General features: G+C 65.4%; 111 protein-coding genes and 1 pseudogene (2 of these 112 running past the window's edge). 55 read left to right on the top strand and 57 right to left on the bottom strand.

Going from position 1 to position 111,633, the window contains the following annotated elements; all coding sequences use genetic code 11:
* Positions 1–364 carry the 5' portion of an SDR family NAD(P)-dependent oxidoreductase gene (locus IEY49_RS11280; RefSeq protein WP_229780751.1) on the bottom strand. It extends 632 nt beyond the left edge of the window, so the window shows 364 of its 996 coding nt (coding positions 1–364); its start codon is at positions 362–364; the stop codon falls past the left edge of the window.
* Between the two features lie 260 nt (positions 365–624).
* On the opposite strand from IEY49_RS11280, the gene IEY49_RS11275 reads away from it, so the two are divergent.
* The 3 genes from IEY49_RS11275 to IEY49_RS11265 are packed head-to-tail and all read left to right on the top strand — an operon-like array spanning position 625 to position 3,594.
* Positions 625–1,761, top strand: coding sequence for a type III polyketide synthase (locus IEY49_RS11275; RefSeq protein WP_189008391.1), 1,137 nt, complete (start codon positions 625–627; stop codon positions 1,759–1,761).
* A complete protein-coding gene (locus tag IEY49_RS11270; protein ID WP_189008388.1) occupies positions 1,761–2,465 on the top strand; it encodes a class I SAM-dependent methyltransferase in 705 nt (234 codons plus the stop codon). The genes IEY49_RS11275 and IEY49_RS11270 overlap by 1 nt, the downstream gene beginning before the upstream one ends.
* On the top strand, positions 2,458–3,594 hold the full coding sequence (locus IEY49_RS11265; RefSeq protein ID WP_189008386.1) for an FAD-dependent oxidoreductase: 1,137 nt from the start codon (positions 2,458–2,460) through the stop codon (positions 3,592–3,594). Before IEY49_RS11270 ends, IEY49_RS11265 begins: the two co-directional genes overlap by 8 nt.
* A gap of 120 nt (positions 3,595–3,714) precedes the next feature.
* Here IEY49_RS11265 and IEY49_RS11260 read toward each other — a convergent pair whose 3' ends face one another.
* Together IEY49_RS11260 and IEY49_RS11255 are read right to left on the bottom strand one after the other, a co-directional pair.
* Positions 3,715–4,236, bottom strand: coding sequence for a GNAT family N-acetyltransferase (locus IEY49_RS11260; protein WP_189008383.1), 522 nt, complete (start codon positions 4,234–4,236; stop codon positions 3,715–3,717).
* A complete protein-coding gene (locus IEY49_RS11255; protein WP_189008380.1) occupies positions 4,229–5,149 on the bottom strand; it encodes a carbon-nitrogen hydrolase family protein in 921 nt (306 codons plus the stop codon). The genes IEY49_RS11260 and IEY49_RS11255 overlap by 8 nt, the downstream gene beginning before the upstream one ends.
* Positions 5,150–5,183: 34 nt before the next feature.
* Between IEY49_RS11255 and IEY49_RS11250 the strand changes: the two genes are divergently transcribed.
* The 3 genes from IEY49_RS11250 (at position 5,184) to IEY49_RS11240 (ending at position 7,551) form a co-directional block, all read left to right on the top strand.
* Complete coding sequence (locus IEY49_RS11250; protein ID WP_189008377.1) at positions 5,184–5,819, top strand: 5-formyltetrahydrofolate cyclo-ligase; 636 nt, start codon at positions 5,184–5,186, stop codon at positions 5,817–5,819.
* Positions 5,816–6,397, top strand: a complete 582-nt coding sequence (locus IEY49_RS11245; protein WP_189008373.1) for a DinB family protein — start codon at positions 5,816–5,818, stop codon at positions 6,395–6,397. Before IEY49_RS11250 ends, IEY49_RS11245 begins: the two co-directional genes overlap by 4 nt.
* A 71-nt stretch (positions 6,398–6,468) precedes the next feature.
* Entirely contained in the window at positions 6,469–7,551 is a 1,083-nt protein-coding gene (locus tag IEY49_RS11240; RefSeq protein ID WP_189008370.1) for a PilT/PilU family type 4a pilus ATPase, read from the top strand.
* 144 nt (positions 7,552–7,695) lie between these two features.
* Here the strand turns inward: IEY49_RS11240 and IEY49_RS11235 are convergent, their stop codons facing one another.
* Complete coding sequence (locus tag IEY49_RS11235) at positions 7,696–10,170, bottom strand: putative bifunctional diguanylate cyclase/phosphodiesterase (protein ID WP_229780750.1); 2,475 nt, start codon at positions 10,168–10,170, stop codon at positions 7,696–7,698.
* A 393-nt stretch (positions 10,171–10,563) separates the two neighbouring features.
* On the opposite strand from IEY49_RS11235, the gene IEY49_RS11230 reads away from it, so the two are divergent.
* Entirely contained in the window at positions 10,564–11,022 is a 459-nt protein-coding gene (locus tag IEY49_RS11230) for a four-helix bundle copper-binding protein (protein WP_189008367.1), read from the top strand.
* Positions 11,023–11,604: 582 nt separating this feature from the next.
* Here IEY49_RS11230 and IEY49_RS11225 read toward each other — a convergent pair.
* Both IEY49_RS11225 and IEY49_RS11220 read right to left on the bottom strand, forming a co-directional pair.
* Positions 11,605–11,898 (bottom strand): hypothetical protein, encoded by a 294-nt coding sequence (locus IEY49_RS11225; RefSeq protein ID WP_189008364.1) that lies wholly within the window; start codon positions 11,896–11,898, stop codon positions 11,605–11,607.
* Between the two features lie 621 nt (positions 11,899–12,519).
* The gene (locus IEY49_RS11220; RefSeq protein WP_229780749.1) at positions 12,520–14,280 is read right to left on the bottom strand and encodes a pectate lyase-like domain-containing protein; all 1,761 of its coding nucleotides are present in this window, start codon (positions 14,278–14,280) and stop codon (positions 12,520–12,522) included.
* Between the two features lie 147 nt (positions 14,281–14,427).
* On the opposite strand from IEY49_RS11220, the gene IEY49_RS11215 reads away from it, so the two are divergent.
* Both IEY49_RS11215 and IEY49_RS11210 read left to right on the top strand, forming a co-directional pair.
* Complete coding sequence (locus IEY49_RS11215) at positions 14,428–14,652, top strand: hypothetical protein (RefSeq protein ID WP_189008482.1); 225 nt, start codon at positions 14,428–14,430, stop codon at positions 14,650–14,652.
* 694 nt (positions 14,653–15,346) lie between these two features.
* The gene (locus tag IEY49_RS11210; protein ID WP_189008359.1) at positions 15,347–15,802 is read left to right on the top strand and encodes a DUF488 domain-containing protein; all 456 of its coding nucleotides are present in this window, start codon (positions 15,347–15,349) and stop codon (positions 15,800–15,802) included.
* Positions 15,803–15,850: 48 nt separating this feature from the next.
* Here IEY49_RS11210 and IEY49_RS11205 read toward each other — a convergent pair whose 3' ends face one another.
* On the bottom strand, positions 15,851–16,069 hold the full coding sequence (locus tag IEY49_RS11205) for a hypothetical protein (RefSeq protein WP_229780748.1): 219 nt from the start codon (positions 16,067–16,069) through the stop codon (positions 15,851–15,853).
* A gap of 181 nt (positions 16,070–16,250) precedes the next feature.
* Here IEY49_RS11205 and IEY49_RS11200 point away from each other — a divergent pair, with 181 nt between their 5' ends.
* Complete coding sequence (locus IEY49_RS11200; RefSeq protein ID WP_229780747.1) at positions 16,251–16,994, top strand: DUF72 domain-containing protein; 744 nt, start codon at positions 16,251–16,253, stop codon at positions 16,992–16,994.
* On the opposite strand, the gene dnaE is transcribed toward IEY49_RS11200, so the two are convergent.
* Positions 16,991–20,989: a DNA polymerase III subunit alpha gene (gene dnaE / locus IEY49_RS11195; RefSeq protein ID WP_189008356.1), complete on the bottom strand. Its 3,999-nt coding sequence runs from the start codon at positions 20,987–20,989 to the stop codon at positions 16,991–16,993. The genes IEY49_RS11200 and dnaE overlap by 4 nt on opposite strands.
* Positions 20,990–21,264: 275 nt before the next feature.
* On the opposite strand from dnaE, the gene IEY49_RS11190 reads away from it, so the two are divergent.
* The 5 genes from IEY49_RS11190 (at position 21,265) to IEY49_RS11170 (ending at position 26,220) form a co-directional block, all read left to right on the top strand.
* Entirely contained in the window at positions 21,265–21,864 is a 600-nt protein-coding gene (locus IEY49_RS11190; protein WP_189008353.1) for a PAS domain S-box protein, read from the top strand.
* 497 nt (positions 21,865–22,361) lie between these two features.
* The gene (gene dnaK / locus IEY49_RS11185; RefSeq protein WP_189008350.1) at positions 22,362–24,245 is read left to right on the top strand and encodes a molecular chaperone DnaK; all 1,884 of its coding nucleotides are present in this window, start codon (positions 22,362–22,364) and stop codon (positions 24,243–24,245) included.
* Between the two features lie 154 nt (positions 24,246–24,399).
* Positions 24,400–25,050, top strand: coding sequence for a nucleotide exchange factor GrpE (locus IEY49_RS11180; protein ID WP_189008346.1), 651 nt, complete (start codon positions 24,400–24,402; stop codon positions 25,048–25,050).
* Positions 25,051–25,052: 2 nt separating this feature from the next.
* Positions 25,053–25,259 carry a VF530 family protein gene (locus IEY49_RS11175; RefSeq protein WP_189008343.1) on the top strand — a complete coding sequence of 69 codons (207 nt, stop codon included), beginning with the start codon at positions 25,053–25,055 and terminating at the stop codon, positions 25,257–25,259.
* 40 nt (positions 25,260–25,299) lie between these two features.
* Complete coding sequence (locus IEY49_RS11170; protein WP_189008341.1) at positions 25,300–26,220, top strand: DnaJ C-terminal domain-containing protein; 921 nt, start codon at positions 25,300–25,302, stop codon at positions 26,218–26,220.
* 137 nt (positions 26,221–26,357) lie between these two features.
* On the opposite strand, the gene IEY49_RS11165 is transcribed toward IEY49_RS11170, so the two are convergent.
* The 4 genes and pseudogenes from IEY49_RS11165 to fba all read right to left on the bottom strand — a co-directional run bounded on the left by IEY49_RS11165 (position 26,358) and on the right by fba (position 31,364).
* A complete protein-coding gene (locus IEY49_RS11165; RefSeq protein ID WP_189008338.1) occupies positions 26,358–26,777 on the bottom strand; it encodes a CBS domain-containing protein in 420 nt (139 codons plus the stop codon).
* 125 nt (positions 26,778–26,902) lie between these two features.
* Positions 26,903–29,504 (bottom strand): annotated as a pseudogene (locus IEY49_RS11160) (S8 family peptidase).
* A gap of 146 nt (positions 29,505–29,650) precedes the next feature.
* Complete coding sequence (locus IEY49_RS11155; protein WP_229780746.1) at positions 29,651–30,214, bottom strand: hypothetical protein; 564 nt, start codon at positions 30,212–30,214, stop codon at positions 29,651–29,653.
* A 232-nt stretch (positions 30,215–30,446) separates the two neighbouring features.
* Complete coding sequence (gene fba / locus IEY49_RS11150) at positions 30,447–31,364, bottom strand: class II fructose-1,6-bisphosphate aldolase (RefSeq protein WP_189008331.1); 918 nt, start codon at positions 31,362–31,364, stop codon at positions 30,447–30,449.
* Positions 31,365–31,459: 95 nt separating this feature from the next.
* On the opposite strand from fba, the gene IEY49_RS11145 reads away from it, so the two are divergent.
* The 6 genes from IEY49_RS11145 to IEY49_RS11120 all read left to right on the top strand — a co-directional run bounded on the left by IEY49_RS11145 (position 31,460) and on the right by IEY49_RS11120 (position 35,317).
* Positions 31,460–32,680 carry an aminotransferase-like domain-containing protein gene (locus IEY49_RS11145; protein WP_189008328.1) on the top strand — a complete coding sequence of 407 codons (1,221 nt, stop codon included), beginning with the start codon at positions 31,460–31,462 and terminating at the stop codon, positions 32,678–32,680.
* A complete protein-coding gene (locus IEY49_RS11140) occupies positions 32,677–32,958 on the top strand; it encodes a nucleoside triphosphate pyrophosphohydrolase family protein (RefSeq protein WP_189008325.1) in 282 nt (93 codons plus the stop codon). Before IEY49_RS11145 ends, IEY49_RS11140 begins: the two co-directional genes overlap by 4 nt.
* 15 nt (positions 32,959–32,973) lie before the next feature.
* A complete protein-coding gene (gene murI / locus IEY49_RS11135) occupies positions 32,974–33,837 on the top strand; it encodes a glutamate racemase (RefSeq protein WP_189008322.1) in 864 nt (287 codons plus the stop codon).
* The gene (rph, locus tag IEY49_RS11130) at positions 33,834–34,583 is read left to right on the top strand and encodes a ribonuclease PH (protein WP_189008321.1); all 750 of its coding nucleotides are present in this window, start codon (positions 33,834–33,836) and stop codon (positions 34,581–34,583) included. Before murI ends, rph begins: the two co-directional genes overlap by 4 nt.
* 72 nt (positions 34,584–34,655) lie before the next feature.
* Positions 34,656–35,012 (top strand): DoxX family protein, encoded by a 357-nt coding sequence (locus IEY49_RS11125; RefSeq protein ID WP_189008318.1) that lies wholly within the window; start codon positions 34,656–34,658, stop codon positions 35,010–35,012.
* Positions 35,013–35,122: 110 nt separating this feature from the next.
* A complete protein-coding gene (locus IEY49_RS11120; RefSeq protein ID WP_189008315.1) occupies positions 35,123–35,317 on the top strand; it encodes a type II toxin-antitoxin system prevent-host-death family antitoxin in 195 nt (64 codons plus the stop codon).
* 32 nt (positions 35,318–35,349) lie between these two features.
* Here IEY49_RS11120 and IEY49_RS11115 read toward each other — a convergent pair whose 3' ends face one another.
* The 7 genes from IEY49_RS11115 to IEY49_RS11085 form a co-directional block, all read right to left on the bottom strand.
* Complete coding sequence (locus tag IEY49_RS11115; protein ID WP_189008313.1) at positions 35,350–36,435, bottom strand: GGDEF domain-containing protein; 1,086 nt, start codon at positions 36,433–36,435, stop codon at positions 35,350–35,352.
* A 320-nt stretch (positions 36,436–36,755) separates the two neighbouring features.
* Positions 36,756–37,691, bottom strand: a complete 936-nt coding sequence (locus IEY49_RS11110; RefSeq protein ID WP_189008310.1) for a magnesium transporter CorA family protein — start codon at positions 37,689–37,691, stop codon at positions 36,756–36,758.
* 244 nt (positions 37,692–37,935) lie between these two features.
* On the bottom strand, positions 37,936–38,172 hold the full coding sequence (locus IEY49_RS11105; protein ID WP_012694363.1) for a ferredoxin: 237 nt from the start codon (positions 38,170–38,172) through the stop codon (positions 37,936–37,938).
* A 71-nt stretch (positions 38,173–38,243) separates the two neighbouring features.
* Positions 38,244–39,059 carry a nucleotidyltransferase family protein gene (locus tag IEY49_RS11100; RefSeq protein ID WP_189008307.1) on the bottom strand — a complete coding sequence of 272 codons (816 nt, stop codon included), beginning with the start codon at positions 39,057–39,059 and terminating at the stop codon, positions 38,244–38,246.
* Positions 39,056–40,477: a sensor histidine kinase gene (locus IEY49_RS11095; RefSeq protein WP_189008304.1), complete on the bottom strand. Its 1,422-nt coding sequence runs from the start codon at positions 40,475–40,477 to the stop codon at positions 39,056–39,058. Before IEY49_RS11095 ends, IEY49_RS11100 begins: the two co-directional genes overlap by 4 nt.
* Before the next feature lie 8 nt (positions 40,478–40,485).
* Positions 40,486–41,148 carry a response regulator transcription factor gene (locus IEY49_RS11090; RefSeq protein ID WP_189008301.1) on the bottom strand — a complete coding sequence of 221 codons (663 nt, stop codon included), beginning with the start codon at positions 41,146–41,148 and terminating at the stop codon, positions 40,486–40,488.
* Between the two features lie 34 nt (positions 41,149–41,182).
* Positions 41,183–41,521 carry a DUF1232 domain-containing protein gene (locus IEY49_RS11085; RefSeq protein WP_189008298.1) on the bottom strand — a complete coding sequence of 113 codons (339 nt, stop codon included), beginning with the start codon at positions 41,519–41,521 and terminating at the stop codon, positions 41,183–41,185.
* 481 nt (positions 41,522–42,002) lie between these two features.
* Here IEY49_RS11085 and rplU point away from each other — a divergent pair, with 481 nt between their 5' ends.
* The 3 genes from rplU to obgE all read left to right on the top strand — a co-directional run bounded on the left by rplU (position 42,003) and on the right by obgE (position 44,025).
* Positions 42,003–42,305, top strand: coding sequence for a 50S ribosomal protein L21 (rplU, locus tag IEY49_RS11080; protein ID WP_189008296.1), 303 nt, complete (start codon positions 42,003–42,005; stop codon positions 42,303–42,305).
* Between the two features lie 18 nt (positions 42,306–42,323).
* Positions 42,324–42,599, top strand: a complete 276-nt coding sequence (gene rpmA, locus IEY49_RS11075; protein ID WP_012694369.1) for a 50S ribosomal protein L27 — start codon at positions 42,324–42,326, stop codon at positions 42,597–42,599.
* Between the two features lie 85 nt (positions 42,600–42,684).
* Positions 42,685–44,025, top strand: coding sequence for a GTPase ObgE (gene obgE, locus IEY49_RS11070; RefSeq protein ID WP_189008294.1), 1,341 nt, complete (start codon positions 42,685–42,687; stop codon positions 44,023–44,025).
* Between the two features lie 63 nt (positions 44,026–44,088).
* Here the strand turns inward: obgE and IEY49_RS11065 are convergent, their stop codons facing one another.
* Positions 44,089–44,865, bottom strand: coding sequence for a peptidylprolyl isomerase (locus IEY49_RS11065; RefSeq protein WP_189008292.1), 777 nt, complete (start codon positions 44,863–44,865; stop codon positions 44,089–44,091).
* Positions 44,866–44,940: 75 nt separating this feature from the next.
* On the opposite strand from IEY49_RS11065, the gene cmk reads away from it, so the two are divergent.
* Positions 44,941–45,564, top strand: coding sequence for a (d)CMP kinase (cmk, locus tag IEY49_RS11060; protein WP_189008290.1), 624 nt, complete (start codon positions 44,941–44,943; stop codon positions 45,562–45,564).
* Positions 45,565–45,707: 143 nt separating this feature from the next.
* Here cmk and IEY49_RS11055 read toward each other — a convergent pair whose 3' ends face one another.
* The 3 genes from IEY49_RS11055 to IEY49_RS11045 form a co-directional block, all read right to left on the bottom strand.
* Entirely contained in the window at positions 45,708–47,807 is a 2,100-nt protein-coding gene (locus IEY49_RS11055) for a S8 family serine peptidase (RefSeq protein ID WP_189008288.1), read from the bottom strand.
* A gap of 75 nt (positions 47,808–47,882) precedes the next feature.
* On the bottom strand, positions 47,883–49,928 hold the full coding sequence (locus IEY49_RS11050) for an Ig-like domain-containing protein (RefSeq protein ID WP_189008286.1): 2,046 nt from the start codon (positions 49,926–49,928) through the stop codon (positions 47,883–47,885).
* Between the two features lie 324 nt (positions 49,929–50,252).
* A complete protein-coding gene (locus tag IEY49_RS11045) occupies positions 50,253–51,020 on the bottom strand; it encodes a TatD family hydrolase (protein WP_189008284.1) in 768 nt (255 codons plus the stop codon).
* Positions 51,021–51,084: 64 nt separating this feature from the next.
* Between IEY49_RS11045 and IEY49_RS11040 the strand changes: the two genes are divergently transcribed.
* Genes IEY49_RS11040 through IEY49_RS11030 form a run of 3 tightly spaced genes read left to right on the top strand, consistent with a single transcriptional unit; the run spans position 51,085 to position 53,701 of the window.
* Positions 51,085–51,696: a hypothetical protein gene (locus IEY49_RS11040; protein ID WP_189008282.1), complete on the top strand. Its 612-nt coding sequence runs from the start codon at positions 51,085–51,087 to the stop codon at positions 51,694–51,696.
* Positions 51,697–51,733: 37 nt separating this feature from the next.
* Positions 51,734–52,624 (top strand): LptA/OstA family protein, encoded by an 891-nt coding sequence (locus tag IEY49_RS11035; RefSeq protein WP_189008280.1) that lies wholly within the window; start codon positions 51,734–51,736, stop codon positions 52,622–52,624.
* Positions 52,625–52,633: 9 nt separating this feature from the next.
* On the top strand, positions 52,634–53,701 hold the full coding sequence (locus IEY49_RS11030) for an LptA/OstA family protein (protein WP_229780745.1): 1,068 nt from the start codon (positions 52,634–52,636) through the stop codon (positions 53,699–53,701).
* Here IEY49_RS11030 and IEY49_RS11025 read toward each other — a convergent pair.
* Positions 53,670–54,584, bottom strand: coding sequence for a lactate/malate family dehydrogenase (locus IEY49_RS11025; protein WP_189008278.1), 915 nt, complete (start codon positions 54,582–54,584; stop codon positions 53,670–53,672). The genes IEY49_RS11030 and IEY49_RS11025 overlap by 32 nt on opposite strands.
* A complete protein-coding gene (locus IEY49_RS11020; RefSeq protein WP_229780744.1) occupies positions 54,581–55,042 on the bottom strand; it encodes a universal stress protein in 462 nt (153 codons plus the stop codon). The genes IEY49_RS11025 and IEY49_RS11020 overlap by 4 nt, the downstream gene beginning before the upstream one ends.
* A 102-nt stretch (positions 55,043–55,144) precedes the next feature.
* Here IEY49_RS11020 and IEY49_RS11015 point away from each other — a divergent pair, with 102 nt between their 5' ends.
* Both IEY49_RS11015 and IEY49_RS11010 read left to right on the top strand, forming a co-directional pair.
* Positions 55,145–56,617, top strand: a complete 1,473-nt coding sequence (locus IEY49_RS11015; RefSeq protein WP_189008274.1) for an MBL fold metallo-hydrolase RNA specificity domain-containing protein — start codon at positions 55,145–55,147, stop codon at positions 56,615–56,617.
* A 90-nt stretch (positions 56,618–56,707) separates the two neighbouring features.
* Positions 56,708–57,202: a thioredoxin-like domain-containing protein gene (locus IEY49_RS11010; RefSeq protein ID WP_189008272.1), complete on the top strand. Its 495-nt coding sequence runs from the start codon at positions 56,708–56,710 to the stop codon at positions 57,200–57,202.
* A gap of 245 nt (positions 57,203–57,447) precedes the next feature.
* Here IEY49_RS11010 and IEY49_RS11005 read toward each other — a convergent pair whose 3' ends face one another.
* The 3 genes from IEY49_RS11005 to IEY49_RS10995 form a co-directional block, all read right to left on the bottom strand.
* Entirely contained in the window at positions 57,448–58,392 is a 945-nt protein-coding gene (locus IEY49_RS11005) for a class I SAM-dependent methyltransferase (RefSeq protein ID WP_189008269.1), read from the bottom strand.
* Between the two features lie 187 nt (positions 58,393–58,579).
* Positions 58,580–59,551, bottom strand: a complete 972-nt coding sequence (trmB, locus tag IEY49_RS11000; RefSeq protein ID WP_189008268.1) for a tRNA (guanine(46)-N(7))-methyltransferase TrmB — start codon at positions 59,549–59,551, stop codon at positions 58,580–58,582.
* Positions 59,548–60,300 carry an FAD-dependent oxidoreductase gene (locus tag IEY49_RS10995; protein WP_189008266.1) on the bottom strand — a complete coding sequence of 251 codons (753 nt, stop codon included), beginning with the start codon at positions 60,298–60,300 and terminating at the stop codon, positions 59,548–59,550. The genes trmB and IEY49_RS10995 overlap by 4 nt, the downstream gene beginning before the upstream one ends.
* Before the next feature lie 69 nt (positions 60,301–60,369).
* Between IEY49_RS10995 and IEY49_RS10990 the strand changes: the two genes are divergently transcribed.
* Together IEY49_RS10990 and IEY49_RS10985 are read left to right on the top strand one after the other, a co-directional pair.
* A complete protein-coding gene (locus tag IEY49_RS10990; RefSeq protein ID WP_189008264.1) occupies positions 60,370–61,266 on the top strand; it encodes an RluA family pseudouridine synthase in 897 nt (298 codons plus the stop codon).
* Positions 61,267–61,754: 488 nt separating this feature from the next.
* Complete coding sequence (locus IEY49_RS10985; protein WP_189008262.1) at positions 61,755–63,338, top strand: S8 family peptidase; 1,584 nt, start codon at positions 61,755–61,757, stop codon at positions 63,336–63,338.
* Between the two features lie 68 nt (positions 63,339–63,406).
* Here IEY49_RS10985 and IEY49_RS10980 read toward each other — a convergent pair whose 3' ends face one another.
* Entirely contained in the window at positions 63,407–64,273 is an 867-nt protein-coding gene (locus IEY49_RS10980) for a ComEC/Rec2 family competence protein (RefSeq protein ID WP_229780743.1), read from the bottom strand.
* Positions 64,274–64,398: 125 nt separating this feature from the next.
* Positions 64,399–64,710, bottom strand: a complete 312-nt coding sequence (locus tag IEY49_RS10975) for a DUF3006 domain-containing protein (protein WP_189008256.1) — start codon at positions 64,708–64,710, stop codon at positions 64,399–64,401.
* 139 nt (positions 64,711–64,849) lie between these two features.
* Here IEY49_RS10975 and IEY49_RS10970 point away from each other — a divergent pair, with 139 nt between their 5' ends.
* The 9 genes from IEY49_RS10970 (at position 64,850) to IEY49_RS10930 (ending at position 72,421) form a co-directional block, all read left to right on the top strand.
* Positions 64,850–65,479 (top strand): hypothetical protein, encoded by a 630-nt coding sequence (locus tag IEY49_RS10970; RefSeq protein ID WP_189008253.1) that lies wholly within the window; start codon positions 64,850–64,852, stop codon positions 65,477–65,479.
* The gene (locus IEY49_RS10965; RefSeq protein WP_229780742.1) at positions 65,476–66,870 is read left to right on the top strand and encodes a TldD/PmbA family protein; all 1,395 of its coding nucleotides are present in this window, start codon (positions 65,476–65,478) and stop codon (positions 66,868–66,870) included. The genes IEY49_RS10970 and IEY49_RS10965 overlap by 4 nt, the downstream gene beginning before the upstream one ends.
* Positions 66,867–68,225 (top strand): TldD/PmbA family protein, encoded by a 1,359-nt coding sequence (locus tag IEY49_RS10960; protein WP_189008251.1) that lies wholly within the window; start codon positions 66,867–66,869, stop codon positions 68,223–68,225. The genes IEY49_RS10965 and IEY49_RS10960 overlap by 4 nt, the downstream gene beginning before the upstream one ends.
* A 111-nt stretch (positions 68,226–68,336) precedes the next feature.
* A complete protein-coding gene (locus tag IEY49_RS10955) occupies positions 68,337–69,011 on the top strand; it encodes an SMI1/KNR4 family protein (RefSeq protein WP_189008248.1) in 675 nt (224 codons plus the stop codon).
* 72 nt (positions 69,012–69,083) lie between these two features.
* Positions 69,084–70,214, top strand: a complete 1,131-nt coding sequence (mqnE, locus tag IEY49_RS10950) for an aminofutalosine synthase MqnE (RefSeq protein ID WP_189008245.1) — start codon at positions 69,084–69,086, stop codon at positions 70,212–70,214.
* 2 nt (positions 70,215–70,216) lie between these two features.
* A complete protein-coding gene (locus tag IEY49_RS10945) occupies positions 70,217–70,576 on the top strand; it encodes a nuclear transport factor 2 family protein (RefSeq protein WP_229780741.1) in 360 nt (119 codons plus the stop codon).
* The gene (locus tag IEY49_RS10940; protein ID WP_189008242.1) at positions 70,573–70,758 is read left to right on the top strand and encodes a hypothetical protein; all 186 of its coding nucleotides are present in this window, start codon (positions 70,573–70,575) and stop codon (positions 70,756–70,758) included. The genes IEY49_RS10945 and IEY49_RS10940 overlap by 4 nt, the downstream gene beginning before the upstream one ends.
* Entirely contained in the window at positions 70,755–71,591 is an 837-nt protein-coding gene (locus IEY49_RS10935) for a menaquinone biosynthetic enzyme MqnA/MqnD family protein (RefSeq protein WP_189008239.1), read from the top strand. Before IEY49_RS10940 ends, IEY49_RS10935 begins: the two co-directional genes overlap by 4 nt.
* 146 nt (positions 71,592–71,737) lie before the next feature.
* Positions 71,738–72,421: an ATP-binding protein gene (locus tag IEY49_RS10930; RefSeq protein WP_189008237.1), complete on the top strand. Its 684-nt coding sequence runs from the start codon at positions 71,738–71,740 to the stop codon at positions 72,419–72,421.
* Here IEY49_RS10930 and IEY49_RS10925 read toward each other — a convergent pair.
* Both IEY49_RS10925 and IEY49_RS10920 read right to left on the bottom strand, forming a co-directional pair.
* Positions 72,381–73,619 carry a M16 family metallopeptidase gene (locus tag IEY49_RS10925; RefSeq protein WP_189008234.1) on the bottom strand — a complete coding sequence of 413 codons (1,239 nt, stop codon included), beginning with the start codon at positions 73,617–73,619 and terminating at the stop codon, positions 72,381–72,383. The genes IEY49_RS10930 and IEY49_RS10925 overlap by 41 nt on opposite strands.
* On the bottom strand, positions 73,612–74,940 hold the full coding sequence (locus IEY49_RS10920; RefSeq protein ID WP_189008231.1) for a M16 family metallopeptidase: 1,329 nt from the start codon (positions 74,938–74,940) through the stop codon (positions 73,612–73,614). The genes IEY49_RS10925 and IEY49_RS10920 overlap by 8 nt, the downstream gene beginning before the upstream one ends.
* An 85-nt stretch (positions 74,941–75,025) precedes the next feature.
* On the opposite strand from IEY49_RS10920, the gene IEY49_RS10915 reads away from it, so the two are divergent.
* Entirely contained in the window at positions 75,026–75,544 is a 519-nt protein-coding gene (locus IEY49_RS10915) for a M23 family metallopeptidase (protein WP_189008228.1), read from the top strand.
* Here the strand turns inward: IEY49_RS10915 and IEY49_RS10910 are convergent.
* The 5 genes from IEY49_RS10910 to IEY49_RS10890 form a co-directional block, all read right to left on the bottom strand.
* Positions 75,513–76,100, bottom strand: a complete 588-nt coding sequence (locus IEY49_RS10910) for a GNAT family N-acetyltransferase (protein ID WP_189008225.1) — start codon at positions 76,098–76,100, stop codon at positions 75,513–75,515. The genes IEY49_RS10915 and IEY49_RS10910 overlap by 32 nt on opposite strands.
* A gap of 64 nt (positions 76,101–76,164) precedes the next feature.
* Positions 76,165–76,767, bottom strand: coding sequence for a histidine phosphatase family protein (locus tag IEY49_RS10905; protein WP_229780740.1), 603 nt, complete (start codon positions 76,765–76,767; stop codon positions 76,165–76,167).
* Entirely contained in the window at positions 76,764–77,723 is a 960-nt protein-coding gene (locus tag IEY49_RS10900; RefSeq protein WP_189008219.1) for an NUDIX domain-containing protein, read from the bottom strand. Before IEY49_RS10900 ends, IEY49_RS10905 begins: the two co-directional genes overlap by 4 nt.
* A complete protein-coding gene (locus IEY49_RS10895; RefSeq protein ID WP_189008216.1) occupies positions 77,720–78,385 on the bottom strand; it encodes a nucleoside deaminase in 666 nt (221 codons plus the stop codon). The genes IEY49_RS10900 and IEY49_RS10895 overlap by 4 nt, the downstream gene beginning before the upstream one ends.
* Positions 78,382–78,987, bottom strand: coding sequence for a GGDEF domain-containing protein (locus tag IEY49_RS10890; RefSeq protein ID WP_189008213.1), 606 nt, complete (start codon positions 78,985–78,987; stop codon positions 78,382–78,384). The genes IEY49_RS10895 and IEY49_RS10890 overlap by 4 nt, the downstream gene beginning before the upstream one ends.
* 300 nt (positions 78,988–79,287) lie before the next feature.
* On the opposite strand from IEY49_RS10890, the gene groES reads away from it, so the two are divergent.
* The 4 genes from groES to IEY49_RS10870 all read left to right on the top strand — a co-directional run bounded on the left by groES (position 79,288) and on the right by IEY49_RS10870 (position 82,554).
* The gene (groES, locus tag IEY49_RS10885; RefSeq protein ID WP_189008211.1) at positions 79,288–79,575 is read left to right on the top strand and encodes a co-chaperone GroES; all 288 of its coding nucleotides are present in this window, start codon (positions 79,288–79,290) and stop codon (positions 79,573–79,575) included.
* A gap of 59 nt (positions 79,576–79,634) precedes the next feature.
* Complete coding sequence (groL, locus tag IEY49_RS10880) at positions 79,635–81,284, top strand: chaperonin GroEL (protein ID WP_189008208.1); 1,650 nt, start codon at positions 79,635–79,637, stop codon at positions 81,282–81,284.
* A 182-nt stretch (positions 81,285–81,466) separates the two neighbouring features.
* A complete protein-coding gene (locus tag IEY49_RS10875) occupies positions 81,467–82,009 on the top strand; it encodes a P-loop nucleotide/nucleoside kinase family protein (RefSeq protein WP_189008205.1) in 543 nt (180 codons plus the stop codon).
* Positions 82,006–82,554 carry a P-loop nucleotide/nucleoside kinase family protein gene (locus tag IEY49_RS10870; protein ID WP_189008202.1) on the top strand — a complete coding sequence of 183 codons (549 nt, stop codon included), beginning with the start codon at positions 82,006–82,008 and terminating at the stop codon, positions 82,552–82,554. The genes IEY49_RS10875 and IEY49_RS10870 overlap by 4 nt, the downstream gene beginning before the upstream one ends.
* Before the next feature lie 204 nt (positions 82,555–82,758).
* Here the strand turns inward: IEY49_RS10870 and IEY49_RS10865 are convergent, their stop codons facing one another.
* The 8 genes from IEY49_RS10865 to IEY49_RS10830 form a co-directional block, all read right to left on the bottom strand.
* On the bottom strand, positions 82,759–84,327 hold the full coding sequence (locus tag IEY49_RS10865) for an AMP-binding protein (RefSeq protein ID WP_189008199.1): 1,569 nt from the start codon (positions 84,325–84,327) through the stop codon (positions 82,759–82,761).
* Positions 84,328–84,499: 172 nt separating this feature from the next.
* Positions 84,500–85,033: a hypothetical protein gene (locus tag IEY49_RS10860; protein ID WP_189008196.1), complete on the bottom strand. Its 534-nt coding sequence runs from the start codon at positions 85,031–85,033 to the stop codon at positions 84,500–84,502.
* 127 nt (positions 85,034–85,160) lie between these two features.
* On the bottom strand, positions 85,161–85,628 hold the full coding sequence (locus tag IEY49_RS10855; RefSeq protein ID WP_189008194.1) for a YsnF/AvaK domain-containing protein: 468 nt from the start codon (positions 85,626–85,628) through the stop codon (positions 85,161–85,163).
* An 80-nt stretch (positions 85,629–85,708) separates the two neighbouring features.
* Positions 85,709–86,671: a PRC and DUF2382 domain-containing protein gene (locus IEY49_RS10850; RefSeq protein ID WP_189008191.1), complete on the bottom strand. Its 963-nt coding sequence runs from the start codon at positions 86,669–86,671 to the stop codon at positions 85,709–85,711.
* Between the two features lie 364 nt (positions 86,672–87,035).
* Positions 87,036–88,268, bottom strand: coding sequence for a 2,3-bisphosphoglycerate-independent phosphoglycerate mutase (locus tag IEY49_RS10845; RefSeq protein ID WP_189008188.1), 1,233 nt, complete (start codon positions 88,266–88,268; stop codon positions 87,036–87,038).
* A gap of 114 nt (positions 88,269–88,382) precedes the next feature.
* Entirely contained in the window at positions 88,383–89,201 is an 819-nt protein-coding gene (locus IEY49_RS10840; protein WP_189008186.1) for a TerC family protein, read from the bottom strand.
* 104 nt (positions 89,202–89,305) lie between these two features.
* On the bottom strand, positions 89,306–89,974 hold the full coding sequence (gene trmH, locus IEY49_RS10835; RefSeq protein ID WP_189008183.1) for a tRNA (guanosine(18)-2'-O)-methyltransferase TrmH: 669 nt from the start codon (positions 89,972–89,974) through the stop codon (positions 89,306–89,308).
* A gap of 110 nt (positions 89,975–90,084) precedes the next feature.
* Positions 90,085–90,546: an AAA family ATPase gene (locus IEY49_RS10830; protein ID WP_189008180.1), complete on the bottom strand. Its 462-nt coding sequence runs from the start codon at positions 90,544–90,546 to the stop codon at positions 90,085–90,087.
* A gap of 132 nt (positions 90,547–90,678) precedes the next feature.
* On the opposite strand from IEY49_RS10830, the gene IEY49_RS10825 reads away from it, so the two are divergent.
* Entirely contained in the window at positions 90,679–91,179 is a 501-nt protein-coding gene (locus IEY49_RS10825) for a hypothetical protein (RefSeq protein WP_189008176.1), read from the top strand.
* 84 nt (positions 91,180–91,263) lie between these two features.
* On the opposite strand, the gene IEY49_RS10820 is transcribed toward IEY49_RS10825, so the two are convergent.
* Together IEY49_RS10820 and IEY49_RS10815 are read right to left on the bottom strand one after the other, a co-directional pair.
* Positions 91,264–92,091, bottom strand: coding sequence for an isocitrate lyase/PEP mutase family protein (locus tag IEY49_RS10820; RefSeq protein ID WP_189008173.1), 828 nt, complete (start codon positions 92,089–92,091; stop codon positions 91,264–91,266).
* Positions 92,088–93,530, bottom strand: a complete 1,443-nt coding sequence (locus tag IEY49_RS10815; RefSeq protein ID WP_189008171.1) for a DNA-3-methyladenine glycosylase 2 family protein — start codon at positions 93,528–93,530, stop codon at positions 92,088–92,090. Before IEY49_RS10815 ends, IEY49_RS10820 begins: the two co-directional genes overlap by 4 nt.
* Positions 93,531–93,613: 83 nt before the next feature.
* On the opposite strand from IEY49_RS10815, the gene hemW reads away from it, so the two are divergent.
* The 7 genes from hemW to ubiE all read left to right on the top strand — a co-directional run bounded on the left by hemW (position 93,614) and on the right by ubiE (position 100,132).
* Positions 93,614–94,741, top strand: a complete 1,128-nt coding sequence (gene hemW / locus IEY49_RS10810) for a radical SAM family heme chaperone HemW (protein ID WP_189008462.1) — start codon at positions 93,614–93,616, stop codon at positions 94,739–94,741.
* A gap of 88 nt (positions 94,742–94,829) precedes the next feature.
* Positions 94,830–96,233, top strand: a complete 1,404-nt coding sequence (gene lpdA / locus IEY49_RS10805) for a dihydrolipoyl dehydrogenase (protein WP_189008169.1) — start codon at positions 94,830–94,832, stop codon at positions 96,231–96,233.
* Positions 96,234–96,308: 75 nt separating this feature from the next.
* A complete protein-coding gene (locus IEY49_RS10800) occupies positions 96,309–97,043 on the top strand; it encodes a hypothetical protein (RefSeq protein WP_189008167.1) in 735 nt (244 codons plus the stop codon).
* Positions 97,040–97,660, top strand: coding sequence for a hypothetical protein (locus IEY49_RS10795; RefSeq protein ID WP_189008165.1), 621 nt, complete (start codon positions 97,040–97,042; stop codon positions 97,658–97,660). Before IEY49_RS10800 ends, IEY49_RS10795 begins: the two co-directional genes overlap by 4 nt.
* Positions 97,661–97,775: 115 nt before the next feature.
* Positions 97,776–98,963, top strand: a complete 1,188-nt coding sequence (locus IEY49_RS10790) for a BioF/Kbl family PLP-dependent acyltransferase (RefSeq protein ID WP_189008163.1) — start codon at positions 97,776–97,778, stop codon at positions 98,961–98,963.
* A gap of 10 nt (positions 98,964–98,973) precedes the next feature.
* Positions 98,974–99,363, top strand: a complete 390-nt coding sequence (locus IEY49_RS10785) for a GNAT family N-acetyltransferase (protein ID WP_229780739.1) — start codon at positions 98,974–98,976, stop codon at positions 99,361–99,363.
* Positions 99,364–99,412: 49 nt separating this feature from the next.
* The gene (gene ubiE / locus IEY49_RS10780) at positions 99,413–100,132 is read left to right on the top strand and encodes a bifunctional demethylmenaquinone methyltransferase/2-methoxy-6-polyprenyl-1,4-benzoquinol methylase UbiE (RefSeq protein WP_189008161.1); all 720 of its coding nucleotides are present in this window, start codon (positions 99,413–99,415) and stop codon (positions 100,130–100,132) included.
* 97 nt (positions 100,133–100,229) lie between these two features.
* Here the strand turns inward: ubiE and IEY49_RS10775 are convergent, their stop codons facing one another.
* From IEY49_RS10775 to IEY49_RS10730, 10 genes are all read right to left on the bottom strand, one after another.
* Complete coding sequence (locus IEY49_RS10775) at positions 100,230–102,071, bottom strand: ABC transporter ATP-binding protein (protein WP_189008158.1); 1,842 nt, start codon at positions 102,069–102,071, stop codon at positions 100,230–100,232.
* Between the two features lie 145 nt (positions 102,072–102,216).
* On the bottom strand, positions 102,217–103,119 hold the full coding sequence (locus tag IEY49_RS10770; protein WP_189008155.1) for a c-type cytochrome: 903 nt from the start codon (positions 103,117–103,119) through the stop codon (positions 102,217–102,219).
* A gap of 61 nt (positions 103,120–103,180) precedes the next feature.
* Positions 103,181–103,537, bottom strand: a complete 357-nt coding sequence (locus tag IEY49_RS10765; RefSeq protein WP_189008153.1) for an MGMT family protein — start codon at positions 103,535–103,537, stop codon at positions 103,181–103,183.
* On the bottom strand, positions 103,534–105,291 hold the full coding sequence (locus IEY49_RS10760; protein WP_189008150.1) for an N-acetylmuramoyl-L-alanine amidase: 1,758 nt from the start codon (positions 105,289–105,291) through the stop codon (positions 103,534–103,536). The genes IEY49_RS10765 and IEY49_RS10760 overlap by 4 nt, the downstream gene beginning before the upstream one ends.
* Positions 105,292–105,546: 255 nt before the next feature.
* On the bottom strand, positions 105,547–106,434 hold the full coding sequence (locus IEY49_RS10755; RefSeq protein ID WP_189008147.1) for a peptidoglycan-binding domain-containing protein: 888 nt from the start codon (positions 106,432–106,434) through the stop codon (positions 105,547–105,549).
* A 46-nt stretch (positions 106,435–106,480) separates the two neighbouring features.
* Complete coding sequence (locus IEY49_RS10750; RefSeq protein ID WP_189008144.1) at positions 106,481–107,665, bottom strand: GNAT family N-acetyltransferase; 1,185 nt, start codon at positions 107,663–107,665, stop codon at positions 106,481–106,483.
* Positions 107,650–108,705: an agmatine deiminase family protein gene (locus IEY49_RS10745; protein ID WP_189008141.1), complete on the bottom strand. Its 1,056-nt coding sequence runs from the start codon at positions 108,703–108,705 to the stop codon at positions 107,650–107,652. The genes IEY49_RS10750 and IEY49_RS10745 overlap by 16 nt, the downstream gene beginning before the upstream one ends.
* 36 nt (positions 108,706–108,741) lie before the next feature.
* Positions 108,742–109,095: a hypothetical protein gene (locus IEY49_RS10740; protein WP_189008138.1), complete on the bottom strand. Its 354-nt coding sequence runs from the start codon at positions 109,093–109,095 to the stop codon at positions 108,742–108,744.
* 71 nt (positions 109,096–109,166) lie between these two features.
* Entirely contained in the window at positions 109,167–109,433 is a 267-nt protein-coding gene (locus IEY49_RS10735; protein WP_229780738.1) for a hypothetical protein, read from the bottom strand.
* Positions 109,434–109,662: 229 nt separating this feature from the next.
* Entirely contained in the window at positions 109,663–111,051 is a 1,389-nt protein-coding gene (locus IEY49_RS10730) for an RNB domain-containing ribonuclease (RefSeq protein WP_189008132.1), read from the bottom strand.
* A gap of 191 nt (positions 111,052–111,242) precedes the next feature.
* On the opposite strand from IEY49_RS10730, the gene IEY49_RS10725 reads away from it, so the two are divergent.
* Positions 111,243–111,633: the beginning of a hypothetical protein gene (locus IEY49_RS10725; protein ID WP_189008129.1), read on the top strand. 479 nt of this gene lie beyond the right edge of the window; the window shows 391 of its 870 coding nt (coding positions 1–391); its start codon is at positions 111,243–111,245; its stop codon lies off the right edge, out of view.

Here is a 111,633-nt window from a genome sequence, read left to right as displayed (position 1 = left end):
GCTGTCCAAAGTGGTTCACGGCCTGCGCGACGAGCCGCTCGACCTGCAGCCGCTCGCGGACGTCGGTGGGAACGACGAGCACTTCGCCGCCCAGGTCCCGCACCTCCTGCGCGACGCGCTCCAGGGGCTCTTGATGGCGTGCTGCGAGAACGACCCTGGCTCCCCGGACCGAGCATTCGAGCGCCACCGCCCGCCCGATACCGCTTGACGCCCCGGTAATGACCACCACCTTGCCCCTGAGGGTTCCGTGTCCGCGTGCCTTCCGGACCGCACGCGCTGCCAGCGTCAGGGCCATGGCGGCGCCGAGGCCCCCCAGAGCGGCGGTGCGGGGCGACAGTGGCACGCGATGATTGCTCTGGCTCATCTGCTCACCGTATGGAGGGGCCCATAAAGACGTTGGCAGACCACGTGAAGACGCATTTACCCAGGCTGAGGCCGCCCTGCGGATCAGGCATAGGGGGAACGCCAGGGCTGCTCCAGAAGACCGACAGCCACCAGGCGCAGATATCCTGAATCAGGCTGATCTCCAGGCACACCGACCTTCCGCTGGGAGCACCCCTGCTTGCCCTAGGCTGCTTTAAGAAACCAAGCGGAACCCATCAGCTTGCCCCCGTAGGCTGGGGTATGGCCGTTTACCTCCACGCTCTGCAACCTGCACTCCCGGAAACGGCCTACCCGCAGACCATGATCCGGGACCTGATCCGGGCCCAGCCGGAACTCGACCGCCTGGGCCAGCGCCTGACCACCAGCATTTTCAATGCCTCGGGGATCGACCAGCGGTACAGCGTGGTCAAGGACTTCCTGCGGGGGCCTGACGAGGAGCCCGGTCTGTTCTACGACCACACCACGGGGCAGATGTTGAGACCCAGCACCGGAGCGCGCAACGACTTCTACACGGTGGAGGCGACCCGCCTCTTTGTGCAGGCTGCCCGTCAGGCCCTGGCCGCCGCACCCGGCCTGAGCGCGGCAGAGATCACCCATGTCGTGACGGTGTCATGCACTGGATTCTTTGCTCCTGGTCCCGACTACGCCATTGTCCGCGCACTGGGCCTCGCGCCACACGTACAGCGCTTCCATGTCGGTTTTATGGGCTGTTATGCGGCCTTCCCTGCCCTGAAAATGGCCAGGGCCTTCTGCGAGGCGGACCCGGAAGCCGTGGTTCTGGTGGTGTGCGCCGAGTTGTGCACCATTCATATGCACTCCTCCAACGACCCCGACACCCTGATTGCCAATTCCGTCTTTGCCGACGGCGCTGCTGCTGCGCTGGTCACCGCGCGGCCACCCTCGCCGGGAACCCCAGTGCTGCGCATGGATCACTTTGAGACCACCCTGACTCCGGTGGGGGTCGGCGAGGCCGATATGGCCTGGACCATCGGCGACCAGGGCTATGACATGGTGCTCAGCACCTATGTCCCGGCCATTATCGAGTCGCATATTCAGGGCGCACTGGCACCGCTGCTGGCCCACGAACCAGCCCTGGCCGGCGCCCCTTACAGCGCCGTGGAGCACTGGGCCATCCATCCTGGCGGGCGCAGCATCCTGGACAAGGTGCAGGGCAGTCTGGAGCTGAGTGACCGGCAACTGCAGCCTTCCCGGGAAGTACTGCGGCAGTACGGCAACATGAGCAGCGTGACGGTGATGTTTATCCTGGCTGATCTGCTGGCCAGCGCAGCGGATCACGACCGCATCGGCGCGCTGGCATTCGGCCCGGGCCTGACCGTGGAATCGGGCCTGCTGACCAAGATGTCCGGACTAGATTGATGAAGCTGGATTTTTCCCGGCGGGCCGCCGGGCTGCACGAACGCATGGACGAGCCGGACTGTGACCCGCAGAAGCTCCGACATACCTACGCGCAGTTCGGGATCATCAATATCCTGGTTTCCGGCTGGCGAAGAATCTACACCCGGCACCTGCGCCCTGGGCTCTCGCCAGCGGTGCCACGTACCCTGCTGGACATCGGCTGTGGTGGTGGGGACGTGCCCCTCCGCTTGGCCCGCTGGGCCAAGCGGGATGGCCTGATGCTCCGTATCACTGCGATAGACGCCGATTCACGGGCTATCGCCTACGCTTCGGCGCGTCCTGCCCCGGCGCAGGTCCAGTTCCGTCAGGCCCTCAGCAGCGACCTGGTGTGGGAGGGCCAGCAGTTTGACTTCATCACCTCCAACCATCTGCTGCACCACCTGACGGCTGAGGAACTGACCACCGTGCTCCAGGACAGTGAGCAGCTGTGCCGTGGGCTGGTGATCCACAACGACATCGAGCGCAGCGCCCTGGCCTACGCCGCTTTCCGGGCCGGGACCGCGCGATTTTTTCCCGGGTCCTTCATTCATGAGGACGGGTTGCTGTCGATCCGCCGCAGCTACACGCATACGGAACTGTCTGCGCTGGCGCCCCCAGGCTGGGTGGCCCGGCGGCAGTTTCCCTTCCGTAACCTGCTGACCTACCGGTCCCGGCCCCATGCTTGACGTCCTGATCGTGGGCGGCGGACCGGTGGGTCTGTACCTGGGCTGCCTGCTGGCCGCGCGTGGGATGAGCTTTCAGGTGCTGGAGCGCCGCTCGGAACCGGGAGCGCACTCGCGCGCCATCGGCATTCACCCGCCCGCTCTGGAAGCCTTCGACCGGCTGAACCTGAGTCAGCCTTTGCTGGACGCCGGCGTCCGCATGACCAGCGGAATCGTCCGCAGTCAGCGCGCCCTGCTGGGGGAACTCAGCTTTCGGGGAACCTCATCGGCCTTTCCTTTTATCCTGTCGCTCCCCCAGCAGCAGACCGAGCAGATTCTGGAACAACGGCTCCGGGAGCTGGCGCCCGGGACTCTACGGCGGGGCACCGAGTGGCAGACATTGCGTGATGAGGGGTCGCAGATCAGCGGGGTTGCCCGGGCCCAGGGGCAGACCGAGACGTTGCGGGCCCGTTTCCTGGTGGGAGCCGACGGGCGCCGCAGTGTGGTGCGGCAGCTGGCCGGCGTCGCCTATCCGGGCGGGACCTACCCGGACAAGTACCTGATGGGAGACTTCCCGGACACCACCGCCTTCCGGCAGGCGGCCGTGATCTACCTGGCCGAGGGCGGGGTGGTGGAGTCCTTTCCCCTGCCCGGCGGACTGCGGCGCTGGGTCGTCCGCACGGACGCCCTGCTCACTGCAGCAGTAGCCGCGGACCTGACTGCTCTGGTCCGGCAGCGAACGGGGCTGCACCTCCCGGCACAGGAGTGTCACATGCTCAGCGCCTTTGGAGTGCGTCACCACGCCGCCCGGCGCATGGCCAAAGGCCGGGTACTGCTGATCGGTGACGCGGCCCACGAGGTCAGCCCTATCGGCGGCCAGGGGATGAACCTGGGCTGGCTGGACGCCGACGCACTTGCACCGCTGCTCCACGAAGCCACTCAGGGTTCCCTGCCGGTTCATCACTTTCAGCACTATGAACGGGCCCGTCAGCGCTCCGCCCGTCTCGCCACCCGGCAGGCGGAGCTGAATATGCTGTTTGGCCGGCCAGGGCATGGGCTCGCCCGGCAGGCACGCGAACAGGTTCTCAGCGGGCTACTGGCGTCCCCGGCACAGACGGTCCTTGCCCGCGCCTTCAGCATGCGCTGGTTGTAACGGGCGGAAGATAAGACCACGCTGCGCCATCTCAGCAACTTCAGGAAATCTTGTCAGCATCATTCCTGAACCACTGGCTTTCAGCGTCAGCACAGGCCGCAGGAGTGGTACCTTTGCCCGCTAAGGCTCCAGCGCCCGCCACATCCAGTGCTCGCTGAGGACCTGACCATCCCGGCGCACCGCGTCAGGCTGCGTGCCCCACACCGCAAAACCGTGACGTTCGTACAGTCGCCGGGCGGCGTGCTGGGTATCCATGACCGCCAGATGCAGGCTGGTCACGCCCGGCCAGGTGCGCGCGTGGGCCAGGGCTGCCTCCATCAGGGTGTGTCCACAGCCCCGACCACGGGCGCTGGTCAGCACCGATACCCCGTATATGTTGACCCGGTGGGCAAAGATGGCCGGCTTTTCGCGGGCCAGGGTCAGAATGCCCACCAGCCGGCCGTCCAGAAACGCCCCCAGGTTGGCCGCAGTGTCCGAGGGCATCAGACGGTCCGACACGTTTTCCAGCGAGCGGGCCGCAAATTCGTCTGCGGTGGTCAGGAAGGCCAGCGGATCGCTGCGCAGGGCCGACAGACGGACCTCGCGGTAGGCAACCCCGTTGGCAGGGCCCAGGAGCCTTACTTCGACCGTACTTTCAGGCATGGGCTTTTGGCCCCAGCGCCACCTGCACCGCCGGTGTGGGCCGATCCTGCGCGGCGTGGCGGTCGCGCCAGTTCAGGACGTGGCCGTCGCGCCGGACCTGCCGGGTCAGGGTCAGGTCCAGGTCGGTCACCAGCCATCCGGGCGTGTTCCACTCGCCCTGGGCCACCAGCCCGTCGTCCGGCAGGCCGTTGTCGGCCGGGGCATACACGCCACTCTGGCCCACCGCGTCCTCCACGGCATAGGTCCAGGGCGCGTCGGCGATCAGAGGCGCATGCACCGCATAGAACTGGTTTTCGAGTGCGCGCGCCATGCTGCCCACGCGGACCCGGGTGTAGCCGGCGCGGGCACCGGTAAACGAGGGCACGATCAGGACCTCCGCGCCACCTTCGGCCAGCGTGCGGGCCAGACCCGGGAACTCGCTGTCGTAGCAGATGGCGATTCCGAAATTCACGCGGTCCCCTCCGGGTAGGGGCAGTTCAAAGACCCGTGCGCCGTTGCCCGGTGAGATGGCCCATTCCTCATCCTCGAAGCGGGTCATCATCAGCTTGTCCTGGTGGCTGTACTCTCCGTCCGGTCCGAAGACATAGGCCCGGTTGACGAAGACGCTGCCCTGTGCCACCGGCACACTGCCCGCCACGATGGCCACCCCATACTGCCGGGCCAGCCGGGCGTGCAGGGCCAGAAACTCCGGCAGCAGGGGCTGCAGGGCCGGACGCATGCCATGAATGTCGTGATGCAGTTCGGCCGGCAACAGGCTGATCAGCTCCAGCGCCCCATATTCAGGAAACACCAGCAGCTGGGCGCCCTGCGCAGCCGCGTCGGCGACCCAGCTTCCCAGCTTGGCCTCAATTGCGGCCCAGCCGCTGAGAAAGTCGATGGGATAGGCGCCCGCCGCGACACGTAAGACCGTCATGTGCCTATCGTAGACGGCACCCTACACTGCCTGCATGACGCAGGACGCTTATGCCGTGACCCCCGGTGCCTGGCGCGAGCAGGTGTGGACCACCCTGATGCGTGAACGTCAGTGCAGCTATCCGCTGCCGCCGCACGGCCACCATCCGAACTTCAAGGGGGCGCGGGACGCAGCCGGTCACCTGCTGCGTCATCCGGACGTCGCCGCGCTGCGCGTGCTGGTGGTAGGACCGGAACGGGCGCTGTACCCGCTGCGCAAGCTGGCCCTGCAGTCGGGCGTCACGCTGTACGTGCCTCACCAGAAAAAGGCGGGCTGGTACTGGCGCGTGACCGATCCAGCAGGGGCGAAACTCAGCGCCCTGCCTGACTACGGCGAGCCGGTGCTGCGCCCCGATGGCGCCCAGGGCGTGGTGCTGGGCAGTGTGGCGGCCGATGAGCAGGGCGGGCGGCTGGGCAAGGGATACGGCTGGGCCGCCCGTGGCCTGCACCTGAGTGCCCTGGGTCTGGAGGTTCCCGAGTTCACCCTGGCGCATCCGCTGATGCTCTCGTCGCGGCTGCCGTGTCCCCCCGACTCGGTGGTGGCGCTGGTCGGCACGCCGCGCGGTGTGCAGAGTCCCAAGACATTCCCACTGGCTCCGGCGGGCAGCCCCTCCGTAGACTCGGGGGCATGAGCCGGAAAAAAGCCCTTGTTCCTACGGTCGTGACGGTCGCCACCGTCGGCGTGGCAGCCGGAGCAGCTTACCTGGCGCGGGTGCGCAAGGACGACGTGAAGGATTTCGTGGTGTCGCGGGTGCTTGAGGCTCCGGCCGGACGAAGCAGCTACACCGAGCTGGGCCAGAGCCTGGAGCGCTCCGGGACCTTCCTGGCGGGCCGGGCGGCGCGGGCGGCCGACACGCCCGCCAACCGCGAGCTGCTGGGCCACATCATCAGCATCGAACGCTGGGGACAGCAACGCCTGAAAGTCGCGCTTGGCCAGCAGCCTTTTCAGCGCGACGAATCGCGGCAGTACCGCCCACCCCAGGATGCCAGCCTGCGTGAGCTGCGCGAACTGCTTTCGCAGGTCCGTGCCGGCACGGTAGAGCTGGTCCGCCAGTTGCACGTCTCGCCCCCGGACGACAGTCTGACCGTGGAGCACAACGGCCTGGGTCCGCTGACTGCGAAGGCCTGGGTGCGCTACCTGACGCAGCACGGCGACCTGGAAAGCCGCCGGCTGCGCTCGAACCGTGAGCCTGAGGCGCTGGGCGCCTGAACCACATGCCCGCCTCCATGTCGTGTCCTGGAGGATTCCTGTAAGACGCCTCTCTTTACCCTGAGTTCAAGATGAGCGTCCTGAACAGCGTGTTGAGCGCAATAGTCAACGAGGGGGCCAGTGACATCCACCTGAGGTCCTTCAGTGCCCCTGCCGGGCGGGTCAATGGTGAGATGAAGCGCTACGGCGACACCAAACTGCTGCCCGAACATGTCGAGGGCTTCGCGCGGGAAATGATGACCCGCCCGGGCATGTGGGAGGAGTTCATGACCACCCGTGAGGCCGACTTCGCCTACGGGATTCCTGGGCTGGCGCGCTTCCGGGTCAACGCCTACTTCCAGCGCGGCTCCCTGGGCCTGATCATGCGCGTCATTGAGGAAAAACCCATTCCCAGTTTCGCCCAGCTGGGCCTGCCGGAAACGACCTTCGAGCACCTCGCGGCCCAGGAACGCGGCCTGGTGCTGGTGACCGGCCCGACAGGCTCGGGCAAGACCACCACCCTGGCCAGCCTGATCGACCACATCAACGCGAATCAGGCCGTCAACATCGTCACGCTGGAAGACCCCATCGAGATCCTGCACCGCGACAAGCAGGCCATGATCAGCCAGCGCGAGCTGGGGATCGACACCATGAGCTTTTCCAACGGCCTGCGCGCCGCGATGCGCCAGGACCCCGACGTGATCCTGATCGGCGAGATGCGCGACAAGGAAACCGTGGAAGCCGCGCTTTCGGCTGCCCAGACCGGCCACCTGGTGCTGAGCACGCTGCACACCCAGGACGCCATCCGCACCGTCAACCGCATCATCGACTTTTTCGCGCCGCACGAACGCGAACAGATCCGCCAGGGCCTGTCGGAGAGCATCGTGGGCATTGTCAGCCAGCGCCTGCTGCCCAAACTGGGCGGAGGCCGCGTGCTGGGCATGGAGGTGCTGCTAGGCACACCGACCGTGCGTGAGTGCGTCAAGGACGCCGACCGGACCGAGGAAATCAAGCAGGCCCTGCTGGAAGGCGGCCTGCGCGGCATGCACACCTTCGACCAGCACCTGGGCAATCTGGTGATGTCCGGCCTGATGAGCGAAGCGGACGCTATGGCCTCCGCGACCAGTCCACACGAGCTCAAGATCATGCTGATGCGCCAGCAGTTCGCGTCCTGAGCGAGGCAGAAAGCTGAACAGGCGGGCGCCGGATCCGGCGCCCGCCTCATTTGCGCCTTGCTGAATGAGGCTGTTCCGGGCGGACCAAGGCTTCCACCCGGGGCCGCTTCAGACCCTCACCAGCTTCTGGTCTCCTCCCTCACCTCAGTCGGACGCCATGTGAAGCTCGGGCGCAGCCACGGGAGCGGGCGACGCATGATTCATGTCGGGCAACAGGGCCTGAGCCTGCTGTGCCGGGAGCGGCCGGCTGAGGAAGAACCCCTGGGCGGTGGGGCAGCCCATCTCCCTGAGCAGCGCCTGGTGCTCGGCCGTCTCGACCCCTTCGGCCACCACGTTGAGTTTTCGCGCCTGCCCCAGCATGACCATCAAGCGCAGGAACACCTGGGCGCTTTCATCGGTGTCGTCCGGCCCCGGCAGAAAGGAGCGGTCTATTTTGAGCTGATCGATCGGGATGTGACGCAGCAGGCTCAGGGCGCTCTGCCCGGTGCCAAAGTCGTCCAGCGCGATCCCGACTCCCAGCGCGCGCAGGCGCTGCAGCTGCTCGGAAGCCGCTGACACGTCACGCAGCACCGTGCTCTCGGTGAGTTCCAGCATCAGGCATTCCGGTCTGATGCCGGCCTCCTGCAGGGCCCCCTGAACCAGCTGGGCAAAATCAGCAGTGTCAAACTGCACCGGGCTGACGTTGACGCTTATGGTCAACCCCCGTTCGTCGGCCCGCCAAGCCCGGGCCTGACGGCAGGCCTCACGCAGCACCCAGTCGCCCAGCGGACCGATCAGGCCACTGTCTTCGGCCACCGGAATGAACCGGCCCGGGGCAATCATGCCGTGAACCGGGTGCTGCCAGCGCACCAGTGCCTCATAGCCAGTCAGCGCACCGCTGGCCACATCGAACTGCCCCTGGTAATGCAGGACGAATTCCCCGTTGCGCAGCGCTTCTCGCAGATCCCGCTCCAGGTCCATGCGGGCGGCCGTTTCGTCCCCCATGCCGGCAGAAAACGTCCGGACCGCGTTCTTCCCGTCGTGCTTGGCGCGGTACATCGCCACGTCAGCATGCTTCTGCATGGTCGTGATGTCCGTGCCGTCCTGGGGCGCGACCGCCACCCCGATAGACGCCGTGACATGCAGCTCATGACCAGCCACCTGAAAGGGCCGGGCCAGACTGGCCAGCACCTTGCGCGCCACGCGTTCGGCGTCTGCGCCGTGACGCAGCCCCGGAAGCAGCAGCGTGAACTCATCACCACCCAGCCGGGCCACCAGATCTCCGGCGCGCACCACATTCCGGAGGCGCTGCCCGACCTGTTTGAGCAGTTCGTCCCCCACATTGTGCCCGAGCGTATCGTTGACCTGCTTGAAGCGGTCGAGGTCGATAAACAGGATGCCCAGGTCGCCGCCGGCGAGGTCGGCCAGGTAACGCTCCGCCTCGGCCTGAAAGTGCGCGCGGTTGTGCAGCCCCGTCAGGGCGTCATGGGTGGCGCGGTAGGCCAGGTGCTGCTGGGCCTGCTCCAGGGCAGTATTGGCCTGAGAGAGCTCGGTGTTGCGCTGGCGCTCACGCTCGGCCTCACGCTTGTGCATCTCCACCTGCATCTGTACGCCCAGGACCCGGGTTCTGCGCTCGCTGTCCTGGGCATGCAGCACCCGGTCAAGGTGCAGGTGCTCACGGCCGTACTGGTAAGCCTGACGCCACTCCTCGCGGGAGGCACTCAGCTCGCTCAGGTACCCCAGGATGTTGCGTTCCTGTGCCCGGATTTCCCGCGCCCGGGCGACCTCCAGGGCCAGCTCAAGCTGGGAGGCAGCCTCATCAAGCCGGCCCAGGGCGTGCAGGGCCCGGCCATAGGCCGAGCGCAGGTTGACCAGATGCTCCTGGTTGCCCACCTCCTCTGCCAGCGGCAGAACCTCGGAAGCCAGGTCAGCGGCCTGCCGGACCTGCCCGGTTTCGAACAGCGCATGGGCGACGTAGGCCTGCATCACGACCTCGTTCTGGCGGATGTTGCGCTCACGGACCTCCGGCAGGTGCCGGGCTGCCAGGGTCAGGGCCTGCTCATACTGCTTGAGGTAGTAGTGCGACACGACAATATTGACTGTCGCCACTGAGTAGGCCACCACATTTTCCTGGCAGACGGCGATGTGCTGGGCCTCCTGCGCGGCTTCCAGGGCAGCCTCATACTCACCGATGTTCATGCGCAGGACGCCGATATTGCCCAGGACACGGCCCCGGTTGACCTCGTCACCCATCGCCTCAGCAATCCGCAGGCACTCGAGGTAGCACTCCATCGCACCGGCGTAGTCACCCTGCACGCGGGCACTGATTCCCAGCCCGTTGAGTGCCCGCACGTGGACCACCTGATTTCCACATGCCTGCGCAAGTTCGATTGCCTGGACACTGCAGGCTGCGGCCTCCTGAAAGCGCGACTGGTAGTACAGCGCATTGCCCTGCAGCATCACCGAGAACGCCTCACTGGACTGGTCTCCGGCTGCCTGGGCCAGGGCCTGAAGCTCCAGCAGGATGGTCTTGGCCTGCTCGGTGTCGGAAAAGATCAGGCGCTCTGCGGACTGCAGCCGCTCCTCCAGCTGCTCCTGAGGCTCAGCAGAGGAAAGAGGGGAGCTGGCCTGGATATGCATTCCTCAAGATAGGCAATCAATACTGACACCCGTATAACCGGCGTCCTGGGCATGGCTCCTTAAGGCGCGAGCAGTCCGCCCGTCTTACAGGCAGTGCAGTGAGCCCATCAACGGCAGAAGCCCGGTCGCCGCTGGACAGGAACAAGGGGCCCTCTGGCGAGGACCACTTCGTGTCTCCCTCACCGGTATCACGGCGTCGGTGGAAAACAACGAGTGGTCCGTGCCTGAACTGCCTGCTGTAGCCCGTACCCGTCAAGGCCCTTTCACGCTCCCTTGAGGCTTGTCAGGTTTTATCCACCCAGCACCCGTGCCCTCTACCATGCAGGGCAGGTCCACCGCTTCCCAGAGACGTCCTTGTGCCTACCGCTCCCGCCGTGCCCCAGGAGACCGACCATGAAGACCCGGATTCAGGCCATGCTGTCTGCTCACCCGCAACCTCAGGCCCTTTTTGACCAGGAAGCTCTGGCCGAATGCATCGCTGCATGTATGGAGTGCGCCCAGGCGTGCGGAGCCTGTGCCGACGCCTGTCTGGGCGAACCGGAGCATCTGGCCCACCTGCTGCGCTGCATCCGGATGAATCTCGACTGCGCTGATATATGTGCAGCCACAGCCCGCATCCTGTCGCGCCTGACTGCCCCCGATCAGAATCTGCTGCGCACCCAGCTGCAGGCCTGCGTGGCTGCCTGCAAGGCATGCGGAGATGAATGTCAGCGGCACGCCAGCGAGATGCACATGCAGCACTGTGCCCTATGTGCCGAAAGCTGTCAGCAGTGTGAAGCAGCGTGTGCCGCGCTGCTGGGCAGGGTCACGGAGTCAGCAGACCACTCGCGCGCAGCCGTACAGCCGTATTGACACACTCGGGACACAGGTGCGGCAGTGCGGGCACCTTTGCTCATGGCCGTCGCAGGGGGCTTCAGGCTGCCCTGATCCAAGCGTCATCTCGACTGCAGCTCAGCATCAGTGTGTCGGGTGTCTCAGCCCTGTTCGGCCCGGCTGGCTCCTGCCTGTACCCCGGGTATGCCGGCTCTGCGCTTTGCCCGGGTTGCACAGCGCTCATGGGCTGTCCCCCGTGTCTAGGTTTATCAACTGAAGATGCATCTACCGGCAGGCAGCTTCCCGGTGCGCCACGAGGACCTGGCCCTGTCATGACGGACGCCGCCCATTGACGGAGTTTCGGCAGTACTGCCGTCACCTGCCCTTGCGACTCACAGGGGTTCCCATTTGCGCAGACGACAGGAGCGCACTTCCGTCCACTCTACCCGCCGCCTGTCGCAGTCACCCGCTCCACTCACACCACAGCGGTTGACAGGGGAAGCCCTCAACTGCTCTGGTTACCGTTATCAGGTTCTATGACAAGGTTGTGGCACACCTGCGAGACCCTCACCGGACAACAGAGTCACCCGTCGCGGTTCATGTTTCGAGCAGTGCTTGTGTTCAGAGATAGGGCTTGAGCACGTCCAGGATCATCGCCGGGCCCACCACGGTCTTGGGGTTGATGTAGAGGACCGTGACGATCACGTTGCTTTTGACCTCAACGTCGGTGGAGACAGACGGAGGCCGCCGCCGGTCACGCCCATACACGCGGTCGGCCAGCATAATGCCGACCACAGGGAAGGCAGAGCGCTGGGTCACGATCGCGAAGTCCAGCCGTTTGCGGACCTCCCGGTTCAGCTCGCCCCTGGATTCCCCGGACTCAATGGTGAGGGCCACAAAGTCTGACAGCACCATATTGCTCTGCACAGCGTATGGCAGGTCCTTCAGCGCCTCGCGCAAGTCAAGTTCGAAACGGTCACTGACTCGGGATGATTTTGCCCGCGGAGCAGCAGCATTCCGCGTCGACAAAGGCCATTTCGGAAATGACAGCGGCATGGTTTATGGTAAATGAATCGTCAGTTCACAATGTGTCGAAATGGCAGTTCGGTGAACTGGGGCTAACATATCTAGGGTTCCCGCCGGAAATCTGATCCGGTCACAAAACATCTGCATGAGGCAGCTCTGACGACGTGCCGTGTGTGGCTTCCGGCCGGGATGAACCAGCGGCTGGCCTCTCCCCGAAGCAGGTCCGGCGCAGCATAGAACATAGAAGACGCTCCCTTGACGAAACGGGTTCTGTCCTCTGGAGCCTGCACCGAACGACTACAGCGCTGTGATCAAAGTGGCCCTTCAGAAGACTGATGTCCTGGACCCATGCTGAGCCTCTCCGCGACCTTGCGGCTACAAGACCGGGGGAGGAGTCTCCCACTTTCAACATCTTCCTGGACAGCTGTGGACCTACCGGATTCCCACGGCATGACAAATGGGCCAGAAGTGCTCCGGCCCATAAGAGGGGGCAACCGTCCGCGTCCCCGCTTACCGGGCCGGGTACTCGCGCAGGTAGACCGGCACGCCGATGTGCCCAGGCTCGCTGGTGGCCGCGTCTCCCAGGCCGTTGACCACGTGGTTGATCGTCCCGGCGCTCAGATTCACGGTCATGATGTGGTGGAGTCTGACACCGGGGGCCACGGGCACCTCGAAGCCGTTCTCGGTGCGGATTGAGGGGTTGTTCTGGTTGAACACGTACACGCCGCCGCCGTAGAGCCGGTGGTTCTGCACGTGGTCTGCCACCTTGTACCCGGCCCAGCCCAGCACACCGTCATGGCCCCACTCCGCCTGGGTGGGAGGATCGTAGGGCAGCTCGTTCTGGTACAGCACCGTCACGCCGTTTTCACCGTTCCAGATGGTGTTGTATTCCTGGAAGTGCTCGACGAACAGGCCGGTGGCCGTCACGTTATTGCCGTTGATCACGACTCCGTTGCGGCCAATGTTGGTGTTCCAGCGCTCGGTGTCGCCTGAAAACCCCTCGATGCCGTGGTCAGCGCGCCACACCCAGGTGTGGTCGATCAGGACATGGTCACTGTTGACCTCCAGGCTGATGTCCGCTTTCCCGATGTGCGGTCCACCCACGCGGAAGTACACGTCGCTGAGGGTGGTCGGGTCCGAGGGATCGGTGTTCCCGGCACCGTTGTTGCCGTTCTTCTTCCCCACCTGCAGCAGCACCGGCGAGAGCTGCGTTCCGGCGTCGATGGTCACCCCGGCAATAATCACGCCGGGGACGTCGGCGACCTGCAGTGGCGTCGACCCGCCCACCGCCGTGAGCGTCGCATGGCCGATGCCCAGCACCACGGTCCGGGCCCGTTTGACCGAGATGCTCTGCGCAACGTCGTACACGCCGGGGGTCAGCAGCAGATGCCGGCCGCGGGCAAGCTGCGTATTGATGGTCTGCACGGAGTCCGAGGGCCGGGCGACAAAGAACTCACTCAGCGGGATGGTGCGGCCCGGTGTCAGGACGTTTTCCCAGGAGGCGCCACGGGTGCTGGTCTGGGCCGACGGCACACGGACCTGATACTGGTCCTGCGCGTCCAGGAACAGGTAGGGTTTTTCGCGGCTAACGGGCGTCGTATCCAGGGTGGTATAGGGCTTGGTGGGAAACTCGGCCTCGGATGGCGCACCGATCACCCCAGCAAAGACCTGGTTCCACACGCCGTTGGTCCAGGTGCCAATGCTGCTGTTGCGCGTCAGCCACTGCTGCTGCGAGCCGTTGATGATGGTCTGGGCCCTGCTGTCGGCCAGAAATCCCCCACTGGCGTACTGCGGCCCGGCGGTGCAGTAGTCCATCAGGGACAGGTTGCCGCCCCGGATGTCCACCCGGCGCACCGAGACCGCCTGCGACACCGCCCAGAAGTTGGCCGAGGCCCGGCAGCCATCCTGCCCCTTCGCGTTGACGTTGATGGTCAGATTGGACAGTGTGCGCCAGAAGTTGACGAGGGCCAGGCAGTTGCTGGTGCCCCCGTCTCCCAGACAGCGGTTGTAGACCTCGACCTTGCCGTTGATGACCACGTCGTCAGGCGACGCCCCCAACCCGGCAATTTCGGTGTAATAGCCGGCCTTGATCTGCAGCGGCTGGGTGTCGGTGCCGTATACGCCGGGCTTGAACAGGTAGGCGTAGCGCTCGGTGCCCATCTCGTTGTTGACCTGCCGGGCATGGGTGGCGTCCAGCACAGCCTGAATCTGACTGACCGGCATGCCCGGATCAAAAACCGTGACATGCGGCCCCAGATCCCGGCTATCCATGGACCGCGCTCCGGCAACACGCAGCTTTCCGCTGTCTGCAGCGTGGTCGCTTACTGGTGCCGGTTGACCACAGGCGCTCAGGATCGCCACCAGCCCGGTCCAGAGCAGGAATTGCCGAGGAATTTGGCGAAGTTGTGCGGTTCGTACATGACCATTTTGAAAGACATCACTTTGACCTTCGGTATGGTGCAACATCTGCCCCCCTTTGATGCTCCGACGAGTGACGAAGAACAGGATCCGTGCAAAGGTAAAGCAGGCGACCTCCTTGTTAAAACCGCTGCTTCGCTGCACAGCGGTTCTCTTTTACATGCCTTGCGGGCCACACAATCCCGCGAAGACACAGGAAAAGCGACGAACAATATGGCTTCATAGATAAACAGGCAGTCGACAAATAGTTCGGCCACTTTCGCAGCCTCGAAATGAGTGCTGTCGGCGACGGGGCAGCATTCATATTCAGAATGGCATCAGACAAGGATTCACGTTCCGGTAATGCCAGAGCGATGAAACATTAGTAGAAGATCATCTCCGCCTGTCTTTATCTATAAGTTTGTGTATTGCCAAAGTAACAGGCTGCTCCACAGCTGTCAATATGAAAACGTTTCCACAAGATGCCGTGATTGCCTAAGCTGCGCCCTGGACGCATTTCCTGGCGATGCGCCTGTATGTCGCATCTTTCCATACTGGTTACCAGAGCAGAATCCCAGCAAAGGTATTCAGAAGTCTTTTCCAGTTCCCTAAAATCAACCGGGGAACAAGGGCCAGGCTTCGGCACCGGTCCTGAGGATCATCACGGGCGCATCCACGCTGGCCGCAAAACAGGTTCCAGCGCAGGTGGGCCCTCAGATTGAAACTCAGCCCTTCTTGTCACCCTTCAACAGGAAGACGGGGCATGTATGTCAGCCTGAATTCACGGGCCCTTCGCATGCCTGGCGGCACGGGCACGTCGCGAGTCAGTGCCAGTAACCATGCCAGGGACCTGTGCCCCTCCCTTACGCAAGGCGTTGCCCCGTCTGAAAACGCTTCCCAGCACACCCTGTCGCGGTCGCCCCGCCCCTACCCTGAAGCCATGAGCCTGCCCACGCTGCTGACCATCGGTTACGAGGATGCCGACCTGTATGATTTTCTGCACACCTTACAGGCGGCGGGCGTCCAGGCCGTGGTGGACACCCGTGAACGCGCCCAAAGCCGCCGTAAGGGCTACAGCAAAACTGCGCTGGCCCTGGCCCTGGCGCAGCAGGGCATCGACTACCACCACCTGCGGGCGCTGGGCACCCCGCCCGATATCCGCAAGGCCTACAAACTCGATAGGGACTTTGCCGCCATGAAAGCCGGCTACACCCAGCATCTGGCCACCCAGGGCGAGGCCCTGACAGAACTGGCCGCGCTGGCCGTCAAAACCCGCGTTGCCCTGCTGTGTTATGAAGCCAATCCGCAGGAATGCCACCGGTCCCTGATTGCCCGCAGGCTGCAGGAAATGGGGCTGATTGGCGAGGTGCAGGATCTGCGCGTCACGTCCCGCTGACCAGAGCAGCCTGGGCCCTGGTGCAGAACAGCCGGAAGTTTCTACACCTCAGCGCAGCGCTTGCCTGGCCACGTTTCCCCGCTGCGCCCGCTCCTCCCTTTTCACGGGAAGAAACACCATCTGCGGTGCAGGGTGAGACAGGAACTGCTGGTGGGGGATGTTCCAGGCGTAGGCGCCCGCCAGGGAAAACAGCAGCAGGTCACCTGACCGCACCTGTCGGGCCAGCACGTCCTTGGGGGTACACAGTTGCCCGGCCACCGTGACCACGCCGCTTTCAGCAGCCGGGTGCTGCTGAGCGGAACAGCACCCCGGTAAGGGACGCCACTCCCTTTTTCAGGCGGAAAGACGGTAGGTACCCTAGCTCGTAGCGGCACCGGAGCCCCGGCGGAATAAACATTCATCCACCCTATTCCAGAGGTTTGCCCTTCTGGGCATGAAACGATCCGGTATGACAAACGTCCGTATGAACATAGGGTGCGCCGGCTGGGGAGTGGCTAGCGGGCAGCCAGCGCATTTCGACCAGGGCGGCAGTGTGCTGCAGCGGTATGCAACCCGGTTCCCGGCTGTGGAGATCAATTCCTCGTTCTACCGCCCGCACCGGCACAGCACCTACCAGAAATGGGCCGCCAGCACACCGGAAGAGTTCCGGTTCAGCGTCAAGGTCCCCAGGGCGGTGACCCATCAGGCGAGGCTGCGCGGCTGTCATGATCTGCTGAGCACATTCCTGGAGCAGGTGGCCGGGCTTGGAACAAAACTCGGGTGTCTGCTCGTGCAGCTGCCGCCCAGTCTGGCGTTCGAGGATGCTGTGGCGGACGCATTCTTTCAGGCACTGCGGAGCCGGACTCGGGTCCCGCTGGCCTGCGAGCCCCGCCACATGTCCTGGTTCGGCCCGGCCGCCAGCAGCCTGCTGAGCGCGTACCAGGTTGGCCGTGTGGCGGCCGATCCGGCCATCACGCCGCAGGCCACCGTCCCAGGAGGCTTTGACCAGACGGTGTACTACCGCTGGCATGGCTCACCCCGGGTGTACTCCTCCAGTTATTCCGACCAGCAGTTACAGGACCTGGCCCAGGCCCTCATGGCCGGAGCCGCCCATGCTGAGCCCTGGGTCATCTTCGACAACACGGCGGCGGGGGCAGCAGCCGGGAATGGATTGAAACTGCTCGACCTCCTGAGGGACGCAAAGCAGGTCTAGGCCCGCATGCCTCCCCCGTTCTGCTTGTTCATCCAGGCCGGGGGCTTGGGTGCAAAGCGGCCCAGGATGGTCTGCTGGTCGTAGGCGAGGTAAGCGTCGGCCCAGGGGAAGGTCTGGTTGAGCACGCGGATTGCCTCGGGGCTGCCCATGCCGTGGTCGAGCTGATACAGCACGAACTGCTCGGGCGTTTCCAGACGCAGGTAGGTCGGCATGCTGCCAGCGTGCTCGTCGAGGATGCTCTGGAACTCGCCCACCGCGTCGGGGCTGGCATTTTCCAGGTCGATGGTCACGTACATGACCTTGGGCACTTCCGCCAGCTGCTCGACACTCACCACTTCCTCGGCGATGGCGCGCAACCCACCGTCCTCGGATTCCAGCTCCACGATGACTAGGGCCGGCGTGTCGTTGACCAGTTTTTCCTGAATGCGCTCATAGGCCCGGGAGAAGGCCACCAGTTCGGTCTGCCCGGATTCGTCGGCCAGAATGAACCGGGCCATCATGCCGCCGGACTTGGTGGGCTTCTTGACCACGCCCTCGATCATGCCGGCCAGCACAGCCTTGAGGCGCTTGCCCGGTGCGACGTTCTGCTGCGTGAACCAGGTGTCGAGGTCGCTGATCCGGCAGCTGGCAGCTTCACGCAGGCCCTCGTGCTGCTCCAGGGGGTGGCCGGAGATGTACAGGCCTAATGCTTCCTTCTCGATGCTCAGGCGTTCCAGGTCGGTGAACGATGGGACTCCACTGCGCAGCGGACGCTCCTTTTTCACCTCTTCCATGCCGAACATCATGCTCATGCCGCTGGCCGCCTTCGCGTTGATGTCGGCCGTTCCTGCGGCGTCCTCCAGGGCGTCTTCCAGACTCTGCAGCAGCTGGTTGCGTTCGCCGAACTGATCGAAAGCCCCGCTCTTGATCAGGCTTTCCATCGCCTTGCGGTTGCACACCTTGTTGCCCAGGCGCGAGCAGAAATCTGCCAGGGACCGGTAGCGTCCTGCCCGCTGCCGCTCTTCCAGGATGCGCTGCACCGCCGCCTCGCCCAGGCCCTTGATGGCGTACAGCCCGAACAGGATCTCCTCCCCTTCTACAGCAAAGTCGGGCGCCGAGCGGTTGATGTCGGGCGGCAGCACGTGCACGTCCATCTTGCGGGCGTCAGACACGTACTCGGCGACCTTGTCCGAGTCACGGCGCTCCACAGTAAGCAGCGCGGCCATGAACTCGACCGGGTAGTTCGCCTTGAGCCACGCGGTCTGGTAGGTGATGACGCCGTAGGCGGCGCTGTGACTTTTATTGAAGCCGTAATTTGCAAACGCGTCCAGCAGGTCGAACAGCCGGTTGCCCTCATCCTTGGGCACACCGTTGTTCCCGGCGCCTTCCACGAAAATCTGCCGCTGGCGCTTCATTTCCTCGGCGTCTTTTTTACCCATCGCCCGGCGCAGCAGGTCGGCGCCGCCCAGCGAGAAGCCGGCGACCTCCGAGGCGATCTGCATGATCTGCTCCTGGTACACCGGAATTCCGTAGGTTTCCGCCAGGATCTTTTCGAGGTACCTCGCGCTGGTGGGGAAACCGTCGCGGACGTAATCCACCTCTTCCAGACCGTGGTGGCGGCGGACGTAGGTGGGAATGTTCTCCATTGGCCCCGGGCGGTACAGCGCCGAGAGGGCGATGATGTCCGCCAGACGGCGCGGCTTGAGGCGGCGTGAAGCGTCGGCGATCCCGGCCCCTTCGAGCTGGAAGACGCCTTTAGTGTCCCCGCGGCTCATCAGCTCGTAGGTCCTGGCGTCGTCGAAGGGGATGGTGTCGAAGTCAATCTCGATACCACGCGACTCGCGCATGATGCGTTTGGCCTCGTCCAGGAAGCTCAGGGTACGCAGCCCCAGGAAGTCCATTTTGATCAGGCCGATGTCCTCGACGGCCTTCATGTCGTACTGACAGACCATGCCCTCGCCGGACGTGTCGCGCATGACCGGCACGAGGTCGGTCAGCTGCGTCTTGCCGATGACAACACCCGCCGCGTGCACCGAGGCGTGACGCGTCAGGCCCTCAAGCTTCTGCGCGAACTCGTAGGCTTCGAGCAGCTGGGCGTCCTCGGCCAGCATCTGCGCGATGTCCGGCACCGCCTCGCGGGCCTGCTCCAGGCTGTAGCTCTTGCCGAACTTGATGGGAATCAGTTTGGAGACCTTGTCCACCTTGGCGTACTCCAGTCCCATCACTCGCGCCACGTCCTTCAGGCAGGCCTTGGACGCCATGGTTCCGAAGGTGGCGATCTGCGCGACCTTGTCCTCGCCGTACTTGTCCTGCACGTAGGCGATCACCTCAGAGCGCCTCGCGTCGTTGAAGTCGATGTCGAAATCCGGCATGGAGATACGGTCCGGGTTCAGGAAGCGTTCGAACAGCAGCGCGAATTCCAGCGGATCGAGGTTGGTGATGCGCATGGCGTAGGCGACCAGACTGCCTGCGCCCGAGCCGCGCCCAGGGCCCACGCTGATGTTCTGGTCCTTGGCCCAGTTGATGTAGTCCGCCACGATCAGGAAGTAGTCGGGGAACCCCATGTTGTTAATGACCGACAGCTCGTACTCGGCGCGGCGCAGGATCACCAGGGCGTGTTTGTGGTGGGCGCGGGTCGTTTCCTCGCCGTCCCCGTCCGGTTCAAGTTCAATGCTGGTGTCGCTGCTTTCCTGGCGGGCCCGGCGGCAGTCCTCATGGGCGTAGCCGGGCAGCTTTCCGGCCTCTGCCTCGGCTTCCATGATTTCCAGCGCGGGGTACTTGGTGTACTTCTCCCCGGCGTCCTGACCGCGCACCTCCCACACGCTGCCCATAAAGGCCAGCAGGGTCAACAGGGTTTCCAGGTCGCAGGTACGGGCGTCACAGCCGTCTACCCGTTTCAGAACGGCAGCCGCGTCGTCCGGTCCCAGCGCTTCCAGGGAACGTAGGGCGTAATCCCGCAGGAGGTTCTCGGTGGCGTGCCCGGGATAGCGCTTGACCGTTCCCCGGTAAGTCTGCACCCGCAGTTCTTCTTTCATGGTGCGGCCTTCGGGGATGGGCAGGGCCGGCATCTGATAGACACGATTCTTGCCCACCGGCAGGTCCACGTTGCACAGGTCCGCGATGGCGGCGGTGTTGTCGAAGGGTTCCTCGCCCCACTCGCTGACCGGCAGCGCCGCCTGCATCTCCTCCAGGTTCTTGACGTAGAACTCGTCGCAGGGAAACTTGAAGCGGTTCTCGTCGGCCAGCGTGGCCTTAGTCTGAATAGCCAGCAGCGTCTCGTGGGCGGTGGCGTCGCTTTTCTTGACGTAATGGCCGTCGTTGGTCGCGACCAGACCGATGCCCAGTTCCTGCGCCCAGGCCCTCAGGATGGGGTTGTTGCGCTTCTGCTCGGGCAAGCCGTGGTCCTGAATCTCGATGTAGTAGTTCTCGCCGAACAGCTCGCGGTACCACAGCAGGCGTTTCTTGGCGTCTTCCTCGCGGCCCTGCAATAACAGTTGCTGCACCTCGCTGCCCAGGCAGCCCGAAAAGGCAATCACGCCCTTGTGGTGTTCCTGCAGCAGTTCGTGGTCGATGCGGGGCTTGTAGTAGTAGCCCTCGGTGTAGCCGCGGCTGCTCAGGCGGCACAGGTTCTGGTAGCCCTCGAAATCGCGGGCCAGCAGGGTCAGGTGGAAAATGCCCTTCTCGCCGTCCTGGGCGCGGGTGCGGTCGCGCCGGGTGCCCTGTCCCGGCACCACGTACGCCTCGTACCCGATGATGGGTTTGACGCCCGCCGCCTGGGCATAGTTGTAGAAATGCACCGCCCCGTGCATGTTGCCGTGGTCGGTCATGGCCAGCGCCGGCGTGCAGCCGTCCGGCGTGACCTCCTTGGCCCACTTCAGCAGGTCCTTGAGCTTGGCCGCGCCGTCGAGCAGGGAATACTGGGTATGCTGGTGCAGGTGCGCGAACCGTTTGGGCTTGCAGCACGAGCCGTCCGGCAGGTGGATATGTGGAGAAGGGGCGAGGTCGGCGGCGGTCATATCTTTCAGCATAGGGGGACGGGACTCACGGCGCTGTGACGCCTGGGCTTGACGGACACGTCAAAGCGACACCCTGCCTTTTCCCGCATGGACAGCAGAAGTCCATCCACGTTTCACCAGTATGGAAAAGGCTGCAACCAGCCTCATATCTGTCAGCGTGCTCCCGCTCACTTACCGGAGACTTCAATCGAGCCGGGGTGTACCGTAGAGATCCACAGGAGGCGGACGTGCTGAGCGTAAGACCCATGTCATGGCCTGATTCTCATACTCCGGGAATGAGACCGGGCGTCCGCGAACTGCGCTTCGGATATGGGCTGTTTGCGTTGCTATTGATGACCACCCTGCTAGTAGTGGTGCTGATGGAGCGCCCAGCAGTCTACTGGGTGCTGCTTCCCCTGCTGGCAACCCAGGTGCTTGCCTTATGGCTGGCCAGACGCATTATCCGGATTGTGCGGCATCACCGGCAGGTGCGTGAATCTTACGAACAGGAATTGGATTTTGCCCGGCAGGTCATGGAGAGCATGGTGCACGGCGTGACCGTGACTGACAAGCATGGTCAGTTCGTCTATGCCAATCAGGCCGCCGCCGAAATCTATGGACGCCCACCCGAAGAGATCGTCGGCAACACGGCTTTCGCCCTGACCACTCCGGAAGACCATCACCTGCTGCGCGCTGCACAGCAGGCGCGCCAGCGGGGCCGCAGTGGGGCTTACCACGTGCGGGTGCAGCGGCCCGGCGGGGAACATGTGCGGGTCCAGGTGACCGGCACGCCACGGTTTCATCAGGGACGTATCGTCGGAAGTTTTGCCTCGGTCATCCTGGCACCTGAACTCGCCCCGGCTGGCCAGGACACCCCGGCTCCTCGGTCTGGCTGAAACCGGCGTTAGAGTTGGCCGGACAATTCACGCTGGCCTGGCGAAGAGGTCCCCTCCAGACCCCGTGAATAGAAGCTCGGTACAGGGGTATCCACGGCTCCCAACCGATGTTCGCGCGGAAACACTCCGGCGCGCTTGTCTGCTGTGGCTGCGGGCATGATCAGATCTGTCCTGTGTCCTCGCCCCTGTAACGCTGAGCATGGAACTGTCTGGCCCCTTTCTGATAAACATCGCTGAGCCTGAATGCCCCGCCTTTCAGAACCAGTCCAGGCGAAGGCCGAGCAGCGGGAGACCTGCTACCCACCAGGGCCCTTCATCGCCAATCCAGTGGTCTGAGCAACCCACAGGCAACACCCGGAGAACCGTGCCCTTCCAATCCTACTTGAGTCTAATACGCTCAAGTCTATTGACTTCCTTCAACTGTAGCCTTATGCTGTCGGACGTTTAGAACTGCTGCCCTGTGGGCTGCAAATCCCTGTCTTTCAAGGAGTCAACTCATGGCTAAAGCTGTTGGAATCGACCTGGGCACCACCAACTCCGTTATTTCCGTCATGGAAGGTGGCCGCCCCGAAGTGATCGTGAATGCCGAGGGCGGACGCACCACTCCCTCTGTCGTGGCCTACAAGGGCGACGAGCGCCTGGTGGGCCAAATCGCCCGCCGTCAGGCCGCGCTGAACCCGGCTGCCACGCTGTTTGAAGTCAAGCGCTTCATCGGCCGCCGCTGGGACGAGGTGAAGGAAGAAGCTGCGCGGAGCCCCTTTAAGGTCAAGGAAGGCCCCGGCGGCAGCGTCCGCATCGAAGTGAACGGTCAGGATCTGGCGCCCGAGCAGGTCAGCGCCGAGGTGCTGCGCAAGCTGGTCAGCGACGCTTCCGCCAAGCTGGGCCAGAAGATTACCGACGCTGTGATCACTGTGCCCGCCTACTTCGACAACTCTCAGCGTGAAGCCACCAAGCAGGCCGGCGAGATCGCGGGTCTCAACGTGCTACGCGTGATCAACGAGCCCACCGCCGCCGCGCTGGCCTACGGTCTGGAGCGTAAGGGCAACGAGACCGTGCTGGTCTTCGACCTGGGGGGCGGCACCTTCGACGTGACCATCCTGGAACTGGGTGACGGCGTGTTCGAAGTGAAATCCACCGCCGGCGACACCCACTTGGGCGGCGCGGACTTCGACCACCGCATCGTGGACTGGCTGGCCGAGGAGTTCAACCGCGAGCACAACTTCGACCTGCGCAAGGACAAGCAGGCCCTGCAGCGCCTGATCGAAGCGGCCGAGAAGGCCAAGATCGACCTGTCCAACGCCTCGGAGTCCAGCATCAGCCTGCCCTTCATCACCTTCGACCCCGAAACCCGCACCCCCATGCACCTGGAGCGGACGCTCTCCCGCGCCAAGTTCGAGGAACTGACCGCCGATCTGCTGCGCCGCGTGCGCAAGCCGGTCGAGCAGGCCCTCAGTGACGCCAAGCTCAGCGCCAGCGACATCAACGAAGTGATTCTGGTAGGTGGCTCGACCCGCATCCCGGCCGTCAAACGCATCGTGCAGGATCTGGTTGGCAAAACCCCCAACGAGTCGGTCAACCCCGACGAGGCCGTGGCCCTTGGCGCCGCCGTGCAGGCCGGCATCATCCAGGGTGACTCCGCGCTGGGTGACATCGTGCTGGTGGACGTGACACCGCTGACTCTGGGCGTGGAGGTCAAGGGCGGCATGATCGCTCCCATGATCACCCGCAACACCACGGTCCCCGCCAAGAAGACCGAGATCTACACCACCGCCGAAAACAACCAGCCTGGCGTGGAAATTAACGTGCTGCAGGGTGAGCGCCCCATGGCCAACGACAACAAGTCCCTGGGCCGCTTCAAGCTCGAAGGCATTCCGCCCATGCGCGCCGGTCAGGCCCAGATCGAAGTGACCTTCGACATCGACGCCAACGGCATCCTGCACGTGACGGCCAAGGAAAAGACCAGCGGCAAGGAAGCCAGCATCCGCATCGAGAACACCACCACCCTCGACAAGAGCGACGTCGAGCGCATGGTCAAGGAAGCCGAGGAGAACGCCGCGGCCGACAAGCTGCGCCGCGAGAAGGTCGAGAAGCGCAACAACCTCGACTCCCTGCGCGTGCAGGCCACCCAGCAGCTTGAAGAGAACGAAGGGGCCGCTCAGGACGCCAAGGATGCACTCAAGGCTGCGGCCGACGAGGCCGAAGAAGCGGTGCGCAGCGAGGACGACGTCCGCATTGAGAGTGCCCAGAAGCGTCTGGAAGAAGAGCTGCGCACCTTCATGACCGCGCAGCAGGCGGCCCAGGGGCAGCCGCAGGGCGCCCAGGCTCAGGGCACCCGGGTCGATGACGACGTGATCGACGCGGACTTCAAGGCCGCCGAGTAAGGCCGGGCCGCGGACACCCGGCAGCGAACAGGCTGCGGGTGTCCGAACCAACGCCCTTCTCTGGCCCCCACACCAGACCACCCCCAGGGGGAGAGGACGGCCCACGAGCCCCCTCTCCCCTATCTTGCAGTGAATGTTCCGGAGGCGACCCCCCATGACCAACGATGACCAGAAAAACACCGGCAGCGGTTCACAGGCCGAAGACACCACCGAGACCCTGAGGCCGGAGATGGACGGCGAGACCAGCGACGTTGAGGTCCTGGACGCCGAGACCGACAACATGGAAGAAGACGCCGACCTGTCGGGCTTCCCTGATATGGACGAGGGCATGTTCGCCCAGGTCCAGGAAATGATGGGCAAGCTGCAGCGCGCCGACGAACTGGAAAAGGAGAACGCGGATCTGCGTCACCGCCTGGGCCGTCTGGCTGCCGACTTCGAGAGCTACCGCACCCGCACCGCGCAGGACAGCGCCGAGGCGCAGGGCCATGGTGTGAGCAAGGCTGCCGAGGCCCTGATGCCGGTCTACGACGACATCGACCGCGCCGTCACCATGGGCAGCGGCGACCCGGCCAAGCTGATTCCGGGCATGCAGGCTGTGCAAGGCAAGGTACTGAATATCTTCTCGGGCCTGGGTCTGGAAGCCACCGGCAAGGAGGGCGAGGCCTTCGATCCCCAGTGGCACGAGGCGATTCAGGTGGTGCCCGGCGAGCAGGACGACACCATCGTGCAGGTGTACCAGCTGGGCTTCCGCATGGGTGACCGACTGGTGCGCCCGGCCCGTGTGGTCGTCAGCAAGAAGGACTGAGCATGACCGACCCGCTGCACGGTGTCACGCTCCAGACCATCGTGGAGCGCCTCGCGGACGAGTACGGCTGGGAGGGCCTGGCCCAGCGGGTCCCGGTGCGCTGCTTCCAGTACGACCCCAGTGTCCAGAGCAGCCTCAAGTTCCTGCGCAAGACCCCCTGGGCACGCGCAAAGGTCGAGGCGCTGTACGTGGACCTCGTTACCCGCTGACCCTCTTCCCTTTCCCTCTTTCCGCCAGGAGGCGACCACCATGGCCTATAAGGATTATTACGACGTGCTGGGTGTCTCGCGTGGCGCGTCCGACGCGGATATCAAGTCCGCCTACCGCAAACTCGCCAAGCAGTTTCACCCTGACAAGAACGCCGGCGATGACAAGGCCGCCGAGCGTTTCAAGGAAATCGGTGAAGCCTACGCCGTTCTGAACGACCCGGAGAAGCGCAAACTGTATGACCAGTACGGGCATGCAGGGCAGGTGCCTCCCGGGGCCTATCCGGGCAGTGGGGGGTTTCCCGGCGCGGATTTCGGCGGCTTTGATCCGGGGCAGTTCAGCGACTTCTTTCAGGGCCTGTTCGGGCAGACCGGGGGGCGTGGCGGCGCCGGTGGATACCGCAATCCGGCCGGGCAGCAGGTCAACATCGAGGATCTGCTGGGCGGACTGGGCGGCGCGGGGCAGAGCCGGCGCTTCGTGCAGAACGTCGAGGGCGAACTGCAGGTCACGCTGGAAGAGGCCTTCAGCGGCTCGGACGAGGTCATCAACGTGGATGGCAAACGCCTGAGCCTGCGCGTGCCGGCCGGCACCCGGGACGGCGCACGTCTGCGGCTGGCTGGTCAGGGCCCTGGTGGGGGCGACGTTCTGCTTACCATCCGCGTGCTGGAGGACGGCCGCTTCGACCTGGACGGCGACGACCTGACCACCAGCGTGGACGTACCCGCGCCGGTTGCCGCTCTGGGGGGGGATGTCAAGGTGCAGACCATTGCCGGCACCACCGGCAACCTCACCGTGCCTCCCGGCAGCAGTGGTGGGCGCAAGATGCGCCTGCGCGGGCAGGGATGGCCACGCAGGGACGGCAGCCGGGGTGACCTCTACGTGCGGCTGAACATCACCGTGCCCAAGGACCTATCCGACGAAGAAAAGGAGCTGTACCGCCAGTTGCGCGATCTGCGCCGCTGAGTCGGCAAACCAGGGAGCGGGCCGCGTCTTATATAAAGACGCGGCCCACTTGAGTCCCTGGTCATCCCAGCAATCTTCTCTGTGTGCCCTGGACCCGCTGTCCACTCATGATGGCGGTCTTCTGGCCAGTTCCCAGTTCACTCCCTGTCCGGCTGGCTGATGCCTTCCAGGGCCTGCTGGTCAGCGTTGGTATCGGTCCGGATGGCCAGATCGCCCAGGCTGACAATGCCCACCACCTTGCCGCCCTCGGTCACCGGGAGGCGGCGAAGCTGCCGCTCGGCCATGGCCTGCGCTGCTTCACGTACGTCTGTGCCCGCATCCATCGTGAAGACCCCGCCCGTCGCGTAGTCGTTGGCGGGCGTACCGTAGTCGTGGCCGTTGGCCACAGCCCGCACCACGATGTCGCGGTCAGTGATGATGCCCCGCAGGGTGTCGCCCTCCATCACCAGGACGTTGCCGATGTCCTGCTCACGCATCAGCGTGGCGACCTCCTTGAGCGTGGCCTGGGAGCCCACCGTCGTCAGTTCACGGGTCATGATCTCGCCTAAAGTCGTCATGTCCGCACCTTAAAGGCCGTTGTCCTTCCCGGTGTAGGAAGAGCCTGAAGGCAGGCATAAGGCCAGAGGGCAACGAAGCAGGACAGACCATGACGGTCTGTCCTGCAGTGTTTCAGGGCGTCAGCTCAGCGCATCAGCCAGTCGAAGCTGGTCTTGATCAGCATGTTGCGGCTGTTGGGGGTCAGGCCTTCCAGACCGAAGCCCATGTTGACGGTGCGGTACTTGCCAGCGTCGTTGGCCACGATGGCTCCGGCATTTTCGCTGGCATTCTGGGCGGTGACGCGGGGACGCTGGGTCTGCGGCTGCCCACCGAAGATCTGATTCAAGACGGTGCCGATCACGTTGGCGGCCAGCTGCTCGACCAGACCGCGCGGCTGCTGCACCTTCTGGGTGGCGCGGTTGCGGTTCGGGTCGACGCGGATACTCTGCGCCGTGATGGTGCCTGCGTTGGCATTGGCACTGCCCCAGCTGGCGACCACACTGCTTCCGCTCAGATCAGCAAGGACATCGGGGTAGTACTGGTTGCCGGCGCTACCCTGGGCATTCAGGTTGAAGGCCGTGTTGCCGAATGCCCCGCGGGTCACGAACTTGGGGGTGCCGCTGCTGTCAGCCACGAAGCGTGTCTTCAGGATGCCGCGGTAGAACTCGCCCGTGCCGATGTCGTAGCCGACGTCCTGACCGGTGACCAGCAGGCGGCCACCAGCAGCCAGGAACTGACGCAGCAGGTTCTGGTCGTTGGCTGTAATGGTGTTCTGGTACTGCTCGCCGGTCGCCCAGATCACGATGTCGGCGCGGTTGAGTTCACTCAGCGGCACCTGACCCTGGGTCTGGGTGTTCCACACGAAGGCTCCGCCAGTCGCCGCGTTGGCCTTGATGGCGTCACGCAGGGCGTTGGTCACGTCGGCACCCTGGCCCATATCGTCATCGACCAGCAGAACTTTGGGTTTCTGATTGCTGGCGGGCGGGGTGGGGGCCGGAGCAGGGGCCGGGGCCGGAGCACTGCCCGCGATGTCCCGGATAAAGCAGCCCTTGAGGCGGCCCACGTAGGGATCACGGCCCCATTCCTGCACGGTGCAGGTAAAACCATCCGTACCGATGCCGGTCAGGTAACGGCCTGCCGTACCGAAGGCGGCTTCCTTGCGGCCAGTGAAGTTACACTTGCTGCCTTCAATGGCGCACAGGGTGTAGCCAGCTGGGCCCGTCGGCTGCGCCGGCTGGAGGCGTTGGCGCAGGGGCTGGTGTGGGCGCAGGAGCGGGTGCTGGGGCAGGAGTGGGCGCTGGTGTCGGAGCGGGGGCGGGAGCAGGCGTTGGAGCGGGTGCCGGGGCCGGCTTGGGAGCAGGAGCTGGTGCGGGGGCCGGAGCAGGAGCCGGTGTAGGTGCTGGTGCCGGGGCAGGTGCGGGAGCAGGTGCCCCAGCCGTCACTCCCAGTTTGCCCAGGGCCCCTGGAATGCTGATCACACCGTAACCGACATTGTTGTTCTTGTTTCCGGCGTTGCTGGCACTCGTATACAACGCATTTTTGATGGCGTCCACGCTGCTGCCGGGCTTCGCCGAGAGCATCAGGGCCACAGCGCCCGCCGCGATGGGACTGGCCTGCGAACTGCCACTCAGGGCGCCGTACTTGTTGCCAGGGAAAGCGCTGGTGATCTCCACACCGGGCGCGGCGATATCGGGTTTAACAAAGACGCCGTTGATCTTGCCGGTCCACGCCACGGGGCCGCGGCTGCTGAAGCTGGCCACATTGCCGCTTTGGTCCACGGCGCCCACACCAATGGAGTCAGGCAGGTTACCGGGGCTGCCGGTGCTGCCAGCGGCGGGGCCGAAGTTACCGATGGCAAATACCGGCACCACCCCTGCCTTAATCATGTTCTGCACCGGCACGATAAATTCGTCGTGGGTGCCGGGAATCCCCAGGCTCATGTTGACCACGTCGGCGCCGTCGTCGGTATCCGCGTTGTTGTCGGGGTCCAGCACGTACTGCATTCCGGCGATCACCTGCGCGAAGGTTCCTTCGTTGTTGGGCAGCACCAGGGCACTGATGACCCTGGCACTCGGCGCGATCCCGACCGAGTCACCGACCAGCAACCCGGCGGTATGTGTGCCGTGATTGGTGGAGTCGTGCGGCTGGCTGCTCACACGGTCACCCTCGGCGTTGAACTCCATAAAGGCAGCCAGCTTCCCGTTCAGCTGCGGGTGACTGGGGTCGATCCCGCTGTCCAGGTGACCGATCTTGACGTTCTGGCCCTTAAAGCCGGCGGCCCAGGCCTGTGGAGCGCCCACCTTCTGAACGTGCCACGGAGTTCCGGCGGCTGCGGCCGCCGTGCTGAGCGCGACGGCTCTGGGCTTGGGAATCTGAACCTTGAAGTTCTCGAAGATGTCCGTTACGAAAGGCAGCGTGGCCAGCGCACGGGCCTGAACAGGCGTAATGCGCAGGTACACGCTCTGGTCGAGCCACAGTTGGGTGGCCTTGCCGGACTTCATGGCCTGTCCTACGACCCCAGCAGGCCCCAGTTGTGCCAGGCGCTGGGCCAGCTGCGCACGCAGGTTCTTCATCTGGCCTCGGCCACGGGCAGTGTTGCCGAAAGCAAAACGGACAATGACCCCAACCTGCGTCTGGTCACCACGTTTGGCGCGTTCCAGCAGCGCGGGAGACAGACCCGCCGCGCTGGCGGTAGACAGGCCGCCCATAGACAGGGCAGCGCCGAGCATCAGCATTTTACGTTTCATGAAAGTCAGCGTAGCCGCCGGCTGGTGACGTGCTCTGAAGGGAGCGTGAGGACACCTTGACCTGCCATCAGTGAACAGTCAGCCTGCGATGACGACGCCGTCATCGCAGGAAACCATATTCGGAGCCCCCAGTTCAGAGCCCTGAATCAGCGGTGGTACCGGACAATGAGCTCGCCCTTGGTAGTAATGCTATGCAGCATGCTGTTGCGGGAATAGCTCAGGATGATGTCTCCATTGCTCAGCTGAAGCAGGTTCAGCACGCCACGCACTCCGTTGCCAGTTGCCGAATTGTTGCCGCGGATATTCCACTGAAAGCCGCTTTTCACGTCCAGCAGCCGGTCCGCCGCGTCGCTGGGCGCCACGCTCGTGGCCTTGGCGCTGAACCCCTCGGGGCCACGCATCTCCCCAGTGCGCAGGTCGATGCTGACGCCCTTGAGGATGCCGTTCATTCCGGGCGCATCACCGAACAACACCCGGTGGCTGTCACGGCTGACCGACATACGGATCGTTCTGTTGGTGGCAGCCAGGGTGGGCTGAAACACCACATAACTCAGGAACTCTTTCTTGCTGATTCCCAGTCGTTCGCTATAGGTCGGCATTTCCCCACGCTGGGCACTGGCCATCACCTGATTGAGTGCCTGTGGATCGCCGCCCACATTTATCACGCGCAGACTCAGGTCCACCAGCGACAGGCTGCTCCGGCGTTCCATCAGAACCACAGTCTGAGATGTCTGAGGCAGCAAAGCTGCCATTCTGGTCTGCCAGCCTGCCGTCAACGGTTGGGCGACCGCCAGCGAAGCCAGTGCCAGGACTGGAACCAAAAACCGTGCCGCCTTCATGCCACGTTGAGCATAAGACGACACGGTGAGAATTCCCGGCGCCCAGCGCTCATTCGGCTTCAGGCGAGGTCAGGCGGAAATCAGGTTGGGAGGGGAACTCCGGTCAGGCTTTGCCGACGCTGCCCAGCACGCCCAGCTTGTGTTCCACAATCTTGCTCATAACCTCGCGGGCTGGTCCCATGATCTTGCGGGGATCGAATTCCTTGGGACTGTTTTTCAGGATCTCGCGTACGCCGACCGTCATGGCCAGACGCAGGTCGGTGTCCACGTTGACCTTGGCAATGCCGTGCTGTGTGGCGCGTTGCAGGTCCTCGTCGGCAATACCGAAGGCGTCCCCGATCTCGCCGCCACAGTCACGGAAACGCTGCACGATCTCGGCAGGAACCCCACTGGAGCCGTGGGCCACCAGCGGAATGCTCAGCAGCTTCTCGATCTTCTCGATGCGCTCGTGGTCGATAAACGGGCGGCCCTTGCCCTTGTAGGCGCCGTGGCTGGTGCCGATGGCAATGGCCAGGTAGTCGGTGCCGGTCTGCTCCACGAACTGCACCGCTTCTTCAGGGTCGGTCAGAAAGGCGTCCTTCTCGTCAACGACGATGTGCTCTTCGATACCGCCCAGACGCCCCAGCTCGGCCTCCACGCTGATGCCCATGGCGTGCGCGGCTTCCACGACGCGCCGGGTTTCCTGGATGTTCTCGGCGAACTGGTGATGCGAAGCGTCGATCATGACCGACGTAAAGCCCATCTTGATGGCCTTCAGGGCACTCTCGTATGAACTGCCGTGGTCGAGGTGCAGCGCGACCGGCACCGTGGCTCGCTCGGCCAGGTCGATGACGATGTTGGCCAGATCCTGACCGCCGTACTTGATCGCACCTTCGCTCATCTGCACCATGACGGGGCTGCGCAGCCGCTCGGCGGTGTGGATGATCGCCTGCGTGATTTCCATGTTGTTGGTGTTGAACGAACCGACGCCGTACTTGCCGGCGCGTGCCGGGACCAGAATGTCGTTACCAGTGACGAGCATATTGTGCCTCCTTTAACGGTTCCTACTTTACCCGCTGCCTCCGATCTGCCAAGCAGGTCTACTGGACGTGCAAGGAGCAGGCGTAGCATGAGCGCATGACGACCACCGCCTTCGACTTCAGCGCGCAGCTGTCTCGCCGGGCCCGGACCATGAACGCCAGTGCCATTCGGGAAATCCTGAAAGTTACGCAGCAGCCCGACGTGATCTCGTTTGCCGGTGGTCTGCCCGCTCCGGAACTGTTCCCGATCGAAGACGTGCGCCGCGCAGCCGACGAGGTGCTGACCCGTTATGGCTCGGCAGCGCTGCAGTACAGCACCACCGAGGGCCACCCCCCACTGCGCGAGTGGATTGCCGTGCGCCACGGGATCCCGGCCGCCAACGTGCAGATCGTGACCGGCAGCCAGCAGGGCCTGGACCTGCTGGGCAAGGTACTGATCGACGAGGGCGACACGGTGCTGGTCGAGGCGCCGACCTACCTGGGGGCGCTGCAGTCCTTCCAGCCGTACCTGCCGCGCTACGCCCAGGTCCCCACGGACGACGGCGGCATTGACGTCAATGCTCTGGAGCGGGTGCTGCACGAACAGCAGGCCCAGGGTCAGCGTGTGAAGGTGCTGTACGCCATTCCCAACTTTCAGAATCCGACCGGGCGGACGCTCAGCCTGGAACGGCGCCAGGCCCTGGTCGAACTGACTGCGCGCCATGGCCTGCTGGTCATCGAGGACGATCCCTACGGGGATCTGCGCTTCAGCGGCGAGCCGGCCCCCAGCCTCTACGAGCTCGGTCTGGCCCACGCCGGCGGCGACCCCGAGCGCAACCACGTGATCTACAGCAGCTCCTTTTCCAAGACGCTGGTGCCGGGCCTGCGCGACGCCTGGGTCCAGGCGGCCGGGCCGGTGATCGCCAAGCTGATTCAGGCCAAGCAGGGCTCGGACCTGCATACCCCGACCTACAACCAGATGATCATCACGGAGCTGCTTCCCATCCTGCCCCGCCAGATTGAGACGGTGAAGCGGGCTTACGGGGAGCGCGGCCAGCGCATGATCGCGCGCATCAGCGAGCATTTTCCGGCGGGGGTGGAGTTCACGCGGCCGCAGGGCGGCATGTTCCTGTGGGTCACGCTGCCTGTGGGCCTGGACACCACGGCGCTGCTGCCCCGCGCGGTGGAACGCAAGGTCGCGTACGTGCCGGGCAGCCCCTTTTTCGCGCTGGGCGGCGGCGAGAACACCATGCGCCTGAGCTACAGCAGCGCGGCCCCGGAGCAGATTGACCAGGGCATGCGGGCCCTGGGCGAAACGCTGCGCGAGGCGCTGGCTTGACGGCCGCCACCCCGGGTGTACTGGCCGAGGTCCGGCGCGAACGCGAGCGGCAGGAGGCCAGGTGGGGTGAGCAGACCCTGGACCCGGCCGTGTGGCTGATGGTGCTGGGCGAGGAAGTTGGGGAAGCCAACCGGGCCGCCCTGGAGCACCGGATGGGCACGCGGGCCGACCTCAGCCACTCCCGCGCGGAACTGGTGCAGGTGGCCGCCGTGGCGGTGCGTGCCATCGAGGCTCTGGACCGGCAGCAGGCGTCACAGGTGCGCAGAGCTCAGGACTGACCTATCATCTCCACGATGAGCAGTGCGGCGCCGGTGGGCGTGTTCGACAGCGGCGTGGGCGGCCTGAGTGTGCTGGCCGAGTTGCGTCGGGCCATGCCCCACGAGGAGTTCCTGTATCTGGCCGATACGGCCCACGTGCCTTACGGCGCGCGCAGCGATGACGATATCCGTGAGCTGACGGACCGGGCCGTGAGCGCCCTGCATGCCCGGGGGGTCAAGGCAGTGGTGGTCGCGTGCAACACGGCGAGTGCCTTCAGCCTGTCGCACCTGCGCGCGCGCTTTGCCATGCCGATTGTCGGGCTCGTGCCGGCCGTGAAACCAGCGGTCGAAGCGACGCGCAGCGGCGTGGTGGGGGTGCTGGCCACGCCAGGAACCCTGCGCGGAACCCTGCTGGCCGATGTAATCCGGCAGTTTGCCGAGCCGGCTGGGGTCCAGGTGCTGCAGGCGGTCAGCCGTGAACTGGTGCCGCTGGTCGAAACCGGGCAGGCCGACAGTCCCCAGACCCGGGAGGTCCTCCGGGATGTGCTGGCTCCGCTGGCCGGGGCGGGCGCCGATCAGCTGGTGCTGGGCTGTACGCACTACCCGTTCCTGGCGGCCAGTCTCCAGGCGGAATACGGCGACCGCTTCGTGCTGGTCGACAGTGGTGCCGCTGTGGCGCGGCATACCCGCAATGTGCTCGCCCGGAACATGCTGCTGACACCGCACACCCGGCCCGGTGGGGTGACCTATCTCGTAACCGGTGACCTGGAAGCGGCGCAGCCGGTCATCACCACCCTGAGTGCACAAAATGTGCACAATAGGGAAGACACTCCCGCAGAGGCTGTCCGCGCTTTTTCTGGGCGGACCACGCCACTGAGAATCGAGCCCATCTACACATGACCAGCGTCCAACCCAACAAGTTTCCCCCCCGCGAAGGCCGGGGCCTGCTCGAGCCGCGTGCGGTCAGCGTCAAACGCGGCGTCAACCCGCACGCTCCGGGCAGTGCCCACCTGATCATGGGGCGCACCGAAATCCTGGCCACCGTCACCCTGGAAGACAAGCCCGCGCCCCATATGCGCGGCAAGAAAGAAGGCTGGCTGACGGCCGAGTACGCCATGCTGCCGCGCGCCACCAACGACCGTCAGGCCCGCGAACGCAACCTGCAGAACGGTCGCCGCCACGAAATCCAGCGTCTGCTGGGCCGCGCCCTGCGCGCCAGTGTGGACCTGAAGTACTTCCGCAACCAGACCATCTATGTGGACTGCGACGTGCTGGTCGCCGATGGCGGCACACGGGTGGCCAGTATTCTGGCGGGTCACGCCGCCCTGCACGACTTCTGCGACCGCCTGATCCACTCCGGGCGGCTCAGCGAGTGGCCACTGACCCATAAGGTGGGGGCCATCAGTGTCGGTCTGGTGGGAGAAGAGGTGCGCGTGGACCTGGACTATGCCGAAGACAAGGTGGCCCGCGCCGACCTCAACGTGGTGGCGACCGACACGGGACTGGTCATCGAGGTACAGGGCGGGGCCGAGGAAGGGCCCATCTCACTGGCGGAGTACAGCCAGTTGCTGAACACTGGTGTGCAGGCCATCCAGAGTGTCATGGGCGATCTGGGCCGTGAGCTGGCCGTTATTCAGGGTGTCTAAAGGTCTGCGGATACGTGGAGCGCGGTAAACTTCCTCGCATCAGCAGTACAGCGTAACTGGAGGGACACAGGCATGAGCGTGACAGGATTTATCGGCCGGGCGCTGCTGGCAAGCGTCTTTATCAAAAACGGGCTGGACCATCTTCAGAACCCCGACCCGATCGTGCGGGCCGCACACGGTGCCGAGGTTCCCGAGCCTGAACTGGCCGTCAAGCTTGGCAGCGCTGTGATGGTAGGCGCCGGCGCCCTGCTGGCCGTGGGCCTGGCCCCCCGCGCAGCCAGCACCGCCCTGGCGGCCACCCTGATTCCCACCACCGTGATCGGCCATCCCTTCTGGGACCGTCAGGGCCGCGAGCGCGAACAGCAGCGCACCCAGTTCATGAAGAACCTGGCGCTGTTCGGCGCCCTGCTGGCCGTCGGTCTCGACTGAGCGCCGGCGCGCCCCTGCAGTTCCTGCTGCGCCCTGCTCTGTCTGCAGCACCCTGAAGCCGTGGGTGCTGTCCCGTCTCAGTTCCCCTGAGTCCGCAAAGAGGTGATCCCATGAGTCCAAACCGACTGCCCAGCTGGTCCTATGCCGACGCGCAGGCCCGTCTCAATGAACTCCTGGAACGGGCAGCCGACGGCGAGCCCCAGCGAATTACCCAGCCGGACGGCAGCGTGATCGTCATACTGGCCACGCGCACAGCCCAGGCACAGGTCAGCACCACGCAGACCACGCCAGACAGTCCCAGCTGATTCCACCAGCCACGGACCGTGGCCAGCCCGGTTCAGGCCGCCTGCACCTGATTGCGGCCGGCGTGTTTGGCGGCGTACATCGCTTCGTCGGCCCGCTTGAGCAGGGCCTGTAGGCTTTCACCCGGCTGAGCCTGTGTGACGCCCAGACTGATGGTCACCTGAACCGGCAGGTCATACCTGACGTCTGTCACAGCATGCCGGACGCGTTCGGCCACGCCCTGGGCCTCTGTCACGGCTGCTGCGGGCAGGATTACCAGAAATTCCTCGCCGCCCCAGCGGCCGAACAGGGTCCCGCGACGCAGGGTGCCGGCGACGGCGGCGGCTGTACGCTGCAGCACCTCGTCGCCGTAGTCGTGCCCGTAGGTGTCGTTGATCTGCTTGAAGCGGTCCAGGTCAAACAGAATGACGCTGAGCGGCTCACCGGTCGCCTCGGTGCGGTCCAGCCGGCTGGTCAGCCACAGCATCAGCTGCCGCCGGTTGGCGACGCCCGTCAGTACGTCGAGGTAGCCGGCTCTGGCCTCGCTCTGCGCCTCGGCAATGGCCGTGACGTAGCGGTTTTGCAGGACGCCGAACAGCAGAAAGAAGCTGATAAAGGTAGCATGGGTCAGCAGCACCTGAACCAGCAGCACGGAGTTCTCGCGTTTGAGGCCGGCAAGATCCACGCCTGTGGTCACATAGCTCAACACTATGGCGGCCAGAGCGCCAAAAACACCAAGTGACGCACCCAGAGCCGCCCGGCCCGAAAAGGCCAGGAAGGCCACCACGTAGGCCAGTGGCAGCCAGTACGAGTAGCTTCCCAGGCCGTTGGCAATGTGCTGCACCACCACGGCCTGAGCAAATTTGTAGATGCCTGTACCAGCCAGAATCAGAAAATGTATGCCTCCCACCAGGGCGTACTGCTGGGGAAAAGCCCTGAGCCACAGGAGGAACACCACGTTCTTGACGATCAGAAAGGCCAGGCCTGTCTTGACGCCAACCGTCCAGTTCAGTGGAAAACCCACGATCAGCGCGAAGACCGATGTCACCAACGAGATTGCGATCACAGCCCGCAGCGCCTGCCGACGAAACTGCTGTTCGTGAAGGGAAGGCATTTCGGTCTGGAGGGCGGCAGGAAGCACTTGCGCGACCCTATCCCGGGCTGCCTGACAAAAGCCTCGCAGACAGGCAAAATCAAGACCGGGCTCCCCGATCACATGTTCCGGTCCTGCCCGGGGTCCTGTCTGAAGATCCGGGGCAAGGAAAGAACGGACCCGTCAGCCACGTGCCACGCGTATGGTGTGGTCCTGGCCAGGGGCACGGCTGCCCAGTCAGAAATCAGCTGCCTCCGGAGCGGGTGGCACCACGCCTGTGCGGATCAACAGCGTTGCCTTTGCCTTTCTCTGCCACACAGAAAGCTCCGCTCCGCCCGGACAGCCGGACATTTTTTCGATCAGCGGCCCTAGAACACGCGCCAGCGGTAGAACAGGTAGGCCAGGGTGCCGGACAGCGTGATCGCAATGGCCAGCACGAACCACATGCCGACCGGACTTTCCTGAAACGGCAGCGGCACGTTCATGCCAAAGATGCTGGTGATCAGCGTGGGGATGGCCACCAGAATCGTGGTCACGGTCAGGACCTTGACCACCTGATTGACGTTGTTGCTGATTACGCTGGCAAAGGCGCCGGCCATGCTGGTCAGAATGTTGCTGGCGATCGAGGCCATCTCGATGGCCTGCAGGTTCTCGATCAGCACGTCGTCGAGCAGATCCGAGTCTTCCTCGTACATTTCGAAGATGCGGTCGCGTTTGACGCGCTCCATCATGGCTTCGTTGGCCTTGAGACCGGTCATGAAGTACACCAGGCTCTTTTCCAGCTTGAGCAGGTTGAGCAGCTCGCGGTTCTGCTGGCTGTTTTCCAGCTTGTCCTCGATGGTATCCACCCGCTTGTTGATCTGGCGCACGTCGATCAGGAAGCGCTGGGCATTGCGCAGAAACAACTGCAGGGTCAGGCGGTTTTTCTTGGCCGTGCTGACCCGCCGCACCAGTCCGCTGATCACGTCCTTGATGACCGGGTTTTCGGGCAGCGCACAGACAGTGACCAGGCAATGATCGGTGTGCAGAATACCCAGCGGCACGGTGTCATACAGAATGTCGCTGTCCTCGGGCAGGCGGTAGCTGGTCTGCATGATGATCAGCAACTGTCCGTTATCGCGCTCGAAGCGTGAGCGCTCGTCCGGGTCCAGCGGATAGCTCAGGTAGTCCAGATCCAGCCCGGTCTCGCGGCTGATGCGGGCCAGTTCCTCGGCACTGGGGTCGGCGGCATTGATCCAGCAGCCGTCGATATAGCCGTCTACCGTGGTCAGTTTTCCGGCGATGCTGCGGTAGTAGGTCAGCACGGGCCGCCCCCCGTGTTCACGCGTGATCTGTTGTCGGTGTGGCGCATGGCGTCCTCCGGTGGTGGGATGGCGTGAAAGGTGTACTGGGCGGTTCCTGCTCCGGGTGTTCGTTCACGTCATCACCTCCTGTCCGGCGCGCTACGCGGGCGCGGTCATGCTAGCCGCGCAGATGGGCCGGAAGCAAGAGGGGCCCACAACAGAACTCCCGGCCTGTTCGTGGCCGGGAGTTAGGGAGCGCTGAACTTCAGAGCCCGAAGTGTTCGCGGTTGCGGGCGATAAAGGACTCCTCGCCGGCAGGCACGTCCTCTTCCGGAAAGATGGCGCTGACCGGGCAGGCGGGCACGCAAGCGCCGCAGTCGATGCACTCATCCGGGTGGATCAGAAACATCTCGCCCGCGTCGTAGATGCATTCCACGGGGCAGACTTCGGTGCACGCCTGGTCCTTCGTGCCAATGCAGGGGCTGACGATCACGTGAGGCATGGGGCACAGTATGCACACGCCCGCATGTGGGCGCAAGGGCAACAGGTTAGCCTTTTTTCACGTGCAGAGGCTTAAATCTGAGCGCTGCACTCGGATTTTAGGGTGGCCGGCTCCAGGGCCGGCAGGTGGGCCTCGGCCAGCGTCAGGTCCTCTTCCTTGTCCACGTCGGTACCCACTGCCGCGTGCGAGGTAATCAGCGCGCGGGCCGGGACACCCAGCACCTGCGAGACTTTCTGCTCCAGCTTATCCACACTCAGGCGGCCAGTCAGCAGACGCAGCAGCACCCCGGGTCCGATCAGGACCGCCAGCTTCCAGGGCGTCTTGCGGGCGTCAAGCACCTCGCGCAGCCGGGGCAGGAACTGGGAGATCAGCGCCGGGTCCAGCAGAAACAGGTTTCCTCCGGTGAAGGTGCCGTCGCGCACCCGCACGTAGGTCCGTTTGACCCCAGGGTAAGCGGCCTCACAGGCCTGCTTTGTCACCACCGGATACACCAGGGCGGCGTCGGGAGCGCTGTCCAGCACCTCGCACAGCTGCTGCGCCCGCAGCATTGGAATATCCGCGGTGACTACCAGAACCCGTTCACCGGGGCGCAGGCCGGCCACGCGCAGGGCCTCGACTCCCGCTTCCAGGTTGCTCAGCAGGGTGCCATGGTCGGTGACCCGCAGGTCCACCAGGGTGTCCAACTCGGGCGTGGTCGGCCCCACGTAGGCGATCCGGGCCACGCGCCCGCTGCCGCGCAGAGCACGCAGCACGTGGGCGGCCATCGGCTCTCCACGCAGTGGAATCAGGGCCTTGACCTGCACGCCGTGCCGCGCCGCAAACGAGTCGCCGGGATCGCCGCCGCCCAGCACCACGGCACTCCAGCTTCCGCCCGCCAACGCTGTCATGACGAGAGCGTACCAGAGGTGTATACCGCAGGAAGCCAGAGCACGGCGGTAAACCCCCCACCGGGGGCACTGCGCAGGGTCAGGGTCCCGCCGTGCAGTTCGGCGGCGCGGCGGGCCAGCGCCAGCCCCAGACCGTGTCCGCCCAGCCCCAGATGGTCACCTGTGCGGCTGGCGTCGGGCCGGTAGAAGGCCTCCCCCAGCCGAGCCAGTGTCGCTTCGTCCACCCCGGGGCCGTCGTCGCGGACGGTGACCGCCGCGCCCGTCGCGTCTTCGCTGACCGTCACCGTGACGGTGGCTCCTGGGGCGTGCCGCACTGCGTTCATGGTCAGATTCCACACCGCCTGGCCCAGCAGCACCCGGTCCCCCTGCACCGTCACCGGCTGCGGGGCATGCAGGTCGACGTCCGCCTCGGTCAGCTCGCGGGCACGGTCCACGGCATCGGCCGCGAGGTCGCGCAGCGGCACCGGCGCGCGGGCCACCGCGCTGGGATCGCGGGCCAGCAGCAGCAGATGGTTGGTCAGGGTAGCCAGCCGGGTCAGGTCGGTACCGATTTCCCGGAGGTCACTGCGGTAGCGCGCGGCGTCGCGGTCCCGTGCCAGGCTGCCTTCCACCCGGGCACTCAGGGCCGCCAGCGGGCTGCGCAGGTCATGCGCGGCGGCCCGCAAAAACGCCTGCTCGCGGTCACGGGCGTCGGCCAGCCGCTCGAAACTCCCTTGCAGGGTCAGCGCCAGACGCGAGAGTTCGTCCGTGGTGCCGGCACCCGGCAGGGCACGGCGCAGTTCACCGCTTTCCCCCACCTGCCGCGCGGCCTGCTCCAGGGTCCGCACCGGGCGCAGCAGCCGCCCGGCCACCGTCCAGCCCACCCCCAGCGCGAGCAGCAGTGAGACCGGCAGCAGCCAGGCCAGGGCGCGCGCGAAGGCCCGCTGCGCGTCGCTCAGAGCGCGGGCATCGGTGGCCACCTGCAGCAGCGCCTGGTTGCCTAGCAGGGGCCGGACCAGGATCAGGTGGGTGCCTCCCACCGTGAGGTATGCACCGGGACGCAGGTCGCGGCGGACGCCCTCAGGAAAGCGCGGGGTCTGCACCTGGGCCAGTTGACCCCCCTGGTGGGCGACCACCCGGACGTCCAGGTCGCGGCGGCTCTGGGGGTCGTTCTCCAGCAGGCGCTGCAGGGTGGCCACGTCCAGCTGGTAGCCCAGCAGCAACGCCACGCCGCTCTCGGCCTGACGGCGCAGGGTGTCCTCTACCCGGCCGTGCACCGCCGTCGTGGCGCTCAGCAGCCGCTGCTCCTGGGCCTGACGCAGAAACCGGCCCACCGCCACGAACAACCCGGCCGCCACCAGCAGCGTGGCCAGTCCGGTGGCCAGCGCGGCCCAGAGCGCCAGCCGCGCGCGCAGGGTCAGGGGCGGGAGCAGGCGCACGGCCACCTTTAATTCTCGGCCCGGTAGCCCCGGCCCCGTTCGCTGGTCACGGCCTCAGGAGCCAGCTTGCGCCGCACGTAACGCACGTATACATCCACGATGCGGGCCTCACCGCCGAATTCCGGACCCCACACCCGGTCCAGCAGTTCCTCACGTGTGAACCAGCGTTCGGGGGCCAGGGCCAGCGCCTCGATCAGGGCGTACTCGCGCCCGGTAACCGCGACCTCTTGGCCGTCCCACCCGACGGTGCGGGCCACCGTGTCCAGGGTGCCGCGTCCACCGGCAAACGTGACCCGTGGTGCGCCCTGTCCCCGTTCACGGCGCGACAGGGCCCGCAGGGTCGCCAGCAGTTCGGGCATGGCGAAGGGTTTGACCAGATACGCGTCGCCTCCCAGATCCAGACCCTCGATCCGGTCAGCAAGCTCACTGCGTGCGGTCAGAAACAGGATGGCGGAGTCCACGCCAGCCGCCCGCAGTTCCCGGGCAACCTCAAAGCCATCCAGACCGGGCAGCATCACGTCCAGCACGATCAGGGGGTACTCCCCCAGCATGGCCGCTTCCAGTCCCTCGGGCCCGCTCTGCGCCCAGGTGACCACATACCCGGCTTCCCGCAGGGCCCCGGCGGTGGGCTGGGCAATCCGCGGGTCATCCTCGACGAGCAGCAGGCGCATGACGCCCAGTCTAGGGGTGCGGGTTAGCCGGGTGTTAGGCGCCCAGCAGCGTCCACAGCAGCACACCTGTGCCCAGAAGAACCAGCAGCCCCAGCGGCAGCACCCAGGGCAGCCGGGCGGCACGCGCCTGGGCCTGCTGCAACACGGGGGCCGGCAGTCGCCGCGCCGCCAGGGCCAGCACCGTGGGCACGATCAGGGCGTCATCGACCACACCCAGCAGCGGAGCCAGGTCAGGCAGCAGGTCCACCGGGCTGACGGCATACACCAGTGCCAGCAGGGCCGCCAGCCGCGCCTGGGCAGGAGTGCGGCGGTCACCCAGCGCCAGCAGCAGCGCCAGGGCGTCACGCCAGATCAGCCGGAAACGGGTCAGCACAACTCCCTATACGCGGCTTCCGGGGGTGGGGTTCCGGCGGCCAAGTGTGCGACCAGACGTGCCGGTCCCTTTGCTGGCTGCTATGCTGGCGGGCGCAGCGGTATCTCCCTTGCAGGAGGCCGCCCGGAGGTTACAGGACTTGAGGCTCGCGCCCACGCGAGTCCACGTGTACCGCGAGGACACGTCAGACAGAACGGGAACACGCACGCAACACACCACTCACCCTGCCCGCAGGGTGACGTTGCTTGCTCCAGACCCGTTCCGGCCGCTTGTTCTGCTCCGGTTCGGGGTGTTCCCGTCTACCCAGACGCGCCCGGTTTGTGCTACAGTTTTTGCTTGGTGATCCGTGCCTTTTCAGGCCGGGTGCGCGAGCAGGATCCCTAGGTGCATCTTGACCGCTTCACAGGGCAGGGTTCATAGGGCAAAGCCCCCTCCGCTGGCAGCGTTCCAGCGGCCCGGGCGGCAGCAGGAGGAAAGACCGATGTTTGCAATCATTCAGACCGGCGGGAAGCAGTACCGCGTGCAGGAAGGCGACGTGATCCGCGTCGAGAACCTTAAGGGCGAAGCGGGCGACAAGCTCGACCTGACCCCTCTTTTCGTGGGCGGCGACCAGGCCCTGTTCGGCGATGCCGTCAGCAAGTTTGTCGTGAACGCTGAGGTCGTCGAGCACGGCCGAGGCCCCAAGATCTACATCCGCAAGTACAAGAGCGGCGTTCAGTACCGCCGCCGTACCGGCCACCGTCAGGATTACACCGCCATCAAGATCCTTGGGATCAAGGGCTAAGGGGAGGACTGAACTCACATGGCACACAAGAAAGGCGTAGGTTCGTCAAAGAACGGACGTGACAGCAATCCCAAGTACCTGGGCGTGAAGAAGTTCGGCGGCGAGCAGGTGCTGGCCGGCAACATCCTGGTCCGCCAGCGCGGCACCAAGTTCAAGGCTGGTGCCAACGTGGGCATGGGCCGTGACCACACCCTGTTTGCCCTGGAGCACGGCAAGGTCGTGTTTACCAACAAGGGCAACAAGGGCCGCTTCATCAGCATCGAAGTCGCCCAGACCGAAGTCGCTGCCGACTGACCGGAGGCATGAGCCCCCGGCGCCCTGCCCGCAGATGGGCGGGGCGTATTTTATTGTGTAGGGCAGCAAGCCAGGAGGACGCAGCATGGCGTTTCGTGACGTACTGAACATTGAGGTGGCCGCCGGCAACGGCGGAGACGGCAGCATGAGCTTCCACCGCGCCAAATTCATGGAAAAAGGCGGCCCGGACGGCGGGCACGGCGGCAAGGGCGGCAACATCATCCTGCGCGCCATTGAAGGGGTCGAGAGCCTGGAGCGCCTGGTGGGCCGGCGCAAATTCAAGGCCCCCAACGGCAACTACGGCGAGGGCCGCCTGCGCCAGGGGGCCGATGGCGAGGACATCTACATCGATGTGCCGGTCGGCACCACCGCCTTCGACGAGGACACCGGCAAGGTCATTGCCGACCTGGTGCGCGTCGGGCAGGAGAAGGTCGTCGCCCGGGGCGGTCTGGGGGGGCGTGGCAACAGCACCTTTACCAGCAGCACCCGGCAGGCCCCGCGCTTCGCGGAATTGGGGACCCCGGGCCAGAAGCGCCGCGTGCGCCTGGAACTGCGCCTGATCGCCGACGTGGGACTGGTCGGCTACCCCAACGCCGGCAAGAGCAGCCTGCTCGCGGCCCTGTCACGGGCCAACCCCGCCATCGCGGACTACCCCTTTACCACCCTCTCCCCCATCCTGGGCGTGGTGGACCGGATCGACAGCCGCGGCGAGCCGCTTGACGAGCGCTTCACACTGGCCGATATTCCCGGAATTATCGAGGGCGCCAGCGAAGGCAAGGGCCTGGGCCTGGAATTCCTGCGCCACATCAGCCGCACCCGGGTGCTGGTGTACGTACTGGACGTGACGCGTGACCCGGTCGAGGAACTGCGCCAGCTTCAGGCTGAACTGCAGGCCTACGATCCCACCCTGCTGGAAAACGTCGCCCTGATTGCCCTGAACAAGGTCGAGCTGGTGGACGCTGACCTCGCCGCGATGGTCGAGGACGAACTGGCCCAGTACGGCCTCCCGGTGCTGAAGGTCAGTGCCAAAGAAGGTGAGGGCCTCAGCGAACTGCGTGAGATCACCTTCCAGATGCTGCCTGACCGCGAACTGTGGGCCCAGGACCGCGCGCTGGAGGTCGAGTCCGAGAACGTGGTGGCCGAGCCGCTGCGGGTGGTGTTCCGCCTGGACCCACCGGCCCAGGGCGTGGGAATTGTCAGCAGTGGCGCCCCCGAGCGCGTCTGGGAAATCCACGGTGGCGGCTTCGAGGAACGCATCGTGCGCTTCTCACGCTACCTGGAAGACGCGGCCGAGTATCTGGGCAACCTCTTCAAACGCCAGGGCCTGTACAACGCGCTGAAAAAGGCGGGGGCGCGCGAAGGCGACACCGTCGAGATCGGCACCTTCCGCTTCGAGTACTTCAACGATGAGGACGAGCAGGACTGAGGCCACAGACAAACCAGTGGGCGAGGTGGGGAATTCTTCCACCTCGCCCGCTCTCATTTCTGGTTATCCCTTGGTCGCGATCCGTATGGTCAGGATCCTGTCTGCCACGGCGCCGGCGACCTCCTCGTTGCTCTCGTTCATGGTACGGGTCAGCTTGGGCAGCAGATCGTCGCCCTGAACCACCTTGCCGAAAATGGTGTGCTTGCCGTTCAGGAAGTCGGTGGGCGCAAAGGTGATGAAGAACTGGCTGCCGTTGGTCGCCGGGCCGCTGTTGGCCATGGCCAGGATGCCGGGGCTGTCGAAGGTCAGCTTGGTGCGGAACTCGTCGGCAAACTGGTAGCCGGGCCCGCCGGTCCCCCATTCGGCCTTCTTGGCCTCGTCCACGCTCAGGGGGTCGCCGGTCTGGGCCATGAAGCCCTCGATGACGCGGTGAAAGCGGATGCCGTCGAAGTAGTGATTGCGCGCCAGGGTCACGAAGTTGTTGACGGTCACCGGCGTTTCCTGCTCGTAGAGGTCGGCCACGATCTGCCCACGGTTGGTGTCGATGACCGCGTAATAGTCCTTGCCGTCTTCCAGGGTCACGTCCGGCTCGGCCTTGAATTCGCGCACCGGCTTGTCACTGACGAAGGGCACCAGCGTAAAGCCCGCCGGAAGGGCTGCTGGGGCCTTGACCTCCGGCGTGCTTTTGGCTTCAGTGGCCGGTTTGGTCTCGGCTGTCTCGGTGGTCTTGGCCGTTTCCGTCTTGGTGGTTTCGGTCTCGGTGGTCTTGGTGGCCTCGTCCTTTTTCTGACAGGCGGTCAGGGCCAGCAGGCCACAGAGCATCAGGGCAGCATGTTTCATGTCTCCCCAGTCTAGCGGCCTGCCCCATGAACTGCCCACCGACAAAAGATGCACGGCGGACCCTACACTGGGCGGATGATTGTGACCATTGACGGCGTTGCCGCCAGCGGAAAATCCAGCGTGGCCTCGGGAGTGGCCCGGGCGCTGGGCATCCCCTACGTGAGCAGCGGCCTGCTGTACCGCGCTGCTACCCTGCTGGGCCAGGAGGCGGGCCTTGACCTGAACATGACTGCCCCGCTGCTGGCCTGCCTCCGTGAGCACCCGCTGCGGCTGGAGCCCCTGGCCGCAGGCAACCGAGTCTGGCTGGGCCAGCGGGACCTGACGCCAGACCTGCACTCCAGCGCCGTGGACCGCGGTGTCAGCGTGGTGGCCGCCCAGCCCGGGGTGCGCACCTGGGTGGACGACCAGCTACGTGCGCTTACGCCTCCTTTCGTGGCGGAGGGCCGCGACATGGGCACAAACGTGTTCCCGCAGGCTCCAGCCAAGTTCTACCTGACGGCCAGCCCGCGCGTGCGTGCCGAACGCCGCTCCCGCGAACGCCCGGAGGACGTGGCTGCTATCGAAGCGGCCCTGATTCAGCGGGACGCCCTGGATACCACCCAGAGTGCTCCGGCACCCGACGCCCGCGTGATTGACACCGGACCGTTGACGTTGGAGCAGGTCATAACCGTCATTACTCAGCAACTGCCGGCCCCTTGATCCTTCGATTGCATCAACGAAGCTGGATCTCGTGTGAACAAGCGTTACGGGGTTCAATTTAGCTTCCGCCAAGACGCCAGCAACGGAAAACAACGCTGAAAGAATGAGCCGCCTTATGCAGGCGGCTCATTCTGATTGAAGACTCAATTGGTTTTGGCGAGTTTCAGCTTGTATTTATTGAAAGGATTGTTGTCATCCTGCGGTTTATTGGGGTCGCAGGAAATGTCGCAACTTGAGACCTTTAGGTAATACGTGCCTGCGGCTGGAATAGTAAAGGTGATCTCGGAGTCCGAGTCAATTCTGGGGGTGCCACGATCATCATTTTCGGCCAGAACTGTGGTGCCATCAGGGCCAAGCAGGAACAGGTATGAGTCGAGCTGACCACCAATTTGTGCTTGCGCTAGCACTTCTGCCTTGATCTGATCGCCAGCGGCTGCCGTGAACTTGAAGTAGTCGGCATCCCGGGGCTTGCCGTAAATGTAGCCCGTGTTGGTCGTTTGACCATAGGCGATGGTCTTCGCATCAGCCGGGGCGTCGTTCGGCTCGTACGGATCAATGGGATTCGTATCCACGAAGGCAGCTGGGAGCAGGATTCGCTTTTCGTCGGGCCGGTAGTACGTCGAGCCATTCGTGGCAGTCACCGTGCCGATGAATGTGCCGCGCTCCTCAAGCTTGCCACCAGTCGTCGACAGGTCGGGGCCGGCGACGTAGAGATCGTACGTCCCAGGAGCAATTTCCGAGAAGCGCGCTTCGCCGTTTGCGTCCGTGGGTGACAGGTACAGCGGGGTGGGGTCGTCGGTGGCTCCGGCACGCATGCCCTGGCCGCGCAGGATCACGTCGCCCAGAATGCCCTTCTGCGTCCCCTGGCTGTTCACGTAGGACAGGCTGATGTGTACGTTGGCGCCCTTGGCGGGCAGCATGGTGCAGTCCGTGAGGTTATGAGCGATCTTGCCAGCATCCAGCCGGCCCCAGCCCGTTTCACGGTCAAATCCGTTGGGGTTGGTGCCGATGCTGCCGTCCGCGTTCATTTCCATTACGCGGCGCACCTGGTAAGGAGTCGCAGCTGGGCACTTCTGCAGCACCAGAGCCGCCACCCCTGCCGTGTAGGGCGACGAGAAAGAGGTGCCAGAGATCAGACGATGACCACCGCCCAGCCACGTGGGGTTAGCCAGAATAGTGTCCTGGCCAGGAGCACTGCTGGAAATGTGGCGTCCGCTAGTAGAGAAGGTGACCTTGCGGTTGCTGGCGTCGAGTGCTCCCGAGGCCATCACACCTGGGAGAGCAGCTGGGTACTGGAACTCGTCATGGTAGGAGTTGCCCATCGACGCCACGATGACCGTGCCGTTGGACATGGCGTAGTCGAAGGCATCCTTAACTGCCCCGAAGGAGATGCCCCCACCCCAGGAGTTGTTGATGACACGAGCGCCATTGTTGGTGGCCCACACGGCGCCCAGGGCAATGTTGAAGCTGGAGTACGCCCCGGGGTTGAACATCACGACAGGCATGAACTTTGCCTCGTGTGCCACGCCGACAATGCCTTTCCCATCTTTAGGCGCGACGATGCTGGACGCCACGAAGGTGCCGTGTGAATTCTCGGGCTTCTTGAAGTAGTTCTTCCACTCTTCGCCGTTGGTGTACGTCTTGGCCTGCGCAGGATCGAAGGCCTTGCCGGCCCAGTTGGGCGCGAGGTCGGGGTGGGTCACGTCGCCGGGATCGTCAATGACGGCCACCACAACACCCTTGCCTGTCAAGCCCTTGTCCCAGGCGGCCCTGGCATTCAGGTGCCGGGGGTCAAGCGCGTACTGGGGCAATTCGTCGAAGATCTGCTCAGCCGCAGCAGCCTGCGGAGCGAGGCCACTGGGCGCGAGCACCGGAGCCGGGGCGTCCTCAGGGGTCACCACCGTGTTGATGCTGGCATAGCGCACGCCGTCGAGGTCGGCAACCGCTCCCGTGGCTTTGAGAGCATCTCCACTGACACGGATCAGGGCCGTGTTGATTTCCGGAATGGTGCGGACGACAGTGCCATTAAGAGCAGCGGCAGCAGCCCGCAGGCCAGCTTCGCTTTCATAACCGACCACCACTTCGTTTTTTACATAGCTGACGTTGCCAATGCGGGCGATTTCGGCGGCCGGCGTGGCCTGGACGGGGCTGGGCGTCACGGCAGTCGGGGCTTGCTGAGAGCAGGCAGCCAGCAGGGCTGTCAGGCTCAGTACACCGAGGGTTCGATTCAGGTTCTTACGCATCGTGGGGCCTCACTATGAATGGGATGCACTTGGGAAGGGGGCGTGGCCACCTGCAAACGCAGGCGGCTCAAGAAGTTACTTCTCGCCGGTAATGAAGTCCCAGTTGATGTTCACGGGACGGGTCTGGTTGATGGGTGCGACACCGCCAGGCCAGGTGTAGACCGAATAGGCCGAGATTCTGTTGCCTTCGGCAGGAGCGTATTTGTACGCAAAGCCCGAGTACATTTCCCACTTGTATGGACGCAGAGGCTGGAGAGGCGTCTTGACGAGCACGTTCCAGGGCATGCTGACCGTATGGTTGGTGGTGTCGACTGGGTACAGATTGGGCTTGCTGGCATCATATTTGCCGCTGGTATCGGTCAGAACACTTCCAGTGGTCGGCGTGGTCAGCAGCGCATCGGCGCCTGAAGTCGCAGTCGAAAGGAAAACCAGGGACTGCCCGGGATTAATGCCGTTGCCAGACGCACCGGTACCTTCCTCCACACGGATCAACGCATTGGCCGCTGCGCCGGGCAGGTTGTAGCCACCCAGTGTCATCAGGTCACGCAAGCGCAGGTTGTAAGCCGCACCGTCGGCGCCGATAGCCGTCTGGTTCTGTCCAAGCACGAAGGTGGGATTGATGGACACACCAGTGGACTCATCGGCTGGGGCAATGAAGGTCGGCGTGAACTGCGCCAGAGGGCTGGTCTGAGTCGTGTTGCTAGCGACCGTGTTGGCACCACGGGCCTTCACGCGGTAGATAAAGGTCTTGCCAACAGTCAGGTCGGCACTGGTATCGCGGTAGTTAAAGGGACGGGTTTGCTGGTTTGCAGAGCAATTGGCACTAGCAGCGCCGCCCACTGTCCCGATCTTGTTGAAGTTCGTACCGTCTTCCGAGCGCTCGATGTCGAAGGCGAAAGGCTTGGCGGTAGCAGTTGTGTCGGTGTAGCACCAGCGCACTTCGACAAATACACCTGAGCCGTTGGGAGCGGCATCCTGCTCAGGGGCGCTAAACGGCGTGGTCCAGGAGCCTTCCTGCTTCAGCGTAAACGCTGTCGCGGCAGCGGCCGTCGGGGCCACCACAGTATTCGCTGTTGCCGTATTCGTGTTGATCAGGTTGATCGGCACGATATAGCGCGAGTAGTTGTAGTTAAAGTCCACCGTCATGATCTCGAGGTAGACCTGCTCACCAGTGGCACTGCCGAAGCCGGCAATGAAGTTAGGGTTGCTGGTCGTGGTGTTGACCACCCCAGAATCAATCTGGCCCAGCTTGTCCTGAGGGGGTGAATAGATCCAATTGCTCGCGTTGGCTGCGCTCGTCACGACTGCAGAGCCAGGCGTACGCCCCAGTTGCGCAAACATGATGCGGACGGGACCGACATGGTTGGAGTCAGCAGTGGTCTTGATACGGAAGTCCACACCGTTCGTGAAGGTGGCGCCAGCTAGCGGGCTGCCATCGGCACGGGTAAACGTCAGCCTGGCAGGGTCCGTGGTGCTGGCAGTATCAAAAGCAGGACGCTGAACCAGCTGCACGGACGGCGTCTGCGCGCCGACCACCACTCCGTAGAGGTCTGAGCCGGCCATACCAGCCTTCCGGGCTTTAAGGTCATATGTTCCGGCGCTCAGACCAGTCAGCGTGAACTGGCCATTGGCATCACTGGTGACGGCGCCCAGAACTACGTTGTTCTGGATGACCGTGATGGTGCTGCCAGCCACAGGCGCCCCAATGTTCTGGTCGACGATAATTCCGCGCAGCGGTGAGGTGGCAGCCGTAATGGCCACGGTTACATCGGTGCTGGCGCTGGCCTTGTTTCCGGTGGTGTCGTACGCCGTAGCCGTGTACGTGCGCTTGCCGTTCTGAACCGCGTTCAGTCCCACCGTCTGCTCGTAGGGCGCGGTCGTGTCTTCCGCAATTTTGGTGCTGCCTTCGAAAAATTCGACCTTGGCAACTCCGGTATCATCCTGCGCCGTCGCTTTCAGGGTTACGGTGCCGGCGGTAGTGACCGGGTTGGGTGTGGCACTCAGGGAAACAGTCGGCGCGGTGGTGTCAGGACCGACGCCGCCGGTAGAGGTACTACCGCAGCCAATCAAAAGTGTGCCAAGCAGAAATGCAGAACCGATGGAGAGTGGTTTCAAAGCCATAGGATGCAGAGACTCCTTATCAAGGAAACGAAAGAGGCGTAAAGCGGCCTACTGCTCCCAGCTGAAGGAAGCAGCCGAACACCTGTTTTCCTGTGCGAAACCGACGGTTAAACTTTGTATAGCTCGTGAACAGAATATTAATGCCGCATCAGCTTGGGGTCAAATGTGACTCGGGAGTCACAATGGCTAAACCGGCTCTATGGCAGGATTCTGCCCAGCCCCCTGCAGAAGGAAATGACAACACATCGGAACTCATAATGTGAAAGGATTTCATCACTGGTACTGGAGATCGAGAGCGGTCTACAGGGCCGAATGCCCGAGTCTTCAGCTGCGCAGTCCGTAGATCAGCCGGGCATTTTCATCCGTTATCTGTTCCAGTTCCGTTGGGTCCATTCCCCGCAGGGCTGCAATGAACTCCAACGTGTAACGCACATAGCCGGGGCGGTTGGGGCGACCGCGTCTGGGGACAGGGGCCAGGAAGGGTGCGTCGGTTTCCAGGAGCAGCCGGTCCAGAGGAACGGCCCGGGCCGCCTCCTGAATCTCTAAAGCATTCTTATATGTCACGTTGCCCGCGAAGCCGAAATAGGTGGGCGCTGCCCGCTCCAGCCCAAAGCGCAGCATCCCGGCATGTCCGCTGAAGCAGTGCAGGATCCCTGCGACATCTGGCCACTCTCTCAACATATCCATCACCCCGCTGTGGGCACTGTCGTGCCCGGCCTTGTCACGGGTATGAATGACCAGCGGCTTGCCGAGGCGCCGGGCCAGGTCGAGCTGCCACTCGAAGGCACTGACCTGCGCATTCCGTCGTGTATCGTCCCAGTAGTCGTCCAGGCCGCTTTCCCCAATGCCGACCACCCGGGGGTGCAGAGCAAGAGCTTCCAGTTCGGCACGCACCTTAGGGTCATCTTCCTGCGTCTCGGTCGGATGCAGACCGACGGTGGCATACACGTCGTTAAACCTGCCGGCCAGATCAAGGGCGTTGCGGGCATGCTCCAGGCTGGCACCGATACAGACCATGGCGCTCAGGCCCAGTTCTCCGCGGGCACTGTCTGGATCCTCGAGATAGTCAAGGTGCGTGTGCGTGTCGATCATGGCAAAAGCGTAGTGTCATTTGGCCCCCACCACTCTCATGAGGGCCGGACGCTAAAGTGCGCAGGTGCAGAAAATCGGGCTGTACGCACTTCTGGCCATTGTCGTGTTCGCACTGGTCTTCGCTTTTCTGCCAGGCAGCCGGACAGAGAGCCGCACGGGCGCCACGCTTCAGGGCGTTCAGCTCCGGCTGTACCCCGCCCGTGACCCGGACGCCGTCTGGAGTTTCCGGGCGGCCGACGTGACAAGTGACCCGGTGACCAACGAGACCCACCTGCGCACCCTTTCGGGGGGGCAGCGTGTGGTCAAGGAAAGGGACAACAAAGGCGTCCTGACCGGCCGCGAGATTCTGGACGCGCGGCTCAGTGCTCCTGAGCTGACCATCGATGCCCAGGACAACATGCTGACTCGTCAGGCACGGATCACGCTGGTCCAGGAATGTGCGGATATCGATCTGAGCGGCACGCCCCAGCAACCCGTGAAGATCGAGCAGGGCTCAGGGTTCAGTGCGCCACTTGCAAAGGTGGATTCCCCAAACTGGGGCGGTACCTTTACCCGCCTCCGTATGAGCTTCCAGTTTGTCTCGGAGGAAGCCGGAGAAGACAGCAAGACCACGTTTGAACTCGATCCGGACGAAAAATGCGTGAATGGCAAGCGCGTCCCGATTTCACGCCGTTAAGCCCCGTTACCACTAACCTCTGAGGAGAATCTGTCTGATGAAACGTACTGTTCTTATTGCCGCCATGCTGACCACTGCCGCCACCACCGTTCTGGCCCAGAACGCCCAGACCCGCCGCCTGGAAGTCACCGGCGCGCCGCGTGGTGACCTGCGCAACGGACCGCTGACCTACACCGGCAGCCCGGTCAATGCCAAGGTCAGCACCCTGACCATCCGCGCCTCGCAGGCGGTGGTCACTGCTCCGACCGGTACACCACTTGTGCAGGCCGAGGGTAAGAAGACCGGCACCTTTACCGGCACGGTTCAGGTCAACCGGGGACGCCTGAGTGCCAGGGGCGAGAAGCTGACCTACAGCGAAGCCAGCGGCCAGGGCGTGCTCAGCGGCACCCCCAGCGCCAGCTTTGCCCCTGAGCGTAAGGAAGACGGTGACACCGTGACCATCCGGGCCGCGCAGATGAGCCTGGATGTGGACAACAACCTGTCCACCAGCACGGGAAACGTCTCCCTTACCAATGGCATCCAGAGCGGCCGTGCAGAGAAGCTGATCTTCGACGAGGACCGTGAACTGGCCCAGCTGACCGGCACCCCCAGCCTGACGCGCGCGGCTAAGGGCAACCAGAAGGAACTGGTGATCACCGGGCAGGAAGTCCGCGCGCTGACTAAGAACAAGACGCTGTACGTTCGCGGCGGCGTGAAGCTGGTGCAGGGCACGACCACCACTACTGGCGACGCCGTGTACTACGACGATCGGAAGAACGTCGCGTACGTGGTGGGCAACGCGGTCAGCACCGACAGCAAGAGTGGCGCCAAGATCGTGGCGCCCGCCAGCGGTCACATCGAGCAGAACACCGCACTGGGGCGCGTTCTGCGCAAGAACGCCACTTATAAGATTCCTACGGAACAGTTCAAACTGCGCACCGAGAAGTAAGCTTCGAATATGCGCTCCTCTGCTTCCCTGCTGACGCTGGGTCTGCTGGTGCTGGTGGCTGTCGCGCCGGCGCCACTGGCCCAGACCAATGGTCAGCCGGCTTCTCCCCCGAGCCCGGCGGCTCCAGCGGCTCCGTCTGCGCCTGCTACGCCCTCCACCGAGCCTGACGCACAGCCCACCGGCTGTGTGGAGGGTGCCGAAACCTCCTGCACGGAACTGGTTCGCAAAGGCAACGACGGCAAGGAGCGCCGGATCAGCATTCTGCGGACCGGTACCAGCGATGAGACGGGCATCGATGCGGTGTGTGGTCCCCGGGAAGGGGAACCGGAAGGTACCCCGACCCTGCTGGTGCTGAGTGAATCCAGCCCACGCGGCATCGAGATCAGCATCGACAAGAACCTGATCCGGGTTCCGCTGGCCATCGTGACCCAGAAGGAAGCCGGCGAGGGTGCCAGGAGCGACGGCCGCATCGAAGCCAGTGCCGGCACCGCCCGCGTGCTGGAAGAGGTTCCGGCCGGCGCCACCGACCGGCTGGCACTGTGTGGGGTCGAAGCCACGCCGAAACCCGCACCCGACACGGTGCTGGTCACGCAGGGACGTACGCAGCTCAAGGGCCAGAAACTGGTCTATGACGAGGCCGACGGGGTCGCCCGTATCGACGGCCCGATCAGCTTTACCCGCGAGAACGGCCAGGACTCCCTGAGCGGCACCAGCCAGCGCATCGAGGTGAACGTGGACGCCGAAACCACCACCCTGGTCGGCGGCGTGGTGCTCAACAGTGCCGGCGGACGGGTCAGCCGGGCCACCCGCGTGGAATACGACGACACCCGGAACCTCGCGCGGCTGATCGGCACCCCGGAGCAGCCGGCCGAGAGCGTCAAGGGCGGGGACAAGCTGCGTGCCGGCATGATCCTGTACGACCTGGACCGCAATGAGGTCTATGCCGTCAAGGCCGAGGGCGGCACCATCACCGGCGAATTTCAGGAGCAGGAGGAGGCGCCAGCCACCGTGCCTGCTCCCCCGGCGACCACAACGCCGCCAGCCGCTACCCCTCCAGGCCGGCCGACGCCTCCCTGAGCACCCGGGCGCTGGCTTCCAGCGCCCGCTGTTCTTCGGACGTCAGGCGAGGCATCACGGTACCCTGTACCCCACCGGCACTGACAATGCGCGGCAGGCTGAGGCTTACCCCGAACTCCGGGGTGGGTGCGCTGACGGTCAGTACCGCACGCCGGTCACCCAGAATGCGCTCGGTGATGCGGGCCAGCGAGGCGCCGATGCCGTAGTAGGTGGCGCGCTTGCCGTCAATGATGTGTGCGGCGGCGTCACGCGTGCCGGTCTCGATCTCGGCGCGCATTTCCGGTGTCCAGGGCAGGCCCCGGGCAGCCATGAACTCGTCGACCGGCAGTCCGGCAACCGTGACCGTGCTCCAGGCCAGGACCTCGCTGTCGCCATGCTCGCCCAGCACGTAGCCATGCACGTGGGTGGGGTCGACTCCTGCATGGCGGGCGATCAGGTGGCGGAAGCGCGCGCTGTCCAGCACGGTCCCTGACCCCAGCACCGCGTGGTCGGGGGCCAGCCGGGTGGCCAGATCGGTCAGGGCGTCCACCGGGTTGGTGGCAATCAGCAGCACGGACCCTGGGGCGCATGCGGCCACCTGAGGAATCAATTCGCGGAAGATGGCGGCATTCTTCCCGGTGAGGTCCAGGCGGCTCTCGCCGGGTTTCTGGTTGGCTCCCGCAGCGACGATCACCACGCGGCTGCCCTGCAGGGCCTCGGTGGGGCCGCTGCTGACCCGGGTCCCGTGACTGACCGGGGAGGCGTGGGCGATGTCCTGAGCCTCGGCTTGGGCACGTTTCTCGTCCTTGTCGGTGAGCACCAGTTCACTGCACGAGCCGCGCAGGGTCAGCGCGTAGGCAGCGGTCGCCCCCACCAGCCCTGAACCGACAATGCTCACCTTCATGGCTGGCGACCACCCGTACCGACGCGCACGGTCAGCACCGGAATGGGGCTGCGGGCCACGACCTTCTCGGCGCTGCTGCCCACAAAGAAGTGTTCCAGCGCGCCCTGGGCGTGGGTCCCGACCACGATCAGCTCGGCGCCCCAGCTGCGCGCCGTTTCCAGAATGCCGGTCACCGGGTCTCCGACCAGCTGCACGGTTTCCTCACCCTCCAGGGCCACGGCAGACAGGCGTTCGGCGTCGGCGCTCTCCATGGTGTGCAGCAGCGTCGGGTCGGGCGCGGCCGGTGTGACCCCGCCCATCAGGTCGGGGGCAGCGCTCACGCGGGCGTCGGTCACGTGCAGCAGCAGCAGCTGCGCTCCGGGAAACCGGGCCCGGGCCACGTCGAGCGCATACAGACTGGACGGTGAGAAATCAAGGCCGACAACGATCCTCTCAAAAGGTGTGGCGGACTGGGTCATGTTCTGACCGTACTCCGGCCGGGCGACGGGCACGCCGAGCCTCAAGAGCACGTAAAGCGTGATCCAAACCACACTCGCCTCCTGGGGCCTAGACTCCGCACCATGCACCTTCAGAGTTTCGGGGCGGCCTGCACGGTTACCGGCAGCATGCATCTGCTGACGCTGAACACCGCCGGAGGCCAGCGACGCGTGCTGATCGACTGCGGCCTGTTCCAGGGGGACGACGAACTGGAGGCACGCAACTACGAGCCGTTTGGGTTTGACGCGGCAGATCTGGACGCGGTGATCCTGACGCACGCCCATCTGGACCACGTGGGGCGGCTGCCGCTGCTGGTGCGGCGGGGCTACCGGGGCGCGGTGTACTGCACCGCTCCGACGGCCGCACTGGCCGAGACCGTGCTGCTGGACTCTGCGCGGCTGCAGGTCGAGGGCTACCGCCAGGACCTGCGCCGCGCCCGGCGCCAGGGCCGCGAGAACGAAGTTCTTCCGCCGCTGTACGAGGAAGCTGACGTTCACCGCACGCTGGCACTGCTGCGGCCCCACCTGGAGTTCGGCGAGGCGGCCCAGATCGCCGACGTGCGGGTGACCCCTGAGCGGGCCGGGCACATTCTGGGCAGCGCCTGGCTGCTGCTGGAGACCCCGGACGCCCGGCTGATCATGAGCGGGGACCTGGGCAACCGTGAAAGCGGCCTGCAACTGGACTTCACCCCACCTCCTGCTGCCGACGCGGTGGTGCTGGAAACTACCTACGCCAACCGCACGCACCGGCCCTGGGCACAGACCCTGGCGGAGTTTGCCGGCGCCCTGCGCACCAGCATCCGCGCCGGCGGGAAGATCCTGATTCCCAGTTTCGCCATTGAACGGGCGCAGGTCATTCTGTACACCCTCAAGGACCTGATGGACCGTGGCGAGGTTCCGCGTATTCCGGTCTTCATGGATTCACCCATGGCCATGCGCGCCACCTACGAGTATTTCGAGTTCGGCGACGAGCTGATTACCCCGGTGCGGGAAGCCCTTCAGAGCGGCGAGGACCCCTTCCGTCCCAGCACCCTGCATGTGGTGAACACCAGCGCCGAATCGCAGCGCCTCAACCGCTACGACGGTCCGGCCATCATCATGGCGGGCAACGGCATGATGACCGGCGGGCGCATCCAGCACCACCTCAAGCACCACCTGTGGAAACCCAGCACCAGCCTGATTATCGTGTCGTACCAGTCCCCCAGCAGCCTGGGGGGCCGGATCGTGGAGGGCGCCGAAACGGTGCGGCTGATCGGGGAAGAGGTGGCTGTGCGTGCCCAGGTGCATACCATCGGGGGCTTCAGCGCGCATGCTGACCGCGACGATCTGCTGGCCTTCCTGAGCACCGCCGGCAAGCCGCACGTGTGGCTGGTCCACGGCGAAACGGCGGTCATGAGCCCCTTTGTACCTGTGCTGGAGCAGCATGGTATGAAGGGCGACATCGTGCCCGACCGCCAGGAAGTGGACCTGCTGGGGCCCGGCTTTGCAGGCGGCCTGCCTGCGGGGCTCATGCTGGACCCGCAGGCTGATCCGGTGCGGGCTGGCGGCGGAGAATAACCCGGCTGAAGCGCGGGTCCTGTCCCGCTGTTGCCACTCCTCCTCCGGACAGGACTTCTATTTCATGCCGAACCGTTACCCTGAAGGTCCATGAAACGCACGTTGCTGCCACTGCTGCTCCTGAGCCTGACCGCCTGCGGAAACAAAGGAATCGAGGGAGCCCAGACCTTCAAATATGCCGCCGGTGACCACCGCAGCGGATCGCTGGTGTACAACGAGACGCCCCCGGCCGGCGGCGCCCACAATCCCGTCTGGCAGAACTGCGGGGTATACGATCAGGCGCTGTACAACGAATACGCGGTACACAGCCTGGAGCACGGCGCGGTGTGGATCACCTACCGCCCGGACCTGGAAGCCGCGCAGGTCACGCAGCTCAAGGCCCTGGCCGAGGGCCGCACCTATACCCTGCTGAGCCCCTATGAGGGCCTGGACAAACCCGTCGTGATCAGCGCCTGGGGCGCGCAGCTGAAGGTGGACAAGGCCGACGACGCCCGCCTGAAGGCCTTCCTCGACAAGTACGAGCAGGGGGCCACGGCACCAGAACGCGGCGCCCCGTGCTCGGGTGGCTACAGCGGCACCCGCTGAGCCTGTCGGGCAGGCCTGAGCAGCTGGAGGCAGTGCCTCCAGAGACGGGTGATTGCCCAGGCGTGCCTGGAGCTGAGGGTTGTCCTGCGTGAGGTGGCCCTGTAAGGCGCCTCTTTGGCTCAAGAGACAGAGGAAGACCTGTTCGCCGTTTCGCTGCCAGCCGCTGGTATGTTCCATTCACGCGGCTGGGCAGCTTTCCGGATCTGCTCAACTTCCCTGTCCGGCCCACCGCCAGGGCTCAGGACCTAGAGTTCCAGACCCGTCGGGGTGGTCGCCTCAGACGGGATGGCCGTGACCAGTACCTCGTACTTACCGGTCACGAACACCTTGAATCCCTGGCGCTGCAACCGGCGCCGGGCATCGGTCACGTCGGCCGCCATCAGGCTGAGGTCCGGTCGCCGGTAATTGCGCACCCGCGCCCCATACGACAGGGTGCCGTCGCGATAGCGGGCATTCGGATAGCCCAGCACCAGCCCGCCAGCGGGCGTCAGGTGGTGCCGCCACAGCGCGCTGAGCAGCACGTCCTGCCTGATCCCTGGGCTTTGCAGCAGACTCAGGGCCAGCACCAGATCGAAGCGGCCCAGACTGGACTGCGGCAGGGTGGTGACGTCCAGCTCGTGAACCATCATGTCTGGATGTCGCTGCCGGGCAGCCACCAGGGCGGAGGCGTCCAGATCCACCCCGTGGACGTCGAACGAGCGGGCCGGGAAAGCCAGGGCCAGGGCATCAAGCTCGCGCCCGGCGTTGACCCCCAGGGACAGCACCCGCCCTCCCTGGGGCGGGCCTGCCCGCCGCAGCGCCTCGACCAGCGTAAACAGGAACACCGGGTCCTCCAGCTTGTCCACCCTCGCCCAGTCACCCTGCGCGCCGTAACCCGCCGCATCCGGATCTGCACTGTGAGCCTGGGCCCGCAACCGCACACGCACCAGCCCCTCCCCTGCGCGTTCCGGGGTCAACAGGTGCGCGCCCAGCAGGTCCGCAAGATCTGTCCAGGTGCTCCAGGGCCGGTGCACCCCGGCCGGCGTGATCTCACCGGCATACAGACCCACGCCAGCATCCGGGTCCGCGATCGTCAACGTGACCTCTCCCCTGTCCAGCAGCGCACGTCGCACGGCGGGCAGCAACTCGGTCATGGGGTAGTGGCTGAACTTCAGGTCGGAATCGTGCACGCGCTTTCGAAGGTACCGCATGCTCCGGGGTATGAAGCCCAGGCAGGAGCGGGTTTTGTTCTCGGCTCTCCGCAGCAGGTACGGGTCCGCGTGTCCCGGGCGCCGTACCAAAAGAGTGTGCCCCTCTGCCTGCCAAGTTCACGCACGTCAAACGAGTCGGCAGAACTCCACGTGATTCAAGAACATCAGGCCTTCTCGTTATCGGCGCTCAGTACCCTCGGTGACGGATCGCGGCGCCCTCACTCTCCAGCCAGGTGGTTACCGCGCCGACCGCGGCCTTCACGCCGGGTGTGATGATCGGCCCTCCAAATTTGGCCAGGCGCACCAAGTGGGAGCCGTCCTCACGCCGGGTGATGCCCACCAGGACCTCCTGCGTCAACTCGCCTTCCACGACGTGGGCCAGGGCGACCCACCCGTCGCGGCGCAGGCTGCTGTACAGGTCGAGCAGCACCACGGTCCAGTTCTGGCCCCGCGTGGTCTGCTTGGCAAAATGGGCGGGCTCAAAGCTTGCAGGCAGGGTCAGGACAGCGTGGGGCACGTCATTCTCCAGTTCGGGATAGGGAGCGGTGGTGCCGTGAGGCACCTGTGGGTGAGCGGTGGGCGTGAAACGCGCATGGTGGGCGCCCAGGCCCAGGTCACGCCATTTCAGGGCGTACTTGGTTTCCAGCGCCGCGGCCGGCGGCGCCTGAACGGTGTCCACGGCCATGACCCCGCTGTTCTCGGCCTCGGCGCAGGCGAACTCGAAGTACTCGTCGTGGTCGGTGGTCAGCAGCACAGCGCCGCCGGGCCTCAGACGGCTTGCCGCCAGCTGGAAAAATGGAGCGCGCAACAGGCGGTGCTCGGTGTGACCGGCCTTTGGCCAGGGGTCCGGGAAGTTCACGACTATGATGTCCAGCGCCGCATGCGGAATCACCTCACGCACCAGCACGTCGGCGGGCAGCTTGGTCACGACGGCGTTATCCAGTCCGGCCTCCTTAAGCCGGCGGTGGGCCTTGAGCAGCGAGACCCCGCTGATCTCCACTCCCAGGTAGTTCGGCGGCTGCGGGAAAGTGCGCGCAAAGTGAGGCCAGAAGCGCCCGTCGCCAAAGCCCACTTCCAGCACCCAGGGCCGGTCGGGCGTTTCTGGGTACAGCCGCGCGGCGGGGTCGGGAAAATGAAAATCAGACAGGCGGAAAATCACGTGGGCTCTCTCTGGCTGTCCAGCAGCTCGGCGGCCAGCCGCGCCGCGTCGCGCAGCACACTGCCGTAGGTGTGCTCACCCGGCATGCAGCGGCCCAGCATACGCACCCGGTCGAGGCGTTTGATGCGGAAGCCATCAAGTTCTCCTGGCGCGGGCGTCAGGAAGCGCACGTCGTAGGCCGGAGCGGCGTCCACGCCAGCAGCGGTCTGCTCGGCCCCGATCAGCCACACACCGCTGGCAATCAGATCCTCGGCCAGGAAATCATAGGCGACTTCGGACAGGCGCCCGGCATCTTCCATGGTGTCCCCGATCAGCAGCCGGCCCTTCAGGAAGGCCCCCACCGCCAGCACCACCGTCCGGGCGTGCAGCTTGGGGCCTTCCCAGGTGGAGATCACGACCTGATCGTCCTCCTCGTCCAGGGCGGTCACGGTGCTTTGCAGCAGATGAATGCCGCTGGTGGCCTCGATTTCAGCCTTGAGCAGCCGGTGGAAGGTCCAGCCGTCGGTGTCCGGCGCCATCTGCTGTTCAACCTGCGCAAACACGCTGCCTTCCGGGAAAGCTGCGCCCTGAATGGTCGGCTGATACAGGTTGCCCAGGTGGTCAAGTGCCTGTGACACCAGCAGGACATCCTGCCCGGCGCGGGCCAGACGCCAGGCAAGTTCGGTGCCGCCCAGGCCGGCGCCCACGACGGCCACGTCGTAAAGGTGCCCCGGCTGCGGGCGGCTGCGGGGAGTAGGGGGGCCAAACATCACCGGGAAGTCTATTACGGCCCGTCCCTTCAGCCTCCCGGGAGCGCTCGTACCACTTACCCTTGACCCATGCCGCTGAATTCCGGATACGCCTATGTCACGCCTGTGCAGGTCAGTGGCGTCAGCGTGCTGGACTTTCTGAGTGCGCATTACCGGCACTCGGCGCCGGAGGTCTGGGCCACACGTCTGGCCCTGGGCGAGGTGGAGGTCGACGGCCGGACCGTGGCGGGGGCCGAGTGCCTGCGGGCCGGACAGACGCTGGTCTGGCACCGCCCACCCTGGCAGGAAGAGGACGCGCCGCTGCACTTCAGTGTGCTGCACGAGGACAGCGCCCTTCTGGCGGTCCACAAGCCCTCGGGGCTGCCGACCCTGCCCGGCGGGGGCTTTCTGGAGCACACCCTGCTGGCGGTGGTGCGCGCAAGCTATCCAGGGGCCTCCCCGCTTCATCGTCTGGGCCGGGGCACGTCGGGCGTGGTGCTGTTTTCGCGCGGTGGGGCAGTCGGCTCCTCGCTTTCCAGGGCCTGGCGTGAACAGGACGTGCGCAAGGTCTACCGCGCCCTGGCCAGCGGTCAGGCAGCACAGGACGAAACCGAAATCACGGCGCCCATCGGGCCGGTCCCGCACCCCCGGCTGGGCGATGTGTATGCCGCCACCCCGTCCGGCAAACCCTCACGGTCGGTGGCGCGGGTCGTGGAACGCCGCCGCGAGGCGACCCTGTTCGATGTTCAGATCTTCACCGGCAGACCGCACCAGATCCGCGTCCATCTGGCCAGCATCGGTCAGCCACTGGTCGGCGACCCCCTGTATGCTCCCGGAGGCCTGCCAAGACCAGAGCTTCCCGGTCTGCCCGGCGACCTGGGATACCTGCTGCACGCGCACACGCTGAGCTTCACTCATCCGGTCAGCGGTCAGGTCATAACTGTGACTGCTCCGGCTCCAGCCGCACTGGAACCCGCAGCAATCTAGGGTCAGGCTGTCAGGAAACGGGTCATACGGACTCCAGATAATCGGTTGCGGCTCCTCTGCTGCGCTCCCGTGCCTCCGCAATCGGTCACTCGTTTTTCATCTCCCCTGCTTCGAAGCTTTACAGGTCCGGCCGGGCTTATCGGTAAGGGAACAACCGATGAACCGGGATCCATACCATTCCTGCCGCATGGGGGCCGGACATATCGCAGCAGTCAACGTCAGACGTCATTCCGCTGACCGACACAGACGGCTGATGCGGACTTCACCCTGAACATGAAACAAATCGGAATGCATCTGGCACCCGAGACGCCTGGAATGCCCTGCGCCTGGGGGCCGAGTTCATGAGCCGTCAGGTTCATACGGTTCAGGGGGTTGTGAGGCCTGGCGGAGCATGCTGAAGCCCGGTTACATACCGCTCACCTCTGCCATTCGAACGCGCTCCGGAACCCCGGTCGCTGCACGTTTTTCTACCCAAGGAGCCTCTACTGATGCGACTTTCCCTGAGTGTTGTACTGAGCCTGCCGCTGCTGCTGGCGGCTTGCGGAACCCCCTCGACCTCTTCTGCTCCTGTTCCTGCTGCCGACGAACCCGCGCGCAGTGTTCCCACTTCTGCTCCGCTCGTAGGCCTGGACAATCCCCTTGGCATCGACGGTCAGTACATTGTTGTGTTTTCCCAGGGCGAGCCCTCTGGGGTCATCAGCGCGCAGGCCACCAGTCTGCTCAGCCAGGCCCTGTCTGCCCAGGACCACGATGGCCTGATCCGCATGCTGGGCCTCAGCGAGCAGGGCGTGAGCATCAGGCACCTGTATGCCGGGACGATGCAGGGCTTCGCCGGCACCCTGAGCGCGCAGAATCTTTCCAGACTGCAGGCAGACCCACGCGTGAAATACATTGAGCGCGACAGCCGCGTGCTGCTCAGAACCACGCAGACCAACGCCACCTGGGGACTGGACCGGATTGACCAGCCGGCCCTGCCGCTGTCGGGCAGCTTCACCTACGAGCAGACTGGTATGGGTGTGACAGCGTACATCATCGACACCGGTATCAACACCGCGCATACCAACTTTGGCGGGCGTGCGGTCTGGGGCACCAACACCACCGGCGACGGCGTGAATTCGGACTGTCAGGGGCACGGCACGCACGTGGCCGGGACGGTCGGCAGTGCCACCTGGGGTGTGGCCAAGAACGTCAAACTTGTGGCTGTTAAAGTCCTGAACTGTGAAGGCTCGGGCACCACTTCCGGCGTGATCGCCGGACTGAACTGGGCTGCCCAGCAGCGCTCCGGGCCAGCCGTGGCCAACATGAGCCTGGGCGGCGGCGCCAGTCAGGCCCTGGACGACGCCGTGGCCAGCGCCACCAACAGCGGACTTACGGTGGTGGTCGCAGCGGGCAACAGTAACGTGGACGCCTGTGGCAGCAGTCCGGCGCGTGCGCCTTCGGCCGTCACGGTGGGCAGCACGACCAGCACCGATGCCCGCAGCAGCTTTTCCAACTACGGCTCCTGCCTGGATCTGTTTGCGCCGGGCAGCAACATTACCAGCACCTGGATCGGTTCGACCACCGCCACCAGCGCCAGCAGCGGCACCAGTATGGCTTCCCCGCACGTGGCCGGCGCGGCAGCCCTGATCCTCCAGGCCAACCCGGCCTACACGCCAGCGCAGGTAAGCAACGCCCTGATCGCCAACAGCGCTTCGGGCAAGGTCACGAGCGCCGGTACTGGCAGCCCCAACCGCCTGCTGCAGGTGAGCGCCCCGGCTGCAGTCTCCCCCACACCGTCAGGCACGACCTACACCGGATCGGTCAGCAAGGGCACGAGCAGCTTCAAGCCCGGCACCAGCGGCTTCACTTATGCCGGCGGTACCCTGAAGGCCACCCTCAGCGCCGGCAGTCTGACGGACTTCGATCTGTATCTGCAGAAGAAAACTTCCAGTGGAAGCTGGATGGACGTGGCGGCCAGCACAGGCAGCACCAGCAGCGAAAGCATCACCTACGCCGCAGGCAGCGGCACCTACCGGTGGGAGGTCTACGCCTACTGGGGTTCGGGCAGCTACACCCTGACAGAAACACGCTGAAATCAGGTTCTGCCTGACGCATTTGCCCTGGGGGCCGCCGTACATGGCGGCCCCCAGATGTTCTTCATTTAGCGGTCAGTTGTGACGGTGTAAGTACCGTCCGCCTTGGCAGTAAAGGTGACCGTCCCCTGTTCATCGGTGCGGTAGGTGCGGATGCCGTTCTGGTCGTACAGGTTCAGCGCCGTTTTGGTGGGATGCCCGTAGCTGTTCTCGCCCACGCTGACCACCACGTTCTCGGGCCGCACGCTGGCCAGCCAGGCCTGATGGTCCCCGTTGGCCGCGCCGTGATGGATGCTTTTGTAGACCTGGAACGGTCCACGGATCTCGGGGCGGTCCTGTTCGAGCCAGGCCTGGGTCTCGGGTTTCTCGCTGTCGCCGGTCATCAGGGCCTTGAAGTCGCCGAACTCCAGGCGCAGGCCCACACTGTTCTCGTTCTGGTCGCTGCCCATGCCAGGGGGCGGCGCGATCACCCGGACCTTCACGCTACCCAGGTTGACGACCTGCCGGTTCGCCTTCTGGAAGGTTGTGCCCTGCTCACGCAGCGCGTCCACCAGCCGCTCCCAGGTGCGGGTGGTGCCGCCCAGGCCGTTGTTGATAAACAGCATCGGTCTGGCCTCGGCTGCGGCGACCAGACCGGCAATGTGGTCGGCGTCAGCGTGACTGGCGATCATCAGGTCAATCTTGTCGACGCCGTAGGTCTTCATGTGATCGCGCATGCGCTCGGCGCTGCGTCCGCCGTCCAGCAGCAGGGTCTTACCCTCGGGGCTGCGCACCAGCACGGCGTCTCCCTGACCGATATCCAGGAAGCGGATGGTCATTTCGCCGGCGGGCACAGTGGCTTTGGCTTCACCGGCAGGTTCTTTGTCACCAAACACCTTGCTGCCCGCACAGGCAGCCAGGCTGGCGGTCAGCAGCAACACCACCAGACCCGTCACGTCCGAGCTGCTGGGGCCACTCCGGGTGGCGGCCTTGCGGCGGCTTTTCGGCGTTGTTTTTCGAGACGGGGACTTCCGGCCGGCAGAAGCTGCGCGCCGTGGGGATTTGGGCTCCTTCTTTCCACTCACAGCGTGATTTCTCCATCGTCGTCAAAGTGCACGTGGCCCTCTCGATTCAGCGCCTCCAGCCGCCTCTGTGCAGCGGCCCGGCGTGCCCGGGTTTCCTGGGGCAGGATCTGTGCGGTGGCACCGTCCGGACCATCGTGAACCGCCAGCAGGTCGCCTTCACGCAGCCCTGTGGGCAGCACCCGCAGCGGCAGGGTAAACGTCCGGCCGTCCTCGCGCTCCAGCCGGGCGACCGGACCACCGGGCGCGTCCTCGACCGCGTCCACGATCCAGCGTTCGCCCTGGGCTGGGGAGTGGGCAGGTTCCTTCATGCCCATCAGGGTAACGCCTGCCCTGGACGCACGCAGTAAGCGCGGGGGCAGTCGGCCAGGACTAAGCACAATGGCGGAGAAGGCCGCAGTTTCAGCAATCCGGCTTCCCTTTGAAACAAGAGTCGCGCACAGTAGAGGGGTGCCTGACATTTCAACCTTCGTGCTTCAGAGCGAGGCGCAACTGCTTGCTCTGCTGGACGTGCGGTATGGCGGGCACCTGCTGGGCCAGTTCCGGGGTGGGGCCACCGCCAGCGAGGCGGCCCGGCGACTGGGCGAACCGGCGCCGCGGGTGGCCTATCACGTTGGGCACCTGCGCAGACTGGGACTTCTGGTCCCGGCACCCGGACCCGGCCGTGGTCAACCGCTGCAACCAGTGGCCGAGCGCTACGTGGTCCCGGAGCACCTGCTGACCCTCCTGGAAGCACACACCACCCGCCCCGTCCTGACGGCGCTGTGCGAGGCGTTTCTGACTGCCCAGGGACAGCAGGTGCCGCCGGCAAAGGACTTCACGCTGCTTGACCTGAGTGCCGGCCCGCGCGACGTGGACCTCAGCACGTTCGCACCAGCTTCTGCCCGGCTGCTGGTGCGGGTCACGCGCCTGACCCCGGCGGCTTTTGAACGGATGGTCAATGCCGCCTGGGACGCCATAGCACACGAAGAGCAGGCGGCGCCCGAAACACGTGGCGCCCGGCTGTTCACCCTCTCACTGATGGGCTTTGCGGGGTCGATGCTGCCCCTGTCCGAAGCCCAGGAATCCAAAGGAGAATGATGCTCGACGAAACACTGGTCAGTGACGTGCTGACGCTTGCCCGCGCGGGCGGCGCGGACTTCGCGGAGCTGTTTATGGAAGACACCGTGAACACCACCCTGCGCCTTCACCAGGGCGAGGTCAAAGACGCCGGGGGCGGCAATCTGTTCGGCGCCGGCCTGCGGCTGCTGTACGGCACCCGCGTGGTCTACGCCTACACCAACGACGTGACCGCCTCTGGCCTGCGTGAACTTGCCAGTGCGGTGGCCAGCGCCCGTGGGAGCACCGGAGAGGTGGAGCGCAGCGGTGCGGGGGGCCTGGACTTCCGCAAGGTCAATGTCACGCCGCACTACCGCGCTCAGCAGCACCCCCTGACGGCCGCCAAGCGCGAGAAACTGGCCCTGATGCGCCGCGCTTCGGGCGCCGCACAGGTTGGTGACGTCAAGACCGTGGATGTGAATTACCTCGACCGCGTGCAGCGCGTCCTGATCGCCAACAGCGAGGGCCTGTGGGCCGAGGACGAGCGGGTCCAGAGCCGGCTGAGCGTCAGCGCCATCGCGCAGGACGGCACGCTGCGCCAGAGCGGCTTTTACGGTCCGGGCGCCAGCCAGGGCCTGGAATTCTTCGACACCGTCACGCCCGAGAGCATTGGCGCCGAGGCCGCGCGCATCGCCAACGCCATGCTGCGCGCAGGCTACGCTCCGGCCGGCAAGCTGCCGGTCGTGATCGGCAACGAGTTCGGCGGCGTCATTTTCCACGAGGCCTGCGGGCACATCCTGGAAACGACCGCCGTGGAGAAGAACGCCAGCGTCTTTGCCGACAAGTTCGGCCAGCGCATCGCGCAGGACTGCGTGAGCGCGGTGGACGACGGCACCCTGCCCGGTTCATGGGGCATGGTCAACGTGGACGACGAGGGCATGCCTGCCCAGCGCACGGTCCTAATCGAGAAGGGCATTCTCAAGTCGTTCCTGGTGGACCGCGTGGGTGAAATGAAAACCGGCTATGCTCGCACCGGCTCGGGGCGCCGTCAGAACTACACCTTCGCGCCGGCCAGCCGCATGCGCTCGACCTTTATCGACAACGGCGACCAGACCCCCGAGAGCCTGATCCGCAGCGTCTCGCACGGCATCTACGCCCGCAAGATGGGCGGCGGCAGCGTTTCTCCCGGCACCGGCGACTACAACTTCGCGGTCAACGAGGCATACATGATCCGGAACGGCGAGATCGCCGAACCCCTGCGCGGTGCCTCGCTGGTGGGCAACGGCGCGCAGGACCTGCTGAACATCGTGGGGGTCGCCGGCGACCTCAGCCTGGGACAGGGCATGTGCGGCAGCATCTCGGGCTCCCTGCCCACCGACGTGGGGCAGCCGCACATTCTGGTGTCCGAAATCACCGTGGGAGGCCGCGCATGACCGCTACCGTCACCGAACAGCTCAGCATCGATCAGGCGCGCAGCTACCTGCTGGAACGGGCCCAGGCCCGGGGCGTGCAGCTGGAGGTCTACGCCCTGCGCAACACGTCTACCAATATCCGGGCCTTTGACGGCGAGGTCAGCGAGTTCAAGCTGCAGGCGCGCCAGGGTGTAGGCCTGCGGGCGCTGCAGGGGGGCGCCTGGGGCTACAGCTTCACCGAGAATCTGGCGCCGGCTGCACTGGACCGCGCGCTGGATATGGCGGTGGAAAATGCCGAACTGGTAGCGCCCGAGAGCGGCGCCGGGCTGGTCGCCTGGGCCGAGCCTCCCGCGCTGGACCTGTACGGCGAGGGCCTGAGCGGCGTAAAGGTTGAGCAGAAGGTCAAGGTCGCCCTGGATCTGGAGCGCACCGCCCGTGAGGCCGACCCGCGCGTGACCAGCGTGCCTTATGGCATGTACGTCGACAGTGACAGCGAGACGCTGGTCGGTAACACCGAAGGTCTGTCACGCGGCTTCAAGGCCCTGCAGGCCTTTCACTTCGTCGCCCCACTGGTCAGCGAGAATGGTCAGAACAAGATGCAGCGCGACTGGCAGTTCACCCGTGAATTCACCGAACTGGACCCCACCCGCACCGCCCTGAGTGCCGTGGAGAAGGCCGTGGCCCTGCTGGGTGCCCGGCCGGCGCCAAGCGGCCAGTTCCCCGCCGTCTTTTCCGGCGAGTGTCTGGCCGAATTGCTGGATCTGTTCTCTCCCATGTTCAGCGGCAAGATGGTCGAGGAAGGCAAGAGCCCTCTGGCCGGGCGCCTGGGCGAACTGGTTGCCAGTGAGCTGGTCACGCTGGTGGACGACGCCACGCTTGCCCGGGGCATGAACTCCCGGGCCTTTGACGTGGAGGGCTGCCCCAGCGCGCCTCTGACCCTGGTCGAGGCCGGACGGCTGACGGCTTTCCTGCACAATGCCCAGACGGCGGCGCGCGCCGGCACGCACAGCACCGGGCACGCCGCGCGCATGGGCTACCAGGGCGTGGTGGGCGTGGGTCCCAGCAACCTGCTGCTGCAGGCCGGCAAGACCCCGGACAGTGAGGTCCGTGCGGGCCTCAGCGGTGTGCTGGTCACCGGGGTGTCCGGCGGCCATGCCGGCGCCAACCCCATAACCGGCGACTTCAGCCTTCAGGCCGAGGGGTTCTGGCTGGAAGACGGCGGGGTCGCCCATCCGCTGGAGGTCTTCACGGTGGCCGGCAATATTCTGGAGGTTCTGGCCGGCATCGAGGCCGTCAGCGACACGGTGGAGTGGACCTCGGACGCTGTCGGCGCGCCCGCGGTGCGGATCGGTCGTCTAGCGGTGGGCGGGAACTGAACCCGCGCGGAAATGATCAGGGAGAGGACACCGCGGTGTCCTCTCCCTCCTGTTGGCTGCCGGCTCCCCAATTCTGCGCCCTGGAAACGGCCCCGGCAGCTACGCTGAGCCATGCCCGCCGACTTCCCGGCCCTGCTTACGGAACTGGAGGACTGGCTGTTCCTGCACGCACCGGCCATTCATGCACAGCTGAAGCCGGGCGCCACTGGGCCCGATCTGAGCAGCCTGGAACGCCAGCTCGGCCGGAAGCTGCCGGAAGCGTTCCGCATGCTGTACCAGAGGCACGCGTACTGGGGACAGGCCTTCGGACTCGACCACGTGCCCCTGGGTCATCTGGCCTTTGAATGGCAGACCTGGCGTGAGATCGAGCAGCAGTGGCGTGAGAGGCAGTGGGGCCTGGACGAGGAACATGTCTCGCACCCGGCCGGCGCTATACGAACCGAGTACGCCACGCCCGGCTGGGTCAGCTTTCTGAAGGACTGGAGCGGAAACTCGGTGGGCATCGACCTGAATCCGGGTCCACACGGCACACCCGGTCAGGTCATCACGTTTGGCCGTGACGAGGACCACAAGTACGTGCTGGCCGACAGCCTGGAAACATTTGCGGAGATGTACGTGGCGCGCCTGCGAACAGGACAGGTACGGGTCATGCAGCTGTCCGGGTATTCGGAGCCGACCTGGAGTTTGCAGCTGGCCGACGAGACCGGGTTCAGCGCCGACTGGTGCCGCACGCTGCCGGATTTTTACCCCGGTTTTGGCGCAGCTCCTGCCCGGCGGTCCCACTGAAATGACCGGACCGGGCGACAAGCGTGGTGCGTGGGGGCATCCGCCTTCGCGCTGGGGCGTAGCATGGCCAGCATGAAGTGGCTGTCTGACCAGAGCCTGCGTGGCGTCGTGGACAAGGTGGAGGCCGGCGAACGCCTCTCCTTTGACGAGGGCATGCAGCTGTACCACACCCGCGACCTCAACGCCCTGATGCGCCTGGCCAACCACACCAAGCAGCGGCTGCACGGCGACAAGGTGTACTTCGTGCACTCCATGCGCCTGGAATTCACCAACATCTGCTACGTGGGCTGCACGTTCTGCGCCTTTGCGGCCCACAAGAACGAGGAGCGCGCCTGGGACTACGACCCGGACGAGGTGGTTGCGCAGGTCCGTCGCCGCTACCTGCCCGGCATCACCGAACTGCACATGAGCAGCGGGCACCACCCCAACCACAAGTGGGACTACTACCCGGCCATGGTGCGCAAGTTGCGCGAGGCCTTCCCGGAGTTGCAGGTCAAAGCGTTTACGGCCGCCGAGATCGAGCACCTCAGCAAGATCAGCAAGAAGCCCACGCTAGAGGTGCTGCGCGAACTGCAGGCGGCGGGGCTGGCCGCGATGCCGGGCGGCGGCGCCGAGATCTTCGCCGACCGGGTGCGCCGGCAGGTCGCCAGAAACAAGGTCAAAGCCGAGAAGTGGCTGCAGATTCACCGTGAGGCGCACTCGCTTGGCATGCGCACCAACGCCACGATGCTATACGGGCACATCGAGACGCTGGAAGAACGCCTGGACCATATGCACCACCTGCGCGAGCTGCAGACCGAGACCGGCGGCTTCCACGCCTTCATTCCGCTGGCTTTCCAGCCGATGGGCAACACCCTGGCCCAGAACCTCGGCAAGACCGAGTACACCACCGGCCTCGACGACCTGCGCAACCTCGCAGTGGCGCGCATCTACCTGGATAACTTCCCGCACATCAAGGGTTACTGGGTCATGATCGGCTCGGAACTGACGCAGGTCAGCCTGGACTGGGGCGTGTCGGACATCGACGGCACCATTCAGGAGGAGCACATCGCCCACGCCGCCGGAGCCACCAGTCCTATGGCCCTCTCGCAGGCGGGCATGGTCCGCATGATTCAGCATGCCGGGCGCACCCCGGTGCTGCGCGACGCCTACTACAACGAACTGGAAACCTTTCCCCGGACCGGCGTCGAGGCCGCCGACTGACCGTGCCGCCTGCGAGTGGGGCGCCCCGGAGCGATCTGGACGAAGTGCTGATGCTCGACGACCTGTGGAACTCGGCCTACCACCACCGCGACCCGCAGCGCATGGCCGGCGTGCTGGCCGACGACTGGATGGCCTTCTTTCCGGACGGCACGGTGGTGTTCAAGGCCGATCTGCTTGAAGGCATGATGCGCAATGCCCCGGCCGCCCTGGTGTTCGAGCGGCACGCCAGCCGGGTCTATGGTGATACCGCCGTCACCCGCGGCACCCTGTACGCCGACGGTGAGCGGGTTCAGAGCTTCTTCCGGGTGTTCGCGCGGCGTGCCGGCATGTGGCAGGCCGTCAGTGTGCAGGTCGTGCCTTGAGGGCAGGCCTGACAGCGCTGGGCGTGTTCGTACTTCCCGGCGTTCTGCTCTTGCCCCTGCTGCTGCGGCTTATTCCCTTCGACGTTCAGATCACGGTACCCGTCGCCACGCTGCAGGACGGAGTGCTGCTGGCAGGTCTGCTGGTGGCGGGTGTGGGCATCTGGAAGGCCCTCCGCCGATGACCTACCGCGCCGGCTGGATTCATTACACGAACGTCGCCCCCATCCTGGACTCGCTGGTGCTTCCTGCCGGGGTCACCGCCGTCACGGGTGTTCCCACGCAGATGAACACGGCGCTGCTCTCGGGCGAGGTGGACATTGCCAACATCAGCGCGGTGGAATTTATCCGCAACGCGCAGATGCTCGAAGCCCTACCGGATTTCAGCGTGGCGGTGCTGGGGCCGGTCTACAGCGTCAACCTGTTTCACACCCGTCCCTTGCAGAAGTTGCGCCGGATTGCCCTGACCGCACAGTCGGCCATGAGCGTGGCCCTGCTGGAGGTGCTGCTGCGCGAGCGCGGCCTGTGCCCCACCCTGGAACGCGACGAAGGAGAAGCCGAGGACCTGCTGAGCAGCGGGTACGACGGTGTGCTGCGCATCGGTGACAGCGCCCTGCGCGAATGGTACCGGGTGGTCGGCCCACTGGGCGACACGCAGACCATGACCACGCTACCCAGCACCGGACGCGGCATCACGGTGACTGATCTGGCGTGCGAGTGGTTTGACCTGACCGGGCATCCCTTCACCTTTGCCGTATGGGCCTACCGCAAGGACAACCCACCGCCCCCCGACCTCGTGCAGGCGATGCGCGAGGCCAGACGCGATGGGCTGGGTCATCTGGCACAGGTAGCCCGGCGCCACGCAGGGGCACTGGGCCTTCCGCCGCGGGTGGTGCAGCACTACCTGTGGAATTTCCGCTACCACCTGGAGGCCCCCGACCGTCTGGGCCTGCGGAAATTTGCCGCCAGGGCCGTACCTGGGCACGCGCCGCTGTGCTTCGGAAAAAGACCGGGATAGAGTCAGACCCTATAGCCACGGACATGGTGCGGGATTCAGCAGGGGGTTGGGCAACATGACGCGTTCCTGGCAGGCACCCGCCGGATGCACACATGCCTTCTATGGGATCTCTATTGCAGTTGCACATCGCTTCTATGCTGTGAGGCATGCTGCTTGTCTGCGCCGGGTGCGCTCAGCCCTCCCTGGATCACACCATCCGCCGGACGGCACCCGGACTGGCCGAGACCACCTGCCCCACCTGCGGCCAGGTGCAGCCGTTTCACTTCCGGCCTCTGCCCGTCATCACCGGGGCCAGCGGCTCCGGAAAGTCCACGCTGGCAGCCCGGCTGGCTGGAAGGTCCGGTACCATCTTTGCGTTTGAGAACGACATCCTGTGGGGGCCTCAGTACGACACCCCGCAGGATGGCTACCGCGCCTTCCGAACAGCCCTGCTGCGCGTGGCACTCAATGTCAACCAGACCAGCGTCACAGCTGCTCTGTTTACCAGTGTGATGCCGCCGGATTTGACCTCCCACCCACTCGCCCGGTACTTCGATGGCCTGCATTTTCTGGTCCTGGAGTGTCCGGATCAGGTCCTGGCTGACCGCCTGAGGGCCCGCCCGGCGTGGCGTTCCAGCGACAGCCATGCCTTCATCGCGGCCATGCAGACCTTCAACCGCCACCTGCAGGCGTTTCAGGCAGCGACCACCACACACCTTGATACCTCCACTGTGCCCCTCAGGGAAGCGGACACTGCACTGCAGCGGTGGATGGATACGGTGCTGAGCAGCACCAGCGGGGATCAGGGCGCTATTCCAGAGCCTCTACAGGGCCCAGCATCACCACGGTGAGGGTGTCCAGCGGACACAGGCGCAGAACCTCGCGCACGGCCTCGGGCGTGACCTGTTCATAGCGGCTTACGAGTTCCGCCGTGGTCAGCACCTCTCCGCGTACCAGATACTCCATGCCCAGCGTGAACAGCCGTCCCTGCGGGGTCTCAGCACGCAGCAGCGTGGATACGGCAAGTTTACGTGCGGCGCGGCGTACCCGTTCAGGCGTGATGAGTTCCCCGGCACCCCGGAGCACGCGCCGGTAGGTCTTCAGGGCCGCTCCGGCACGCTCGGGGTCACAGGTAAACCCGCCCTCGAAGGCGCCGGCGTCACGGTAATCCAGGTGAGCCAGGTCCGCGCTGTCACACAAACCGGTATCCAGCAGGGCCCAGTACAGGGCGCCGTTTTCGCCGCCAATCAGATCGGCCAGAACGGTCGCGGCCTCGCGCAGCGGGTGTGTGACCGGCAGGCCCGGCGCAGCCAGGGTCACGTGCACCCGGCCCAGAGTCTCGTCATGGATCACGCGGGTGTGGCCCGGGTGAAGGGGCCCAAGGGGTAGGCCGGTTGCCGGCGCACTGACAGACGGCGGCCATCCTTTCAGGTACCTCCGAGCCCACCCCAGCACCTCCTGCGGTTCAAAAGCCCCGGTGATGGCCAGGGTGACGTGTCCGGCCCCATACCGTTCCCGGTGATTGCGCGCCAGGGCCTCGCGCCCGAGGGCCACGACAGTCTCGCTGGTTCCCAGCACCTGATGTCCCAGTGGATGACCGCCCCAGTAGTCGGCACGCAACTCGTCCATCACGCGGACTCCCGGCTGCTCGGCGTACATGGCGATCTCTTCGAGAATCACGCCACGTTCCGTCTGGATATCTGCTTCGCGCAGGGCCGGGCGCATCAGCTCCGTCAGGGTGTCGAGCAACTCCGCGCTGCGCTCAGGCAGGCTGGCGGCGTGGTAAACAGTGGCCTCCTCGCTGGTAAAGGCGTTGGCCTGACCACCCAGGTCGTCCAGGCGGGCGTTGAGTTCGGCGGCTCCAACCTGCTCCGAACCTTTGAACAGCAGGTGCTCGATGAAGTGGCTGGCCCCCATCTCGTGCGGCAGTTCGTCGCGGGCACCGGTGTTGACGAAGTACCCGGCCGCCACGGTCTGCGCGTCCCGGTCCGGATCAAGCAGTAGGGTCAGGCCGCCGGGCAGGGTATGGCGCTGCGGGCGCTCAGGCATGGTGAACCTCCGCCGGCAGGGAAAACACTGATTCCGCCAATGGGCCACCCGGGTCCACCGGCCCGAGGGTCGTCACGGTGGCGTGGCCCACGGGGTTATACCCAGCCAGGAAGGCATTCACGTCCTCCAGGGTCAGCGCGGCCAGCCGCGCACGCAACTCCGAAATGGGCCGCACCCGGCCAAACACCGCCACGTCCCGTGTCAGGCTGCCAGCCCGGCTCCGCAGGCTCTCGGCGCCGAACACCACGCTGGTGGTCAGGCTCGTGCAGGCCCGGTGGAACTCGTCAGGCTTCAATCCCTGCGGCAGACGGGCCAGCTCATGAAGCATGACCTCCAGGGTCTCGGGGGCACGCTCAGGAGTGCTACCGGCGTACGCGCTGAGAAAGCCCTGGCCACCCAGCAGCACCGGAGAGGCGCTGACGGCATACGCCAGGCCGCGTTCCTCGCGCACCGCGGTAAACAATCGGCTGGCGCTGCCACCGCTCAGCGCCGTCAGCGCCACCTGCCAGGCCAGCCAGTCCGGATGGGTGGGGGCCACACCGGGGGCCGTAATGCTCAGATGGGTCTGCTCGGCGTCGGCGTCGGTATGGTGGGCACGTCCACCAGCACGGAAGACCGCTGGCACCTGAGCAACCTGTCCGGACCGCAGTTCTGCCAGGGCGCGCTGCACCAGCTCAAAGGCTTCAGAAGGTTCCAGGTCCGCAACCAGCCCCAGCACGCTTCCCGCCTGCCCATAACGCGTCAGGTGGGCACGCAAGCCGGCCGAAGTCAGGGCCTGCAGACCTTCGAGGGTGCCGCTGGCCGGATGGGTAAAGCCGGCGAACGGTGAGCCGGCCGGCCGGGGAAACGCCAGCCGTCTGGCATGCACGGCCAGCAGGTCAGACGGGCTGTCAGCCAGACCTTCCAGGTCCTGACGGGCCAGATCGGTCAGGACGTTCAGTTCTGCCTCCGGCAGTTCAGGCTGTATCAGCACGCAGGCTGTCAGGCGCAGCGCCGCGCCCAGATCGGCACCCAGGCCACTGGCCGTGAAGCGCGTCGCCTCCGGTCCCACCCCACCGCCCCGGCGCACCCCCAGATCGTCAAAGGCGTCCTGCAAGGCGCGGGCGTCCATCCCGCCGGCACCCTTGAACAACCACTCCTCCAGCACCCCTGCTGCACCTTCCTGTCCTGGCGGATCGTGAGCGTTGCCCACCGGCACCCGCAGATCGAAGGCAAAGCCCGGACCGGCGCGCCGCTCGAAAGCGACACGCAGGCCACCGGGCAGGGTCCACAGCTGGGCAGACGGTGTGGAGGCAGGGGGCGAGAAGGACCGGGCGGGCATCGGGGGATTCTACCTCCAGGCCACCGAGGAGCGACTGCGACCTTCGGTGGATTTCGTACCGGGGGTGGTGCGCCATGCTGAACGGATGAGGCGGGTCGTGCGCTGGTTCCTTGTCCTGGCGGTGTTGGGCTGTCTGGTGGTCTGGCTGTGGCCACAGCTGGAGGCGGCGCAGCGTTACATGACACTGCTGCGCGCGCCGGCACCGGTAGCAGGCAGTCTGCCCAATCCCCTGCCTGGCCGCGCCCTGACGGACACCTGGGGTGGGGCACGCAGCAACGGGCGCCGTCACGAAGGCATTGATATCTTCGCCGCGCGTGGAACGCCGGTCCAGGCCACCACGCGCGGCATGGTGCTGAATATTGGCCCCAACACCCTGGGTGGGCGCACGGTCATGCTGCTGGGCCCGGGCGGTCAGCGGCACTACTACGCGCACCTGGACCGCTATGTGCCGGGTCTGGAGCGCGGTGACTGGGTAGAGGCCGGCGATGTGGTGGGATACGTGGGCAACAGTGGCAACGCGCGCGGCACGCCGCCCCATCTGCATTACGGCATCTATACGCCGGGCGGGGCGATCAATCCGTATCCGCTTCTCCAGCAGCCCTGAGGGGCTTGAGTCCTGAGCACAGCCGGTCCCGAACCGCTGGCCAGTCCTCGCCCGTGACGCTGTACATCACGGTGTCGCGCATGGACCCGTCCGGGCGGCGCACATGGCGCCGAAGCACACCCTCTTTCACGGCGCCCAGCTTCTCGATGGCCCGCTGTGAACGCACATTGAGAATGTCGGTCTTGATCTGCACGCGTTCCATCCCCATGACCTCAATGGCGTGGCGCAGCAACAGGCACTTCATACGGCGGTTGATACCGGAGCCGTGCCAGCGCGGATGCAGCCAGGTCCAGCCGATCTCCAGCCCCGCATGTGCCGCGCGGATATCCCCGTAGCGGGTGCTTCCGGCCAGCTCTCCACCCACCTCGATAACGAACGGCTGATGGTCCGGTGCGTCCAGAGCCGCGTGGTAGTAACCGGCGGCCGCAGGACTGGTTCCCATAAACCGGAGCTCACCGGCGCACTGATCCGCCAGCGTACATAACGCCGGGATATCCGCAGCACTCAGAGGCCGCAGGGTCAGGTCGCCGTCCCGGAGGATCAGATCGTGGTGCATAGGCCCAAGTATGTCGGAGGGCCAGATCCGAAAGGAACTGTGCAGCCAGCCAGGAGGGCTGAGCCTACAGATGCGGCGTCAGGTTCACACCGGTGACAAGCGCAGTGTGGCTGCCACGGCTCAGGCGCACGGCAGTAAATGACGTGTCGCTGAAGGCAAACCAGGCCCGCTCCGAGCCCAGCAGTTCCCGGAGCAGGGTGTTCAGAAAGCCGCCGTGCGAGACGACCAGAAGCCGCTCTTCCCCACCCTGCCAGAGCAGTTCCAGGGCCAGCAGGGCGCGCGCCCGGATGGCAGCCTGACTTTCCCCACCTTCAGAGGTAAACACGTCCAGGTCATGTCGGAAGTTCGGGATGGGATACCGGGCCAGCGCCGCTTCACGTGACAGGCCGGCCAGCGGGCCATTATCCCATTCCATCAGCAGTGGAGTGGGTGTCAGGGGCACGTGGAGTCCGTCCGTCACGATCTGAGCCGTTTCACGGGCCCGGAGCAGGGTGGACGTGTACGCCCGGTCGAAGCCCGGTGGGTAGGCCTGCCAGTAGGCCGAGAGCGCCTCAGCCTGCGCGCGGCCCACTGCAGTCAGAGGCGAGTCGTAGCGGCCCTCATGAACGTCTTCATCGTCGGCGCGGCTGCGGCCATGGCGCAGCAGGGTCAGGTAAAGGTGGCTCATCCGCACCGCGTGGCCAGGAGCACACATTCACGGGCGCTGACCTGCACCTCGACGCAACTCAGCCTCGTATGACCGAAGAGCGCCTCCCGTGTCGCGTCGCCGCCATGGAATGCGGCGGGCAGCCGCGTGGGAGGGGTGAAATTGTCCAGCACCAGCACCCCGCCTGGGCACAGGGCATTCACGAGCCGGTCCAGCTGGGCCGACTCCCGTTTAGCCGGCGCGCAATCGGCAAAAATCAGATCAAAAGGACCGTGAGCCAGTGTTTCGGTCCAGTCGCCGTGCAGGACTTCGGCACGGGAGTCGTGCTGCAACAGCTTCCTTGCTGTCAGGGCCCGGTCCGGGTCGTTCTCCACTGTCAGAAGCTGGGCGTGCCTGCCCATGCCCGCCAGCAGCCAGGTTGCGCCCGTACCCAGTCCAGTGCCCAGTTCCAGCAGATGTCCTGTCGGACGCGAGGCGGCCAGTACGCGCAGCAGACGTCCAACCTCCAGCGAACAGCCGTAGTCAAAACCTGTCTTCGCCCCTTCAGCGTCGGCCTGGGCCACCAGGGGCGGGAGATCCAGGTGCTGCGGCGTTTCCCCACGTGCCCGGAGCACCTGCCGCAGTTGCACGTCGTCTGCCCACGGGAGCACGCGAGGATCAATCCAGGCCACAGGGCGCCCCTCGGGACTGGGCTCCAGCTCAGGAGAGATCAGGCGCAGCGGAAAACACACTGAGGCCATTCCGGACGCACTGTGCAGGATGACAGGCTCACCAGTCACTTCGGCGTGGGCGCCGCATTCCTCCCAGGCCTCACGGACGGCGGCCTGAGCGGGATTTTCCTCCGGGTGGATTCCGCCCCCGGGCAGGGTCCAGCCACCGCTGTCCCGGGCTGCCATCAACAGGCGGCCGTCCTGTTCGATCCAGGCACAGGCGCGTCCGGTCCGCTCGGGCGAAGGCGACAGGTCCAGGAAGTTCATGCGCCAGCCTCCAACAGGGTCAGGGCTTCATTCACGGGCGCCCTCTCTTCCCGCAGTGCCTGGAGCGCTCCGGATCGGTGGAACCTGGTCGCCACCTCGAGATCTCCCGGGTGAGTCTGGCGGTAGGACCGCATCAGCGAGGACTCCAGCGAGGAGTGACCTTCTTCCAGAAAGCCCACCAGGGCCAGCCGCAGCGCCACCACTTGCACAATGGCTGGCGCGCGGCCCACCCGGATGGCCTTCCGGCTGACGTAGGAGTCCTCGGTCAGCAGGCGGGTGCACCCGGCCCAGGGGTCTGGCGCCGCATACTCCACCGCGCGCACCCCACTCATGGCAATGGCCCCGGCACATTGTGGGCAGGGCTGAACCGTAGTCAACACCGTCCAGCCGTAACACTCAGGCCTGGGCATGTCCGCCAGGGCAAGCAGGGCATTGATTTCCGCGTGGGCAAGGTCATGACCGCTGATCACTCCAGCCTCCACACGGCGGGGTTCGCCCAAGCGGTTGCGTCCCCAGGCAAGAACATGCCCAGTCTGGTCCACCACGCACGCCCCGATGGGATACGAGCCGTGCAGATAGGCCTCCCAGGCTTCGGAAAGAGCCACATGCCAGCCCGCGGATATCACCTCAGTGACCGGGCCAGTCGTCGCCACGCCTGTCACAGTGCCTCCCGGTGACGCGCGATCAAATCGTCTAGGGCCTCACGCAGCAGGCTGGCCTCAGTGCGGCCCAGCGCGCCGGACAGCTTGGCCAGACGCTCCAGCTGGCTCTTGGGGTAATAGTTGCTTTTGAGCACCATCTTGCTTTCCACATAAATGCAGGCCCGGGCCCGCCCCTCCCGTTTGGCCCGCAGCAGGGCCTCGTCAGCGGCGCGGTACAGGTCCGGGAATGTCGTGGCGTGTGCTGGGCGCGCCGCAAGTCCCACACTCAGGCCCAGCTGACGCGGCCAGTGCGGATCGCGGTGGATATGAAAGTGCCGGATCACCTCGTCGAACAGAATCAGTGCGGTCTCTGCCGCAGTTTCCGGCAGCAGCGCGGCATATTCGTCGCCTCCAATCCGCCCGATGAGGCTGCCGGTTGGAAGACTGCCGCTGAGCAGCCGCTCGACACCGCGCAACACACGGTCACCCTCACTGTGGCCCAAGCTATCGTTCAGCGTCTTGAAGTGATCCAGATCCAGCACCGCCAGGGTGACCGGAGCGCCATTCAGGTTGTGAAAGGCGTCCTCAAAGGCATTTTTGTTCAGAATATCGGGGCGGGGCATACGATCTCCTTCAAGCAGACTGGGAAGGCAGGAACGATGTCTGATGGGTTGCCGACCATCAGCCTGGGATCAGCTGTATTACTGTCCAATGTATATATGTTTGAGATAATAGATAGCAAGCTACTATGTGAATTGCACGTGCTGGCGCACCTTGAGCGCCCCAGACTCAGATTGTCGGATTCGGGTATTTGACATTTTTCTTACTCCAGGTCTATTCTCGCGTGCGGAACGGCAAAAACCGCTGGGCAGTCCAGCGGTCGAGTGCCCCATATCCCATATCTCATTGCAGGAGGAACCCACATGCTGAAACCCCTGGGCGACCGAGTTCTGGTTGAAATCATTGAAGAAGCCGAGCAGAAGACTGCCGGCGGCCTGTACGTACCCGACACCGCCAAGGAAAAGAGCCAGCGCGGCAAGGTCATCGCCGTCGGCAGCGGCAAGATGCTGGACAACGGCACCCGCGTGGCGCTGGATGTCAACGAAGGTGACACCGTCTACTTCGCCAAGTACGGCGGCACCGAAGTCAGCCTGGAAGGCAAGAACTATTCGATCCTGGCTGAGCGCGACATTCTCGCCATCGTCGAGTAAGGCGTTTTTCCAACCCTCTTTCTGCTGTCTGTTCAGACCTGAATTAAAGGAGCACCATCATGGCCAAGCAACTTGTATTTGATGAAGCCGCCCGTCGCAGCCTGGAGCGCGGTGTCAACGCCGTCGCCAACGCTGTCAAAGTGACCCTTGGGCCCCGTGGCCGCAACGTCGTGATCGAGAAGAAGTTCGGCAGCCCCACCATCACCAAGGACGGCGTTACCGTCGCCAAGGAAGTGGAGCTGGAGGACAAGCTCGAGAACATCGGCGCCCAGCTGCTCAAGGAAGTCGCCAGCAAGACCAACGACATCACCGGTGACGGCACCACCACCGCCACCGTGCTGGGACAGGCCATCGTGAAAGAAGGTCTGCGCAACGTCGCCGCCGGCGCCAACCCCCTGGCCCTCAAGCGCGGCATCGAGAAGGCCGTCGCCGCAGCCATCATCGAGATCCAGAACCTGGCCGTGCCGGTCGAGGACTCCGACGCCATCAAGAAAGTCGCCGGCATCAGCGCCAACGACGATCAGGTCGGCGAGGAAATCGCCTCCGCGATGGACAAGGTGGGCAAGGAAGGCGTCATCACCATCGAGGAAAGCAAGGGCTTTGACACCGAAGTGGACGTCGTCGAAGGCATGCAGTTCGACAAGGGCTTCATCAACCCCTACTTCGTGACCAACCCCGAGAAGATGGAAGCCGTCCTGGAAGACGCTTACATCCTGATCAACGAGAAGAAGATCAGCAACCTCAAGGACCTGCTGCCCGTGCTGGAGAAGGTCGCCCAGACCGGCCGTCCGCTGCTGATCATCGCCGAGGACGTCGAAGGCGAAGCGCTGGCCACCTTGGTGGTCAACAAGCTGCGCGGCACGCTGAACATCGCCGCCGTCAAGGCGCCCGGCTTCGGTGACCGCCGCAAGGAAATGCTGCGCGACATCGCCGCCGTTACCGGCGGGGAAGTAGTCAGCGAGGACCTGGGCCACAAGCTGGAGAACACCGGCATGGAGATGCTGGGCCGCGCCGCGCGCATCCGCATCACCAAGGACGAGACCACCATCGTGGACGGCAAGGGCGAGCAGACCCAGATCGACGCCCGCGTCAACGCCATCAAGGGTGAGCTCGACACCACCGACAGCGACTACGCCCGTGAGAAGCTCCAGGAGCGCCTCGCCAAGCTCAGCGGCGGCGTGGCCGTGATCCGCGTCGGTGCCGCCACTGAAACGGAACTCAAGGAGAAGAAGCACCGCTACGAGGACGCCCTGTCCACCGCGCGCAGCGCTGTGGAGGAAGGCATCGTGGCCGGTGGGGGCACCACCCTGCTGCGCATCATCCCGGCTGTCCGTGCGGCGGCTGAAGGCCTGGAAGGCGACGAGGCCACCGGCGCGCGCATCCTGATCCGCGCCCTGGAAGAGCCCGCCCGCCAGATCGCCGTCAACGCCGGTGAAGAAGGCAGCGTTATCGTCAACGCCGTGATCAACAGCGACAAGGCCCGTTACGGCTTCAACGCCGCGACCGGCGAGTACGTGGATGACATGGTGGCCGCCGGTATCGTGGACCCCGCCAAGGTGACCCGCACGGCGCTGCAGAACGCGGCCAGCATCGGCGCGCTGATCCTGACCACCGAAGCCATCGTCAGCGACAAGCCCGAGAAGCAGCAGGCTCAGGGCCAGGGCGGCGGCGGCATGGGCGGCGGCGACATGGGCGGTATGGACTTCTAAAGGGAGCCGGAGCCCAATTCTCCAGCGTGAAAGCGGCAAAAGGGTGCAGACCCCAGACCCGATAGAGCGCAGGAACCACAGAGGCCTGAGCATAATGCTCAGGCCTCTGTGTTGTCGGTCCAGGTGGCGCTGGACGCGATATGTCTGCCGGAGGGCCCCAGGCATCCGCTACCTTGTTTTCCATGCTCGTCGTCTTTTCAGGCCTGCCCGGCACAGGGAAATCGTCACTGGCACGTCTGCTGGCCCCTCACCTCCAGGCGGCGTACATCCGGGTCGACAGCGTGGAAGCCGCCATCCTGAGTGCAACTGGACAGGCGGCGGGCGTCACCGGCTACGCTGCGGCTTATGCCATTGCCGCCGACAATCTGCACCTGGGCCTGAATGTGGTGGCGGACAGTGTAAACCCTCTCGCGGTCACTCGTCAGGCCTGGCGGGGCGTGGCGGATCAGGCGGGCACGACACTGGTGAATATCGAGGTCCATTGTTCCGATCAGGACGAACATCGTCGCCGGGTTGGACACCGAGCGGACGCGGCGGCCCTCCTGGATGGTCACCTTCCCGGCATCTGGGCGCCGCCACGGTGGGAAACTGTTCAGGCGTCCCGGCAGAATTTCGAGCCCTGGGCTGAACGTCGCCTGATCATCGAGACGGCCGGGCAGACAGTGTCCGAAGCCTTCGCCACCTTGCTTGCCGATCTGTATCTCAGCTACGGAGTCACAGCGTGAGAGCCAGCTCCCCTCTGCTTCTGGCAGTTTCGGGACTGCCTGCGTCCGGCAAAACGTTTCTGGGGTCCTGGCTTGCCCGTGAGCTGCAGTTTCCACTGGTCACCAAGGACGAGTACAAGCAGATCCTGCACGAGCACCTCCCGGACCTGTCACGGGCGCAGTCCGGTCCGCTCAGCTTCGCCGTGATGTGGCAGGTGGCCGATGTGATTCTGCGTTCTGGCGGCAGCCTCGTGCTCGAATCCCACTTCTACCGGCCGGTGAGCGAGACGCACATTCTGGAACTGGCCAGGGCACACGGCGCACGTCTGGCCCAGGTTTACTGCGAGGCGCCACTGGCTGAGCTCAAGCGGCGCCATGCCGGGCGGGTAGCATCGGGACAGCGACCTTACATCGACTTTCCCTTTGACCACGAAACATTGCCGGACAGTGCCTGCTGGCATCCGCTGATGCTGAACGCGCCCCTGCTGCGCCTGGATACCACCGTCCCAGACAGCCTGCATAGCGCCCTGGCATGGACACGGCAACAGAAAGGGGAAACCCCGTGAGGTTTCCCGTATGGTGCTGCTGCGCGGCTCTTTCGCCGCCCTGACAGCTCGCACGCCCGTTTTTTGATCCTGGAGGTGGGCGTCTCCCTCAAGTGCATGGGTACATCGTGAATTGCACAGTGCATAGTCCAAAGCTGAGCGCGGCTCAACCAGACCAGAAACGCTAGTATACTTTGTGAGGCCTCCGGTGTCAAGCACCAGGGCTCAGTTCACGCGCCGCGCCCGGTCCTGCCAGAGCTCGGCACGCAGGATGAACTTCTGGAACTTCCCGCTGGCTGTCTTGGGCAACTCATCCCGGAACTCGTAGTGCCTGGGCACCTTGAAGCCGGCCAGGTGCGCCCGAACGTGGGCATTGAGGTCCCCGGCCGTGACCTGCTGGCCCTGGTGCAGCGCCACGAACGCGCAGGGCGCCTCTCCCCACTGCTCGTGCGGCATCGCGACTACCACGGCCTCGCGCACGGCCGGATGGGCATACAGCACTCCCTCCACCTCCACCGAGGAGATGTTCTCGCCGCCTGAGATGATGACGTCCTTGTGCCGGTCACGGATCTCCATGCGGCCGTCGGGATACGTCACGGCCACGTCACCGGTGTGGAACCAGCCGCCACGCAGTGCTTCGGCCGTGGCCTCCGGGTTCTGGTAATAACCTTTCATGATCAGGTTGCCGCGCACCATGATCTCTCCCAGCGTCACACCGTCGTGGGGCACGGGCTTCAGGTGTTCGTCGAGCACGTCCACCTCGCCAGCCAGCAGCATCTCGTAGCCCTGCCGGGCAATCAGGGGCGCGCGCTGAGCGGTGGGCAGGGCTTCTTCTGAGGCAGATAGTTCGGCCACGGTGATCAGGGGGCTGACCTCGGTCAGGCCGTACACCTGCGTAACGTGAAAGCCCAGGTCATTCATGTCAGCAATGGTGCGGGCATGGGGTGGGCTGCCGGCAGTGGCCACCCGGACAGGCCGGCTCACGTGCCGGGCCTGGGCCGGGTCAGTCAGCATGGACAGCACGGTGGGTGCGGCGCACAGATGCGTGACCCCATACTGCTCGATGGCCTCATACGCCGCGTCGGTCCGCACCGCCGGCAGTGTCACGTGCGTGGCGCCCACGCCGAACGGGCTCCACACGCCGCCCCAGCCATTGGCATGAAAATCCGGCAGGGTGTGCAGGTACACGCTGTCACTGTCCAGCTTGAAGTAGTACAGCGTCTCGACGGCGTTGAGCAGCGTGTTGCGGTGCGTGAGCATCACGCCCTTGGGGCTGCTGGTCGTGCCGGACGTGAAGTTGATGGTGATGGTGTCGTCCTCGTCCTGCACCGGCAACGGAAACGGTGAAGGGTCCTGGGCCAGAAGGCGCGCCTCGAAGGCCTGCGCCCCACCCCGGGCGTCTCCCATGACCCAGACCTCCACCCCGAGCCGCGCGGCCACCTCCTGCACCCGGTCCAGCAGGGACTCGTCTACCAGCAGCAACGCCACCTCCGCGTGGCGCAGCTGGAACTCGTACTCCTGTGGGCTCAGGCGGGTGTTCAGCGGCACCAGCACGCTGCCCGCCCAGGGCACGGCGCTGTAGGTCAGCAGACCGCTGTGGGTATTGGGCGAAAGCACTGCGACGTTCCGGCCGCCGTAGCCTGCCGTCTGCACGGCCCTGGCTAGGCGGAACAGGCGCTCACCCCACTGCCGGTAGGTGAACTGCACGCCGCCCGGCTCAATCACGGCGGTGCGCTCGGCATAGACGTGAAGACCACGTCGGACAAGGTCAAGGGGCGTCAGGGGGGTTTTCATGCGCAGGGCACCTCCGGACTGCTGTGGAATGGCTGAAACAGGTTCACTGTACAGCTGAGGTTGACCGTCCAACATGGGTTCTGCCAAACGCGCAAGGTGAAACCCTGCCCGGCTGGCGGAACAGGGCACAACAAAACGCCCCTAGAGCAGGGGCGTTAATAACTGGTTTGTTTCAGCGCTGCTGGGTACAGCGGGAATCTTTGGGACTGTTCTTGCACAGCTTCTTGAACTGGCCGGGCGGCATCTGGCCGGGTTTCTTCTGCAGTCCCGGCGCCTTGGCCCAGGCTGCCTGCCGGCCCATCACGCTGGTCAGGGCCACCTTCTGACCTTCCTTGTCCTTCACGGTGATGTTCTGGGTGCTCACAGGCTGAGCCACGTTGACCGGCTGGGCCAGGGGATACACCTCGCGGATAAAATCGTTGGTCCCGGCAATCGGCGTCATGACCTGCACCTGGGTGGCGGTGGTGGTGATGCCCGGGCGCACGATCAGGCTGCCGCTGGGGGAGACTGTAGCGGCCGGCTGCTGGTCAGGCGTGAGCAGCGAGACCCGGACACCCTGGCTGAGCAGGTTGACCACGTTGGCCAGCGTCTGAATCGCGGGCGGAAACTGCACCCGGGCGTCGATGTTCGTGCTGACCGTCTGGGCACTGCCCAGTTGAAGGGCAGGCATAAAGGTCAGGGCGGCAATCAGCAGAGTCTTGCGCATACAGAAACCTCCATCACACCGAGAAAATGTGTGTTCAGTAACCCCTACCATGAGACCCGAAACTGACGCCCAGCTGAAACGCCCGCTTCTGAAGACTTCAGAAAAACGGGCGCATGGGGTCAGAAGCTCACCGTTGCGTGGGAAGGTCGGGCTCACTGAGGCGCTGCACGTCGCCACTTTCCTGAACCACCAGTTCCTCATGTGCAAGCGTGGTCTCGAAGGTGCGGCTCTCGGTGATGGTCCGCTTGGCGATATTGACTTCCTCGCTGACCACCACGCGCTTGTCTACCAGCGCTTCCTCACTGTAGATCACCACTTCACGGCGCTCCCCAGCCTGCAGGGGCTGACCGTCAAGCATGACGGCCTGGGTGCCACGGGTGTGCTCGATCACCAGAACCTCGGTGACCAGCTCCACTGGCACCTGCACCGTCTCGGTCCGGACTTCGCGGGCAAACGTCAGGGCACCGGCCACTTCACGCTGCTTGTTGACGATCAGACGCTCGGCACGCAACTCGATCATGCCCTGGGGCACAGTCTCATCACTGACCAGGCGGGTGGCCACATGGGCCTCGTCCTCGGGACGGCGGTCTGTCATGGAAACCTCCTCAAAGCGGGCGAACTGAGAACAGACGCGGGGCAGGCCAGTTTAAGGGCCGCCCCGCGCCATGGTAGGGGTCAGATCTTGCGGTCGGTGTCGTCTTGGGTGTTGCGCAGGCCATTGGTAGCGTCGCGGCCCATCTGCTTGGCATCGTCCACCAGCGTGCCGTCGCGCAGACCGTCGCGGTTGTTCATGTCACCGCTCATGCCCTGGCTGTTCATGTCGCCGCTGAGGCGCACGTCACCGTTCTGGTTGACATCGAGCACTTCGCGGCCCACTTCGGCGCTGTGGGTTTCCGTTTCGGTCACCGTACGCTTGCCGACCGTAACTTCTTCAGTCACGAAGGCCTGCTTGCCAATGTTGGCGCGCTCGGCTTCGAGGTCCACACGCATGGTTTCGCTGCCCGCACCCAGGCGGACGTCGCCTTCGACCGGACGGCCGTCGCTCACAGCGTGGCGCTCAATGACCACTTCTTCGCGCTGCAGGGGAACGTCCACGCGCTGCGTTATGGTTTCCACGTGCTTGCCGATCTCTACGGTGCCTGCCACGAAGCGGTCCTTGTTCACGACCAGGCGCTCTTCGAGCAGCTGCAGGCGGTCAGGAGTGCGGTACAGGGCATCGTCCTGACGGAAACCACGGTCCTGGGTGTAGGTGCTCTCGTCCATGGAATAGGACGTGTCGGTCGCCCGCAGCACACGCTCGTCGCTGTACTGGGAGTCCATGTCGTAGTCCATGCCGGTGGTGTAGCTGCGCATGTCCTTGACCTGATCACGTGACAGGTTGTCGAAGTACACGCCGTCGCCTTCGATACGGGCCATCCCGACAGGAATCAGCACTTCCTTGCTGCTGAACCAGCCTCCGGCGTCTACGATCAGATGACGGATGCGGCCGGTCTCGGGCTCAGCCAGGGCGCCACGCACCGTTCCAAGGCGCTCGCCATTCATGCCGTACGCGGTGCTTCCGGTGGGATCATAGTAGTCATTTCCCAGAACGTCGGCGTGGCGGCTGGTGATCTCGGACAGGGGAATCAATCGTGCCATAGCAGTCTCCTTGTGGGCCCTGCGCGTGCCGGCTGAAATCCGGCAGGATGCCGGTGAGCCGGAGCACGACAGGCGGACGCCCGAATGGGGTGGTGAACGTCAGACCCCGGCCCCGCAAGGCGCCGGCGTCCTGTTCATGTCTGTCATCCTGACCCTTCAAGCCTGCTGAAGTTCTGGCAACTGGTTAAAGACCATAGCGAACAACCCTTGATCCAACCCTGAGCGCTTTCGCATGGCTTCAACACGTTTGAGACGCAGGTCGCAGCTGCGCACAGATCGAGAACATGGCGAGGGCACGGCACAGAAAGTAATTTTCTGCGCCATGCCCCGATTATTACAGTGCCACAAGATGTTTAACGCAGCTTTAGGCGCCGTATTTGTTGAGTTTGAGCGCATGCGCCATCAGCAGCGGCATCAGATCGGTCCCGCGCCGCAGGCCGAGGCTGCCCTTCTGGGCTTCCTCCTCGGTGTAGCGCGCAGTGACGTCCTTGCGGCTGTATTCGCTGTGAATCAGGAAGGGGACCGGGTGCCAGGAATGGCTGGCCAGCCGGCTGGGCGTGCTGTGGTCCCCTGCAATGGCCAGCACATCGGGGTTCAGGGCCAGCAGCTGCGGAAGCAGGGCGTCGAACAGCTCGATCTTCTTGACCTTGGCGCTGAAATCGCCGTCCTCACCGGTGGAGTCGGTCTTCTTGACGTGAAAGTAGAAAAAGTCGTACCGGTCCCAGTTGTCACGCAGGGCCGCAAGCTTACCGTCCAGGGCGTCTTCCTGGCCCTCGACCGGAAGGACGTCCATACCGACCAGGCTGGCCAGGCCCTTGTACATCGGGTAGCTGGCGATGCAGGCGGCCCGCAACCCGTAGGCATCGTCGAAGCTGGGGAAATGAGGCACGTCACTGTAGCCGCGGAACAGCACGCCGTTGACCTGTTCCTCGGCGCGCAGGGCTTCCTCGGCGCGGCTCACGAAGGCGTTGACCAGTGCGGCTGTCCTTTCACTGGCGGCGTCATGGGCCATGGCAGTCAGGGGCGCCACGCCGGTCGCCTGGGGGTCCACATCACTGATGCCTGCCCCCAGCGGCTCCCCTGCGCCGGCGCGGAACACCACCACGAAACGGTGCTCGGACTCGGTGTAGATCTCGACCGGTGTGCCGTCAATGTCCGGAATGGCCACCCGCAACCGCGCGACGATCTCGGCGTTCTTCTCGTCACTGGGACGTCCGGCGCGGCGGTCGAGCACGGTGCGGCTCCCGTCCAGGGTGGCGAAGTTGCCGCGCACCGCCACATCACCGCTGCTCAGTTTCACGCCGATGCCCACGGCCGACAGGGCCCCGCGTCCCACCACATATTTCAGCGGGTCGTAACCGAACAGGCTCAGGTGCCCCGGTCCGCTTCCCGGCGTGATCCCGGCGCCCACCAGTTCCAGCTGGCCCAGTTCCGAGCGCTGGGCCAGGGCGTCCAGGTTGGGGGTGTTCGCGCTGGCCAGCTCGGTCTCGCCGCCGGGGCTCAGCGGCAGGCCCCCGATTCCGTCCAGAACAACCAGCACAATCTTGCTGTCGGTCTTTTTGGCCAGGCCACGTACGGTCTCCAGAAGGTCACTCATGAACGTCAGTCTAGTCGCGCCTGTGGCCGCGTACCCTGGGCCTGATTGGAAGGGTGACTACAAAAAGAGCCGCACCCCCTCACCGGAGGTGCGGCCCCAGGACTGCAGGTCTGGTCAGCGCCCGTCGATGCGGCCGTCTGCAGCGTCCACGACCGTCTCGTCCATGTGGTGCACGATGGCTTCTGCCCTGGCCGCAGCTTGCGCGTCGGTCATGGCCGGCCTGCGGGTGGCCAGGTACGATCCGATCACTGCGATGGCCGCCATGACGCCCCAGAACATCACAGTGGGCATGTGGAAGGTGGGAACCGCGGGAAAGACCTCGTGGGCGGCTTCCAGGGTCTCAATCCCGAGCTTCACGGCAATCCAGCCCACCAGGGCGTAGGCCACATCGTCGAAGGCCGGGTACTTGTTGAGCACTTTCAGGAACACCGTGGCCGCAACTCGCATCAGGATCAGGCCGACAATGCCGCCCATAACCACGATGGTCAGGCCCTGCTCGCGGGGCATGCCGCGCGGAATCAGCGCCACGCCAGCCAGGATCGAGTCCACGCTGAAGGCCAGGTCGGTCAGGTTAAGGAGCACCACCGTCGGCCAGAAGCCCCGCCCCTTGGCCGAAGCTTCCGCTTCATCGGCGGTGTGGGTCTTCTTGATGAAGTGGCTGATCGCCAGCCAGGCCAGGTACAGCGCGCCGAAGGCCCTGAGCCACCAGTATTCCAGGATGAAGCTCGCCAGCAGCACGCCCAGGATACGCAGCACCACCGCACCACCGATCCCGTATGCCAGCGCCTTGCGCTGCATTTCGCCCTTGAGGTGACGCACCATGACGGCCAGCACCAGCGCGTTGTCAGCCGAGAGCAGCCCCTCCAGAAGAATCAGAGTGCCGAGGATGGCCCAGAATTCGGGCGTAATGGGAGGCATTTCGAGTCCGAACATAAACACGCCAGTCTAGCTGCCCGGACTGCCCGTGGTGGGGCGTACGCAATGAACAGAAAGCACGCCTGTTGCCGTTTGTCCCTCCTTCCCGGCCAAGACGCCGCTCAGGCGGGCAGCTGACCGTGCTGATCGAGGGCCGGATAGCCCTGACCGCGCTCGTGGTAGGTGGGCACCAGCTCCGGGTAGGCCCACTCGAACGCCAGACGGTCCAGCGCTTCGGGCGAGAGCTGCGGCTCGGCGTACATGCCGGCGGCCAGCCGCTGGCGCTGGGCCTCGAACAGAATGGTCGCCGCCGCCACCGAGACATTCAGGCTCTGCACCATGCCGAACATGGGAATCACGATGTTGTGGTCGGCGGCGTCTGCCGTCTCGTCCGACACCCCCCACTTCTCAGCGCCCAGCAGCACGCAGGTGGGTCTGGTGTAGTCCGGCTCGCGGTAGTCCACGCTGCGCTGGGACAGGTGGGTGGCCAGCACCTGAAAGCCCTGGCCCTGCAAGCTGCGGACAGCGCTGACGGCGTCGGGATGCGAATGCACCGGCACCCATTTGTGGGCGCTGCCGCTGGTCGCCTCGTAGGTGTGGCCCGAGAAGGACGCCAGCGGACCGCCTTTGGGCGGCACCCCGTGGGCTTCCAGGACGCCTACGGCGTCACAGGTGCGGATAATCGCGCTGAGGTTGTGGGGCTTGTTCACCTCGTCCATCAGCACGGTCAGCGTGGGCTGACGGTGCCGCAGAACGCGGAGGATCTTGGCATAACGCTCGGGAGTGGCCATAGGCCAGCAGGGTAATGGAAACGCGGTGCTTCAGACCCTCTGTGGCGCCCCGACCACCGCAGAATCGGGTTGCCGCCCTGCGTCCTGTGCTCCCCACTCTGTGGTGCCGGTCATCCCCCAGGGTTCCAGGGAGAAATCTCGAAGTGGCCCTCCAGTGTGATGCGAACAGAGCACAGGAGGTCGAACCCTTCGTCCAGGGAGGGCGGTTGCCAGCGCTGCGCCGTGGCATAGATGGCGATGTCCGGGACGCGGGCCCTGCCCTCACGCCCACGGTTGCGTTCCAGGGCGCCGGCAATGTCACGGGGAAACACGTATCCGATGACGGCAGCGCCGTAGGTGTGCGCCAGGGTAATAGGAGCGGCACGGTCGTCCATGGTGGGATTGGTGTTGTCCAGCACCACGCCCAGACCACCCGCCAGCGCTGCCTCAAGCAGGTGCTGCTGGCGCCGGGCCTTGTTGCGGTTGTTGGGGAACAGGTCCTTGCCGACCTGCACGTGCGTGGTCGCGAAGCACGACCGGTAGAAGGTTGTCTTGCCACTGCCGGGCAGGCCCATCAGCACCACCAGCTCCATAGGTACAGCATGCGCCAGGTGATTCCTATTACCCTCACATCGGCATATGCAGCAGGGTTGAGAAGCGGGCGCCACGCACTTCTTCCGCCCCCTGACTCGGGCAACCATCACGCCGCGCTTATTCTGAATGGCATGAATCACACCCGCACCTGGTCCGACGTGTACGGCAGCGCCTGCGCGACCTTCGAGGGCCGCGCCGGAGGACACCGCTGGCTGGTCGCCGCCCCCAGCAACCTGGCCGCCGAGCTTCCTGCCGCGCTGGAAGACGTGGACGGCAAGGGACAGGTGCAGTTGCTGGTGCACGACGGCCTGACGCCTCTGCTGACCGCCGCGCAGGCGCTGGAACCACGCGGGGTAATCGTGGTGGCCCCGGTGGCCCTGTCGGCCGGACCTGCCGTAACTGTGCCAGGCCGCAGCGTGGACGACGCGGGCGGCGTCAACTACATCGAAGGTGGCGCCTTTCCGGCCTGGGAAGGCCCTGCCTGGAGCGTTCAGGAAGCTGCGGGCGCCAACGGCGAATGCCCGGCCGCCAGTGCGGTGGCCTCTCTGAACGTGCCGGTGCTGGTCACCGGTCCTGGGCAGGTCGGCGAGGTGCTTGAGCGCTGGATGGACGTCACCCCACACGGCCGGTAACAGAGCAATACCTGAGGTGCAGAAGGTCAGTCCCCTCCCTTCTGCACCTTAAAAAGACCCTGGCTGGTGTGGCCCGGCGCTGATTCAGCGGATAAACAGGGCCTCGGCCTCCTGGAACCCGTAGAAGTTCTCCTGAAGGGTCTCGAAGGTGCCGTCCTGCAATTCACGTGCAATGCGCGCCGTCAGGCCAAGGATGGCCAGCATCACGCCCTGGCCCAGGCTGACGCGACTGGCCCCCGCCTGGAGCAGCTCCGGCACGCTGGGAGAGCCGGGGAACGCCATCACGGTGACAGGGCCGCCCAGTTCGCCCCGCACGGCACGCAGGGCGGCCGGATCGGTCAGCAGCGGGACGAAGATGCTGTCCGCGCCTACCTGCAGGTAGGCGCGGCCTCGCCGGATGGTCTCCTCTACGCGTTCGGCCTCACTGCAGCCATAGCCGCTGAGGAAGGTGTCGGTGCGGGCGTTCAGATACACGGTGCCCGCAGCTTCACGTGCCGCCTCAAGCCGGCGCACCTGCTCTTCCAGGGCATACAGCGGCTGGTCGGGGTGGCCGGTGGCGTCTTCCAGGTTCAGGCCTGCCACGCCCAGTGCGGCAAAGGCACGCACGGTGCGGGCCACCTCTGCCGGACCGTCCCCGTATCCAGCCTCAATGTCGGCGTTCACGGGAATGCGCACGGCCTGCACGATATTTTCGACCTCGCGCAGCATCTCGTCACGCGTCAGGGTCTGCCCGTCGCGCCGCCCGCGCGTGTAGGCGATGCCAGCACTGGTGGTCCCCACGGCCTGAAAGCCCGCCTGCTCGAAAATGCGGGCGCTGGCGGCGTCCCAGGCGTTGGGCAGCAGGAAGCCCCGGATGTGCAGGTCGCGAAAGGAACGGACTTGATCGGTGGTCCCAGGGAAGGTCGTGGTCATGAGGGCTCCAGGCTGGCGTGCTGCCAGAGATGAAAGGTGGCGAGGCTGCGGTGCGGGGCAAAGCGGGCCATCAGGGCACCCGCCTCACGCGGGCCGGGCCGCTGCGGCAACCCGAAGAAGCGTTGCAGGCCACGGATCAGGCCGCTGTCACCGACCGGGGCGCTGTCCTGAAAGCCCAGCACACGCAGCAGCAGGTAATTCGCGGTCCAGGGCCCGACTCCTGGCAGGGCCAGCAGGGTCCGCGTGGCACGGGCGGCTGTGCCGGTGGCCAGCTGTTCGAGGATCAGTTCCCCGCTGGCCACCTGCCCTGCAAAGTGACGCAGCAGCTGAGCACGGGCCACTGTCAGCCCTAGCCCACGCAATTCATCCACGCTCAGGGTCAGGACCGCCTGCGGGGTGGCCGGCGCGTACAGGCTGCCCGCCAGTAGAGTGCCGGCAAGCACCGTCAGGCGGTGGCGCAGGGTGCAGGCCGCCACGAAGGTCACCTGCTGGCCCAGAACCGCCCACACCACACCGTCGAACAGGTCGGGGACCAGCGGCACCCTCAGGCCCCGGCGGCCTTCGATAAGGGCCGCCAGTGCCGGGTCCGCGCCCAGCTGCGCCTCGAAGCGGGCAGGCGCATGTTTCAGACCCAGCAGACCAAGCACCTGCTCGTGCAGTGGGCCAGCATCTTCGGCGTTCAGGGGGACGGGGCCGTCTACCTGCACCAGAGCCTGTGTTCCGGTGAAGGCTACCCGCACGCTTCTCGGGCCGGACGGCAGGCGCAGCCCGGCCTGACAGGTGTCGCCCTGCACCCGTACGGTGGTTCCGGTGTGATCCCGCCCCAGGTCGCGCAGCATCGCTTCCAGTGGATAGTCATCCGGAAGTCGCAGCGTGAAGGTGCCAGAAGGCAGCCGACGGTATGCCTGAGGCGTCATGGCGTTCCAGCGCCGGAACTGCTCACCAAAGGCCGACAGGCTCTCGAAGCCCACCTCAAAGGCAATGTTCGCGGCGGTTTGCCCGCTGCCCAGCAGACGGGCGCGGGCTGCCCGCACGCGCTGCATGGCCAGCCAGTCGGCCGGCGTGGTGTGCAGATGGGTCTGGAACAGGGCTCGAAGTTTGCTGCTTCCCACCCCAGCCTGGGCAGCCAGGTCTGCCACATGGCGCACCCGGGCCAGGTCCACCCCGGCGATCAGCTGCTCTACCAGCCTCTCGTGCGGGTCCAGTCCGGCTGCGTGATCGTCGGGGCGGCAGCGCAAGCAGGGGCGCAGGCCGGCGGCGCGGGCCTGAAGCTGCGCCGGGTAGAAGACCACATTCTCCGGCCTGGGCTTGCGGGCCCGGCACGACGGCAGGCAGTAGATGCCGGTGCTGGTCACGCCGGTGATGAACCGCCCGTCGCAGTTGGCGTCGGCAGCCAGCATGCGCTTCAGCATGAACTCACGGGGCAGGGGCCAGGGCATACAGGCATTGTGACTTTGTGCGCCGCAGAACCTCTACCGGATTCCAACGCGGGAATTTTTGTGGGGATACACTGCCCCGCGTGATGCGCCAGGCAGAACTCGATTCCGTGGTGCGGCACCTGTACGTGCATGTGCCGTTCTGCCCCAGCATCTGCCCGTACTGCGACTTTCACGTGCTGACGCGCCGGGCCGGGCTGGTTGAGGCGTATCTGGAAAGGCTGGATCAGGAAGCCGCCCGGCTGTCGGAGACGTATGCCCTGGATCTGGACACGGTGTATGTGGGCGGCGGCACCCCCAGCTTCCTGCGTGATGACGAGATCCGTGCGCTGGCCACGGCGGTGCAGCGACACCTGGGCTGGGGAAGGCTGGAAAACACCCTAGAAATCAACCCGGGGACCGTGAGTGCCCCGCGTGCCGCCCACTGGCGGGAACTGGGCTTTGACCGCGCCAGTGTGGGCGTGCAGAGTCTGGACGACACCACCCTGCGCTTCCTGGGGCGTCAGCACGACGCGGCGCAGGCCCGCGAGGCGGTCACCACGCTGGTGGGCAGCGGCCTGCGGGTCAGTGGCGACCTGATCACGGCGGTGCCCGGGCAGCCGCTGGACTCGGATATCCGCGGGCTGGTGGACCTGGGTGTGGGGCACGTCAGCGCCTATACCCTGACCATCGAGCCGGGCACCGAGTTTGCGCGGCGCGGTGTGAACGTCAGCGAGGATGACGAAAGAGAGGGTTTCGAGCGCACCGAGGAACTTCTCACCGGCCTGGGCTTTGCCCGCTACGAGGTCAGCAACTACGCCCGGACCGGACAGCAGTCGCGCCATAACCTCGCGTACTGGCAGGGACGGACCTACCTGGGACTGGGTCCAGGCGCCGCCGGGCACTATCCGGCCGGCACGGAAGGCCTGCTCACCACCCGGTGCACCAACCCCCACCTGCATGAGTGGCTGACGGGACAGACGGGAGAGGTTCAGCCGGTGGACGCCACCGAATATGTGACCGACGCGCTGTTCATGGGCCTGCGGCTCAAAGACGGCATCGACCTGTCGGACCTGTCGCGCCGCGCCGGAATGGACGTAGCGCAGGAATACGGGGCCGTCATCCGTCGTCAGGTGTCCAGGGGCCTGCTGGTTCAGGACGGAGCTCAGCTGCGCGCCACGCCGCAGGGCTGGTGGGTCCTTAATCAGGTGGTTGCCGAGTTCCTGAACGCCTGAGATTGACCAGTACAGGTTGTCAGTCGGGGCTGTCCAGCTATACCGGCAGGTCACTGACGCCCCTCCTAACGGTTGTTAGACTGCGCGCATGACCAAATCCTATGACTTCGACGTGCTGGTGATCGGCGCCGGGCCCGGCGGCTACCACGCGGCCATCCGCGCCGCGCAGCTGGGCCTCAAGGTCGCCTGCGCCGAGCGCGAGTCGGTCGGTGGCGTGTGCCTGAATGTGGGCTGTATTCCTACCAAGGCGCTGCTGCATGCCGGCGAGCAGGTGGCCGCCGCGCGGCACGCCGCCGACTTCGGCCTGACCTTCAGCGGCCAGACGCTTGACATCGCCAAGCTCAACGGCTGGAAAGACGGCATCGTCAAGAAACTGACTGGGGGTGTGGGCGCCCTGTTCAAGGCGAACAAGGTCACGCACCTGCAGGGGCAGGCCAGCTTCGTGGACGACCACACGGTGCAGGTCGGGGACAAGACCTACACGGCCGCCAACTTCATCATCGCCACCGGGTCCGAGCCGGCCAAGCTGCCGGGCCTGGACGTGGATCAGCAGGTCATCGTGGACTCCACCGGCGCGCTGGTCATGCCGGACCCGGTGCCGGCGCGGATGCTGTGCGTGGGCGGCGGCGTGATCGGCTTCGAATTCGCGCACGTGTACACCAACATGGGCGCCCAGGTCAAAGTCATCGAATTCCTGCCGACCATCATTCCTGGGGCCGACGCCGACGCCGTCAAGGCCTTCCAGAAGTCCATGGAGAAACAGGGCATCAAGATTGCCACCCAGACCAAGGCCAACCGCGCCGAGAAGAAGGCCGACGGCGTGCACGTGGAACTCGAAGACGTGAAGACCGGCGCGAAGACGACTGAAGTGTTTGACCGGGTGCTGGTGGCCGTGGGCCGCCGCCCGCGCACCGATGGCCTGAACGCCCAGGCGGCGGGCGTCACGGTCACCGACCGCGGCTTTATTCCCGCCGACAAGAAGCAGCGCACCAACGTCAGTCACATCTACTCCATCGGGGACGTGGCCAGCAATCCCATGCTGGCGCACAAGGCCATGAAAGAAGGACTGGTGGCCGCCGAGGTCATTGCCGGAAAGCCCGCCGAGCAGGACGCCGTGGCCATTCCCGGTGTGGTGTACACCAGTCCCGAGCTGGCCTGGGTGGGCCTGACCGAGCAGGAAGCCAGGGACAAGGGCTACGAGGTCAAGACCGGCAACTTCCCCTTCAGCGCCTCGGGCCGCGCCATGACCCTGCAGCAGACCGATGGCTTCGTGAAGATGGTCGTGGAGAAGGACACCGACCTGCTGCTGGGCGTGCACATCGTGGGCCCGCATGCCAGCGACATGCTGGGTGAGGCCGGGCTGGCCCTGGAAATGGCCGCCACCGCCACCGACATCGCGCTGACCATCCACGCGCACCCTACGCTGGGCGAAAGCGTGCTGGAAGCCGCCGAGGCCGTACACAAGCAGGCCATCCACATCATGAACCGCTGAGCCCCAGCCTCACCGGCGGCTGCGTGGGCAGATCTGCTCGCGCAGCCGTTTTCTTGTGAGTACAGTGAGTGGTGCATGAAGGTTTTCCCATCCAAGCACATCGTATGGCTGGCCGGCTCTGTGGCGCTGAGCGCATTGCTGACTGCCTGCCCCAAACCCCCACCTACGCCCGACCCCAGTGTCTCGCTGAGCTTCGAGTTCCCCGAAGTCATGGTCAGCGCCGACCTGCGTCTGGGTGCCATCTACTTCCAGCAGGACGGCCACCAGGTCAAGGTCAAGAGGCTCTCCACCTACCCGAACTTCTCGGCGACCTCCGGCACTGCCTCGCCCCAGCAGGTCAACCGCGCGTCGGTGCACCTCAGCGGTTACGAACTGCTCGAACTGCGGAGGGTTCCGGGGTGTGTCTCTCCCTTCCTTACCGGTGAAGCCCAGGGCATGACCGCAGTCACGGTCACGCCTGAAAACGTGCTGACCTGCAACGTCTACTTCACGCTGTTCCGCGACGCCAACGGCGACGGTCTGCCCTCCGTCAGCGAGGAGCTGTACAACACCCATACCATCTACAGCCACGCCTCCACACCCTTTACCTACCGCTTCAGTCACGCCAGCGGCCACAGCACCGAGACCGGCACCCGCACCCAGGGCTGGTCGCTGGTGCGCCATGAGGTTCTGCAGCCCAGCGCCACGCCGGGCCAGTACCGCGTCACCATGAACAGTGGACCGCGAGAGGACAGCGCGCTGCCCATCCGCCTGCACGAGCCGACCAACCGCCTGATCAGCCAGAGCCTGAAGACCGGAGGAACGAAATGAAGCGCCTGCCCCTCCTGATTCCCGCTCTGCTGCTGGCGGCCTGCGGTGCCGCGCCCAGTGCTCCAGACGGCGGCCGCCCCCCGCTGCCCACCGGCGTCGAAGTCCGCTTCCCAGCGGCACCAGCAGGCAGCTACCTCTCGCTGGTCACCGTCCGGGGCGAGAACGTGTACGAGGTGCCGGTTCCGGCAGGCACCACCGTTCTGGCCGTCAACCCCGCCCGCTGGGCGGGAGCATCGGCCCGCGCGCAGGAGCTGAGCACGCTGCTGCCGGCCGGCGTGGTGGCGGGCAGCCTGACTCCGGCCACCTCAGGCGCCCGCGTCACGCTGCTGCAATGGCTGATGTGGCGCGACCACAACACCAACGGCACCCGCGATGAGGGCGAGGTCCTGCCGCTGATGAGTCACGACCGTGTTGCCTACAGCACGGAAGCAACCGACGTCAGTTTCCGCAGCGCTGCGCCCGAGATGCAGCAGCGCTGGACCTTCAAGGCCGGCTGGTCACGTGCCGAGCACTATGTGTACCTGCCGCTCAACAGCACGACCTACCAGCGTTCCCTGATCAGCGCGGCCGTCGAGCGCTACACCCTGCACGAGCCCACCCCCGTCACCAGTCAGTAAATGCTGGCCTGAGGGCCCCCGTCAGAAAATAGGGCAGTCAGGAAATCGGGACAGCAGGCCACGCGGCGCCGGAGCACTCCGGCGCCGCTTCTGTCTGCGCCCGTAGACTGCCGCTATGACCACCTCCCTGTCCGAACGCCTGACTCAAGAGCTGTCCAGCCTGCGCGAATCGGGGCTGCTGATTCACCCGCGGGTGCTGGACAGTGCCAACCGTGCCCGCACCCGGGTGGACGGCCGGGAGGTCGTGAACCTTGCCAGCAACAACTACCTGGGCTTTGCCGACCATCCGGCGCTCAAAGCCCGCGCCGAGCAGTACCTGCGCGAGTGGGGCGCCGGGGCGGGCGCCGTGCGCACCATTGCCGGAACACTGCGCATCCACGAGGACTTCGAGCGTCAGATTGCCGACTTCAAGCACACCGGCAGCGCACTGGTGCTGCACAGCGGCTTCACCACCAACCAGGGCGTGCTGGGCGCCCTGCTGCGGGAAGGCGACCTGGTTGTCAGCGACGAGCTGAACCACGCCAGCATCATCGACGGACTGCGCCTGACCAAGGCGACCAAGAAGGTCTTCAAGCATGCGGACCCGGAGGATCTGCGGCGTATCCTCGCGGAAAACGACACCGACGGCCTGAAGCTGGTCGTCACCGACGGCGTGTTCAGCATGGACGGCGACCTGGCTCCGCTCGACCGGCTGGTGGCGGTGGCCCGCGAGTTCGGCGCCGTGACCTACGTGGACGACGCCCACGGCTCGGGCGTCATGGGCGCGCAGGGACGCGGCACGGTTCACCACTTCGGCTTCGAGTATGCCGACGATGTCATTCAGGTCGGCACGCTCAGTAAGGCCTGGGGGGGCGTGGGCGGCTACGCGGCCGGGCACGCCGACCTGCGCCAGCTGCTGATCAACCGCGCCCGGCCGTACCTGTTTTCCACCGCGCAGCCTCCGGCCGTGGTGGGCGCCCTGAGCGCCGCGCTCGACGAGGTGCAGCGCGACCCCAGCCTGATGGAGCGCTTGTGGGACAACACCCGCTACTTCAAGACCGAGCTCGAGGGTCTGGGCTTCGACATCATGGGCAGCGTGACGCCCATCACGCCGGTGGTCTTCGGCGAAGCCAGCGCGGCCTTCGAGGCCAGCCGTCAGCTGTTCGACCTGGGCATCTTTGCGGTCGGTCTGGGCTTCCCCACCGTGCCGCGCAACCTGGCCCGCATCCGCAACATCGTGACCGCCGAGCACACCCGTGAGGACCTCGATCAGGCGCTGGCCGCCTACGCACAGGTCGGCCGGGCCCTGGGCGTCATCCGTTAGGCGTGAGGGGTTGATCCGCTACCGCGTCCGCGAGACGGTCGAGTTCGCCGCGCTGACCGAACTGGTCCGTGCTGCCTGGGGTGGGCAGGAGGACGGCAGCAGCTGGCCCGGCATTCTGGCGCGCAGCCTGACCTGGGTCTGCGCCTACGAGGGTCCCACCCTGATCGGCTTCGTCAATGTGGCCTGGGACGGCGGCCGGCACGCTTTCCTGCTGGATACCACGGTGCATCCGGACCACCAGAGGCGTGGTATCGGCGTGCGTCTGGTGGAGGAGGCTGCAGCCTCGGCCCGGGCGGGCGGCGCGCACTGGCTGCATGTGGATTTCGAGCCTCATCTGGCAGGCTTCTATGCCCGCTGTGGCTTTGGGCCCACAGCAGCCGGGCTGCTCCGGCTGGGCTGATCCACGTTCTTCCGGTCTGTCCCACCCGGGGGGCCCTATCATCGGCGCTATGACGAACAGGCCGCCGGTGGGAGATCGCCAGGACAAGGGCAGGGACGTGCAGGCCATGTTTGCCAGCATCGCGCCGCGGTATGACCTGCTCAACCGTGTGCTGAGCCTCGGTGTGGACCGCTCGTGGCGCCGGGCCGCCGCCGCCGAGGCGCTCGCATTGGGGCCGAAGCGCATTCTGGATGTGGCCACCGGCACGGCCGATTTTGCACTGGAGCTCAAGGCGCGCGCTCCACAGGCTGAGGTGGTCGGCAGCGATTTCGTGCCGCAGATGCTGGAGATCGGCCGGGAAAAGGCGCGGGCGCGCTACCTGGAGATCACCCTGGAAGAAGGCGACGCCCTGAATCTTCCCTATCCGGATGCCAGCTTCGACACGGTGACCTGCTCGTTCGGGTTTCGTAATTTCGCGGACTACGCCCGGGGGCTGGCCGAGTTTCACCGGGTGCTGCGCCCGGGGGGGCGGGCCGTGATCCTGGAGTTTCCGCCACCCGCCAGAGGGCTCTTTGGCAGCGTGTTCCGCTTCTACTTCCAGCAGGTGCTGCCGCGTATCGGCGCGCTGATCAGCGGCAACGCCGGGGCGTACACCTACCTGCCGGAAAGCGTGCTGGCCTTCCCTGACCCCGAGCGATTAGCCGGGCTGATGCGCGCCACCGGCTTCCGCAGCCGCTATCAGCGACTGACCTTCGGCATCGCGGCCATACATGTGGGGGACAAACTCTAGGATTGTTCAAGGCGCACCGCCCGCGTCCTCTCAATGTAGGCCTTGAATTTACCTGTTGTGAACTGCAGTCCTGGCCTCTGGCCGTCAGCCTCAGCGCCTACACCTCTGAACCGGCGGGCTCCAGAACCGGCGCCGCATCGTCGTACTGGCTGGCCTGAAGCCGCCACAGTTCGGCGTATTCACCGCCGCGCGCGAGCAGTTCGGCGTGCGTGCCGTCTTCAATCAGGCGGCCCTGTTTCATGACCAGAATGCGGTCGGCCATCAGCACGCTGCCCAGGCGGTGGGTGATCAGCAGGGTCGTGCGGCCCCGGCTGAGTGCTGCAAACGCACCGAAGACCTCGGCCTCACTTCGGGGGTCCAGCGCTGCGGTGGGCTCGTCCAGAATCAGTACGCGGGCGTCGCGGTAGAGCGCCCGCGCGGTGGCCAGCTTCTGCCACTGGCCGCCGGACAGGTCCACACCCCCGAACGTCTGCCCGATGCGCGCGTCCAGGCCGTTGTTGACGCGGTCCAGGGCCGCCGCCAGACCACTGCTGAAGACCGCCTGAGCCAGCCGGGCGTCTTCCTCGGAGTGGCCCAGCAGGATGTTGTCGCGCAGGGTCCACTCGAAGCGCGCGAAATCCTGGAAGACGGCAGCGACCTGCGTGCGCCAGGCCGCGATGTCCACCTTCCGCAGGTCCACCTGCTCACCCTCCTCGCCCAGAAGAATCTGACCTGCGTTGGGGTCGTAGAACCGCAGCAGCAGCTTGACCAGCGTGGTCTTCCCCGCGCCGTTCTCGCCCACGATGGCCACGGTCTGGCCCTCAGGAATGGTCACAGAAACGTTGTCCAGCACTGGCGGCAGGTCGCGGTAGCCAAACGACACGTTCTGCAATGTCAGGGTCAGGCGCGAGGGCACCGGCCTGGGCTCGGCGGGCGGCGCTACCCGGGGGGCCGCGTCCAGGAAGTCATGGTATTTCTGGAACCAGCGCAGGTGCTCGGTGCCCATGCCCAGGTACTCGGCCACGCTGCCCAGACTTTCGCGCACCTGCGCCAGGGCGGTGATGACCAGCACCACATCCCCGGCACTCAGGGTGCCCTGCCCGGCGCGCCACACGGCGTAGGCAAACAGCCCGGCGGTGACGGCCAGGGCCAGCGCCTGATGCGGCAGCACACCCACCACCTGTCTGTTGCGCATGCCGCGCATCACGCCCTGATAGGCCAGAGCCCCGCGCTGGTAGCGGCCCAGCAGGTAAGGCATCAGGTCGTACAGCCGGACCTCCTTGGCGTACTCGTGACGCATGCCGACCTGCTGGTCGTAGGCCAGTTCCCGCGCCTCCTGGGTGCGCTGGATGGCCAGGCTCCAGCCAACCTCCCGCAAGCGGATCTGGGCGTGTGCCAGCGGCAGAATGCCGGCCACCACCACCAGCGGTACCCACCAGCCGATGACCAGCAGGGCGCCGGCCACGCCCAGAACGCCGACCACCGCGCGCAGCAGCCCCAGGAGGGTGGCCACCAGATTCAGCGGACGAAATCGGGCTCCGGTCTGAAGCGTTTCGACATCGTCATGGAACCGGGGGTCTTCAACGACGTCCAGACCCGGCAGCGCCTGCATCTTGCGCATCAGGCTGGTAACCGTGCTGACGGTGAAGTGGTCGGCCGCATGGCCCTGCAGCACCGTACCGCCCACGTTCGTCAGTTGCCCGACCAGGGCGGTGGCGGCCCAGGCCAGCGCCAGCAGGGTCAGGTTGGCCTCGCCGCCCGAAGCAAGGCGCCCGATGCCGTCAATGGTCCACTTGCTCAGGAACACGCTGACCGCGGGCACCAGTCCCTGCACCACGACCACCGCCAGCAGCAGCGAAATAAGCCCTGGGGCGCAGCGCCACAGGTCAGGCAGGGTACGGAAAATCACGCCGAAGAGTTCTCCAGGGCGCGGTGCGGTGGAATTCAGGGGTTGGCGCATGGCCCCGGCAGTGTAGGAGCGGCCCGCCAGCCCTGTTGGAAGATCCCCGGCAGACACGGCGGGGGGACGGCGCTATGCTAGACTCAGAGAAGACGCCGCCTGGTTTCCCAGGCGGCGTTATCCGTGAAATCTGTCCTTAAAACCTTCAGTTCAGGCTGGTCACATACGCATGAATGCTGGCCAGGTCGGCGTCGGACAGCTGCGCCTCGGAGAAGCGGGGCATGTTCGGCCCCAGTTCACGGTCAGGAGCCTTGCCCTGGCGCACCGCGGCGGTGAACTGGGCCAGGGTCCACTTGTTGGCGTCGTCGGTCATGGCCGGCCCGATGCCACCCTCGCCGTTCTGACCATGGCAGCCGCCGCAGGAAGTGGCGAACAGGGTCTTGCCAGCGCCTGGGTTTCCAGCGGCTGCGTTTCCAGCATTTGTGGTGCCGGTGCCCGGCGTGCCAGTCCCGGTGTCCCCCGTGCCGCCCTCTCCTGCGGCGGGCGTGTCCTTCTCATTTTGCTGGCCACTACCCTCACCGCCTTCACCTGTGCCAGGACTGTTGTGCTCGGTGCCGATTTCCTGAATGCCTTTACCATCCGGGCCGGCGGCCTCACTGCCCTCCGGAGCCTCGACGCTGCGCTGCCGGGCGGGATCGTCCTCCCCAGCGTCCTCGGTGGCGATATCCTGGTTGTCGTTGCTGGTTCTGGCTGCCCCGGTCCCGGTGTTGCCCACCTCGCCGCCCTCGGGGCCCATGCCGGTGCTGTCATCGTCGCCGCCCGCACCTTCTCCCCCGGCCGTGGCGCCCTCGCGGTCATCCTGGGGGGTACCTGTGGTTCCCTCGCCCTCACCGCCGGGGGACTCCATGCCCGAGACCGACTCGCTGCCCCCCTCCTGCTCCTGACCGCCGGCCTGGTTGCCTTCAGCGGCGGCTGCCGTCTGTGCGGGACGCATCATGAGGGGCGTGGCAATCAGCAGGGTAATGCCCAGAATGACGCCCAGCGTGACGCCCAGCATCCAGGACACCACGCTGCCCGCCACCCAATGAGTGTTCCGCGTTCTGTTCATAGGGACAGCATACGCCCGGACCCCTGGGACGTTGGACTCAGCGTCCCTTCACACCGGCTTTCTACAGCAGCCGTTCAGGTGAAGCTGGCGCGGCCTCCGGGGGCCACCACTGCAGCCGTGCCAGATCACAGCGGCCCGAAGAGTCGAATGCCACCCCTTCGGACATCAGCAGCCTTTCTTGCATGTCCCCGAATCCCAGCTTGTGGGTGCTCACCCGTCCCTGGGCATTGATCACGCGCTGCCAGGGCAGATCGCTGCCGCCCATCAGGGCGTTCATTACATACCCGGCCTGGCGCGCCGCCCCGGGCTGACCGGCCAGCAGGGCGAGCTGTCCATAGGTCATCACCCGGCCCTCGGGGATGCGGGCCACCAGCGAAAGCACCCGGTCACGAAAGGAGGCTTCCGGGGTACTGGTCACTTCTCTGCGCCACCTGCACTGGGGGTCAGCACCTGCCGGCTGGCCGTCACCCCTGAGATCAGGGCCTCACGGATGCCGCTGGCCACCCCGAGAGCCACGCGGTCAAGATAGTTCTCGTCCTGCAGGTTCAGGCCGTCGACCGGGTGACTGGCGAAGCCGATCTCGATCAGCGCCGCCGGAACGCGGCTATTGCGCAAAACGCCCAGGGACAGGTTGTTTTTGAGCCCACGCGAGAAGGCGCCGGATTCCGCCACCATCGACCGCTGCAGGATCGCCGCGAGACTGCTCGACAGCGGGTGGTTGGGGTTCCACCAGGTCTCGATGCCGTAGCCGCGCAGGGCCGTCTTGGCTTCCAGCGCGTTGACGTGAATGCTGACAAACAGCTGCGTTCCGGGCGCACTAGTGGCGGCGCGCATTTCCAGGTCAGTGTTTTTACTGCTGTGTAGGGCGCGGTCGGTGTCGCGCGTCATGACCACATCCACACCAGCCGCCCGCAGCATGTCGCGTACGCGGAGCGCCACCCCCAGGGTAATTTCCTTTTCGATCACCGTGCCGACCGCCCCAGGGTCACGTCCACCATGACCCGGATCAAGCACCACACGCGGCTGGACATAGCTGGCACTCAGGGCCAGGATGGCCGTACCACGCGTGACCGGAACCGGGGGCACTGCAGCCAGGACTTTCTCGCGGGGGGACAGCGGCGTCAGGTTGGCCATCGCTGGCGAGATGTCGATCACCAGACGGGAGCGGTCGCTTCCGGACGGGGGCAACAGCTGGGCCCGCCAGCCGCTGCGCTCGGTGACCCGCGCGGCTGTCACCAGGGTCGCCTGCAGCCCTCCGCCAACCGGCTCGAAGCGCCAGGAGCGCAGTTCGGGGCTGATGTTCTCGGCACCCTGCGCCCCGCCGGTCACGCCGCTGAGTTCGATGCGCAGGCTGACACCCGAGGGCACAATGCGGTAGCTGGCACCGGCCGGAAGGTCCAGGACCAGACGTGTCTGTCCAGGGTTCTTGCCGATCCGCGGGGCGGACAGCTGTGCTCCCGCCTGCGCAGTTCCGGGAATGCGGCCCACGAGCGCGCTGGGCACATTGGCGTCGGCGCCGGGCAGCGCCGGGGCGGGGGGCAGCACCTTGACGGGCGCCACGGTGTCGCCTGGGGGCAGGCCTTCCTTGACCGGAGTCTTGACGGCAGTCGCCGGCGTCGCGGCGGCCGGGGCAGGGGTCACCCGCACATTTGCCTTCAGGGCAGCGCTGGCTCCGCCCTCGACGGTCGGACCGAACTCCAGGATCAGCACCCGGTTGCCGTTGGCCAGGGTGGCCTCGCTGGCCTTCCATCCATCGGTAAAGGACAGTGGGAAGGGGGTAATCAGGGTGGCCTGGCCCCCGCCGGCGCGGTACTCGCTGACGCTGGCCCCCAGGCGGGCGGTCATGGCCGGGATTACCCGCGCGCCCTGAATGTCCAGCCGCAGCCCCGTAAAGGTCGGAGTCAGGCTGTAGGTGACGCCAGGCTGCAGGTCAAAAACCACCCGGGTATTGCTGCCGTCGCTGCTGGCGCGCGGTGTCCCGAACGCCGCGTTCTGGGTTCCTGTGAGCTTCAGCGGCACTGTGACCGGAGGCGTGGTGGGCGAAGTGCCCCGCAATGCCGGCAGGGTCTGGACCGGAGCACTGCGCTGGAAGGGATCGCTGGACTGCGCGCGACCGTGACTCGCCATCGCAACCAGCAGGGCAGATGAGAGAAAGATGGCAATCCGCTTCATGCATCTACATCTTGACCCGAAACGCCGTGAGAAGCTATGTCCAGCACTCATTAGAACAGGGCACAGCATGAAGCCGCCGGAAGTCAGTCTTCCCGGCGGCTCCGTTCTGCGTTCTGCCCGGCGAAATCTACTCGCCTGCCCCGGTCAGAAAGAGGCCGTCTTTGTGACAAATGCTTTAAAAAGCAGGACCCCGGGCTATGACTGAGGCCGTAGAGGAATCACCAGCGGACAGGTCCAGACCGCCCGGATGAGAGATCAGGGAAGGCTGGGGACCACGAAGGTCCGGGCTCCGGAAGAGAACAAAGCAGTCCAGGTGGCCTGGTCGATCCGTCCGGTTACCGGCAGATCATTGGCTGCCTGGAAGACCCGGACGGTCGCTGCCGTCACTGGGCCAAACCAGCCGTCGCCCTGGCCGCCACGGCTGTTCTCGGTCAGCTGGATCAGGCGGTTCTGGGCCGCCCGGATATCTGCACCATTCATGCGCTGTTCCTGAAGTTGCAGGACACGGGTAAACGGAACGGGTGCCACGCCCGATCCGCTGCTGGTCGCCGGGGGGGGAGCGGCCGGCCGGGGCGCGGGCTGGGCTGACGCCGGTTTGGCCACGGAAGCTGGTCTGGCCGCCACTGGCTTGGGTGGTGCTGGCTTGGGCGCCGTCTTTGCGGGCTCTGGACGCGCGATAGTGACCTTGGCCGGCTCGGCACGGTTGACCGTGACTTTCGGGGCTGGGGTTGCAGCGCTGCTTGCCGGTGCACTGGCCGGCGCCGAGTTCGGCGGCGTGTCCAGGTATACCAGCGTCTGTGCCCGGCCGTCCGGGTCGGCCTGCAGCCGCAGGTAGACGTATCCCCCAGGAGTCTCCAGCCAGTTGTAGACGCTGCGCTGGCTGTCACGGCTGCGCCAGACCCCCTGCAGGTCACTGCCCACTGTGGCACTCAGCTTGCTGCGGACCTGCTCGACGGTGAGGGACGCACCCACACATTTCTTGTCGGGGGTGCCGACCTTGGCGTAGCTTGCAGGACAGTCACGCAGCACCCCATTTATCCTGGATGCCACACGCATCGCAGCCTGTTCCACCTGTATAGCGGTAGGGGCAGCGGACGCAGGAGCGGCCAGAGCCAGCGTGAATGTGAGCGCAGTAAACCTCATGGGTTAGTGGTAGCACGCTGGACCTGACGGGGGCTGAGCCGCTGGTCTAGGCCTCTTCTGGGCACGTTAACCCCAGTCTGCGCCCGGATCTTCCCTGGGGCCTGTGCAAGCCGCTGCGCAGGTGCATGGCCTCCTGGTACTCGGGGGCAAAACTGTGAACCAGGACGGCCATCACCCCGTGCTCATCGACCTGCAGGCCCTGCATAAAGAAACCGGCCCGCAGTTTGGGAATCAGGACCGCGTTGTTGGTGGCATGGTGATGGCTGCGCACCAGGTCATAGCCCTTGGCCTGCAGCGCCCGCAGCACCACCGGCAGCAGCCGGCTGTAGAGGCCCTGGCCGCGGTGAGCCGGCAGCAGGGCGGTGTTGACCATGTAGGCCGTGCGGCGGTCCCACTGCCGCGAGAGCTGCCAGCCGGCCACCTGCCCCTGGTGCCCGATCAGCCAGGCATAGCGGCGGCCTGCCGGATCTTCCAGCCGTGGCGCGGCCGGCCAGTCAAACGACACACTGCTGTAGGCGGAATGTTCCAGTTGTCTGTACACGTCGAGGTAAAGCTCGTAGCCCACCGGGTGAAGGGTGTATCCACTCCCCAGGTCTTCTTCCGGGCCTGGGCTGGCAGGCATCTTTACCTGAGGGACTGGAGCCGGCGCCTGCGTGCCGGGCGGCCTGAGCCCCAGGCGCCGCGCCGCCTCGCCCCGGGCACCCTGGGCCTCAGGTGCGCGAAAACCGCTACGGACATGCTGCGCTTCCTGGTAGGCCGGGTCCAGCGAGAGCGTCAGGGCCACATTGAGTCCGCCCTCGTACAGGTTCAGGCCCTGCACCAGGAAGCCGGCACGCAGCTTGGGCACGATCACGCGGTTGTTGGTCGCGCGGTGGTGGCTCTGGACCAGGGTGTACCCGGCAGTGCGGAAGGCCTGCAGCACTGCAGGCAGCAGCCGGGTGTACAGACCTCTGCCCTGGTGCTCCGGCAGGATGCCGGTATCGGCCATATAGACGGTGCGTTCGTCGCGTTGGTGGGCGTGGCTCCAGCCGATGAGTTCGGTGCCGTGGTACAGGCCCCAGGTGAAGTCCTCGCCGAGGGGAGGCGGCGCCTTCGCAGGTGGATCAAAGGCATACAACCAGTTGCCTCCGAAGATCCAGCCTTCCAGCCGGGCGCACGCCTCGCGGTAGCTTTCGAGTGGGATCGGCCGGGCGGTGTAACCCCAACCCAGGTCAATCACTTCCCGGTCCACACCGTCCCCCGGGGCTGCTGCTGGGTCACGCAGTGAAAGCTGCCGCCGCCCTCGATGATCTTGCGGCTGGGCAGGCCGATGACCTCACGCTCCGGAAACAGGGGCCGCAGGACTTCCAGCGCCCGGGCATCGTTCGGGTCTCCGTACATGGGCACCACGACAAAACCGTTCCCGATGTAGAAGTTGGCGTAGGTGGGAGGCAGCCGACCCTCGGCGCCCTCGAGCCGGCTGGCCGGCAGCGGCAGTTCCACGATCCGGAACTGCCGACCGTCCTGATCGGTCATCTGACGCAGGGCTTCAAGATTGTTCTGCATCACCGCGTGGTTGGGATCTGCCGGATTGCTCTCGACACTGGTGACGATGGTGCGCTCGTCGGTAAAGCGGGTGATGGTATCGATGTGCCCGTCGGTGTGGTCGTTTTCCAGGCCACCGTCCAGCCACAGCAGCCTGGACACGCCCAGGGTGTCGTGCAGCAGGGCGCCGTACCCCTCTTCAGAAAGGCCGGGATTACGGGTGTCGGTCAGAAAGCACGAGCGGGTGGTCAGCCCTGTGCCCAGGCCGTTGACTTCCAGACCGCCCCCTTCAAGAACCTCGGGACGGTCCCAGTGGGCGGCCCACAGGACCCGTGCCACATATTCCGGGACCTGGTCGTCATGCTCCCAGCTGAACTTGCCACCCCAGGAGTTGAAGCGCCAGTTCACAAAGGCCAGCTCGTCACCGCGGCGCACGAAGATCGGCCCGTTGTCCCGCAGCCAGACGTCATCCAAAGGCAGACGGTGATAGGTGACGTCCGCACCCGCCAGCCGCGCCCGGGCATTCTCCTCACTCTCGGCGTCGCGTACCAGCAGCTCTACCGGCTCAAAGCGTGCGATGGTCCGGACGAGTCCCGCGAATTCCTCGCGCACCCCGTCCAGATGACCAAACCACAGGTCGTCGTCGGCGGGCCAGCTCATCCAGGTGGCGGCATGAGGCTCCCATTCGGCCGGCATGCGGAACCCCAGCTCATGGGGCGAAGGATCGGAGGGCAGGAAATGCTGCATGCCCCGTATTAGACCAGACGGGCGTGAAGGACAGCCTTAAGGCCGCTGGTCGGTCAGGGTCACGGGGACCGGGGTGCGGTCGCCGGCCATCCGCTCGGGCGCCGCACTGATTCGCAGGCCGGCCCAGGACACGCTGGAGTTTTCGGGAAACTCGAGCCTGAGCAGACGCACCTGCGCGCCCTGCCGCACCAGCACACTGGCTTTCAGTTCGCCGGCACGTACACAGCGTGCGTTCATGGGGCAGCGGCTGTCACGGACCGACAGTACGGTGAGCTGCTGTGGTCCCAACGCCGCACCTTGACCGGCCACGAGAGACACACTGGCCGCCTGAGCTGAAAAGCTCGGGGGCAGCACGGCAGCAGCCAGTACGAATAAGAGTGCAGGACGCATTTGCGTCAGTCTGGCCCTCCAAGGTGAAGGGGATCGGACCGCTCCCGGCCGCCGGTGCCCGCCGACCCTGGTCAGCCGATCAGGCTGTCACCGGCGCAGCCCATCGCATGGAAATGCCGCGCCTTGTCCAGCATGCCCATGCGCTCGTAGCACTCGCACAGGCGCAGGGCGAAAAATTCCATGGCCCGGCAGTCCTCACGCCGCTCGGCGGCTTCCAGACACTCGCGGTAGTGCCGCACGGCGAGGTGATACTGGGCCTGCTCTGCAGCGTGCTGAGCACGGCAGTGGCTCATTCGGAGAGACACGATGTCGCTCTTAATGCGGCTCACGGCGTTCATGACAGGCAGTGTAAACATCACTGCCTGCATATGAATGAAAGATGAATCAGGTTTGACAGGACAAAATATGTGTTGTACACGGTCTTTTTTCCGCTGTAGACAAAATCATAGTGTGAGGTTCGTTGTGTTGATCTCCGGGCAAGAGGGGGCCGTAGAGTTCCCAGACCGGCTGGGTCTGGAGGAACCGCTGCCCAGCGCTGTCTGTGTGCCCAGGCAGAACAAAGGAGAGTTACTGACTGCGGGCGCGTACGCTCAGCGCCGGCAGATTCACGTCGGTCAGGCGCAACCGCAGCTCAGTCCCGGGGGCTGCCGGGGTGCTCAGGGGCAGGTCGAAGGCCAGTTCGGGAATCAGCAGGGTCGCCTGCGGGCCACGCCGGTCGACCACCACGGCGGTCCATTCCCGTTCCGGCTGCGAGGCGACAAACCGCAGGGTGTGGTGTTTGCGGCTCAGGCGCTCGGCCTGCCGGGTGGCGTCGGCATTCAGGCTGGCCTGGGCAATATGGGCGGCCATGACCTTGCCGCTCATGGGTTCGCCGCCGCTCAGAAAGGCCCGCAGCTGCTGGTGCACCACCAGATCAAGGTACCGGCGCATGGGGCTCGTGACCTGGGCGTACAGGTCCAGGCCCATGCCATGGTGCGGCCCCGGCACCGGCTGAAAGCGCGTGCGGGCCAGGGTTTTTCGGCGTGCCCACTGGGCGCTCAGCGTGTCTCCACGCACCTCCCGGGTGGGGTAGTCCTGGGTCGCGAACGGCAGCGGCACCTCGTTGTCGTCGGCGAAGATTGCGGCTCCCCAACCCGCCAGCGTCATGCATTCCTGCACCACAAAGCGCATTTCCGGCTTGGGCAGAGGACTCACCACGGCGCCCTGGTCGTCGGCCTTGACCCGCACCTCGGGCAGATCGATGCTCAGGGCACCCTCGGCCTCACGCAGGGCACGGCTGGCCCGGGCCAGGCGCTGCAGCGTGACAAACGGCTCCTGCCCGGCCTCCAGGCGGGCCTGGGTCTGCGTGTAGGTCAGCCGCTCCACCCGGACTGTAGTCAGGTAGACGTCCACCGAGTCGGCGTTGCCGTCCTGGTCCAGATCCAGGGCTATAGACAGTGCTGGTGTGGTCGGGTGCAGGCCCAGGCCCGTTTTCTCGACCAGCTCGTCAGGCAGCATGCCGATGGTCTGGTCGGGCAGGTACAGCGTTGCGCCCCGTGAACGGGCTTCCAGGTCCAGCGCACTGTCGGGTGGCACCAGGGCGGCGACATCCGCCACATGCACCCACAGACGGGTGAGCCCGTCTCCCAGCACTTCGATGCCTACCGCGTCGTCCGGGTCGCGGTTGCCTTCATCGTCTATGGCATAGGCCTCCAGGTGTGTCAGGTCCAGCCGGTCCTCCGGTGCAAAGTCCGGCACCGGAAGGGTGACGGGGTGGAGCGCCGCCTGCAGGCGATCGGCATAGGGAGTACGGGCCTCGGACCACAAGCCCAGCCGCAGCAGCAGAGTATGGGCACTTTCCGGCGTTTCTGGCAGCCCGAGATCGCGCAGGGTCCGGCTTTTTTCCTGCCGCCCGCGTGCCAGCAGTTCAAGCTCGGTGCGCTGCGCGGAAGTCAGGTCAGGCAGTGGGACAGTCATGACCACGAGGATAGGGTGCCGACCCCATTGTCACTGAATAGAAAGTTGAACTTTGTAGAAGTGGCCGGTAAGCCAAGCATCAGTGCCATTTTCTCCTCTCCACTGTGCTCAGGTCGTCGAATTATTACTGAATAGAAAGTCAGACTTGACACTTAGCGAGATCTATGTTTCTATGTCCACAGGAGGCGAGCATGAGTGAGCAGCAATCATCCGAGGAGTTCCGTGCACAGGTCGAGCGTCTGGTGGCCGAAGGCAAACTCACCCCCGAGGAAGCCCGGAGCCTGGTAGAAGGACTCGACCAGCCCGACACCTCGCCGATGGACGTGGTGTACACCGCGTCCGGCGACGGAGACACTCCGCCCGACCTGCGGCTGGACATCCATGGCTTTACCTTGCAGGTGGTGCAGGATGCCGCACAGGTCAGTCCACAGCTACATGTCAGCGAGGACGGCCGGGTGCTGCTGGAAGCCACTTCGCAGGGCTGGCACGTGTCCCACCGCCGCGGCCAGAATCACAGCAACCGCCACAACGTGCGGGCCGTGCTGACCCTTCCATTTACGCCCCGGCACGTCTTTGCCGAGG

The organism is Deinococcus malanensis, from assembly GCF_014647655.1.
Classification (GTDB): Bacteria; Deinococcota; Deinococci; order Deinococcales; family Deinococcaceae; genus Deinococcus; species Deinococcus malanensis.
The sequence above is the reverse complement of the archived record's forward strand: the minus strand, read 5'-3'. Positions and strand labels throughout refer to the sequence as shown.

Bases quoted from the DNA above. Each gene is read 5' to 3' on its own strand.
- IEY49_RS11175 (WP_189008343.1), top strand. From the start codon at position 25,053: ATGACCGACCCGCTGCACGGTGTCACGCTCCAGACCATCGTGGAGCGC.
- IEY49_RS10755 (WP_189008147.1), bottom strand. From the start codon at position 106,434: ATGAGGTTTACTGCGCTCACATTCACGCTGGCTCTGGCCGCTCCTGCG.
- IEY49_RS10770 (WP_189008155.1), bottom strand. From the start codon at position 103,119: ATGAACAGAACGCGGAACACTCATTGGGTGGCGGGCAGCGTGGTGTCC.
- IEY49_RS11170 (WP_189008341.1), top strand. From the start codon at position 25,300: ATGGCCTATAAGGATTATTACGACGTGCTGGGTGTCTCGCGTGGCGCG.
- IEY49_RS11100 (WP_189008307.1), bottom strand. From the start codon at position 39,059: ATGACAGCGTTGGCGGGCGGAAGCTGGAGTGCCGTGGTGCTGGGCGGC.
- IEY49_RS10740 (WP_189008138.1), bottom strand. From the start codon at position 109,095: ATGCGTCCTGCACTCTTATTCGTACTGGCTGCTGCCGTGCTGCCCCCG.
- IEY49_RS11255 (WP_189008380.1), bottom strand. From the start codon at position 5,149: ATGACGGTCTTACGTGTCGCGGCGGGCGCCTATCCCATCGACTTTCTC.
- IEY49_RS11120 (WP_189008315.1), top strand. From the start codon at position 35,123: ATGAGTCCAAACCGACTGCCCAGCTGGTCCTATGCCGACGCGCAGGCC.
- IEY49_RS11025 (WP_189008278.1), bottom strand. From the start codon at position 54,584: ATGAAGGTGAGCATTGTCGGTTCAGGGCTGGTGGGGGCGACCGCTGCC.
- IEY49_RS11260 (WP_189008383.1), bottom strand. From the start codon at position 4,236: ATGCCTGAAAGTACGGTCGAAGTAAGGCTCCTGGGCCCTGCCAACGGG.
- IEY49_RS10930 (WP_189008237.1), top strand. From the start codon at position 71,738: ATGCTGCTTGTCTGCGCCGGGTGCGCTCAGCCCTCCCTGGATCACACC.
- mqnE (WP_189008245.1), top strand. From the start codon at position 69,084: ATGAAGTGGCTGTCTGACCAGAGCCTGCGTGGCGTCGTGGACAAGGTG.
- dnaE (WP_189008356.1), bottom strand. From the start codon at position 20,989: ATGACCGCCGCCGACCTCGCCCCTTCTCCACATATCCACCTGCCGGAC.
- IEY49_RS10865 (WP_189008199.1), bottom strand. From the start codon at position 84,327: ATGAAAACCCCCCTGACGCCCCTTGACCTTGTCCGACGTGGTCTTCAC.
- IEY49_RS11215 (WP_189008482.1), top strand. From the start codon at position 14,428: ATGACCATTTTGAAAGACATCACTTTGACCTTCGGTATGGTGCAACAT.
- IEY49_RS10905 (WP_229780740.1), bottom strand. From the start codon at position 76,767: ATGAGCCACCTTTACCTGACCCTGCTGCGCCATGGCCGCAGCCGCGCC.
- IEY49_RS11050 (WP_189008286.1), bottom strand. From the start codon at position 49,928: ATGGCTTTGAAACCACTCTCCATCGGTTCTGCATTTCTGCTTGGCACA.
- IEY49_RS11035 (WP_189008280.1), top strand. From the start codon at position 51,734: ATGAAACGTACTGTTCTTATTGCCGCCATGCTGACCACTGCCGCCACC.
- IEY49_RS10820 (WP_189008173.1), bottom strand. From the start codon at position 92,091: ATGACCACGACCTTCCCTGGGACCACCGATCAAGTCCGTTCCTTTCGC.
- IEY49_RS11240 (WP_189008370.1), top strand. From the start codon at position 6,469: ATGAGCGTCCTGAACAGCGTGTTGAGCGCAATAGTCAACGAGGGGGCC.
- IEY49_RS11220 (WP_229780749.1), bottom strand. From the start codon at position 14,280: ATGGATAGCCGGGATCTGGGGCCGCATGTCACGGTTTTTGATCCGGGC.
- trmH (WP_189008183.1), bottom strand. From the start codon at position 89,974: ATGGCCACTCCCGAGCGTTATGCCAAGATCCTCCGCGTTCTGCGGCAC.
- IEY49_RS11155 (WP_229780746.1), bottom strand. From the start codon at position 30,214: ATGGAACGCCGGAGCAGCCTGTCGCTGGTGGACCTGAGTCTGCGCGTG.
- IEY49_RS10900 (WP_189008219.1), bottom strand. From the start codon at position 77,723: ATGAACTTCCTGGACCTGTCGCCTTCGCCCGAGCGGACCGGACGCGCC.
- IEY49_RS10875 (WP_189008205.1), top strand. From the start codon at position 81,467: ATGCTCGTCGTCTTTTCAGGCCTGCCCGGCACAGGGAAATCGTCACTG.
- IEY49_RS11125 (WP_189008318.1), top strand. From the start codon at position 34,656: ATGAGCGTGACAGGATTTATCGGCCGGGCGCTGCTGGCAAGCGTCTTT.
- IEY49_RS10855 (WP_189008194.1), bottom strand. From the start codon at position 85,628: ATGACAGACCGCCGTCCCGAGGACGAGGCCCATGTGGCCACCCGCCTG.
- IEY49_RS11265 (WP_189008386.1), top strand. From the start codon at position 2,458: ATGCTTGACGTCCTGATCGTGGGCGGCGGACCGGTGGGTCTGTACCTG.
- IEY49_RS10890 (WP_189008213.1), bottom strand. From the start codon at position 78,987: ATGCCCCGCCCCGATATTCTGAACAAAAATGCCTTTGAGGACGCCTTT.
- IEY49_RS10850 (WP_189008191.1), bottom strand. From the start codon at position 86,671: ATGGCACGATTGATTCCCCTGTCCGAGATCACCAGCCGCCACGCCGAC.
- hemW (WP_189008462.1), top strand. From the start codon at position 93,614: ATGCGCCAGGCAGAACTCGATTCCGTGGTGCGGCACCTGTACGTGCAT.
- fba (WP_189008331.1), bottom strand. From the start codon at position 31,364: ATGCTCGTCACTGGTAACGACATTCTGGTCCCGGCACGCGCCGGCAAG.
- IEY49_RS11145 (WP_189008328.1), top strand. From the start codon at position 31,460: ATGACGACCACCGCCTTCGACTTCAGCGCGCAGCTGTCTCGCCGGGCC.
- IEY49_RS11065 (WP_189008292.1), bottom strand. From the start codon at position 44,865: ATGAAACATGCTGCCCTGATGCTCTGTGGCCTGCTGGCCCTGACCGCC.
- IEY49_RS10965 (WP_229780742.1), top strand. From the start codon at position 65,476: ATGATGCTCGACGAAACACTGGTCAGTGACGTGCTGACGCTTGCCCGC.
- groL (WP_189008208.1), top strand. From the start codon at position 79,635: ATGGCCAAGCAACTTGTATTTGATGAAGCCGCCCGTCGCAGCCTGGAG.
- IEY49_RS10910 (WP_189008225.1), bottom strand. From the start codon at position 76,100: ATGCACCACGATCTGATCCTCCGGGACGGCGACCTGACCCTGCGGCCT.
- IEY49_RS11010 (WP_189008272.1), top strand. From the start codon at position 56,708: ATGAAACGCACGTTGCTGCCACTGCTGCTCCTGAGCCTGACCGCCTGC.
- IEY49_RS11005 (WP_189008269.1), bottom strand. From the start codon at position 58,392: ATGCGGTACCTTCGAAAGCGCGTGCACGATTCCGACCTGAAGTTCAGC.
- rph (WP_189008321.1), top strand. From the start codon at position 33,834: ATGACCAGCGTCCAACCCAACAAGTTTCCCCCCCGCGAAGGCCGGGGC.
- IEY49_RS10955 (WP_189008248.1), top strand. From the start codon at position 68,337: ATGCCCGCCGACTTCCCGGCCCTGCTTACGGAACTGGAGGACTGGCTG.
- rpmA (WP_012694369.1), top strand. From the start codon at position 42,324: ATGGCACACAAGAAAGGCGTAGGTTCGTCAAAGAACGGACGTGACAGC.
- IEY49_RS11235 (WP_229780750.1), bottom strand. From the start codon at position 10,170: ATGCATATCCAGGCCAGCTCCCCTCTTTCCTCTGCTGAGCCTCAGGAG.
- groES (WP_189008211.1), top strand. From the start codon at position 79,288: ATGCTGAAACCCCTGGGCGACCGAGTTCTGGTTGAAATCATTGAAGAA.
- IEY49_RS11165 (WP_189008338.1), bottom strand. From the start codon at position 26,777: ATGACGACTTTAGGCGAGATCATGACCCGTGAACTGACGACGGTGGGC.
- IEY49_RS10975 (WP_189008256.1), bottom strand. From the start codon at position 64,710: ATGAAGGAACCTGCCCACTCCCCAGCCCAGGGCGAACGCTGGATCGTG.
- IEY49_RS10830 (WP_189008180.1), bottom strand. From the start codon at position 90,546: ATGGAGCTGGTGGTGCTGATGGGCCTGCCCGGCAGTGGCAAGACAACC.
- IEY49_RS10995 (WP_189008266.1), bottom strand. From the start codon at position 60,300: ATGTTTGGCCCCCCTACTCCCCGCAGCCGCCCGCAGCCGGGGCACCTT.
- IEY49_RS11270 (WP_189008388.1), top strand. From the start codon at position 1,761: ATGAAGCTGGATTTTTCCCGGCGGGCCGCCGGGCTGCACGAACGCATG.
- rplU (WP_189008296.1), top strand. From the start codon at position 42,003: ATGTTTGCAATCATTCAGACCGGCGGGAAGCAGTACCGCGTGCAGGAA.
- IEY49_RS11015 (WP_189008274.1), top strand. From the start codon at position 55,145: ATGCACCTTCAGAGTTTCGGGGCGGCCTGCACGGTTACCGGCAGCATG.
- IEY49_RS11210 (WP_189008359.1), top strand. From the start codon at position 15,347: ATGAGCCTGCCCACGCTGCTGACCATCGGTTACGAGGATGCCGACCTG.
- IEY49_RS10860 (WP_189008196.1), bottom strand. From the start codon at position 85,033: ATGCGCAAGACTCTGCTGATTGCCGCCCTGACCTTTATGCCTGCCCTT.
- IEY49_RS10935 (WP_189008239.1), top strand. From the start codon at position 70,755: ATGACCTACCGCGCCGGCTGGATTCATTACACGAACGTCGCCCCCATC.
- IEY49_RS10960 (WP_189008251.1), top strand. From the start codon at position 66,867: ATGACCGCTACCGTCACCGAACAGCTCAGCATCGATCAGGCGCGCAGC.
- IEY49_RS11190 (WP_189008353.1), top strand. From the start codon at position 21,265: ATGAGACCGGGCGTCCGCGAACTGCGCTTCGGATATGGGCTGTTTGCG.
- IEY49_RS11200 (WP_229780747.1), top strand. From the start codon at position 16,251: ATGACAAACGTCCGTATGAACATAGGGTGCGCCGGCTGGGGAGTGGCT.
- IEY49_RS10735 (WP_229780738.1), bottom strand. From the start codon at position 109,433: ATGAACGCCGTGAGCCGCATTAAGAGCGACATCGTGTCTCTCCGAATG.
- cmk (WP_189008290.1), top strand. From the start codon at position 44,941: ATGATTGTGACCATTGACGGCGTTGCCGCCAGCGGAAAATCCAGCGTG.
- IEY49_RS11090 (WP_189008301.1), bottom strand. From the start codon at position 41,148: ATGCGCCTGCTGCTCGTCGAGGATGACCCGCGGATTGCCCAGCCCACC.
- IEY49_RS10825 (WP_189008176.1), top strand. From the start codon at position 90,679: ATGAATCACACCCGCACCTGGTCCGACGTGTACGGCAGCGCCTGCGCG.
- IEY49_RS11250 (WP_189008377.1), top strand. From the start codon at position 5,184: ATGACGCAGGACGCTTATGCCGTGACCCCCGGTGCCTGGCGCGAGCAG.
- IEY49_RS11030 (WP_229780745.1), top strand. From the start codon at position 52,634: ATGCGCTCCTCTGCTTCCCTGCTGACGCTGGGTCTGCTGGTGCTGGTG.
- IEY49_RS10800 (WP_189008167.1), top strand. From the start codon at position 96,309: ATGAAGGTTTTCCCATCCAAGCACATCGTATGGCTGGCCGGCTCTGTG.
- IEY49_RS11045 (WP_189008284.1), bottom strand. From the start codon at position 51,020: ATGATCGACACGCACACGCACCTTGACTATCTCGAGGATCCAGACAGT.
- IEY49_RS10815 (WP_189008171.1), bottom strand. From the start codon at position 93,530: ATGCCCTGGCCCCTGCCCCGTGAGTTCATGCTGAAGCGCATGCTGGCT.
- IEY49_RS10920 (WP_189008231.1), bottom strand. From the start codon at position 74,940: ATGCCCGCCCGGTCCTTCTCGCCCCCTGCCTCCACACCGTCTGCCCAG.
- IEY49_RS10730 (WP_189008132.1), bottom strand. From the start codon at position 111,051: ATGACTGTCCCACTGCCTGACCTGACTTCCGCGCAGCGCACCGAGCTT.
- IEY49_RS11230 (WP_189008367.1), top strand. From the start codon at position 10,564: ATGAAGACCCGGATTCAGGCCATGCTGTCTGCTCACCCGCAACCTCAG.
- IEY49_RS11020 (WP_229780744.1), bottom strand. From the start codon at position 55,042: ATGACCCAGTCCGCCACACCTTTTGAGAGGATCGTTGTCGGCCTTGAT.
- lpdA (WP_189008169.1), top strand. From the start codon at position 94,830: ATGACCAAATCCTATGACTTCGACGTGCTGGTGATCGGCGCCGGGCCC.
- IEY49_RS10985 (WP_189008262.1), top strand. From the start codon at position 61,755: ATGCGACTTTCCCTGAGTGTTGTACTGAGCCTGCCGCTGCTGCTGGCG.
- IEY49_RS11180 (WP_189008346.1), top strand. From the start codon at position 24,400: ATGACCAACGATGACCAGAAAAACACCGGCAGCGGTTCACAGGCCGAA.
- IEY49_RS10760 (WP_189008150.1), bottom strand. From the start codon at position 105,291: ATGAAGCGGATTGCCATCTTTCTCTCATCTGCCCTGCTGGTTGCGATG.
- dnaK (WP_189008350.1), top strand. From the start codon at position 22,362: ATGGCTAAAGCTGTTGGAATCGACCTGGGCACCACCAACTCCGTTATT.
- IEY49_RS10925 (WP_189008234.1), bottom strand. From the start codon at position 73,619: ATGCCTGAGCGCCCGCAGCGCCATACCCTGCCCGGCGGCCTGACCCTA.
- IEY49_RS11245 (WP_189008373.1), top strand. From the start codon at position 5,816: ATGAGCCGGAAAAAAGCCCTTGTTCCTACGGTCGTGACGGTCGCCACC.
- IEY49_RS10790 (WP_189008163.1), top strand. From the start codon at position 97,776: ATGACCACCTCCCTGTCCGAACGCCTGACTCAAGAGCTGTCCAGCCTG.
- IEY49_RS10795 (WP_189008165.1), top strand. From the start codon at position 97,040: ATGAAGCGCCTGCCCCTCCTGATTCCCGCTCTGCTGCTGGCGGCCTGC.
- IEY49_RS11275 (WP_189008391.1), top strand. From the start codon at position 625: ATGGCCGTTTACCTCCACGCTCTGCAACCTGCACTCCCGGAAACGGCC.
- IEY49_RS10915 (WP_189008228.1), top strand. From the start codon at position 75,026: ATGAGGCGGGTCGTGCGCTGGTTCCTTGTCCTGGCGGTGTTGGGCTGT.
- IEY49_RS11055 (WP_189008288.1), bottom strand. From the start codon at position 47,807: ATGCGTAAGAACCTGAATCGAACCCTCGGTGTACTGAGCCTGACAGCC.
- IEY49_RS11105 (WP_012694363.1), bottom strand. From the start codon at position 38,172: ATGCCTCACGTGATCGTCAGCCCCTGCATTGGCACGAAGGACCAGGCG.
- IEY49_RS10840 (WP_189008186.1), bottom strand. From the start codon at position 89,201: ATGTTCGGACTCGAAATGCCTCCCATTACGCCCGAATTCTGGGCCATC.
- IEY49_RS10845 (WP_189008188.1), bottom strand. From the start codon at position 88,268: ATGAGTGACCTTCTGGAGACCGTACGTGGCCTGGCCAAAAAGACCGAC.
- IEY49_RS10745 (WP_189008141.1), bottom strand. From the start codon at position 108,705: ATGCAGCATTTCCTGCCCTCCGATCCTTCGCCCCATGAGCTGGGGTTC.
- IEY49_RS10990 (WP_189008264.1), top strand. From the start codon at position 60,370: ATGCCGCTGAATTCCGGATACGCCTATGTCACGCCTGTGCAGGTCAGT.
- ubiE (WP_189008161.1), top strand. From the start codon at position 99,413: ATGACGAACAGGCCGCCGGTGGGAGATCGCCAGGACAAGGGCAGGGAC.
- IEY49_RS11225 (WP_189008364.1), bottom strand. From the start codon at position 11,898: ATGGTGCTGTCAGACTTTGTGGCCCTCACCATTGAGTCCGGGGAATCC.
- obgE (WP_189008294.1), top strand. From the start codon at position 42,685: ATGGCGTTTCGTGACGTACTGAACATTGAGGTGGCCGCCGGCAACGGC.
- murI (WP_189008322.1), top strand. From the start codon at position 32,974: ATGAGCAGTGCGGCGCCGGTGGGCGTGTTCGACAGCGGCGTGGGCGGC.
- IEY49_RS10775 (WP_189008158.1), bottom strand. From the start codon at position 102,071: ATGCGCCAACCCCTGAATTCCACCGCACCGCGCCCTGGAGAACTCTTC.